The 84,302-nt window shown below is 42.7% G+C and carries 80 protein-coding genes and 1 tRNA gene (1 of these 81 only partly in view); 39 read left to right on the top strand and 42 right to left on the bottom strand.

The genetic code is table 11. From position 1 onward, the window contains the following. Positions 1 to 115 precede the first annotated feature (115 nt). From MHZ92_RS17610 to MHZ92_RS17600, 3 genes are all read right to left on the bottom strand, one after another. Complete coding sequence (locus MHZ92_RS17610; protein ID WP_239433018.1) at positions 116 to 253, bottom strand: hypothetical protein; 138 nt, start codon at positions 251 to 253, stop codon at positions 116 to 118. A gap of 103 nt (positions 254 to 356) precedes the next feature. Further along, the gene (locus MHZ92_RS17605; RefSeq protein WP_239433017.1) at positions 357 to 1,871 is read right to left on the bottom strand and encodes an acetyl-CoA hydrolase/transferase family protein; all 1,515 of its coding nucleotides are present in this window, start codon (positions 1,869 to 1,871) and stop codon (positions 357 to 359) included. Positions 1,872 to 2,015: 144 nt separating this feature from the next. Then, the gene (locus MHZ92_RS17600; protein ID WP_239433016.1) at positions 2,016 to 2,654 is read right to left on the bottom strand and encodes a LytTR family DNA-binding domain-containing protein; all 639 of its coding nucleotides are present in this window, start codon (positions 2,652 to 2,654) and stop codon (positions 2,016 to 2,018) included. A 149-nt stretch (positions 2,655 to 2,803) separates the two neighbouring features. On the opposite strand from MHZ92_RS17600, the gene MHZ92_RS17595 reads away from it, so the two are divergent. Continuing rightward, a complete protein-coding gene (locus MHZ92_RS17595) occupies positions 2,804 to 3,433 on the top strand; it encodes a CBS domain-containing protein (RefSeq protein ID WP_239433015.1) in 630 nt (209 codons plus the stop codon). A 113-nt stretch (positions 3,434 to 3,546) separates the two neighbouring features. On the opposite strand, the gene MHZ92_RS17590 is transcribed toward MHZ92_RS17595, so the two are convergent. The 3 genes from MHZ92_RS17590 to MHZ92_RS17580 all read right to left on the bottom strand — a co-directional run bounded on the left by MHZ92_RS17590 (position 3,547) and on the right by MHZ92_RS17580 (position 7,633). Next, positions 3,547 to 4,470, bottom strand: a complete 924-nt coding sequence (locus tag MHZ92_RS17590; RefSeq protein WP_239433014.1) for a phosphotransferase enzyme family protein — start codon at positions 4,468 to 4,470, stop codon at positions 3,547 to 3,549. 133 nt (positions 4,471 to 4,603) lie between these two features. Continuing rightward, positions 4,604 to 5,860: an MFS transporter gene (locus MHZ92_RS17585; protein ID WP_239433013.1), complete on the bottom strand. Its 1,257-nt coding sequence runs from the start codon at positions 5,858 to 5,860 to the stop codon at positions 4,604 to 4,606. Positions 5,861 to 6,007: 147 nt separating this feature from the next. Continuing rightward, complete coding sequence (locus MHZ92_RS17580) at positions 6,008 to 7,633, bottom strand: M20/M25/M40 family metallo-hydrolase (protein WP_239433012.1); 1,626 nt, start codon at positions 7,631 to 7,633, stop codon at positions 6,008 to 6,010. Positions 7,634 to 7,917: 284 nt separating this feature from the next. Between MHZ92_RS17580 and MHZ92_RS17575 the strand changes: the two genes are divergently transcribed. Beyond that, a complete protein-coding gene (locus MHZ92_RS17575; RefSeq protein ID WP_239433011.1) occupies positions 7,918 to 10,281 on the top strand; it encodes a sensor domain-containing protein in 2,364 nt (787 codons plus the stop codon). Between the two features lie 298 nt (positions 10,282 to 10,579). Then, positions 10,580 to 12,517, top strand: coding sequence for a GTP-binding protein (locus tag MHZ92_RS17570; protein ID WP_239433010.1), 1,938 nt, complete (start codon positions 10,580 to 10,582; stop codon positions 12,515 to 12,517). Between the two features lie 280 nt (positions 12,518 to 12,797). Here MHZ92_RS17570 and MHZ92_RS17565 read toward each other — a convergent pair whose 3' ends face one another. The 3 genes from MHZ92_RS17565 to MHZ92_RS17555 form a co-directional block, all read right to left on the bottom strand. Further along, positions 12,798 to 13,406, bottom strand: a complete 609-nt coding sequence (locus MHZ92_RS17565; RefSeq protein ID WP_239433026.1) for a class I SAM-dependent methyltransferase — start codon at positions 13,404 to 13,406, stop codon at positions 12,798 to 12,800. Next, positions 13,399 to 13,626 (bottom strand): hypothetical protein, encoded by a 228-nt coding sequence (locus MHZ92_RS17560; protein WP_239433009.1) that lies wholly within the window; start codon positions 13,624 to 13,626, stop codon positions 13,399 to 13,401. Before MHZ92_RS17560 ends, MHZ92_RS17565 begins: the two co-directional genes overlap by 8 nt. Before the next feature lie 139 nt (positions 13,627 to 13,765). Then, the gene (locus MHZ92_RS17555) at positions 13,766 to 16,837 is read right to left on the bottom strand and encodes an efflux RND transporter permease subunit (RefSeq protein WP_239433008.1); all 3,072 of its coding nucleotides are present in this window, start codon (positions 16,835 to 16,837) and stop codon (positions 13,766 to 13,768) included. 482 nt (positions 16,838 to 17,319) lie between these two features. Between MHZ92_RS17555 and MHZ92_RS17550 the strand changes: the two genes are divergently transcribed. The 8 genes from MHZ92_RS17550 to MHZ92_RS17515 all read left to right on the top strand — a co-directional run bounded on the left by MHZ92_RS17550 (position 17,320) and on the right by MHZ92_RS17515 (position 23,178). Beyond that, entirely contained in the window at positions 17,320 to 18,249 is a 930-nt protein-coding gene (locus MHZ92_RS17550; protein WP_239433025.1) for a metal ABC transporter solute-binding protein, Zn/Mn family, read from the top strand. Continuing rightward, positions 18,250 to 18,978: a metal ABC transporter ATP-binding protein gene (locus MHZ92_RS17545; RefSeq protein ID WP_239433007.1), complete on the top strand. Its 729-nt coding sequence runs from the start codon at positions 18,250 to 18,252 to the stop codon at positions 18,976 to 18,978. Between the two features lie 5 nt (positions 18,979 to 18,983). Further along, entirely contained in the window at positions 18,984 to 19,910 is a 927-nt protein-coding gene (locus tag MHZ92_RS17540; protein WP_239433006.1) for a metal ABC transporter permease, read from the top strand. A 1-nt stretch (position 19,911) separates the two neighbouring features. Further along, a complete protein-coding gene (locus MHZ92_RS17535) occupies positions 19,912 to 20,787 on the top strand; it encodes a metal ABC transporter permease (protein WP_239433005.1) in 876 nt (291 codons plus the stop codon). A gap of 137 nt (positions 20,788 to 20,924) precedes the next feature. Next, positions 20,925 to 21,785: a helix-turn-helix domain-containing protein gene (locus MHZ92_RS17530; RefSeq protein WP_239433004.1), complete on the top strand. Its 861-nt coding sequence runs from the start codon at positions 20,925 to 20,927 to the stop codon at positions 21,783 to 21,785. Positions 21,786 to 21,830: 45 nt separating this feature from the next. Next, a complete protein-coding gene (locus MHZ92_RS17525) occupies positions 21,831 to 22,205 on the top strand; it encodes a VOC family protein (RefSeq protein WP_239433003.1) in 375 nt (124 codons plus the stop codon). Positions 22,206 to 22,356: 151 nt separating this feature from the next. Next, positions 22,357 to 22,824 (top strand): staygreen family protein, encoded by a 468-nt coding sequence (locus MHZ92_RS17520; protein ID WP_239433002.1) that lies wholly within the window; start codon positions 22,357 to 22,359, stop codon positions 22,822 to 22,824. Positions 22,825 to 22,914: 90 nt separating this feature from the next. Continuing rightward, positions 22,915 to 23,178 (top strand): DUF2188 domain-containing protein, encoded by a 264-nt coding sequence (locus MHZ92_RS17515; RefSeq protein WP_239433001.1) that lies wholly within the window; start codon positions 22,915 to 22,917, stop codon positions 23,176 to 23,178. Between the two features lie 109 nt (positions 23,179 to 23,287). Here MHZ92_RS17515 and MHZ92_RS17510 read toward each other — a convergent pair whose 3' ends face one another. Next, entirely contained in the window at positions 23,288 to 24,526 is a 1,239-nt protein-coding gene (locus tag MHZ92_RS17510; protein WP_239433000.1) for a copper amine oxidase N-terminal domain-containing protein, read from the bottom strand. Positions 24,527 to 24,822: 296 nt separating this feature from the next. On the opposite strand from MHZ92_RS17510, the gene MHZ92_RS17505 reads away from it, so the two are divergent. After that, positions 24,823 to 25,812 carry a nuclease-related domain-containing protein gene (locus MHZ92_RS17505; protein WP_239433024.1) on the top strand — a complete coding sequence of 330 codons (990 nt, stop codon included), beginning with the start codon at positions 24,823 to 24,825 and terminating at the stop codon, positions 25,810 to 25,812. A gap of 163 nt (positions 25,813 to 25,975) precedes the next feature. Here the strand turns inward: MHZ92_RS17505 and MHZ92_RS17500 are convergent, their stop codons facing one another. After that, positions 25,976 to 26,410 carry a hypothetical protein gene (locus tag MHZ92_RS17500; RefSeq protein ID WP_239432999.1) on the bottom strand — a complete coding sequence of 145 codons (435 nt, stop codon included), beginning with the start codon at positions 26,408 to 26,410 and terminating at the stop codon, positions 25,976 to 25,978. Between the two features lie 72 nt (positions 26,411 to 26,482). Next, positions 26,483 to 29,632: a DEAD/DEAH box helicase gene (locus MHZ92_RS17495; RefSeq protein ID WP_239432998.1), complete on the bottom strand. Its 3,150-nt coding sequence runs from the start codon at positions 29,630 to 29,632 to the stop codon at positions 26,483 to 26,485. A 180-nt stretch (positions 29,633 to 29,812) separates the two neighbouring features. Here MHZ92_RS17495 and MHZ92_RS17490 point away from each other — a divergent pair, with 180 nt between their 5' ends. Continuing rightward, positions 29,813 to 30,400, top strand: coding sequence for a hypothetical protein (locus MHZ92_RS17490; RefSeq protein ID WP_239432997.1), 588 nt, complete (start codon positions 29,813 to 29,815; stop codon positions 30,398 to 30,400). On the opposite strand, the gene MHZ92_RS17485 is transcribed toward MHZ92_RS17490, so the two are convergent. Further along, positions 30,378 to 30,563 carry a hypothetical protein gene (locus MHZ92_RS17485; protein ID WP_239432996.1) on the bottom strand — a complete coding sequence of 62 codons (186 nt, stop codon included), beginning with the start codon at positions 30,561 to 30,563 and terminating at the stop codon, positions 30,378 to 30,380. The two genes, MHZ92_RS17490 and MHZ92_RS17485, sit on opposite strands and share 23 nt — an antisense overlap. Before the next feature lie 228 nt (positions 30,564 to 30,791). After that, positions 30,792 to 30,968, bottom strand: coding sequence for a hypothetical protein (locus MHZ92_RS17480; protein ID WP_239432995.1), 177 nt, complete (start codon positions 30,966 to 30,968; stop codon positions 30,792 to 30,794). A 238-nt stretch (positions 30,969 to 31,206) separates the two neighbouring features. On the opposite strand from MHZ92_RS17480, the gene MHZ92_RS17475 reads away from it, so the two are divergent. The 4 genes from MHZ92_RS17475 (at position 31,207) to MHZ92_RS17460 (ending at position 35,445) form a co-directional block, all read left to right on the top strand. Continuing rightward, complete coding sequence (locus MHZ92_RS17475; RefSeq protein ID WP_239432994.1) at positions 31,207 to 32,868, top strand: ABC1 kinase family protein; 1,662 nt, start codon at positions 31,207 to 31,209, stop codon at positions 32,866 to 32,868. A gap of 96 nt (positions 32,869 to 32,964) precedes the next feature. Then, positions 32,965 to 33,333, top strand: a complete 369-nt coding sequence (locus MHZ92_RS17470; protein ID WP_239432993.1) for a cytochrome-c oxidase — start codon at positions 32,965 to 32,967, stop codon at positions 33,331 to 33,333. 307 nt (positions 33,334 to 33,640) lie between these two features. Beyond that, positions 33,641 to 33,712: transfer RNA gene (locus tag MHZ92_RS17465), tRNA-Asn, on the top strand. 74 nt (positions 33,713 to 33,786) lie between these two features. Further along, on the top strand, positions 33,787 to 35,445 hold the full coding sequence (locus tag MHZ92_RS17460; protein ID WP_239433023.1) for a ribonuclease J: 1,659 nt from the start codon (positions 33,787 to 33,789) through the stop codon (positions 35,443 to 35,445). A gap of 48 nt (positions 35,446 to 35,493) precedes the next feature. Here MHZ92_RS17460 and MHZ92_RS17455 read toward each other — a convergent pair whose 3' ends face one another. Then, on the bottom strand, positions 35,494 to 36,039 hold the full coding sequence (locus tag MHZ92_RS17455; RefSeq protein ID WP_239432992.1) for a GNAT family N-acetyltransferase: 546 nt from the start codon (positions 36,037 to 36,039) through the stop codon (positions 35,494 to 35,496). 288 nt (positions 36,040 to 36,327) lie between these two features. On the opposite strand from MHZ92_RS17455, the gene MHZ92_RS17450 reads away from it, so the two are divergent. Then, the gene (locus MHZ92_RS17450; protein WP_239432991.1) at positions 36,328 to 37,596 is read left to right on the top strand and encodes an OFA family MFS transporter; all 1,269 of its coding nucleotides are present in this window, start codon (positions 36,328 to 36,330) and stop codon (positions 37,594 to 37,596) included. Between the two features lie 48 nt (positions 37,597 to 37,644). Here the strand turns inward: MHZ92_RS17450 and MHZ92_RS17445 are convergent, their stop codons facing one another. After that, complete coding sequence (locus MHZ92_RS17445; protein WP_239432990.1) at positions 37,645 to 38,529, bottom strand: LysR family transcriptional regulator; 885 nt, start codon at positions 38,527 to 38,529, stop codon at positions 37,645 to 37,647. 111 nt (positions 38,530 to 38,640) lie between these two features. Here MHZ92_RS17445 and MHZ92_RS17440 point away from each other — a divergent pair, with 111 nt between their 5' ends. Next, positions 38,641 to 39,834 carry a coenzyme F420-0:L-glutamate ligase gene (locus tag MHZ92_RS17440; protein WP_239432989.1) on the top strand — a complete coding sequence of 398 codons (1,194 nt, stop codon included), beginning with the start codon at positions 38,641 to 38,643 and terminating at the stop codon, positions 39,832 to 39,834. 14 nt (positions 39,835 to 39,848) lie between these two features. On the opposite strand, the gene MHZ92_RS17435 is transcribed toward MHZ92_RS17440, so the two are convergent. The 3 genes from MHZ92_RS17435 to MHZ92_RS17425 form a co-directional block, all read right to left on the bottom strand. Then, positions 39,849 to 40,508 carry an HAD family hydrolase gene (locus MHZ92_RS17435; protein ID WP_239432988.1) on the bottom strand — a complete coding sequence of 220 codons (660 nt, stop codon included), beginning with the start codon at positions 40,506 to 40,508 and terminating at the stop codon, positions 39,849 to 39,851. 184 nt (positions 40,509 to 40,692) lie between these two features. Continuing rightward, a complete protein-coding gene (locus MHZ92_RS17430) occupies positions 40,693 to 41,634 on the bottom strand; it encodes a Gfo/Idh/MocA family protein (RefSeq protein WP_239432987.1) in 942 nt (313 codons plus the stop codon). Between the two features lie 240 nt (positions 41,635 to 41,874). Further along, a complete protein-coding gene (locus tag MHZ92_RS17425; RefSeq protein ID WP_239432986.1) occupies positions 41,875 to 42,585 on the bottom strand; it encodes a GNAT family N-acetyltransferase in 711 nt (236 codons plus the stop codon). A gap of 131 nt (positions 42,586 to 42,716) precedes the next feature. Here MHZ92_RS17425 and MHZ92_RS17420 point away from each other — a divergent pair, with 131 nt between their 5' ends. Then, positions 42,717 to 43,313 carry a hypothetical protein gene (locus tag MHZ92_RS17420; protein ID WP_239432985.1) on the top strand — a complete coding sequence of 199 codons (597 nt, stop codon included), beginning with the start codon at positions 42,717 to 42,719 and terminating at the stop codon, positions 43,311 to 43,313. An 18-nt stretch (positions 43,314 to 43,331) separates the two neighbouring features. Here MHZ92_RS17420 and MHZ92_RS17415 read toward each other — a convergent pair whose 3' ends face one another. Next, positions 43,332 to 43,652, bottom strand: a complete 321-nt coding sequence (locus MHZ92_RS17415) for a DUF378 domain-containing protein (protein WP_239432984.1) — start codon at positions 43,650 to 43,652, stop codon at positions 43,332 to 43,334. A gap of 413 nt (positions 43,653 to 44,065) precedes the next feature. On the opposite strand from MHZ92_RS17415, the gene MHZ92_RS17410 reads away from it, so the two are divergent. Continuing rightward, a complete protein-coding gene (locus MHZ92_RS17410; RefSeq protein WP_239433022.1) occupies positions 44,066 to 45,433 on the top strand; it encodes a purine-cytosine permease family protein in 1,368 nt (455 codons plus the stop codon). 129 nt (positions 45,434 to 45,562) lie between these two features. Further along, positions 45,563 to 46,006, top strand: a complete 444-nt coding sequence (locus MHZ92_RS17405; protein ID WP_239432983.1) for a GNAT family N-acetyltransferase — start codon at positions 45,563 to 45,565, stop codon at positions 46,004 to 46,006. 47 nt (positions 46,007 to 46,053) lie between these two features. Here MHZ92_RS17405 and MHZ92_RS17400 read toward each other — a convergent pair whose 3' ends face one another. Beyond that, entirely contained in the window at positions 46,054 to 47,709 is a 1,656-nt protein-coding gene (locus MHZ92_RS17400; protein ID WP_239432982.1) for a malate:quinone oxidoreductase, read from the bottom strand. Positions 47,710 to 47,952: 243 nt separating this feature from the next. On the opposite strand from MHZ92_RS17400, the gene MHZ92_RS17395 reads away from it, so the two are divergent. Continuing rightward, a complete protein-coding gene (locus MHZ92_RS17395; protein WP_239432981.1) occupies positions 47,953 to 48,465 on the top strand; it encodes a DUF1648 domain-containing protein in 513 nt (170 codons plus the stop codon). 51 nt (positions 48,466 to 48,516) lie between these two features. Next, positions 48,517 to 49,218 (top strand): YjjG family noncanonical pyrimidine nucleotidase, encoded by a 702-nt coding sequence (locus MHZ92_RS17390; protein WP_239432980.1) that lies wholly within the window; start codon positions 48,517 to 48,519, stop codon positions 49,216 to 49,218. A gap of 20 nt (positions 49,219 to 49,238) precedes the next feature. Here the strand turns inward: MHZ92_RS17390 and MHZ92_RS17385 are convergent, their stop codons facing one another. Beyond that, positions 49,239 to 49,985, bottom strand: coding sequence for a DUF5694 domain-containing protein (locus tag MHZ92_RS17385; RefSeq protein WP_239432979.1), 747 nt, complete (start codon positions 49,983 to 49,985; stop codon positions 49,239 to 49,241). A gap of 197 nt (positions 49,986 to 50,182) precedes the next feature. On the opposite strand from MHZ92_RS17385, the gene MHZ92_RS17380 reads away from it, so the two are divergent. Then, positions 50,183 to 50,545 carry a VOC family protein gene (locus tag MHZ92_RS17380; RefSeq protein WP_239432978.1) on the top strand — a complete coding sequence of 121 codons (363 nt, stop codon included), beginning with the start codon at positions 50,183 to 50,185 and terminating at the stop codon, positions 50,543 to 50,545. A gap of 45 nt (positions 50,546 to 50,590) precedes the next feature. Here the strand turns inward: MHZ92_RS17380 and MHZ92_RS17375 are convergent, their stop codons facing one another. The 3 genes from MHZ92_RS17375 to MHZ92_RS17365 all read right to left on the bottom strand — a co-directional run bounded on the left by MHZ92_RS17375 (position 50,591) and on the right by MHZ92_RS17365 (position 52,633). Continuing rightward, positions 50,591 to 51,274 carry an HAD family hydrolase gene (locus MHZ92_RS17375; RefSeq protein ID WP_239432977.1) on the bottom strand — a complete coding sequence of 228 codons (684 nt, stop codon included), beginning with the start codon at positions 51,272 to 51,274 and terminating at the stop codon, positions 50,591 to 50,593. A gap of 16 nt (positions 51,275 to 51,290) precedes the next feature. Next, on the bottom strand, positions 51,291 to 51,797 hold the full coding sequence (locus MHZ92_RS17370; protein WP_239432976.1) for a DUF1572 family protein: 507 nt from the start codon (positions 51,795 to 51,797) through the stop codon (positions 51,291 to 51,293). A gap of 62 nt (positions 51,798 to 51,859) precedes the next feature. Further along, positions 51,860 to 52,633, bottom strand: coding sequence for a Cof-type HAD-IIB family hydrolase (locus MHZ92_RS17365; RefSeq protein ID WP_239432975.1), 774 nt, complete (start codon positions 52,631 to 52,633; stop codon positions 51,860 to 51,862). A gap of 159 nt (positions 52,634 to 52,792) precedes the next feature. On the opposite strand from MHZ92_RS17365, the gene MHZ92_RS17360 reads away from it, so the two are divergent. Then, on the top strand, positions 52,793 to 53,806 hold the full coding sequence (locus tag MHZ92_RS17360; RefSeq protein ID WP_239432974.1) for an alpha/beta hydrolase: 1,014 nt from the start codon (positions 52,793 to 52,795) through the stop codon (positions 53,804 to 53,806). A gap of 166 nt (positions 53,807 to 53,972) precedes the next feature. On the opposite strand, the gene MHZ92_RS17355 is transcribed toward MHZ92_RS17360, so the two are convergent. From MHZ92_RS17355 to MHZ92_RS21460, 3 genes are all read right to left on the bottom strand, one after another. Next, complete coding sequence (locus MHZ92_RS17355; protein ID WP_239432973.1) at positions 53,973 to 56,336, bottom strand: polyprenyl synthetase family protein; 2,364 nt, start codon at positions 56,334 to 56,336, stop codon at positions 53,973 to 53,975. A 209-nt stretch (positions 56,337 to 56,545) separates the two neighbouring features. After that, positions 56,546 to 57,574, bottom strand: coding sequence for a spore photoproduct lyase (splB, locus tag MHZ92_RS17350; RefSeq protein WP_239432972.1), 1,029 nt, complete (start codon positions 57,572 to 57,574; stop codon positions 56,546 to 56,548). 168 nt (positions 57,575 to 57,742) lie between these two features. Continuing rightward, on the bottom strand, positions 57,743 to 57,865 hold the full coding sequence (locus MHZ92_RS21460; RefSeq protein WP_255723635.1) for a hypothetical protein: 123 nt from the start codon (positions 57,863 to 57,865) through the stop codon (positions 57,743 to 57,745). A gap of 242 nt (positions 57,866 to 58,107) precedes the next feature. Here MHZ92_RS21460 and MHZ92_RS17345 point away from each other — a divergent pair, with 242 nt between their 5' ends. Next, positions 58,108 to 58,527, top strand: coding sequence for a CidA/LrgA family protein (locus tag MHZ92_RS17345; RefSeq protein ID WP_239432971.1), 420 nt, complete (start codon positions 58,108 to 58,110; stop codon positions 58,525 to 58,527). Then, on the top strand, positions 58,497 to 59,186 hold the full coding sequence (locus MHZ92_RS17340) for an LrgB family protein (protein WP_239432970.1): 690 nt from the start codon (positions 58,497 to 58,499) through the stop codon (positions 59,184 to 59,186). The genes MHZ92_RS17345 and MHZ92_RS17340 overlap by 31 nt, the downstream gene beginning before the upstream one ends. Positions 59,187 to 59,232: 46 nt before the next feature. On the opposite strand, the gene MHZ92_RS17335 is transcribed toward MHZ92_RS17340, so the two are convergent. Then, the gene (locus MHZ92_RS17335; protein WP_239432969.1) at positions 59,233 to 60,423 is read right to left on the bottom strand and encodes a DUF4317 domain-containing protein; all 1,191 of its coding nucleotides are present in this window, start codon (positions 60,421 to 60,423) and stop codon (positions 59,233 to 59,235) included. Between the two features lie 301 nt (positions 60,424 to 60,724). Between MHZ92_RS17335 and MHZ92_RS17330 the strand changes: the two genes are divergently transcribed. Both MHZ92_RS17330 and MHZ92_RS17325 read left to right on the top strand, forming a co-directional pair. Beyond that, complete coding sequence (locus tag MHZ92_RS17330; protein WP_239432968.1) at positions 60,725 to 61,759, top strand: AI-2E family transporter; 1,035 nt, start codon at positions 60,725 to 60,727, stop codon at positions 61,757 to 61,759. Between the two features lie 111 nt (positions 61,760 to 61,870). Beyond that, a complete protein-coding gene (locus MHZ92_RS17325; RefSeq protein ID WP_239432967.1) occupies positions 61,871 to 62,560 on the top strand; it encodes a DUF4386 domain-containing protein in 690 nt (229 codons plus the stop codon). Here MHZ92_RS17325 and MHZ92_RS17320 read toward each other — a convergent pair. After that, the gene (locus tag MHZ92_RS17320) at positions 62,557 to 63,141 is read right to left on the bottom strand and encodes a Crp/Fnr family transcriptional regulator (RefSeq protein WP_239432966.1); all 585 of its coding nucleotides are present in this window, start codon (positions 63,139 to 63,141) and stop codon (positions 62,557 to 62,559) included. The two genes, MHZ92_RS17325 and MHZ92_RS17320, sit on opposite strands and share 4 nt — an antisense overlap. Positions 63,142 to 63,332: 191 nt before the next feature. Between MHZ92_RS17320 and MHZ92_RS17315 the strand changes: the two genes are divergently transcribed. Beyond that, positions 63,333 to 64,313, top strand: a complete 981-nt coding sequence (locus MHZ92_RS17315) for an NAD(P)-dependent alcohol dehydrogenase (RefSeq protein WP_239432965.1) — start codon at positions 63,333 to 63,335, stop codon at positions 64,311 to 64,313. 52 nt (positions 64,314 to 64,365) lie between these two features. Here the strand turns inward: MHZ92_RS17315 and MHZ92_RS17310 are convergent, their stop codons facing one another. From MHZ92_RS17310 to MHZ92_RS17280, 7 genes are all read right to left on the bottom strand, one after another. Next, positions 64,366 to 64,641: a hypothetical protein gene (locus MHZ92_RS17310; protein WP_239432964.1), complete on the bottom strand. Its 276-nt coding sequence runs from the start codon at positions 64,639 to 64,641 to the stop codon at positions 64,366 to 64,368. Positions 64,642 to 64,734: 93 nt separating this feature from the next. Beyond that, positions 64,735 to 65,352 carry an NUDIX hydrolase gene (locus MHZ92_RS17305; RefSeq protein WP_239432963.1) on the bottom strand — a complete coding sequence of 206 codons (618 nt, stop codon included), beginning with the start codon at positions 65,350 to 65,352 and terminating at the stop codon, positions 64,735 to 64,737. 97 nt (positions 65,353 to 65,449) lie between these two features. Next, positions 65,450 to 66,184: an ABC transporter permease gene (locus MHZ92_RS17300; protein ID WP_239432962.1), complete on the bottom strand. Its 735-nt coding sequence runs from the start codon at positions 66,182 to 66,184 to the stop codon at positions 65,450 to 65,452. Beyond that, positions 66,181 to 67,116, bottom strand: a complete 936-nt coding sequence (locus tag MHZ92_RS17295) for an ABC transporter ATP-binding protein (RefSeq protein WP_239432961.1) — start codon at positions 67,114 to 67,116, stop codon at positions 66,181 to 66,183. The genes MHZ92_RS17300 and MHZ92_RS17295 overlap by 4 nt, the downstream gene beginning before the upstream one ends. Positions 67,117 to 67,143: 27 nt before the next feature. Then, positions 67,144 to 67,878: a MerR family transcriptional regulator gene (locus tag MHZ92_RS17290; protein ID WP_239432960.1), complete on the bottom strand. Its 735-nt coding sequence runs from the start codon at positions 67,876 to 67,878 to the stop codon at positions 67,144 to 67,146. Between the two features lie 167 nt (positions 67,879 to 68,045). Beyond that, positions 68,046 to 68,783 carry an SDR family NAD(P)-dependent oxidoreductase gene (locus tag MHZ92_RS17285; RefSeq protein WP_239432959.1) on the bottom strand — a complete coding sequence of 246 codons (738 nt, stop codon included), beginning with the start codon at positions 68,781 to 68,783 and terminating at the stop codon, positions 68,046 to 68,048. Between the two features lie 26 nt (positions 68,784 to 68,809). Then, positions 68,810 to 69,550, bottom strand: a complete 741-nt coding sequence (locus MHZ92_RS17280; RefSeq protein WP_239432958.1) for an SDR family NAD(P)-dependent oxidoreductase — start codon at positions 69,548 to 69,550, stop codon at positions 68,810 to 68,812. Between the two features lie 179 nt (positions 69,551 to 69,729). Here MHZ92_RS17280 and MHZ92_RS17275 point away from each other — a divergent pair, with 179 nt between their 5' ends. Then, positions 69,730 to 70,992, top strand: coding sequence for a phytoene desaturase family protein (locus MHZ92_RS17275; protein WP_239432957.1), 1,263 nt, complete (start codon positions 69,730 to 69,732; stop codon positions 70,990 to 70,992). Between the two features lie 4 nt (positions 70,993 to 70,996). After that, positions 70,997 to 71,860, top strand: coding sequence for an RNA polymerase sigma-70 factor (locus MHZ92_RS17270; protein ID WP_239432956.1), 864 nt, complete (start codon positions 70,997 to 70,999; stop codon positions 71,858 to 71,860). Positions 71,861 to 72,331: 471 nt separating this feature from the next. Here the strand turns inward: MHZ92_RS17270 and MHZ92_RS17265 are convergent, their stop codons facing one another. Continuing rightward, positions 72,332 to 73,102, bottom strand: a complete 771-nt coding sequence (locus tag MHZ92_RS17265; protein WP_239432955.1) for an SDR family NAD(P)-dependent oxidoreductase — start codon at positions 73,100 to 73,102, stop codon at positions 72,332 to 72,334. Positions 73,103 to 73,277: 175 nt separating this feature from the next. Between MHZ92_RS17265 and MHZ92_RS17260 the strand changes: the two genes are divergently transcribed. The 3 genes from MHZ92_RS17260 to MHZ92_RS17250 are packed head-to-tail and all read left to right on the top strand — an operon-like array spanning position 73,278 to position 74,695. Then, positions 73,278 to 73,868, top strand: coding sequence for a TetR/AcrR family transcriptional regulator (locus MHZ92_RS17260; RefSeq protein WP_239432954.1), 591 nt, complete (start codon positions 73,278 to 73,280; stop codon positions 73,866 to 73,868). A gap of 12 nt (positions 73,869 to 73,880) precedes the next feature. Next, positions 73,881 to 74,171, top strand: coding sequence for an RNA polymerase alpha subunit C-terminal domain-containing protein (locus MHZ92_RS17255; RefSeq protein ID WP_239432953.1), 291 nt, complete (start codon positions 73,881 to 73,883; stop codon positions 74,169 to 74,171). Between the two features lie 23 nt (positions 74,172 to 74,194). Then, positions 74,195 to 74,695 (top strand): DUF1697 domain-containing protein, encoded by a 501-nt coding sequence (locus tag MHZ92_RS17250; protein ID WP_239432952.1) that lies wholly within the window; start codon positions 74,195 to 74,197, stop codon positions 74,693 to 74,695. Between the two features lie 62 nt (positions 74,696 to 74,757). On the opposite strand, the gene MHZ92_RS17245 is transcribed toward MHZ92_RS17250, so the two are convergent. Beyond that, positions 74,758 to 75,240, bottom strand: coding sequence for a nucleoside deaminase (locus MHZ92_RS17245; RefSeq protein ID WP_239432951.1), 483 nt, complete (start codon positions 75,238 to 75,240; stop codon positions 74,758 to 74,760). A 154-nt stretch (positions 75,241 to 75,394) separates the two neighbouring features. Then, positions 75,395 to 76,039, bottom strand: coding sequence for a DedA family protein (locus MHZ92_RS17240; RefSeq protein WP_370644776.1), 645 nt, complete (start codon positions 76,037 to 76,039; stop codon positions 75,395 to 75,397). Between the two features lie 937 nt (positions 76,040 to 76,976). Between MHZ92_RS17240 and exaC the strand changes: the two genes are divergently transcribed. Both exaC and MHZ92_RS17230 read left to right on the top strand, forming a co-directional pair. Next, positions 76,977 to 78,497 (top strand): acetaldehyde dehydrogenase ExaC, encoded by a 1,521-nt coding sequence (gene exaC, locus MHZ92_RS17235; RefSeq protein ID WP_239432949.1) that lies wholly within the window; start codon positions 76,977 to 76,979, stop codon positions 78,495 to 78,497. A gap of 1 nt (position 78,498) precedes the next feature. Then, positions 78,499 to 78,837, top strand: coding sequence for a DUF779 domain-containing protein (locus MHZ92_RS17230; RefSeq protein WP_239432948.1), 339 nt, complete (start codon positions 78,499 to 78,501; stop codon positions 78,835 to 78,837). Between the two features lie 94 nt (positions 78,838 to 78,931). On the opposite strand, the gene MHZ92_RS17225 is transcribed toward MHZ92_RS17230, so the two are convergent. Together MHZ92_RS17225 and MHZ92_RS17220 are read right to left on the bottom strand one after the other, a co-directional pair. Next, complete coding sequence (locus tag MHZ92_RS17225) at positions 78,932 to 80,545, bottom strand: right-handed parallel beta-helix repeat-containing protein (protein WP_239432947.1); 1,614 nt, start codon at positions 80,543 to 80,545, stop codon at positions 78,932 to 78,934. Positions 80,546 to 80,734: 189 nt separating this feature from the next. Then, positions 80,735 to 83,200 (bottom strand): beta-glucosidase, encoded by a 2,466-nt coding sequence (locus tag MHZ92_RS17220; protein ID WP_239432946.1) that lies wholly within the window; start codon positions 83,198 to 83,200, stop codon positions 80,735 to 80,737. A gap of 857 nt (positions 83,201 to 84,057) precedes the next feature. Between MHZ92_RS17220 and MHZ92_RS17215 the strand changes: the two genes are divergently transcribed. Beyond that, a protein-coding gene (locus MHZ92_RS17215; protein WP_239432945.1) for an acetolactate synthase large subunit crosses the window boundary here: on the top strand, positions 84,058 to 84,302 show its 5' portion. Its footprint extends 1,348 nt past the window's final position; only the first 245 of its 1,593 coding nucleotides appear in the window; its start codon is at positions 84,058 to 84,060; its stop codon lies beyond the right edge, outside the window.

Here is an 84,302-nt window from a genome sequence, read left to right as displayed (position 1 = left end):
TTAGAAAACAGATTATCGATTATACTAGACATAGATAGTGCATCCTCCTTGGTTTTTGTAGTGATTAACCTTGAGGATGCCCTATCTTTTTTGTGCTTACACAGACTATTGTACGTCACCCGCAACCGATCACTTCAGGCGTGCAACCCGTCACTTCAGGCGTGCAACCGATCACTTCAGGCGTGCAACCGGTCACTTCAGGCGCGCAACCTGCTACTTCGGGCGCGGAAAGGGCTACTTCAGGCACAGCCATATTAATGACAAAAAAGCTGTCACAGAAAGTCAATTTCTCGACTTTCTGGACAGCTTCTTTTATCTAGCTTTATATTTTTAAAGTTCGATTGGTTGGCTGTAAATTAGACGCGTTCCTCAGTGCGAGGGCGCATTGTACCGTGTGACATTAAATTCGTGTGCCAAGAGAATGCCTTCTCAAGCACATGTGGCGTATGGCCGCCACGTTCAAGCGCTTCGGAGTAGTATTCCCATAGCTGCGCGCGGTACATCGGGTGTGCACAGTTGCCGATAATGAGTTCAGCACGTTCTCTCGGCGCAAGTCCGCGTAGATCTGCATATCCATGCTCAGTTACGATGATATCGACGTCATGCTCCGTGTGATCTACGTGAGACACGAATGGCACGATGCTTGAAATATCACCGTTTTTAGCAACGGACTTCGTGACGAAGATGGCGAGACGTGCGTTTCGGGCGAAATCCCCAGAACCGCCGATGCCGTTCATCATTTTAGTGCCTGTTACATGCGTTGAGTTGACATTGCCGTAAATGTCGAGTTCTAGTGCCGTATTGATCGAAATCAAACCGAGTCGGCGGATGATTTCCGGATAGTTCGAAATCTCCTGTGGACGCATGATCAGCTTATCCCGGTATTTATCCAGGTTATTGAAGACCTTGTCCATTTTCTCTTCTGATAACGTAATCGAAGCACATGAAGCCGTTTTGACTTTACCAGCATCGATCAAATCGAATACTGCGTCTTGTAGCACTTCGGAATACACTTCAAGATTCTCGAACTCTGAATTCAACAATCCATGAAGCACCGCATTTGCCTGTGATCCGATACCGGATTGCAGAGGTGCAAGACTGTTCGTCAATCTGCCTGCTTCTACTTCTGAACGTAGGAAGGATAACAAATGTTCAGCCATGATTTCTGTATCATGGTCAGATGGAGTGATCGTAGAAGCGGAATCTTTTTGGTGTGTAAATACGATTCCTTTCACTCGATCGACATCAATCGGAATGCCAATTGTTCCGATGCGATCGCTCGCTTTCGTCAATGGAATTGGATTCCGTTCACCTTGCTTACCTGGATCATACAAGTCATGAATGCCTTCCCATTCAGTTGAATGCGCTGTATTGATTTCAATAATAATTGATTTTGCATGCTTCGCAAATGACAACGAGTTGCCGACAGACGTTGACGGGATGAGCATTCCGTCCTCTGTCACTGAAATCGCTTCCAAAATTGCGAAATCGATTGGTTCAATCACACCTGCACGAATCCATTCCGCTGTATGGGATAAATGATGGTCAACAAAGAGGAGTTCCCCATTGTTAATGCCGTTACGCATTGCTCTTTCCGCTTGGAATGGCAATCTCTTATTCACAATGCCCGCTTCCGCGAATAATTTATCGATATCTGAGCCGAGGGATGCCCCTGTAAATACGTTCACTTTGAACTTTTCTGTTTCAGCACGTTTCACTAACGCCAATGGAACCGCTTTCGCGTCACCAGCACGTGTGAATCCGCTTAATCCTAATGTCATGCCGTCCTTAATCCAAGAAGCAGCCTCTTCAGGCGAAACGACTAAGTCTTTCAAGCGTTCAATTCTGATACGATCCATATGGTTACCCATTCAAACCGCCCCTTTTCATAACTTTTAGATAACAAAATTATACCGCGTTTAAGCGCCGAAAAGGGGTTTTGTGAATGAAGTACAGAATTTGGAAACAGACGAGCTCATTGGTTGACTGAAGCAGCATATTTTTGATTAATCACCTTAAAACCCTAACAGTTTACGAAAATAACTCGAATACGATTGACTGACCGGGATTTGTGCCCCATCATTCATGGAAAGGATAAACGTCGAGTGCGTATCCGGATAAATGGCTTTAATTTGTGTTACATTAACAATGAAAGACCGATGGCAACGGACGAACAAATCATGCGGAAGCAAAAATTCGAAGTTTTGCAATGTATTCCGATGAGTACCTGTAATATTGTCCGCGACGACAACCGTTTTCCGGTCCTTCACTTCGATATACTTCACTTCGGAAAACGGGACAGGCACCCATCCGTCTTGGGTTTTCACAGTAACGACGGACTTCCCTTCGGTGTAGGCCGGGTAGATGGCAACGACACATCCATCCAATTCGTCGTTATCATAGAACGGGACCGCCATGCCATGATATGGTACGCCAAACACATCCCGATTGATGAATTCGGAAACCTTATGCCCTTCCTTAAGAGCTTTATAGGCAATCGTTCCTTCCGGAACAGGATCACCCGGCTTAATTTTTAAATCAATTCGTTTGCTCGGCCGGTAATAAATATATTCCTTCGTATTCGATACGACAATGGAGATTTCATCTGCAAACAACTCCCCAACGACGTCGAGAAGCGAGTCTAAGTTCAACAAGTACGTCCAAGCTCCCTTCACACTACAGTTACTACTATTATAGGTTATAAGTTTTCATGTACAACAATCAACTTTTCAATTATAATGAGAATCAATCTAAACAAAAATTTAGACTAAACAGAAAGTATAGTTAATGAGGGGGAGCTATTATGCATATTCGGGATTTGATCGTGGAAAGACTAGGTGTCGCTACAGTAAAGGTTGGTCAAAGTGTATCGGAAACACTGACAAAAATCAACGAGACAGGATATCGCTGCATCCCTGTCGTGGACAATGAAGACAACTATAAAGGAATGATTTACAAAGTCGACCTACTGTCCTACCTGTATGAGGAAAAAGGGGATGGCGAGAAGCCCATCGACTCCTTACTGGAACACCAAGATGTCTACTTATATGAGAATGCTTCTTTTCTAACAACATTGCTGAAAATCAAATCTTTGCCTTTCATTAGCATCGTCCGAGACGGTAAACTGATTGGGATTGTGACACATAATAAAATCGAAAGCGTTTTTGAAGACGCATTCGGAGTAAAAACCGGCGGCCTGAATATTACACTCGCGTCAACAGAAGCGCGTGGCATGATCCGAAAATTGACGACTGTGTTAAAAGACGAGAACATCGAAGGCCTCATGACGCTCGACAATGGTTCGGCACTCGCCCGAAGAATCGTCCTCACACTCGAAGATGGAAAATCCGATGAAGAGATGGTCAAAATGCGCGAGAAACTTGAAAAGAACGGGTTCCGTATTCTGCAAATGCAACGAATTAATCCGAGATGAGCACCAAAAGAGAAGGGCGCTTGTCCAGCCCCGACAGTAAAAACTAGATGATAACAGAAATCAGGCGAAGGTTTTTTCCTTCGCCTTTTTCGTATTAAAAAACACTAAAAAATTTAGCTGCGGTCAATAATTTTATCAAATCTTTCCCTATTCGTATCTAACCATATCAACATCTCTTTGTTTCTTTTATACAGGGAGATATCATTAGAGAAAAACGCCATAAAAATAAGCTGAATCGATAACATTACATGGCATATCGACTCCTCTTCATCAGCGGTTAGTTGATTAACTTTATTATAGGAACTAAATAGTCTCGCAACAAAATCAAACCAATTCTCTCGTTGATCTATATCATAAAATATTTCATTTAATAAACTAGTGGAACAATAACAGACATCAAATAGCCTTGAATTTACTTCTGCTATTTCGAAATCAATGATTCCTGCAAGATTATTTCCCTGAAATACAAAATTGAAAATATGAGCATCTCGGTGAATTAGCTGTCTTGGCAATCTTTCAAGATTATGTTCAAACTCATTATTTAAGGTTCCCAAACGGCTTTGTAGACGAATATCAGTGTCTACCTTCAAAACCTCCTTTACGGCAAATTCCGAGACTGTTTTATAAAGATTCTTATGATTAAATTGATCAGTGAAATCTACACTTTTCAGTGCTCTGTGCAAGTAAGCGATTGCTTCTCCAAGCTGTTTAGCTCCATCGGGTTTTTCAAGATAGTGGTTTGCGCTATGGACTTCACCCTCTATAAAGTTATACAGTGTAAAATTCTTATTGTCGTGAGTAATTATAAGATCTCCACTTTTACTCTTTAATGGTGTTTGCACCTTGAGTTGAACAGTCTCAACAAAATTTAAAAGTTCATTTTCTCTTTGAGCTGAAGCTACATCTCCCTTCAACTTTAAAATAAATCTTTCATTGCTTGTTGAAGTAACAAGAAATGCTTTGTCTGAAAGCATTTTGAAATCCTTTATAACCAAGTTCCAATAGGAACATATCAGCGAAACATCTGCGAATTTCATAGTACACCCCTACAAGTTATTCCTTAACTAATCTACCAATGTTTTACCTTATTAATTCCCCTGTTGCATATCTCTCGTAATTCAAAAAACGGAAAGGGAGCCGTCTTTACAACTTAGACGACAATCCCTTTCCTTATGCAATCTCGCTTTCCGGCTTCGGCACCATCCGGAGCAAAATGCCGCCGATGATGAACAGGATGACAAGGCTGAACACGCCGTATGCAGAGCTGCCTGTCAATGTGGCGGTTACTGCGAGCAATAAAGGTCCCATGACGGAAGCGAATTTACCGAATATATTATAGAAGCCGAAAAACTCGTTGGACTTCTCCTTCGGTACTAATTGGGCGAAATAAGAACGGCTGAGCGCCTGAATTCCGCCTTGCGACGTGGCAACGAGCATTGCCAAAATCCAGAAATCCAATGTCGTCGATAAGAAAAACGCATAAATACAAACGATGATATAAACAAAGATTCCGACGTATAACATTGTTTTAACCGAGAACCGTTTTGCAAGCCGGCCATACAAAATTGCAAACGGTGCCGCCACGACTTGGGTGACGAACAGGACAATGAGAAGGTCTGTCGCTTCAATACCGAGATCTGTTCCATACGCCGTCGACATCGAAATGATTGTACCGACCCCATCGATATAGAAGAAATACGCTAATAAGAAGATGAAGACGGTCCGGTATTTCCTAATTTCCTTGAACGTTTCTCCAAGACGACGGAAGCTGCCTGCCAAGATATTTGGCTCACGTTCGATGGCATGAACTTGAACAACGTTTTTCAACATTGGTATCGTAAAGGTGAACCACCAAATTCCCGTGATGATAAATGCTAGCTTTGTTGCCACTCCCGTCGAAAGAGGGATCACTTCATTTGACGCCAACAAGATGATAGCGATGCTAATAATGAACGGAATCGTGCTTCCGATATACCCCAATCCAAATCCACGCGCAGACACTTCATCCATCTTCTCTTCAGGCGTCACGTCGACCAAGAAGGCATCGTAAAATATATTCGCCCCATGGAATCCGATTGCAGTGATCGTATAAATGATTAATAATGGCAGCCATGTTCCATCTGGCACGAAAGCCAATGAAATCGTCGATAGCGACCCGATTAGGAAGAACGCGAAGAAAAACTTTTTCTTCAACCCCCGATAGTCCGCAATCGTTCCTAAAATCGGCCCGATCATCGCTAAAATGAACGTCGCAATCGCCACTGTATACCCCAAATACGCCGTTGACTGGGTCAAACTGACACCCGCGTCGGTCGCAACCGACTTGTAAAAGATCGGAAAAACTGCAGTTGTAATAATAATTGAATAGGCCGAGTTCGCCCAATCATAAAACATCCAACTTTTCTCCGTCTTTGTATACCTTCCCATTTCCCCATTCCACCCCTTTCATAATCTTCGAAACTATCTCTCTGTCAATAGTGTACAACTATTAGACCACAAACAGTAGTCATGAATTAATCTTTTACAAAATTTATACACGACAAAAAGCCAACCCGTACTCGGATTGGCTCAAACTCACGCCTCTATTGTCACAAACATACTTTCAATGACCTTCCCTAACAAAAGCGGAGTATGGATAAATGCGCTCTCTTTTTGCAATCGCTCCGTCAACTTATGCGCATCTTTTCCATACGGACCAATGTTCATGACGGGAGCTTGGAGTTGCTGCATCTCTCTGAAAGGGATCCTATATGTCTCTCCCCAGACGGGTGTGTTGTTTTTATACGAACGCCACCCTGTATCTGTCGCGTCATAATTCACATAGCTCAAATCCGAAATCCCATTGAAATAGTGCACTTGTTTCGCATCCACGTTGAACTCTTCCTGTAAGACCTTTTGTGCAAGGGCAATCTTTTCTTGAACGAGCCCATTCTCAGATGAATTGACGGCCGGATAATAAGGAGGAGCGTAAAACAATATGACAGCTGGGGCTAATTCCTGACAGTGCAATAATAAGCGATCACAAACGAGCATGGACATCTCCCGTTCATCCAGTGCCTCATCCGCCAGAACGCTTCCAATGATTCCTTGCACTTCCGTTTCCCCCATCTTCTCCTCCGCGCACCTAAGCAATTCCCAATACTCCATTACATTGATGTTTCCGATTGGCTGTACGCCTTCCCGTTTGCAAATCGCCTTATAATCCTCTTCACATTGTGCCATCGCCTTGACGGCAGTTTTTTTGAATATCTTCATAATCTCGTCAGCATTTTGGCGCATCAAAAAGACATTATACAGAGCCGCACTATGATGGGAAGTTTGGGTCGAATAATCACCTTTTAGGTCCACCTGCTGCAAACATACGGGCAAAGGCGTCTTCTCTCCATATGCTTCTTCCACGAAATCGGAATTGAACTCCATCGCTCTCGTTAAATAAGATGCCATGTAATGGCTCGTCAAGCCGCTCAAAGGTTCACCTGCATGCGTCTTTCTACCGTAAAACAGTGCAGAAGGCATAATCTTGCCGATTGATCCCGAGTAAATATAATAGTTGGGATCCTGCGGTTTTTGGGTAAAAGTAGGCTCACTGTTTATGAACAACTCATATTCCAAACCGTACTTTTCCTTTAAGTCAACCAACCCTTTAGCTGCCGCTCTCATTCCGGAGGAGTTCACTTCTTCGTCAGGTACGGTCAATAAAAGTAGATTGACCGGCCACTTTTCAACACTTGCCCTTTCCAATAAATGAAGATGCAACGCAATCCCCATCTTCATATCCATCGTTCCACGGCCAAAAAGGTATTCATCCGAAGCTAGGTCTGCTTGCGCGTCTTCCGGCAAATCGGCTATTCTTCTTTTCAATTCATCTGTCAGCAGTCTAGGTTGAAAAGCAAGGTCTTCCAACCCGCCGCCAAATTCTTCCGTATGGACGGTGTCAAAATGGCTGATCAATACAATTGTTTTCTTCGTCACCCCACTGCTATACAGCGCTGTAACCGCATTTCTTCCTTTACCAGCGTCGTGAAAATGAATATGCGAGCTGTTCTCCTGGAAATATTGCAATTCGTATAGCTTTTTCAACATTCGAGTTGCAAACTCGATTTCTCCGATTGTTCCTGTGCGGCTATCCCAAGCGACTAATTCACATAATAAGTCTTCCAGTTGTTCCGGCTCATACCACTTAAAATTCTCAAACCCCATTTTGAAGCCACCCCATTTATCTGCTTTCTTTATAGTATACAAAATACAGTAAGTTTCGAATATACTTTACTACCGGCAATCTATCAAACCAAATAATAGAATAGTTCATTTAATGAAAAAATAATTATAAAAATTAGTTCCAATGGTATACATTCTCGGCTGATGATATAATTAACATGAATATAAATACTATTTAAATTGATTTTTTCATACCTTACAGTTTTTCTTTTGTAAATAGAAAGGAATTGGAAATGGTGTTATCGAGTACTAGCTTCGCTTCTCTCATGTTTTTCTTTGATAAAAAGTTCTGCGTTTCAATAACTGATCGAAACGGCTTATTCCTATATGTAAACAAGAATTTTTGTGACCTGTCCGGCTACTCGGAGGAAGAGTTGATTGGACAAAGTTATCGCATCGTCAACCCTGACTATGAACAGGAAAACTTTACGGAAGAATTGGAGCAGTTTTTCACTAGCGGAGAAGCTTGGCAGAAAAATATTAGGGCCATTGCAAAGGACGGAACGCCTTATTGGGTAAATGCCAACATCATACCGATCTTAGACGAATCCGGCCAAAATCTCCAATTCCTTTCCATAGACAGTGACATTACAGCACGTGAACTGACGAAGCAAAATTTGCGTAATATACAAAATGCACTCCACTACTCTTCAGTCGTTGCCATTACCAATGCCCAAGGTGTCATTACGTACGTCAATGAAAATTTCTGTGCATTGTCCCAGTACTCGAGTGAGGAACTGATCGGAAAAACACATCGTATCGTGAATTCGAACTACCACCCGAAAAGCTTCTTTAAGGAAATGTGGAACACGATACAAGGAGGAGACATCTGGGAAGGCGATGTTTGCAATCGCGCTAAGGACGGCTCTCTCTATTGGGTTAGTACAACGATTGTCCCGTTCCTTGACGATGAAGGGAAACCTGAACAATATATTGCGATACGCTATGATATCACTGCCCGCAAACAAGCAGAAGAGTCTCTAGAAATCGCTTTGCAGAACGATTTCCGAACAACCGTAAAAAACTTACAGAACGCCATTTTTAAATATACGACGACAGATAACGGGGAAATTAAGTTCACCCTATTCGAGGGGCAAATTATCGAACGCCTCGGAATCTTAGTGGATAAATTATATACAGGGGAATACGAGCATATTTTCATTGAAGAAGTACGCAGCAAACTGACAGAGTATCTCTTCGCAGGGCTGGCTGGAGAAATTGTGCAATTTGAGATGGAATGGGATGGATTGCACTTGCTTGTCTATCTTTCACCGATTGAAAAAGATGGAGAAGTTGTAGAAGTCGTCGGCACCGCCATTGATATTACGGCACGGATTGAAGCAGAAAAGGTCATTGAGCATATGGCCTACTATGACTCCTTGACGGGATTGCCAAACCGAAGAAACTTCCAAGAGACATTAGAAAAGAAGATTACCAGTGCTAGCGAAGACAGTCCGTTTGCGATCATGTTCCTCGACTTGGACCGTTTCAAAAATGTTAATGACACATTAGGCCACCATGTTGGTGACCAACTGCTTATTGCTGTCGGGGAAAGGCTACGTGACTGTGTTCAAGATGAAGAGGCTGTCGGCAGATTGAGTGGGGATGAATTTGTCATCCTCGTTGACTCTGGTGATTCGGATGAATTGACCGCCCTCGCATCACAAATTGTTAACTACCTATCGCAGCCTTACTTTTTCGAGAAGCAAGAGATCTTCGTTGCCCCGAGCATCGGCATCGCTTTGTTTCCAAACGATGGAGCGGATTATAGTATGTTACTCCGTAATGCGGATACGGCGATGTATTTGGCAAAGGAGGCTGGTAAGGGCACTTTCCGGTTTTTCACGAAGGAGCTTCACGAGGAATTAATGGAGAAGACATTTTTCGAAATGGAGTTGCGTCAAGCGTTGGAAAAAGAGCAATTTCTCCTTCATTATCAACCTCAATTCGACTTGATGTCAGGGCAAATCAAAGGAATGGAAGCGCTCGTCAGGTGGAATCATCCTGTTCGAGGCTATATTTCACCAATGAAATTCATATCGATTGCGGAGGAGAACGGATTTATACTTCCTCTCGGGGAATGGGTGCTGAAAACAGCATGCTCCCAGGCAAAAGCTTGGCAGGAACAAGGGCATCCACCACTGCGGATCAGTGTTAACGTATCGATGAAACAATTCAATCATCCTTTCTTTGTGGACGATGTTCTACGAGTCCTGAAGGAAACTGGATTGCACCCTTCGTTTTTAAATTTAGAGATTACAGAGAGCATGATGTCCGACGTTAAAAATTGCGAAACTGTTTTGCAGGAGCTGTATAGCGCCGGCATCACTGTGAGTGTCGATGATTTTGGTACCGGCTACTCGTCTCTGCTCTATTTGAGCAAGTTCCCGCTGTCCCATTTGAAGATTGACCAAGCCTTCATTCGAGAATTAAGCAAAAACAATACAGCAATTGTCAAAGCAATCATCGACCTTGCGAAGAACTTAGGCTTGAATGTTATCGCGGAAGGCGTTGAAACAGAGGAGCAAGAAGAGTTTCTCAAACAATTGCAATGTGATGAAGTGCAAGGCTATCTTTATTCCAAACCGATTCCTCGGGAAGAAATCGAGCAGTTGCTGATGAAGCTATAACGATTCGCACTCCTCTATGGGGTGCGTTTTTTTATGGGGTGTGTAGCCGGATCGGTTTTGCGCGAGTTTGATGGAGTTATGAGCGAGTTCGGGGGTGTTTTGCGCGAGTTCCAGGGAGTTATGGCGCAATCTAACTGAGTTATACGCGAGTTTGATAGAGTTTTGCTCATTTCGGGACTTTGGACTCAAAGGAATGCCTCCTACAACTACGTCTTCCCCCAAATAAATCTTCCTTTTCAATCCTGTTTACGCCTAAAATAAGAGTTATATAATCCAGAAACGAAATGGAGGTGCACCTATGTATAAAACAATCGGGATCGTTGCCCATGTCGATGCGGGCAAGACGACATTTTCCGAACAGCTGCTTTTTCATACACATAGCATCCGCCAACGTGGTCGCGTTGACCATCAAGACACATTCCTTGATAGCCATGAAATCGAAAAGAACCGCGGCATTACTGTCTTTGCAGATCAAGGCATCTTCACGTTCAATGGCTCGCAGTACACCTTGATCGATACACCTGGACACGTCGACTTTTCGCCTGAAATGGAAAGGGCCGTCCAAGTTATGGATGCTGCCATCGTCATTATTAGCGCAGCGGACGGAGTGGAAGGACATACCGAAACGGTTTGGCAATTGTTGAAGAAACATCAGGTCCCAACCTTTTTCTTTTTAAATAAAACCGATCGGGAAGGTGTGGATCTTCAAGGCGTCGTGAAGGAAATTCGCGATAGTTTATCAGAGGACATCTTTGATTTATCGGAGTTGGAAAATGGCGTAATGACAGAAAGCCTCATTGAATTCATTGCGGAACGCGACGAAGCATTACTCGAACAATATATGGGCACCGGGTACGACGAATCGACATGGCTCGATGCTTTGAAACGGATGATTCGAAATCGGGACGTCTTTGCATACGGGCATGGCTCTGCGCTGAAGGATATCGGTGTGCTAGAGTTCCTGACGAAATTGGATTTACTGACCGCAACGGATTATATGGATACCGGAGATTTTGCGGCGCGCGTCTATAAGGTTCGGCATGATGAAAACGGGAATCGGGTAACCTTCCTGAAAGTATTGCAAGGTAGTTTGCGCGTCAGGGATGAAGTGAAGTATGGCGACAAGTCAGAGAAAATTACGCAGATTAGGCGTTATAACGGAAACAAATATCAAACAGACGAAGCTGCACATGCAGGGGAAATCATGGCGGTTACAGGTTTGACGGAGGCTGGCGCGGGTGATCCGGTTGGTGCGCTCGACGAGAGAGCGGTTTTTGATTTGATTCCAACGTTGAAATCGAAAGTCATTTTCGACCCGTCCATCCATGTGAAGGAAGTGCTGCGTTGCTTCAACATGCTCGATGCCGAAGACCCTTCGTTGCGTGTCGTCTGGGATGAACACGTTCAAGAGATACACGTCCATGTGATGGGCGTCATCCAGCTCGAGGTGTTGAAACAAATTGTACGGGACCGGTTCCATTTTGAAGTAACATTCGGGGATCCAAAGATCTTGTATAAGGAGACAATCCGTTCGGCCGTCAACGGCTACGGACATTTTGAACCGTTGAAGCATTATGCAGAAGTTCATTTGAAAATTGAACCAGCTGCGCGGAACAGTGGCATTTCGTTTGAAAATGTATGTCATGCGAATGACTTGTCTGTCGGACATCAAAACTTGGTACGGAGTCATATTTTCGAGCGCCCGCATCATGGTTTATTGACAGGATCTGCGTTGACAGACGTAAAAATTACCTTGCTGACCGGCAGGGGGCATAATGAGCATACGTCGGGCGGCGACTTCAGGGAAGCAACTTTCCGGGCATTGCGGCAAGGGTTGGAGAAAGCGGAAAACGTCCTGCTGGAGCCGGTTTACGACTTCAAGATAAAAGTCAGCATGGACCATATCGGTCGCGTCCTCTCTGACATCCAGCAAGCATCCGGAAGCTTCGCACCTCCTGAAACGATCGGCGAAAACACAGTCGTGACCGGCCGTGTCCCTGTTGCCACTTTCATGAATTACAGCACTGTTTTCGTATCGTTCACGAACGGAAAAGGCGCACTTACTTTGCAATTTGGCGGCTATGATGAATGCCATAATGCGGAGGAAGTCATTGAGGCAATCGGCTATAACAAGGATGCCGACCCCGAGTACACATCGACGTCGATTTTTTGCGCGAAAGGCAAAGGCTACCCCGTTCCGTGGTATGAAGCGGAAGCGGCAATGCATTTACTGTGATTGATTTGTTAAGCGCATGAGGCGCGAATAGCAAAAGCACAAGTTTTAACACTTCCGCGGTCATCTGTATTGCCGATGACCACCCTGACGCGCCAAATGCCTTTACAACTTAAAAATGCTCTCTTCGCCGTTGGTTTCGGGGTAGGTAGAAGGTTACAAAATGACAATAACTTCTGAAAAATGACCAATAACTCCTGGGAAGTGACCGATAAACTTGTGAAAATGACCGATAACTTCCAGGTAGTGACCGATATCTTGCTTCAAATGATCGATATCTCCCCTACTCACCCAATCGATAGACTAAAAATCGCTCGTTTTCATTTTTCTCATACAGCCGGTCGATTTTCACTTCCTTCAACAGCTCAAACGGTGTCTGGTTGTCCATGAATTGCACATATTCGGCTGTCGGGTAATAAAGGATGACATCGACCGGGCGCATCACACGTTCAACGGACTGCATGATGTTTCCAATCACGGTCATAAAGATCTGGATAGAAAAAGGATTGAAAAAATAAAAACGGTTTTCGGAAGCCTCTATTTCATACGACTCGGCGAAGCACCGTTCGAAACGGATCGCTCCACCTGCTCGCTTGTTTTTCCGACGGTATTGGACAAGATTTTCGATGGCATCCTGGTAAAGCTGCGCATTCATTTCGATTCCAGTAACTGAAGCGGAAAAGCGGTTATGGACATAGAACGAAACGCGCGCTTTGCCACAGCCAAAATCGACAAATCCATCCGTTCGTTCGAGTGCATACTCATTGAAAAGCACATCGAGCGCTTCATACGGTGTTGCTTCATACCGATTATAATGGGGCGACTGGCTCAACAACTCCAACGTCCCGGCCGTTTTGATATGAAGAAGATTATCGTATTCCTTTTCATTCAACGAAATCATTCCTTTCCCTCATCGCCTCATTGTACTTGGCTTCTACGAAAATGCCAAACAAGAAAACAGGGATGGCTTGTTTCGGGCGCGGGACGGCTCGCTTTGGACGAGCAATCACCCCCATTGGACGCACGACGACCTGCTTTGGACGAGCAATCACCCTCATTGGACGCGCGACGACCCACTTTGGACGAGCAACCATCCCCATTGGACGTGCCACGACTCACTTTGGACGCCCCAACCTCTTGCTTTGGACGCACAACCTCTTGCTTTGGACGCAACACACCAGCCATCTAAAAAAGCTGTCACAGAAAGTCAATTTTCGACTTTCTGGACAGCCCCTGTGTATCAACTAAACCTTATTTTATATTCAATTGTGTAATCGGATCCGACACCCTTCTCGTCAATCGTTTTCGTCTCCGGCTTTCCTTCAGTTCCGCCACTTTCTCAGTTTTCGTAAACAATCGATAAACCGATGGAATTAACAACAGCGTAATGAACGTCGCAAATAGCAATCCGGAAATCAGCACTGTTGCGAGCGGTGCCTGGTAATTGCCTGACACACCGGAAGCAAGCGCAAGCGGCAGCATTCCACCAACTGTCGTTAACGTCGTCATGAAAATTGGGCGGAACCGGTTTCTGCCCGCTTCTACTAACGCCTCTTGCATCGACATTCCTGCCCTGCGGAGCTGGTTCGTGCGGTCAATCAATAGAATCGCGTTATTCAACACGATGCCGATTAACATAATGACACCCATTCCTGACAATAGATTCAGCTCCATTTGTGTCACGAACAAACCGATAATGACGCCAATGATCGCCATCGGAATGACCGACATAACAATGAGTGGATGCCCTAAATGATTGAACTGTACAGCCATCACGAAATAGACAAGGAACAGTGCAATCCCAAGTACAAATAGCATTTCCATCATGAGCTGCTGTTGCTGTTCAATATCACCAGCCACATCGATCGTATAGCCTGTCGGTGTATTGAATTCGCTAATAACTTTTTGCACATCACGATTGATTGCACCTAAGTCTCTTCCTTCGATATCCGCAGAAACAGCAATGAATCGTTCCTGATCGATATGCGTGATTTGATTAGGCGTGCGTACCGTTTCCAAGTGAAGAAATTCCGATAACTTCTTATTGCCTTCCATCGTCGGGATTTCCAAATTGAAAAGTGTTTGACTTGAATCCGTTTTTTCATGCCAACTGACGATGAGTGGCACATTTTCGCCGTCTACCACCATCTGTCCGATCGGCATTTCAATGAAAGCCTGTTCAATGAACTGCTTTACGTGCATTTGCGATAACCCTGCATCTGCAATTGCCTTCTCGTTTAATACAATTCTCTTTTCATCAGAAGTGCGCTCCATCGAATTTGTCACACCGACAATTCCTTCGACTTTACGAAGTTGCCCCATAAAGTCCTCCGCAATTGCCTGCATTTGACCAAAATCGTCCCCTTTGATCATCACTTGTACAGGTGCACCGCTAACTCCCGACATTGCAAGTTGCACATTTCGTATCGGTTCCGTCTCTTGGAATTCCCGGAGCGATCTAATAATCTGCTCGTTCACTTCCTTCTGCTCGTGAACGATGTCGTCTTCTTTCGTCATATTGACGATGACAACCAGCTCACTCCCGCCACTATCCAAAATATAACTAGACTCGACATCCTCAATCTCTGCCATCTTGTCGTTCATGAGTCGAGCAATCCGCTCTTTTTCAGCAGGCTCCACTCCTGTTTCCAACACGACAAATAGTTCACTGTACCGATTAAAAACATCCGGCATCACAGTCATCGGAATTTTATTCACAAGGAGCAACGAACCTGCGAAAAGTCCGAAAAAGAGGGCGATGACAAGTACACAACGACGTCTTTTCTCAACAATCCATGACACAAGGTCATTGTATCCTTTGCTGATACGGCTCTCTTTGCGGGAATCAACGCTGCCCCGATACCGAAGAAAATTCTCCGAAAGGACAGGGATAAGTGTAAAAGCAATGAGCACTGAGCTTACCAACGTAATGGCGACAACAATCGCAAGAATGATCATGAACTCACCCATTCCCCCGCCGATAAAACCGATCGGAAGAAGTACGACAATAGTCGTCAACATGGATGCGAACACGGCACCCGCCACTTCCTTCGTTCCTGCAAGAACCGCCTCAAACTTTGAAAGCCCGAGCTCACGTTGTCGATAAATCGATTCCAAAATGACGATCGAGGAATCCACCATCATCGCAATCCCTAGTCCTAAACCGATAAGCGTCAGCATATTAAGACTGTACCCTAACGCATAAATCGTCACAAAGGTTAGTAGCACAGATGTCGGTATAGATACCGCGATGATAAGAGTCGCACGGACGTTTCTCAGGAATAAAAGCAGAATCGCGATTCCTACTATACTGCCGATTAGAATATTCGTGACGATCCCATCAATCGATTCTTGGACGAAATCTGCTTGCGCCACCATTTCATTCAACGTAAATCCTTTCACTAGTCCTTCGTCACGTATTTTTTGAATTTCTGCACGAACAGCTTTCGCCATGTCGATTTGCGTAATATTTGCAGCTCTACCTACCTGAATGAACACTAATTCTTCAGTCCCGTTTTTCCAGACGAACGATGAGCTTTGGCGAGGTGTCAAAGAAACATCCGCAATCTCCTTCAGCTGAATGAACCCTTCCGCTGTCGGAATTTCGATATTTCTCACACCGTCGATATCGGCAAACTTTGAATTCCAGCGAAGAAGCGATGCGTCTTTGCCGTCTTGCAGCTCACCAAGTGTTGCTTCTGAATTCGCTTGCGCGATTAACCCCGCAACTTGGCTAATATCTAATCCACGCTCTTTCATTTCATCCCGATTGAACGCAATGGACACTTCATGCTCCGCCACTCCGGATAAATTGACATCCCGAACTTCCTTTAAACTTTCAAGTCTTGGTTCGAGTACATCCTTCGCAAATGCGGTCATCGCCTGAAGATCATCGCCCGAAAGATCCATGAAAAACTCATAACCTTGCCGGACGCCATATTGATAGGCTGCGGCTTCCCGTATTGCCGGGTGACCGGCTTTCGTTTCATTCACTGCAGTTTCAATTTTTTTCATGACCTCTTCGCTCTGCCCACGAGCAATCGTTATATTGATAGAGCTACTCCCTACAGTCGTAGTTGATTGAATCTCCTCAACACCTTCAATTCCTGCAAGCCGCTGTTCCAGCGGTGACGTGATGAACCGCTCCACGTCCGTTACGGCCATATCAGCAGCGTCAATCATCACAACCGCGCCATCCATTCCGACAGACGGCATAATCTCCTTATCCAGTTTGACAATTGCAAAGCTCCCCAACGCTACAACTAACACCGTCAACAAACTGACCAATACTTTCTTTTTCACAATGAACTCCAAAACCTTCACGGCCCTACCCCTTTCGCTTCTACATCTTCAACATCAGCTTAGCAAGTTTTCCCAATATCTATAACGTGCCCTAGCCGGATTCTCTCTCAGACTTTTGATGTAGTTCGTTTCGGGACCTATACCGGGTGAATCAAGAACCGCATAGTTAATTTTGAGAAATTGTATTGACAAAAATAGTTTCCTGAATTATTTTTAATGGAGAAATAGTTTCCCTAGGGAAACTTATTAATTAAACAGATCAAATGTGAACGCTTATTTTTGGCTGGTTGACGTGATGAAAGATAATTTACGCTTTTGCACAATGTTTTTCCGTTACAGAATGAAAAAGTAAATCTGCAGAAATATGGACTGCAACAAGTTGGACCTTTGTGAATACTATTTTCTATGAGTGATGTTTTTGAATTGGAAGGTCGGTTTAATTTTTTTTAAACAAAAAGTTGCACGAGGGAAAGATTAAGAAGGAGGAAAACGAATTGAAAAAAATGAGTATCGTTCTAGTTGGGCTATTATCATCCCTTCTCGTGTTAGGTGCATGTTCCGATAAAGAGAAAAGCGAAGCCGGTACGGACGGGAAAATCGATGTCGTCACGACAATTGCACAAATCGCTGAGCCGATATCTATCATCGGTGGTGACCACGTTGCAGTGGAAAGCTTAATGGGGCCAGGCGTCGATCCTCATTTATACAAAGCGACGCAAGGGGATATTAAGAAATTGGAGGGCAGTGACATTGTCTTCTATAGCGGGCTCAATCTTGAAGGGAATATGACGGAAGCATTTAAGAATATCGGCACCAAAAAACCTGTGCGGGGCATTAGTGAATCCATTCCAACAGAGAAGCTATTGGAAGATGATAATGGAGCAATCGACCCTCATGTTTGGTTTGACATTGAATTATGGAAAATTGCTCTTGAAACTGCAACAGAAGAGTTAAAGGCATTTGCCCCAGAACTTGCGGATGAATTTGAGGCAAATAAGGAGTCCTATTTTAACGAACTTGACGCACTTCACACGGAATCATTAGAGAAGCTCACCCAAATTCCTGAAGATAAGCGTGTATTAGTAACAGCGCATGATGCATTTGGATATTTTGGCCGTGCTTACAATATTAAAGTCGTCGGCTTGCAAGGGTTAAGTACGGAAGACGAAATTGGGATCACGGATATCGACGATACGATCTCTATACTGATGGAATATAAAATTCCCGCTGTCTTTGTCGAAAGCAGTATTAACCAAAACTCCATCAAAGCGGTGATCGAAGGAGCTGGAAAACAAGGGCTTGACGTGAAGTTAGGCGGAGAGCTATATTCTGACGCCATGGGAGACGCAGGTACGGAAGAGGGAACGTACATCGGAATGTATAAACATAACGTGAATACAATTCACAAGGCACTCCTAGGGGAGGGAAATTGAATGTCTGTTCTTCAGGTTGAAAATCTTTCTGCGTCATACCGGAAAAACAAAGTGCTATACGATGTAAATTTTGATGTCCAACCGGGTTCATTGACTGGCATCGTCGGTCCAAATGGCGCTGGGAAATCCACTTTACTAAAGGTGATGCTTAACTTGCACCCTGCCTTATCCGGAAACGTATCGTTCTTTGGCTCCACTCTTGCTAAGACAAAATCAAAAGTCGGCTACGTTCCCCAAAGAGGCTCAGTCGATTGGGACTTTCCGACAAACGCCTTAGATGTCGTACTAATGGGGCTTTACGGTAAAGTCGGATGGTTTAAATGGCCATCCAAGGATGACAAGGAACTCGCGATGGAATCGCTCGCTCAAATGGGAATGACGGATTATGCCGACCGACAGATCAGCCAATTGTCAGGTGGTCAGCAACAGCGAGTATTCTTGGCGCGAGCGCTTGTCCAAAATGCAGATCTCTACTTCATGGATGAGCCGCTCGTCGGCGTAGATGCAGCTACGGAAACAGCCATAATGACAACATTGAAGCGATTAAAGTCCGCCGGGAAAACAGTTATGGTTGTCCATCATGATTTATTGACGGTAGAAGATTATTTCGATCATGTCATGCTACTGAATAAAACGATTATCAAATACGGGAAAACGGAGGAAGTCTTTACGAAAAAGAATGTACAAAGAACATACGGCGGGACATTACGCTGGATGAAGGAGGCCTGATCACGATGTTAGATGTATTTTTATCTCCTAATGCGCAGTGGGTCCTACTCAGCACATTGATACTGGGGACAGCTTCCGGAATGATTGGCTGTCTTGCCTATTGGAAGCGTCAAAGCCTGATGAGTGATGCATTATCACACGCTGCATTGCCTGGTGTCGTGATCGCTTTCTCCATTATCGGGTACAAAAATTTACCGTTTATGATTCTAGGAGCCGCTGTCAGTTCATTCCTCGGTGCATGTTTTATCCACTGGATCCGCTCGTCCAGCCGGGTGAAGGAAGATGCTGCGATGGGAATTATCCTATCCGTTTTCTTTGGGCTCGGCGTCATGCTTATGACGGTCGTCAGCCGTACTGGCGGCGGCAATCAAGCCGGTCTCGATAGTTTCATTTTTGGTCAGGCCGCTTCCATGGTTCGAACAGATGTTTATACGATGTTGGTTGTCGCATTGGTTATCATCACAGTTATCATTGTCGCCTTCAAGGAATGGAAACTGTTTCTATTCGACGCGGACTTTGCAAAGGGGCTCGGTCTTTCAAATAGACTCATGAATGGCGTCTATCTATCCATGCTCGTGCTCGTTATTGTCATCGGCATTCAAGCGGTAGGTGTCATTTTAATGGCAGCGTTGCTGATCATTCCGGCTGTCAGCGCACATTACTGGACACATTCATTCAAGCAGATGCTGTTTCTTTCAGCTATTTTCGGAGGTGGTTCGGGCATGCTCGGGACGCTGATCAGCACAATGGGGAAAGGATGGCCGACTGGCCCGTTCATCGTCATCTCCTCCGCTTCTATTTTCATCGTTTCGCTTGTGTTTGGTGCGAAACGAGGGTTGTTGATCAACGCATTCCAACTGAGGATGCATCGGAAACATCACGCAGTGAGGAATCATTCCATCCCCCGCCATCCAGTGAAGGAGGTTAAATAAAATGAGTTATGAAGGTTGGATTTTACTTACCGCCTCATTAGTCGGGCTTTCTTGTGGAATCATTGGCGTATTCCTCATTCTCAGAAAGATGGTGATGATGGCCGATGCCATCAGTCATACAGTACTGTTAGGCATCGTCACAGCGTATTTGATTACCCAGGAGTTGAACGGCATGCCTATGTTGATTGGCGCGATCATCGCAGGATTGCTGACAGCTGTTTTAGTGCAATGGCTTCATTCGCTCGGCGTCCAGCAAGACGCTTCCATCGGGGTCGTATTCACAACGTTGTTTGCCATAGGTGTGATCTTGATCGCTACGAAAACGGGAAATGTCCATTTGGATGTGCAGCATGCATTAATGGGAGAAATCACATTCGTTCCGTGGCATACGATGGATGTCCCGCTCATTGGCGAAATACCGCAAGCTACATTCATCTTGCTCATTGTTTTGGCGATCGTGCTCGTCATGATACTTGCCTTCTATAAAGAATGGAAAATTACGACGTTCGACGCCGCGCTTGCAGCAAGCCTCGGCTTACCGGTCATGCTCATGCATTATGTATTCATGACACTCGTATCGATTACGACCGTCGCTTCATTTGACGCTGTCGGCGCTATCATGGTTGTGGCGATGCTCATCACACCGGCAGCAGCAGCCTATCTATGGACCGATCGACTGTCCGTCATGATCTGCCTAAGTGCCCTTTTTGGCGTCATATCCGCAATAAGCGGTTACTATATCGCCGTCTGGATCGACACATCCATATCAGGGTCCATGGCATTTGCAACAGGTATCATATTTGTAATCAGCTTCATCGGATCTCCAAATCACGGATACTTTGCACGATATATTAGGCCAGTGACAATTCAAGACTGAGCAAATAATAGTTTGGGCTATCGAGAAAGTAGAATCTTTCTGCGATAGCCATTTTCTTTTCTCTTTCAGACTATTAATGTAGATAAAGTATGAAAGTGGTATACTTTTGATTAGTCAGAAAATGTCGAGGTGAGAGAATGAGCGTAAAAGAGACATCCAATTTTATCTTGCATGCAAAAAGCAACGAATTCTATTGGGAAGGCAACGGACAGCTTTCCATTAAGACATTCTCGAATGGGAAGGCCCTCTACAAGGCCGATAGAGGTTTCTTTGCGGTAGAGGAAAATCGATATCTTCTTCTGAATGAAGGACCGTATACAATCGGGATCGAAGAGAAACAGGATGTCGAATCGTTTTGCATGTTTTTCGGCAGTGGATTTGCTGAAGACGTCTATCGGACATTGGATGCCTCGACGAATGACCTTCTGACTGATCCATATAAAACGACGAGTCCTCTAAACTTTTTCGAAAGAACGTATGCAATTAGCCCTTCCTTAGCTGGTCAAATCAATACGTTAAAAAAACATCACAAACAATTGGATGCTTGTTGGCATGATGAGCAATTTCATCGAATTATGGAAACCTTGATCGTTGAACAGTTATCGACTTTACGGGAAGTTGAATCGCTTCAAGCTTTGCGCAAATCAACACGTGAAGAATTATTCCAGCGGGTGACAACTGCCAACGAATACATACGTGCATTTTTTGCAGAGCCTCTGCAATTAACGGATATAGCAAAAGTCGCCTGTTTGTCCCAAAATCATTTATTGCGTTCCTATTCGCAAGTGTTTGGAAAGACACCACACCAGCATATTTCGGAACTACGGATTGAAAAAGCGAAAAAACTGTTGGCCAACTTCGAACTCAATATGACCGATATCGCATTTGAAATTGGATTTTTAAATCCTGTTTCATTCAGCAAAATGTTCAAGCAGCATATGGGCATGTCACCGCTCCATTATCGTAAAAAGGTGATTTTGGATAAGAAATCTTATTAACAGATAGGTATGATGAAAGAAACAGACAAAAAGGAGAGAATTCACATGGGGACAATTACAAAAATCGGACAAATCGCTATACCTGCAAAAGATATTGAACGGGCGACCGCATTTTACAAGGTTCAATTGGGTTTACAGCTTTTGTTCACAACAGATACTATGGCATTTTTCGATTGCGACGGCGTGCGCCTCTTCATAAGCCTTCCGGAAACAGAGGAATTCGCCCATGCAAGCTCCGTCCTTTATTTTCACGTGGAACATATTCAAACGACCTACGAGGAATTACAGGAAAAAGGGATTGTTTTCATCGACGAACCGCATATGGTTGCAAAGATGGGTCAATCAGAAACATGGATGGCGTTTTTTAAGGATACCGAAGATAATACGCATGCATTAATGAGTGAAGTTGTAGTGGGATAAAGTAAATAGAATAATTTCATGCAAATGGACGACTACTTAGCCGGTAGTCGTCTTCTTTTTAGTATAAAAACAGCCACTTCCCAAACCAATACCGTCATATTGGTAATGACACACACATAAGAAATACATATCAATCCAGTAGGAGGATTATATGTCCGATTTTAATCCGGAAAAACTATCTGTAAAGCTTATTCCACCAGCCACTTTCTCTCAACCAGTTGAAAGAAGGAAATATACTCTCACGCATTCGGACAGTACAGGCGAATTATTTTTAGATATTGGATATGTGTACAACTATACAGCCATTAACCTCAAAATGCGTGACGAGGTAGTAGCAGAATGGAAAAAAGATTCACATGGTCGATTAAGTTTAGTAGGGATAGCGTATGTAGATGGTGGGGAGTTCAGTCAACAAGTTGCTGGCACCCGTTTTAACATATTCAAAAAAGAAATGGCGACTGCCCTTAATGGGATTATTTATGGTGACCGGCCATTTTATATAAACTATCCCTCCCTCGTCGATGCCCCCATCTTTATCTATTACGTATCCGTTTATCCGCAATATAGGCAGGTTGCTTTTTACGGTACACCTCGCCACTTTTTGAACCAGTCTATTTAGCCCCCTAATCAGCTGTTGCAGTTTTGATTCCACCCAATCGGGTAATGGAAGGGTACGAGATTGAGAGCGCACAATGAAGGAGGTTATGGCATGGCACAAGATAGGAAACGTAGCCAAGATGAGTATTTTGAGGATCGTGCAGGAACGGATGATGCGAGATTTCATGTCATTCCCCATGATGATGAAGGATGGGCCGTGAAAAAGGAAGGCAACGAAGAACCGGCCTATACCGCAAGTTCCCGGAATGATGCTGTCGATGAAGCAAAACGGATGGCAGAAGAAGCCGGGACGATGGTTTATGTTCATGGAGATGACGGGAAAATTGAAGAGCAGTTGGAATACGGAGATGAATAAGGAATTTCCGGAGAGTGCAAATAGCAATCGATACAATCAGTCGCAGGCTATGATTTGAATAATAAAACACGAAACGGCAACGCATTGCGCGGTGCCGTTTTTTTTCATTTCAGTCAATAAATACTGTCTTCACCTTTGGATCCCACTGCACTGAATTGCCGAATGAAGCGCCCACTAGTTGGAGTGGAATCATCGTTTGCCCATTCACGATGATCGGGGCGGTTGAAAGCGTGATATCCTTTCCATTCACCGTAGCCTTTTTCGAGTTGATGGTCATTTTCACGGATGGTTTCGCGATTGTAATGACATCGCCTTTTTTCTGCAGCTTCACTCCCGGATGGATTGCCTCGAAAATTGCCCGCAGCGGTACGAGCACTTCACCGTTTTGAATGACTGGCGGTTGGTGAAGCGCTAGCCATTTCCCATCCATCATCACCTGGTACTCGCCTAAGTCGGGAATGAGCGTATCAAAGGTGATTCCTTCCCCGAAATACTCGGCTCGCATGTCTGAAATGGCTTTAAGTGATTTCTCGCGTTGATCAAGGATGCCATTCACTGTTTTATATTTTTGTGCAAGAATTTTATCAGTCGTGGATTCAATGGTCCGGCTGATGTCCTTATTTGCCTTCGAAATTTCAGACTGGATTTGCTTCCGTTCTTTTTCAAACAGAGCATTCCATTGCTTCAACGCCTCTTTTTGGGATAGTTTGCCTCGTTTATGCCGTTGCATAATCCCATCCAAATAGCTGTCCCGGCTATTGTTTTTAAGTTTCGTCATCGGACTGCCCAAGAAATTTTCATTCACCGTGTTTTTATACGCAGTCATCGGTCCGCCAAGATAATTTTCATTCACCGCGTTCTTATACGCTAGCATTGGACCACCCAAGTAGTTTTCGTTGACAGCATTTTTATAATGCATCATATAGCTCCCTAAGAAATCCGGATTGATGCTTTGCTTATATTTTTGTATCGGGCTGCCTAGAAAAGACGGATTGATTTCCCTTTCATACTTTCTCAACTTTTCAGCATAATCGTTATTCCCACCATATTGAGATTGAAGTATGGCAAGGTCTTCATCCAATAACTTCGTCAACTTTGTAAAATCGGCATCCATCTGTTTACTGAACGTGTCATAAGAAGCCCGCTCCTTGTCACGGTAAGCCTCATAAGCCTTCCTCGTTTTTTCATTGTACGCTTCATACGCTTGTTTAGTTTTCTTTTCATAGGACGCATACTCATTTCTCACTTGGTCAAAGATCTTCTTGCTTGCCGCAGATGCATTTCCCGCCATTCCAAATAGCAAAATGAAGGTGACTGTCAGACAGAATATCCTTTGAAAACCCTTCAAATTGAAACACTCCTTCCAAAATTGGGTAATTTACAATTAAGAGTAAATGAAATTAGACTATTGTGAAATATGCAGGAAGCCCCAATTACCAAACTATGGTTTTAGATTCATGTATTTCATTCTCGGGGGTACAATTAATGATTCATCTTCCCTCCCCGACATTTTATTTTTCCCAGGCCGAAAGACCCGAAGTTATGGGAAATGAAAGATAAAACCTCCCTAGAGTTATATTGAGTTGCCAGACTTTTATGGTAAAATGAAAGGAAACTACAACTGGAGGCGATGTTTCATTGATCATGAAGGAAAAAGTAAGTTCTTTAAAGGCAATTGGATTGGAGGCGTTGCTGCGAAGATTGCCGGAGCATCATTCCCGCTATGCCGATATCGAAAATGAGCTGAGGAAGACCCGGGCCGGCGAGAATGGTGAAAGAATACTGGCTAATGTTTTTCAGCAATACCAGTTCCCTTTTAAGCATTATGTTTTCCATGACGTGAACTTGCAATCCACAGGCAAATTTCAAATAGATACACTTTTTCTTTTTAAGCAAGGTGCCGTTATCTTGGAAGTGAAAAATATTGCCGGTCACATTCGCTTCTCTGAAGAGCATAATCAAATGACTCGAACCCTTGAAAACGGACAAGTTGATGCTTTTGAATGCCCGTCTGTCCAGCTAGAGCGAAATAAAATATTGTTGGAAGATTGGTTTCATGCGCATCACATCTCCATGCCCATTTATCAGGCAGCGGTTTTCCCCAGACCGCAACAGCAATTCGAAAACCTTCGTAAGGACCTGACTCTTCTTTTCCCCCTTGAGATCCCTGTTTATCTTCGTAGACTCAGTTCATTTCACCCAACTATTGATGTATCCCAACTAACAGACATTGCAAATAAGATAACTGACGCCCACCGCGAGTATGACCCTTTTCCCCTTACGACTACATATGGGATTCTTCCATCTGAATTGCTACCCGGCGTTCGCTGCAAACAATGCGGCTCATTTGGTATGCAGTCAATTTATAACGGGTGGGGCTGCCGGCATTGCGGCAAAGTTGACCCGCATGCCCACGTCCAGGCGTTGTTGGATTACTTTATGCTAATTGATTATCGTATTTCTAATAAGGAATTTAGGCGTTTTCTGCAGCTGGATAGCGTTCAGAAAGCGAAACGTATTTTAGGACAACTAGGAATTCCTTTTGAGGGGGAGAAAAAGGGAAGATTTTATGTCGCAGACCTTAAAGTGATTAGAGAGCTTCATGATTTAAGTGCGTCAAAGGTCCCAAAATGACAATAACTCTTGGGAAATGATCGATAACTTTCGGGAAATATACGATAACTCAGTTAAATTGATCGATAACTCTTAGGAAATGATCGATATCCACTGGGAAATGAACGATAACTTTCCCGCGAAGCAAAAAACCGCTCCAGTCACTCTCGACTGAAGCGGGTTCTCATTTAAACAACTCTTTATAAGCCAATGCTTTCAACGCGAGCATCTCTTCGTCCGTTAACCTGCTCTGGATTTTATTGAACAGGGCCTGTTGTTGTTCGGCGGTCATGCCTTGTCGCGCTTGAATTTGGAGGTCGTTGATTTCATTGAGGTCGAATTTTTTGAGCAAGACGCGGGTTGCTTCCTCTTTCGTTTGGAAAGGCAACTTCGAACTGTCCACGTTTTTCCCTTCTTCAATGAAAGCCCGCAACTCCGGGTCGTTTTGGACTTCTTGTTTGATTGCTTCGAGGTCACCACTTGCCTCTAGCTCTACAGCGACTTGGCCCATCACTTCGTCGGCAATGAATTTTGTGCCGAAATGATAGACGCCAAACCCGATGAGTGCAAGTACGACGACGGTTCCAATTAAAATCTTAAATGCCTTCAACTGTTTCACCTCTCCTCTTTTTCTTCTATGTCGTTATCTATAGAGTTCCCACCTGAACCTCATTCAAGCATTCCGCGCTCGCTAAATCTGCAATAATTCCTTAATATCTTCTTCTGTCAATGAACTCATCTCCACATCATCCGAGTCAATGACTTCCTCAATTAAATTCCTTTTCTTCTCCTGCAGCTCGTTCATTTTATCTTCAATCGTTCCACGGGCGACGAGCTTGATGACGTGAACAGCGTGCTTTTGCCCGATTCGATGTGCGCGGTCAGCGGCTTGTTCTTCGACTGCTGGGTTCCACCAAAGATCATAGAGTATGACGGTGTCCGCGCCTGTTAGGTTCAATCCAGTTCCGCCTGCTTTCAATGAAATGAGGAACAGATCGCGCTCCCCAGCGTTGAATCGATTGCAGTATTCCAATCGTTCCTCTGAAGGCGTGTTCCCATCTAAGTAGAAAAATGGCGTTCCATTCATCGCCAAATCCTTGCCGATGATGTCCAGCATCTTTGTGAACTGTGAAAAGATGAGCACCCGTCTCCCTGCTCTCTTCGATTCCTCGATGAGCTGCTTCAACTGCTCGTATTTCGCGGAGCTTCCTTTATATCCATCGACGAATAATGCCGGGTGGCAGCAGATTTGGCGCAATCTTGTCAGTCCCGCCAAGATCCTAATTTTATTCTTTCGTAGCGTATTCTTATCCAAATGCCTTAACGTATCATGACGGAGCTTCGCTAAGTAGGCAGCATAGAGCTCCTTCTGTTCCGGCAGCAATTCCGTCGACTCCATCGATTCGACCTTCTCCGGAAGTTCCTCTAAGACATCCTCTTTCACCCGCCGTAATAAAAATGGCCGGATGCGCCGGGCAACCTTTTTCCGGGACAGTTCGCTATATTCCCGCAAGCCCATGAACAGTTCCGGGAAGACAACGTGGAAAATCGACCATAATTCCTCCAATGAATTCTCGACAGGCGTACCCGTCAACGCAAACCGATGAGTCGCCTGCAATTTCTTCACCGCCCTCGCCGTTTGGGTGAATGGATTTTTAAACGCTTGCGCTTCATCGAAAAACGCCGTATGGAATTCCTGTTTTTCATACCAAGCAATATCCCGTCGTATCAATGGATAAGAGGTGATGAGGACGTCTTTTTCAAGCGCCTCACTTTGCCGCTCAGCTCTCTCCTTCTTATTTCCATCCAACACAATTGCATTTATGTCAGGCGCGAATTTCTTCAACTCACTTAGCCAGTTATATGTTAAAGAAGAAGGGCAAATGATTAACACAGGGCGATTTTCTTCCCGGATTGCGGGGAGTTCGGACAGGATGAATGCAATGCTTTGCAATGTCTTGCCGAGCCCCATATCATCCGCAAGTACTCCTCCCACTCCGAAACTTGCGATTGTTTTCATCCATTGAAAACCTGTTTTTTGATAATCGCGCAATACCGTTTCCAACGACGGCGGCACTTCCGCGTAATTGCCGGGATTCAAAAGCCGTTCAAGAAACAGACGGGCAGAATCTTCTACGGAAAACATTGCGTCGTCACCAACTGCGTCAAGGAAGCGGATGCCTCGCACCATTGGAATGTTCAAACCCTTTTCCAAGTCATCGAGGTCGCCGGGCACTTCATTCAAAAAGCGTTGAATTTCTTCGAACTCCCTCGTTTCGAGAGAAAGAAGGGCGCCGCTTTTCAAACGGTAATATTTTCGTTTTTCTTCGAGCGCCTCGAGGATTCCGCGAATTTGCTTGTCCGGAATACCGTCCATGCTGAATTTGAATTCCAGCCAGTTCGTCCGGTCTTCATATGCTTTCACACGAATGCGCGGTTTGGCACTCCCTCTGATGATCCGGATCCGAATCGCCGTTGTCGCATACACTTGCACAAGTTTCTCAAGCTTCGGAAGGATGTGATACAGAAATTCATATTCCAGTTCTTCGTTATGCAATAAATAACCTTCGTCTGTCTGGGCAAACGAACTATCTTCCATTAACTGCAGGATAGCCTCTTCCTTTTCCAAGTCGCGGACCAATACGGAACCTGCAGGCAAATCCCGTTCCGTTAAAGGGTTGATGACGATGTGGTCATATTGGAATTCTAGACCTGCGAGCAATCGGTTGTTCACCCGGTCCAGATAAAGCTTCGCCTTCAATGGTGATTTCACGAGCTTGTCCATCACTGTTTCGTCAAGAAAGACTTCGCCAATCCTGCGTAAACCCGGGACGACCTTCTCAATGAAAAAGCCGATTTGCTCATTGGAGATCGGCAACTGACGGGTGCCTGACGTTTCCACCATCTGTTTTAAGTCAGCGAGCCGTTTGCAATCCTCTCCGGTTAACTGGAACAATTGTCCTTCGCAAAGGACGAGCTTATACGCCTGCAAAACGAGTACACGCTCCAACCCGTCAATCTTTAATGAATGCCCTTTTTCCTCTTTATTTTCGAAATAATACCTGATTGGCAATCCCGTTTCCGATATATGAAAGGCAGCCGTTTTGCCGCCACTTTCCAAGGTAACTTCAGGTGTTTCATTCAATACAGGCAGAAGCTTTTTCCATGATGAAGGGGGGATGAGCATTGTGTAAGGATTGCTCGTTCGATGGCTAAATGTCCGGTCACTAGTATTAATGTCGATGAGCTGTTGCAAGACAGCATCCGCATCGCGCTGGAAGCATTGAAGATTGGCATCGTACGTGAATGTGGATGTCAGGGAGCTTGCCCGTCCTTCATTCACATCAGCTAAAAACTGCCGGATGTCTTCCACTTGAACGCCTTCCACTTGCAGTTCCATACCGAGCATATGCTGGTTCTTTCCTGTTTGAACTGGCCTAACTGTAAACGCGAGCTCCACCACTTCCCTGTTTTCAAAATGCAGCTGATGTCCGCTCGATCTTGGCTTCTCATTGAAGAGGGAGAGCAACCCTTCCGTCAACGCCTGATCGTTAGCTTGTGTTTCCATCTCTCTTCGTTCATTCATGGCAATTAAAACAGCCGCCACATGCTGGCATTTGTATCGATAAAAAGGGAGAACGGGACAGCTGCATTCCGTCCGCAACCCTTCCTCGTTCTCTATGATGGTGACATGGAAGTTTTCCTTTCCTGCCACTATCGCCTTGCAATGGGTGTCGCTATATTGTTCAATCGTCACTTTCCCTGCACGGTTAAACATCTCGCCCCGTCTAAATGATACGGAACCGCACAGATCGATGATTTTCTTTTGTGTAACATACATGCCTAATCCGCACGTCTCCTTTCGGGGAACAATTCTATACAGGCGCTTTGTATATTATTTTATCATTTTAAGAAGGGATTATCGTGTTTCATTTTGTAACGTCGTGCAGTCGGAAATCGTCTTATGTATAAACAACTTAATATAAGTGAAGGGATTATAATGAAGAAGGGAGGCAAGATAATGAAAGTGAGAAAGAGGCAGAAAAAGAAAAATATGCTCATTGGAATTATGGGCATCATCGCTGCCTTTGTATTAGTAGTTACATTGCTTCTCCCATTGAGCCGCACATCCGGCGTAGAAGCAAAAAAGAAGGTGAATAGTGAAATTGAATCGAGTGCGGCATCCGAGCTAGAAACGAGGATGTCTCCTGAAATTGAAGTGCCGTATGATCTTGACGTTGTAGAAAACACGCAAAAAAGTGTCGATGCAGGCCACTCGCCATGGAATTTGGATCCGGGCTTCGTTGCACAAGTGTTCGCGAGCTTGCAGCTTTCTCCGGAAGGCATTGTAGGGGAATATCCGATTGCTTATGAAGAGTTGAAAGTGCTCCAACAAACGACATCGGATGCAATTGTTGAAGTGAACAGTGACAAGTCGGCAATCGCTGCAATCTATTTGAAGCGACTCGTTCGCCAAGACGACACAGGAATCTGGACCGTCGTTGGGTACGATTTAAAAAATAATGTACGCAAACCGCTCCATTCGCGTTTGACTGAAGCGGTTTTTTCTGGATTATATGAAGACCTCATTGCCAGTTTTCTTCAATAATCTCCTCGACCTCATCTGTGGTCAACCTTGTCGCTAGGGCAATTTTTTCTTTGGAGAAAGCCAATCCATGCATTGTAAGAACTGTAGAAACCTTTTCTTGTTGGATACCTTGATGTACGCCTTTTAAGCGCGCTTCCTCCAATTCATCTTCCCAATTTTGCATTTGACTATCTCCTTTCGACTATTTGGTAATTCTTTACTCCCAAAACAACTACTATCTTTCCACCTCCTTCCATCATTATAAAACAGGTGTTCTTATTAATCAATAAAACCGATGTTTACTTAATCATGACAAAAAAAGCAGATACACGTCATTGCTGCTTTGACTTGTCTCCGCTCTAATAAATTTGTCATTATTTCATCCGGCAACTACCGTTTTTCTTTCCATCAATCAAAGCTCCTGATAATCCTTCATGAACCTGCCGCTTTCTTTCACTTCGGAATGGTACAACGCTTTCAATGCAAAACTCTTTTCCAATTCATGTTCCTTCATAATCTGTTTCAAGCGTTTCGTCAGTTCCACATTATTTTTCACGAGTTGCTCCATTTTCGATTTTGAATATTGCATCGTCTAGACCTCCTTTATTTCGCTATTATTCCCAAATCGGCGGCAGACTTGCCTGTCCAATCTTCTCTTAACGATCACTTCCTTCATCTTATCACTGCGGCTGCCTTTTGCACGAGTTTGGATGTACTTTTGAATGTCTAAAGCTTGTTAAAGCAAATCTATCAGTTCCATGGCTAACAAATCTCCTAAAAGGGTATATGAAAAGTTAAATTGCTTTAATAGATTTGGAGGAATAGATTTGAAGATACGTATCCGACACACAAAACGATATCAAGAGATTATCAATGTGTTTCTTCGGAATGGATTCAGCCATTTCCTTTTCCGGTTAGGCCTCACCAACCGCAGTTCGTTAAAGGATGACGGGGTCGAAGTAAATATGAACGATATCGGGGTCAAGCTTCGTCATGCGCTGCAAGAATTGGGACCAACTTTCATTAAACTTGGGCAGATTGCTAGTTCAAGACGGGATCTTGTTCCGCCGGAAATCGCGTTAGAGCTTGAAAAACTACAGGATCACGTCATGTCTGTTCCCTTCGATAAGATCCGTGAAATTGTGGAGTTAGAACTGGGAGAGCCTCTTGAGCACCTTTTCAGCCGATTCGACGAAGAACCGTTAGCTACCGCTTCCATCGGTCAAGTTCATGTCGCCTATTTACCAAGCGGAGAAAAGGTGGCTGTGAAAGTGCAACGGCCTGATATCCGGCCAATTATGGAGACAGACCTTGCGATTTTGAGCGATTTGGCACGTTTTCTGGAAGACAATACGGATTGGGCGAAGACCTATCATCTCCGCGAAATGATTGTAGAGTTTTCGCGATCCTTGCATGATGAACTGGATTATCGGGTGGAAGCGCGAAATGGCGAGCGCATTGCGAAGCAATTCGAGGAGGATCCGAGTATCCATATTCCGAAAGTCCATTGGGATTTTTCGACGGACAAGGTACTGACAATGGAAATGGTCTACGGCGTGAAGGTGAATAATTTGGAGAAGCTTGACGCTGGTGGGTATGACCGAAAATTAATTGCCCGACGGATTGTCGATTCGATGTTCCATCAGATTTTGGACGAAGGCTTTTTCCACGGCGACCCACACCCAGGGAATATTTATATCCTCCCCGACAACGTCGTCTCGTACTTGGACTTCGGAATGGTCGGCATGCTTGACAAGGAAATGAAATATCATTTTGCCTCGCTGCTTATCCATTTGCAGGAAGGAAATACGGAGGATATGATTGACACTTTTGCGGAAATGGGCATTCTATCCGAGGAAACGGACATGCGGACATTTACGAGGGACATCACTGATCTGCAAAGGAGATACTATGACGTTGCGTTGAATGAAGTGAGTCTCGGAACCATTTTCATCGAACTGTTCCAAGTCGCCTATCGTCACCATATTATCATCCCTTCGGAGATTTCCATTTTAGGCAAGGCGATTCTCACGCTTGAAGGGCTTATTGCAAAGCTAGATCCTGAACTAAGCATTATGAAAGCAGTCGAGCCTTTTGGGAGGAGGTTGGTAAAGGAACGTTACCATCCGAAGAATCTATTTGATAATTCCTGGAAAGATTTTGTTGAAAACATCGAAATCCTGACGAACCTTCCAAAAGATTTGAAATCGATCATGACGACGATCCGAAAAGGTAAGCTCCAACTTGACATCAATGTCCAGCAATTGCAAGTGTTTCTCCGCAGGCTTGACCGAATCAGCAACCGGCTTTCCTTCAGCATCATTCTGCTGTCCTTCAGCATTCTCATGGTAGGTTTGATCATCGGCTCCGCCATCGACGGGAGGGCGAACATGCTATGGCAATTCCCAATTATTGAAGCAGGATCCATCATTGCGTCACTCATGTTCCTTTTCATGATCTATACAATCATCCGGTCGGGTCGGATGTAAATTGCAAATTTTCTTACACGCAGCCTCATTCTTGGTGTAAATCCCAACATAGAATATTGTAGAAAGACTTTTATCTTGGGAAGGAGGTGTGGGAAAATGGGGAAAACGTTGATGAAGATTTCAGTCATTTATTTCATGATCGGTATTTCCTTCGGTTTATACATGTCTTTCACGCATGTGTTTACCTTGACGTCTGTACACGTCCATTTGAATTTGGTCGGCTGGGTATCGCTTGCGTTAGCTGGGGTATTCTATCATCTCTATCCGAATTTGGAAAGATCCGGCATGGCGAAGGCACACTTTTGGCTTCATAACATCGGCTTGCCGATTATGATGATCAGCATCGCGACGGCCATTCTCGGAGGACCTGAGATTTTCTTCCTGCTCGCAACGTTAGGCGGAGTGATGACCGTTCTAGGCGTCCTGTTGTTTGGCTTCAACGTCCTTTTACGCTTAGATAAATAATACTAAAATTACGCGCCTCCGATTGTTGTGTACATCCCGACGATTGGGGGTGTTTTCGTTTGTGCCACAGTAGAATGCTTAGTTCTTTGGTCATCATTTGGTGATAAGTTTCAATATTCAATAGATAACTTCCTTTATTCGATGGATAACTACAGTTATTCAATCGATAAATCCCCTTATTCAATAGATAATTCCCTTCATTCAATCGATAAATTCAACGCCCGAATAATAACTTAAAAAAAATTTTACATACACCATGAATAATTTCCCTCATCCTGCACAATATAAAGTTACTTGATAGTATCCTTCCGAAATAGCTCAGCGGTGGAGCAATCGGCTGTTAACCGATAGGCCGTAGGTTCGAATCCTACTTTCGGAGTAAAGGCTGTCTCTGTCGACATGACGAGAGACAGCCCTTTTTCATTACCTGTGTAGGAGGACACCAATGTGGACATGAAATTAGCGGTACTCGCTTTAGGCGGTATTAATGAAATCGGGAAAAATATGTATGTTATCCAATATGAAGATGATATTGTTGTGATTGATTGTGGTTCGAAGTTTCCAGACGAGAATTTATTAGGCGTAGACCTGATCATCCAAGACATTTCCTATTTGAAGGAAAACCGGGAAAAGGTGCGCGCACTCATTGTCACTCATGGCCATGAAGATCATATCGGCGGTATTCCGTACTTCCTGAAACAATTGAATGTACCTGTCTATGCGACAAGGCTGACACTCGGACTAATCGAGTTGCGATTAAAAGAACATAAACTTTTACGGGAAACTAAACTTACATTGATTGACGGGGATTCTACGCTCGAATTTGGGTCGATGTCCGTCTCCTTCTTCAAAACGAATCACAGCATTCCGGATTGCCTCGGCATCGCCTTCGAGACGCCTGAAGGAACAGTCGTGCATACAGGGGATTTCAAATTTGACCTAACACCAGTAAATGAAGAGTATGCGGATCTTCATAAGATGGCCGAACTCGGAAAAAAAGGTGTGTTGCTTTTATTATCCGAAAGCACGAACGCAGAACGTCCTGGTTTTTCACAATCCGAACGGGCTGTCGGGAAGCATATCGCAGACGCATTCCGTGAAGCGACTCAAAAAATCTTTATCTCGACGTTCGCTTCGAATGTCCATCGGATACAGCAGATCGTTGAAGCTGCAGAAATGACGAACCGGAAGATCGCCTTGCTCGGCAGAAGTATGGTGAACGTTGTGGCTGTAGCAGAAGAGCTTGGATATTTGACGATTCCTGAAGGGATGCTAATTGAACAGCAGGAAATCGATCGAATGGACCCGGAACGAGTCGTCATCATTTGTACAGGAAGCCAAGGGGAACCGATGGCCGCATTATCGCGTCTTTCCACCAATAACTTCCGCCAAGTATCCGTGTTGGCCGGAGATACAGTTATTTTCGCTTCCAGTCCAATCCCTGGGAACGAAAAAAGTGTGTCGCGCATTATCGATAACTTATACCGTATAGGAGCAAAAGTTATTTATGGGACAGGCGGCGCAACCGGCATGCACGTTTCTGGACATGCGTACCGGGAAGAACTCAAGCTCATGCTCACGTTAATGAAACCAACCTATTTCGTTCCGATCCACGGCGAATACCGCATGCTCGAGCTGCACCGTTCTATGGCCGAATCGGTCGGTGTGGAACGTGATAATATTTTCATTTTGAATAACGGCGATGTTGTGGACATTCAGGATGGAGTCGCCCGCCAAACGAGGCATGTAGAAGCAGGAGATGTCTTTGTGGACGGATTAGGCATCGGGGATGTCGGACGAGTTGTATTGCGGGACCGAAAATTGCTTTCCGAAGAAGGAATGCTTATCATCGTCGTGTCGATGAGCAAAACGGATGGCCGGATCATTTCGGATCCAGACACGATTTCACGAGGCTTCGTTTACGAACGTGATGCCGAAGAACTTTTCAATGAAGTGAATGAGCTCGTTATCTCTACGATCAAAGAAGCGAAACCTTCCACTCGTTATCGGCGAAACGATATGAAACACGAAATCCGGAAAGCTGTTGAAAAACTGCTCTATACCCGAACGAGAAGAAGGCCGATGATCCTTCCTATTATCATTGAAATATAAAAATATCCAAAAGCGGAGGACATCGCTCGTCCTCCGCCACTTTTATTTTCAAAGCTGGTCCCAATTTTCTTTCACCATTCCAAATACATAGTGATCAACAAACTTGTTGTACAGCCACTCAGCCTGTTGCAAACGACCTTCCTGCTGAAAACCGAGCCGTTGTGGAATGGCCGCACTTTTTTTATTTTCCGTCGCTGTACGGATTTCAATTCGGTTTAATCCTAATTCTGCGAAGCAATAGTCGACAACCGCCTTGCAAGCCCTCGTCATCAAGCCTTTGCCTTCGAAGCCACTCCCCAACCAATACCCTATCGATGTCGATTTGTTTGACCAATTAATGCCGTGCAAACCGATCACTCCAGCAAGCTCCCCCTTATACCAAATGCCTGCCTGAAAGCCGTCATTTCGACTGAACTGCTGCAATGTTCCACCGATAAAATTCCTCGAATCTGCAACCGTTCTCGTAAAATCAATCCACGGCAGCCACTCACGAAGACTCTCCCTTGATTGATCGGTCAATTGAAATAGCCGTTCGGCATGTCTCGTTTCCAATAAACGCATTTCGATGTTCTCATCAACTCTGTATGTAAACATTGTCCTGCCTCCCCTTTTATCTGGTAATTCCTCTTTCATTCTATCGTAGTTTTCTTGGCAAGATAATACAAAGGAAGAATTTCACAAATTAGTATTTAACCATCACTATTTGCTATTTATCGAAGATAATTTACAGTTCTTTAATTAATTTTCGTAAATGGGTTGCAAATGAACAATAAAAGCACTAGAATACTAATATATTTTACTGGAAATCGAACATTACATTTTCAAATAAATATAACGTTCGTGTTTTGGTTATTATTGAATGTAGAGAGAGGGAGTATTACTTTGAAAAGATTTGATAACAAGTGGATGCGTGCCGTACTTCCGGCTTTGTTAATTCACTGCAGCATCGGGACCGTTTACTGTTGGTCCTTGTTCAAGAACGATATTGCCACTTACATCGGGAAGCCTGTCGGTGAAGTGGAATGGGCGTTTAGCTTAGCAATTTTCGTCCTTGGTATGTCTGCTGCTTTTGGCGGGAAATTTGTCGAGAAAGATATTCATAAGTCGTCCCTTCTATCAGCCTTATTTTTCGTCGTCGGGATGGCGGGAACCGGTTTCTTCATCTATCAAAAATCATTGATCGGTATTTATATTTTTTATGGGATTGTAATGGGAATTGGGCTTGGCATCGGTTATTTAACACCGGTAAAAACATTGATGCTTTGGTTCCAGGAGCAAAAAGGTTTGGCAACAGGCCTTGCTGTCGCAGGCTTTGGTTTAGCTAAAGTGATCGCAAGCCCTTTGATGGAAACATTACTTGGAGCAAGAAACAGCGAGGGAATTTTATTAAACGCTTCAAACATCTATACAATGTTTTATATATTGGCAGGTATTTATTTAGTCATGATGGTGATTGGACATTTGCTCCTTAAAAAACCAGCTGGCTACGAAGAAGAAAGTGTACAAGCTACAAGCTTTAGTTACCGAAAAGTGTTAACGAATAAAACATTTATCGGCATTTGGCTTATGTTCTATATAAATATTACATGTGGACTAGCTTTAATTTCACAGGAAAAAGGCATTTTGGCGTTCATTGGTTTCGGAGCGATTGGCTTAGTCAGTTCACTAACAGCTATCTTCAATGCAGGTGGACGGATTGTCTTCTCTTCATGGGGTGACCGATTAAAAGATCGTAACTCCATCTATAAAATTATTTTCATTTCATCTATAGCAGTGATCTTATTAACCATTTTGTTTGACGGTATTAATAATTCCATGGCGATTCTTATCATTGCCTTGCTTTGTATCGTAAACGCAGGGTATGGCGGAGGATTTTCATCGTTGCCACCGTTGCTATCTGACCGCTTTAGTTTAAATACGATCTCTACTGTCCATGGGTTAGCTTTGTCTGCTTGGGCATTTGCAGGGCTTTCAGGCAATCAGTTAAGTGCTTTTATTCTGGAAAAAACACAATCCTACGACATGGTGTTATATGTCATTATGGGTCTCTTCACGATTGCAACGTTAATTAGTATGTTTCTTGTGAAACCTGAGAAAGTGTCCTTGGAAAGCGAAGAATCGAATTGGAAAGAAAAAGCGGTAACGAATTAAGTTGGTACTGTTTTGAAAAGGATGCCTCAATAATAGAGGGCATCCTTTTTATTCACCTACTAAAAGATCCCAAAATCTAGTCGAAGCCGGTGAGAGCGGTACACTCTTCAACGAGCAGACGCCGATGCTTCTATGGGGAATTTGTTCGGTCAGCTGGACTTCTTGGAGAACTCCACTCTCTAAATAGTCTTCCGTGAATTCCCTTGTCACACAGGCGATTCCCATATTCATTCTCGCAAATTCAACAACAAGATCATGGGAGCCTAATTCGAATTCAGGCGAGATTTTTACTCCTTTGGACAATAAATACTCCTCTACATATTTCCTCGAATTCGAACTTGGCTCAAGGATAATAAGCGGCAGCTTGGCAAGCTCCCGTAATCCGATTGGCTTAGCAAGCAGCTTTCGGTATTTATCGCCATAGACGAACGTATCATGGATATTCATGCATGGCGTGATGTTCAATGAAGAATCGTCCACAGGCAAGTTGCAGACGACGATATCGACCTCACCCGATTTCAAGAATGCAATAAGTTCATCTGTCGTTCCGTTTTCGATTTTTAATTTGATATTCGGAAATCGGCTACGGAAAGCTTCCAGATGAGGCAGGAGAAAGTATTTGGAAATCGTATCTCCTACGCCAATACGCAGTTCGCCGGTCGTCAGGTTTTTGAACTCGGCTATCTTTTCTTCCCCGATTTCGATTAAATTAATGGCCGAATTAACATACTCCAAAAGAAGGCTTCCTTCATTCGTCAATGTGACTCCTTTAGGCGTGCGATTGAAAAGTCGTGTCTCGAGCTCCCGTTCCAGCTGCATAATGGATTGGCTGACGGCGGGCTGGGTCATGAAAAGTTCCTTTGCAGCGCCAGAGAAGCTTTCATTTTTGCCGACCACAGAAAAAATACGATATAAATCTAATTTGCTGACCATATAACCACCCCTTATACCTACCATTAGATATATTAATTTTACTTATACCACTAATCGGTAGTATAGTACAAGTAGATCGTCAGTAAAGTTATGCGATAAGGAGCGATAACATTGGAAAGAGTAGTTGGAACAGTTGTTAGAGGTCTTCGTTGCCCGATTATCAATGAAGGAGACAATATTGAAGAGGTCGTCGTGGATAGCGTACTGAAAGCGGCAGAAGTCGAAGGGTTCGCCATCAATGACAGAGATATTGTAACGATTACAGAATCCATCGTAGCTCGCGCGCAAGGCAATTACGCGACTGTCGATCATATTGCGAAAGACGTTCAATCGAAATTTGGCGACAGCACAATTGGTGTCATTTTCCCGATTCTAAGCCGGAACCGATTTGCCGTTAATCTACAAGGTATTGCGAAAGGTACAGCGAAGAAAATCGTTTTGATGCTCAGCTATCCTTCCGATGAAGTCGGCAACCACCTTGTCGATCTTGATACACTCGACGAAAAAGGCGTCAACCCTTGGACAGACGTGTTAACTGAAAAAGAATTCCGTAATCTTTTCGGATATAATAAACATACATTCACAGGTGTCGATTATATCGACTACTATAAATCAATCGTTGAAGAGAACGGCGTGGAGTGCGAAGTCATCTTCTCGAATAACGCGAAGACGATTCTTGAGTACACGAAAGACGTGCTCACTTGCGATATTCATTCACGCGAAAGAACAAAACGCATCTTGAAAGCAAACGGTGGCGAAAAGATCTACAGTCTCGATGACATCCTTGCCGAGTCTGTTGATGGCAGTGGATATAATGAGGCATACGGGCTACTCGGCTCCAATAAGGCGAAGGAAGACAGTGTGAAGCTGTTCCCACGCAATTGCCAGCCTGTCGTCGATGCAATCCAAGCTTCTTTGAAAGAAAAGACAGGTAAAACAGTTGAAGTCATGGTATATGGCGATGGCGCTTTCAAAGACCCAGTAGGTAAGATCTGGGAGCTTGCAGATCCAGTCGTGTCACCTGCCTATACTGCAGGCCTCGACGGCACACCGAATGAAATCAAATTGAAATACCTTGCAGACAACAACTTTGCTGATTTACGCGGCGAAGAGTTGAAAAAAGCGATTAATGAATTCATTGAGAACAAAGAGGACGATCTCGTCGGCTCGATGGAATCTCAAGGGACAACTCCACGAAAACTGACTGACCTGATTGGCTCATTGTCCGACCTAACTTCAGGCAGCGGCGATAAAGGAACTCCGATTGTGTTCATTCAAGGATATTTTGATAATTATACGAAGTAAGATACGGCCCTTAGTCATTTGACTAAGGGCTGTTTCATATCTGCCGGCAACGAATGCATAAATTCCCGTACTTCCTTGTACAGTACATGAGGTGCTACCGAAAACTCTAACGTTTGAATGTCAGGGAGCCATTGGACGCCTACAGTGAATACATCGGCCCCAATCCCTGCTTGAATGTCCGCATCACTATCACCAACAAATATCGCCTCATCATTCTTCACATCTAACTGTGATAACGCCTTGAGTAATCCTTCTGGATGGGGCTTCGGCTGAACGACATCATCACCGGTTATGATGACATCAAAAAAGTCGTTCATGCGGAGGGCTTGCATAGAGATCTCTAAACTTCTTTTGGCCTTCCCCGTTACAATCCCTAATTTTATGCCTCTCTTTTTCAACTCCGTCAATAAATCTTGGATCTCCTGATTCGCTGCAACTAGCTCATTATGCTTTTCCAAATATTTTTCATAATATAGCTCAATCGCCTGCTCCTTATTTTCATGGAGGAGATTTTCTTTTATGATCCCAACTTCACTAGGACCAAACATTGCCCTGATTTCCCCGGATGTCAGGACTTTATTGTCAAACTCCTGAAAAACACTTTGAAACGCATAATCACAAACAGGCAATGTATTCGCTAACGTTCCATCAAAATCGAAAATAATTGCTTTCATATGGTACACTCCCTTCCCTTATAAAATGAGTTCGCCATTGTATGTTTAGAACCCTTTTCTATACTTCGGGCAAAGTTATCGGTCATTTCCCGAAATATATCGATCATTTCCCAGGATTTATTGTCATTTCGGGACTTAAGGTCTATCTTGTTCCAAAAAAGGTAGAGGGCTCATCCCTCTACCTTCACTTCCTCAATTGTTCTAATATTTTCTGTGCTTGATATCCGACTTCAAAGTCATACAACTCTGCTTCTTCCCCATTCACCGCTTTTACTAGCTCATCGATCAATCGACGGGGTGCCACTTCCTCTAGGGAGATCGTTGCCAAGTCGTCGCCGGTTTTTCCTCCCCGTAAATGTCCCCAGTTTTCTAGACTAAGGATGCCTTCTGTTCCGTAGGCGGTAAACCCGATATGTTCTTTTCCAGCTTGCCCACTTATTCCTTCAATCAAAACTGGCGTGCCGTCCGAAAGTTCTGCTGTAGCGATGATGCCTGACTCGCATAGCGTCGGGTCGTCAGGGAATTCCAAACGTGTTTGGATATTTTGGACCTCACCGAATAATTTCAATGTCTGCTGGATGAAATGGACGCCGACTTCGAGGACGAAACCACCCTGCTCTCTTCCGCCGACCCAGTCATTTTTCTGCCAAGCACGCGGCCATTCCGGGAAATGCATGGATAGCTGGAGGCGTCGTAGCTTGCCTATGTAGTTTTCGTTAATGAGCTCGGCGAGTTTCGTTGCCGCTTGACCATAATTTAGCGGAAAGTTCATGGCGTGAACGATGCCCGCTTCTTTCGCAGCATCCGCCATTTCTTCCGCTTCTTCCAATGAGTTTGCTAATGGCTTTTCGCATAAGACATGCTTTTTTGCCCGGATGGCATCCATTACGATAGCATGATGAAATTTAGGCGGGACTGCCACGTAGACAGCATCCACCTGCTCATTGGCTAGTAACTGCTTATAATCCGTAAAAGCCTGTACGTTGCCTAGACTATTAGAAGTCTCTTTTGCTAGAGCTTCATTCCGGTCGCAAACTGCAATAACTGCAACCTCGTCATGCTCCGTAAATTGCTTGATCAATCGTTGACCGATGGCTCCTAAGCCGATAATGCCAATATGTAGCATGAAAATTCCCCCTTTTTTCTATCGTACAATAGGCGGGGTGGGCTGTCATTATTCATTGCTAGTATAGGGAGCTAAATAATTGAGCCCTTGATCAAATAAAGGAGGTCTTGTGCAATTAAAGGAGCACTTAATTAAATAAAGGAGCCCTTATGTAATTAAATGAGCCCTTGACCGAATAAACGAGCCCTTGTGCAATTAATTGAGCCTTTCCATAAATAAATGAGTCCCATGCTCAAACCATCACCTATCTACCCGGTAAATCCCTTTCCGATCCCGCAACCGGCAGCCGTTCTGCTCAAAAATGCGGATCATGTGCTGGTTCGCTTCATCTGTACTGCCGACATATGTCGTTGCGCCGATTTCCTGCAACAAGTTAAGCGACATCCGGTGAAATGCAGTCCCATACCCTTTCCCTCGCCATTCCGGCACGACGCCGAAATAAAACAAACGTCCCTCATCGACAGTTCCTTGCTCGATAATCGGGATGCTCAAACCGACGGGCTCGCCGTATTTCCGGAAGATGTAGCAGTGCGTTTTCCAATTCGGACCGAGCTCATTTTCAAGGGATTCCATAACTTGTTCGATTGTAAACAGCTTGTTTTTATTGGCAGAACCGCTGCGACATCGTTCATACAGCTCCGCGAACTCTGAATTCTTCATCTCTCCGTCAGCCAATGCCTTCATGGAAATTTCAGAATCCGATGGTAACGTCTCATTCAACTCACGTGTATATTCAACAATCGTCGATATTTTACGGAAACCTTGTTCCAACAGCCACTTCTCATAGGATGTATCCATTAATAACGACATATATTCAATCTGCTTCTCTTTCCAACTCCAAAGCAAAGCACTAAACGCTTCCAAGTATTCCTGCTCAGAAACCCCTTCCACTTTCACCTGATCGACGAGCCAATATTCATTATCCTTCTCAATTCTATTAAACAAATTCACTTGTTTCATTCCCCTTCTGCTGTTCTATCATCTCTAAGAAGTTTCGCCAGGACTCGTACGGATTCCTTCTTACCCTGCAAAGATTCAACTCTCCCTTATGAGGGTACGTTGGGTAGAGGAGGCACATTACGATGTTTGGACTTTCTGATTTAGTTTCTCTTGTCATTTCAGCCTTTATCATTCTCCCTGTGGTCACGTTCCTCAGGGAATCAGGCTACCTTATTGCAAGTGCCATTTTCGGTGTCACAAATCCAAGGCTCACGATCGGATCAGGCCCACGTTTTAAAAAGTTCGGCATATTTGATATCCGGAAATATTATCATTTGTATAGTTGGTTTTCTTTTGATTCATTGAAGAGGGACAGTAAGTTTGCGTATATATGCATTTACGCTGGTCCGATCCTTGTGAACCTTATTATTGCACTTGTCATTAATATGTTACTGGCGAATGGATTCCTGGAGAATTACAGAACCTTTTTTGAACGCTTCATTTTTTACGTGTTCTACTATGTACTATTCGATATTGTGCCGATGTTCACGGTGAACGGTAAACCGAACAACGGCATGATCATCTATGAAATGCTGCGTTATGGAAAACGTATTGATGATAATAACGAGCCTTTCCTTCCCGCTACGACAGACGTTGAAGAAGAGGTTCAAGAACAAATGGAAAAAATCGAGGAGAAAATTGAGGAAGAAAAAAAGGGTGACAGTCCCCCTCGCTCGTAGGTTGACTGTCACTCCATGTCATTGCTGTTGGTCTTTATCCTGCTCAGATAAATTTCGTTCCTTCGTGAAATCAGGTTCCTCTCCAAACTCCGTATTGAAGTTCGGGTTTGCAAATCGTTCACGCCTTGCAGCCGGTTCTATTTCTTCATCCGGTTTAAATAAAAGGCCCAAGCAAATTAATCCGCCAATCGCCACAAGTGCATAAACGACTCTGGACAAAAACGCATCTTGTCCACCAAATATAGATGCGACTAAGTCAAATTGGAAAAAAGCGATTAGCCCCCAATTCAATGCTCCAATAATGACTAATGCCAATGAAATACGTTGAAGCGCTCCCATTTCGAATTCCTCCTCATTAAACAATTATCCTTATCTTTGGCTAAATGAGGATTTTCATACTTCAAAATCGACTCCAAAATTCACCAATAATTTATTGATCGCCGCCACTGGTAAAGCTGGTAGTACATACTACAGCCCAGATATTCATTATCGTACAGTCGTTAGATTTATTACTACATTTTCTTTGTTTTTTAGCTAAGAAGTACACCCGAATTTATTATAAAAATAACGTTTCAATAACGACCTTCGTAAAACGAAATACTTGCATTTTATATTACTTTTTGATAAAATATCGTGGTGTGCATTAATAAAGAAGTTTGATTAATAATAAGCCTTAAGGCAGAAGGAGTAGGTGCGAACATCTAAGGAGCTGAAATGTATTGTCAACTAAACAAACAACTATTCAAGACGATATGAACGGTGAGACTGTCTCAGATTATTCATTAGACCGAGTGCCTCGCGAGGAGCGGAAGGCAGGCTGGCTTTCCATCACCAACATTACGTTTGGAATTGCTACTGCGATTTTCTACTTCCAAATGGGAAGTGTCATGGCTCTCAATTGGGGAGCTCCCAATGCCCTCTTATCAGCAGGTTATGCCATCATCGTGGCAGGCATACTCGGCACCGTTATTGTGTATTTATCGGCCAAGTCAGGCATGAACGTCAACCTCATGTCACGTGGCGGCGGTTTCGGCTATATCGGAGCGTCCTTGACCTCGCTTATCTACGCATCGAATTTTATTTTGTATTGTGCGTTCGAAGGTCTGATTCTCGTATCAGCCGTTCATTATTTTATCCCTTCCTTTCCGAAATGGGTTTTAATCCTCGTATTTGGGCTCATTGTTATTCCTCTAAATTGGTTTGGTATTAAACAACTCGACAAGCTGCAAAAATGGTCATTACCGATTTTCATCCTGTTTTTGCTCACAGCCATTGTTGTTTCTTTCATCAAACCTGCTGTCTATACGGGTCCTGTTTTCTCTTATACGCCTGAAGGGGTTCAGCTCGGTGGAACCGCGCTATTGCTCTGCATCGGCATGCATAATGGGATTATGGGCTTAACCGCTCTTCTTGCTTCTGATTATGCCCGCTTTTTACGCCCTAAAGATATCAAAGTTGGTTCTTTAGCAATCGGGTTTATTCCCCAAATTTTTTGTTACGGTGTTATGGGAGGATTAGGCATTTGGTTCGGCGTCCGTTACTTGGAGCCAGATCCAGGTGTTTATGTTGTACTGCTGCTCGGAATCGGCGGTGCGCTATTTACCATGTTGACGCAATTGCGTATTAATGTCACAAATATTTATAGTAGTTCACTCTCCTTATCAAACTTCTTTGAAAACTTCTTCCGTTTCACCCCTGGTCGACGATTTTGGATCGTCGTCTCCGCGGTAGTGGCGATTGTGTTAATGCTCGGCAATATTGTAGACCATCTAGCTACGGTTATGACATTCCAAGGTGTATTCCTATTTTCTTGGGCAGCCATCTTAGTGACAGATGCGCTTGTCGTAAAGAAATGGTTAAAGATTGGTCCGAATTATTATGTTGCCACACAAGATTATTTATATAAATGGAATCCCGTTGGCGTTGTTTCTCTCCTCGTTGCAAGTGTAATTGGTACAATTGCTGCACTTGGCTATATGGGAGTGTTCCTCCAATCAACGGCTGCGTTTTTCGCCTCATTGCTCGCTGCTGTGTTAACGGTTATCATTGCTGTTATGACAAAAGGCAAGTATTATTTACATCACGAACCAACGAATGTAGCTGAAGAGGACAAATTGTAAACGCTTAATGGAAAGTAGCCATGCCCGCTTATTATTTAAGTGGGCATGGTTTTTTACTGTTTTATTTTCATTGGGTATATTATCTTCTACTTCCCTTTTTGTATAATGTGAAAAGGGGAGATGATTTTTATGTTGCATTTACAACCGATTACAAAAGACAATTGGATGAAAGCTATTTCCTTGCGAGTCCGGGAAGATCAAGTGAACTTTGTCGCATCAAACGCAGTGTCGCTTGCTCAATTGAATTTCCTTGAAAACTTTTATGCAAAAGGGATTTATGCCGGAGAGGAAATGGTCGGCTTCACACTTTATGGAAATGATGAAGACGATCATGAATATTGGATGTACCGGATGATGATCGATCAGCAACATCAGGGAAAAGGGTATGGAAAAGAAGCGATTCAACTTGTAATTGATGATGTTCGAAAAATGAAAGAGGATCGCCATCAGACACTCACACTGTCATATGAACCGGAGAACGTACACGCAAAACGAATTTATGAAAAGATGGGATTCCAGGAAGTCGACGGATTTATCATCGACGGTGAACAAGTAGCTCGTTATACATTTTAATTACGTAAAAAAGCTGACTAGGGCATTCGCCGAGTCAGCTTTTGTATTTATTCCTTTGTCTGTGGCTCTTTATCTACAACTAAAGTGTCATCTACATTTGGTACTTCACGGTCTTCTCCCAAAGCGGGATCTTGTTCCGTTTCCCCTGTTTCGACAACAACGACCTCTTCTTCAAATGCTTCTGGTTCCACGCTCGATGACTCAACTTCTTCCGGCAAGTTAGCGACCAAGCCTAGTGCCTGTGCAGTTGTCGCATGGATTTCTTTTAGAAGTTCCGGATTGTCAACGAGTGACAGACCGTAAGAAGGAATCATTTCTTTCAGTTTCGGTTCCCATTCTTTGATTTGCTGTGGGAAACATCTATTAATTACTTCAAGCATGACATGAACAGCTGTCGAAGCCCCCGGTGATGCTCCAAGCAATGCTGCGATAGAACCATCAGAAGCGCTGACAACTTCCGTCCCGAATTGAAGCGTCCCTTTACCGCCCGCTTCTGTATCTTTAATAACTTGGACCCGTTGGCCAGCGACGATAATATCCCAATCCGCATCTTTAGCAGTCGGAACGAAGCTACGCAATTCCTCGATGCGCTGTTCTTTCGACAGCATGAGCTGCTGAATCAGGTATTTCGTTAATGCCATTTCTTTTGCGCCTGCCGCCAACATCGTGAAGACGTTGCTCGGTTTCACAGAAGTGATCAAGTCCAGATTGGAGCCTGTCTTCAAGAACTTCGGCGAGAAGCCGGCAAACGGTCCGAACAGCAATGATTTTTTATTATCTATATATCGAGTGTCAAGATGCGGAACAGACATCGGCGGTGCGCCAACTGACGCTTTGCCGTATACTTTCGCATGATGCTGTTCGACGATTTCTGGATTTTTACAAACTAAGAAGAGACCGCTTACAGGGAATCCCCCAATATGCTTCCCTTCAGGAATGCCGGATTTTTGCAATAAATGTAAGCTTCCTCCGCCAGCACCGATGAAGACGAATTTAGCAGTATGGCGTTCTACGACACCGTTATTGAGATTTTTCACTTTCAATTCCCATAATCCGTCAGCAGTACGCTTAAGGGTATTCACATTATGATTATAGTTAACTTTAACATTGTTACTTTTTAGGTGGTCTATCAACATACGTGTCAATGCACCGAAGTTGACGTCTGTTCCCGTATCGATCTTTGTCGCAGCGATCGGCTCATTTACAGTACGGCCTTTCATCATAAGCGGCAGCCATTCCTTCAACTGCTCCGGGTCTTCGGAATATTCCATTCCTTGGAATAGTGGATTTTCGGTAAGCGCTTTAAAACGTTTTTTTAAAAACTTCACATTGTCTTCCCCATTGACGTAACTCATATGAGGCAATGGCATAATAAAGTCTTCTGGATTGCTGATCAAATTGTTGTTAACGAGATACGACCAAAATTGCATAGAAAGCTGGAACTGTTCGTTGACCTTGATCGCTTTACTAATATCTAACGTCCCGTCCGGTTTTTCATTCGTGTAGTTAAGCTCACACAATGCAGCATGTCCTGTTCCCGCATTGTTCCATTCATTGGAGCTTTCCTCTCCTGCGCCACTGAGCTTCTCAAACACTGTTATTTTCCAGTCCGGTGCCAATTCCTTCAACATAGTTCCCAAAGTTGCACTCATGATTCCGGCGCCAATTAAGATGACGTCTGTATTTGTTTCTCCGTTGCTCATATAGATCATCCTTATACCCTTAATTTGCAGAAAGGATGTAGACGCTCCTTCTAAGGCGTCACAGAAAAGCAAGACGCGATCTAGGAACACACCTTTTCTGTTCAATAGTAACCTCATATATTATATCATAATTTTTTGTCTACGAGACTTTATATGCAAATTTGTTTAATTGTTTCGCATTTACTTTATGAAACTTTTTCCTATTCAACTTCGTATTGAATGGAGCAAGGAGGGTGTTAAGAAATGGATAAATACAATTACAATTTTACTAAACCTAAATTAGACATCCCAAAGTCTACATTTCAGAAAGTGTTCGACATCGTTACTATGATTGTTTTTGCGGCAGGAATCGTCCATCTCATTGCTGTTTGGGGTCAGTTGCCCGATCAAGTCCCGGCACATTATAATGCAGCCGGCGAGGTGAATCGCTGGGGATCAAAGTGGGAGCTCATCATTCTTCCGATCATTGCAGCCTTTTTAGCCATTTGCATGACGTTTCTAGAAAAACATCCGGAATGGCATAATTATATGAACCTAAATGAAAACAATATTGAATTTCAATACAAGAATTCAATTTTATTATTAAATGTAATCAAAAATGAATGCGTCTTGCTGTTTGTATTCCTGTCTTATAATATTACGCAAGTGGCGTTAGGGAATGCTGAATCGCTCGGCAGTCTATTCCTGCCTATCTTCCTTGTCAGCCTATTTGCTTCAATGGCTTTCTTCATTGTCCGATCCATTAAACATAAATAAAGATGGTATACTATACATACAGCTTTACGTCAGTCAGGAGATGATGTAAGAATGAAATATGATGTGTTTTTATTCGACTTAGATGATACATTAATGGATTTTGTAGAAACGGAAAAAAACGCGTTTACGAATGTGTTCACCCTTCATGGATATCCGAATGGGTTGGTTGATTACAGAGATACTTACCGGGCAATTAGCACTGTGCTTTGGGAGGATTTAGAGCAAGGCCGTATTACGCTTGCGGAACTTAAAACGGAGCGGTTTAAACGGTTGTTTCTTGAGCATGGCCTTGAAAGCGATGCCGAACTGTTCGGGCAAATGTACCTTGATCATTTAGGGAAGGAAGTCCATTTAATCGATGGAGTAGCATCCATGCTTCAATCTCTTAAGGGCGCAAGGATGGTAGTTTTGACAAACGGTTTCAAAGACGTTCAACTGGCCCGCATCGCAGCTTCCGGTTTAGCCGACACATTTGAAGCAATCTTCACGTCTGAAGAGATCGGTTTCCAGAAGCCCCAACCTGAAATCTTCGAACATGTCTTCAACCAATTGCAGATCAAAGACAAATCCCGTGTCTTAATGGTCGGAGACTCGCTTTCATCGGATATTCGAGGGGGCAATAACTTCGGCATTGATACGTGCTGGTATAATCCAAAACAAAAAGAAAATACCGGTGTCGCACGGCCTACATATGAAATTCAAGATTGGAAAGAGTTTCAGATGATCGGTATACAAACAATCGCATCCAGTTGAAGGATGCGATTGTTTTTTGATCACTGTAAATAAGACTGTACAGATACACATTCAAAGAGCCCGCTTTCCTTCACGAAGTTCTCGAGAATCCTGACATGCGAGCCACCCACGATGAATAGGATGCGGTCTTCTGGAGCAGTGGCCAAATCTGATAGGTTCGAAAAAAGAATGAGGTTTCGCTGATACCACCAGATCAGCCAGTCCATTCCGACATATTGCACGGCGTCTTTGATACGTGCCATATTTACATAGCTGCGATGGGTTTGATCGACAACTTCCGGCTGATTGTGATAAAGGAGTAGATCTTTGACACTCTTGCCGGCCGCGGTGAGCTCAAGTTGGTAAAATGGACAAAATATTTCTTCATATAACTCAGGCTGATGCTCTTTCGTCCATTCAACAACTTCATTGATTTCTCTCTGACAAGCACCTTGCTCCATCCAATCCACTGCGTAAACTTCCTGATGCCCCATCTCTTTTGCCAGTCTGTATCCGATCTGATCTATTTCGTTCTCTTGTAACTGATAATCTCCCTTTAAAAAGCCTGTGAATTCCTCATTGATGAGATCATTTTTCTTCTTCTCAACTTCCAAAGCAATTTTCGTCGGCTTGAAATCTTTTAAGCGGTCGACCACTTCTTCGATCTCCTTCTGTCTTTGTGGAGATAACATACTATCCTTTTCTATTTCGATCATATCCGAAGTGGAACCCATGTGAAATGTACCCATGACCATAATTTTAGGCTTGCTTGTTTTGTTAGATGGCATCTGTATTTCCCCCTTTTTCATGCTTACTTTACGTTCTTATCTGCCATGCCCTTTCTTCCTAAACATCTTTTTCTTTGAAAATCTATTATTATAAGAATTATAACAACATTCACTAATAAAATGATCTATAATTTAGGAAACGAAATAATGAAAAACCGGTTATCCTTTTTAAATTTTAACTATAGGGGGTAGTTACTTTGGAAAAAGTCACTGGAAACGTAGTCGGCTTTGAGTTAAGTAGTCAAGAACCTGAAAAAGCAGCGGAATTTTATTCTACTGTTTTTGGTTGGAAGATTGCCGAACCAAGATGGGATTACTGGGCAGTCTCGACTGGGGGAGGCGAAAATAGTGGAATCGACGGGGGAATTGGAAGAGGTCCAAATGACTTTCCACACGGGACACGGATCCAAATTGAAGTAGAAGTAATTGAGGAAGCTATTGCTAAAGCGATAGAAAATGGCGCTATGGTCGTTCGTGACAAAATGGAATTCGATGAGTTCTACCTGGCCTATTTAGTAGATCCGACAGGAATTGGATTCGGACTTATCCAAAAGAAGTAAGCTAGAAGGAGACGATGGAAAGAAGGTTTTCCATCGTCTCTATTTTCATCTCACTGGTAAGGATTCAGTTCCTATCGTGTCGATAATCGTCGGCACTTCCGCCAAATCGTCAATAATATAATCAGCTTCCGGTATGCTCCAATGAGCGTCTTTTTTCCAAATCCCAATCATTCCTGCACTTTTTGCAGCTTCCACGTCATTTACGGGATGGTCCCCTACAAATATGCTTTCATTAGGTGAAACATTTAACTGCTTCAATGCTCTGTTGAATATTTGAAGATCGGGTTTTCTGATTCCTTCCCATTCGGATACTAATATGGTGTCGAAATACTTCTCAATGCCAAGCGCCTTAATGTTATCCATCTGAAATTGCCCGTAGCCATTCGTAATCATTCCTAGCTTCATATGCCTTCCCTTTAATTCCTCCAACATTTCTATCAGATTAGGAAATGGTACACAGCTATTCTGGAATTGATCAATATAATCTTGAAGCAATTCTCCCCACGTTGTACCGGTAATTTCAAATTCATTAACCAACTGTTGATACACTTTATCTTTCCAAACATATCCGCGACTATCCAATTCAATAAACCTTGTTACAAATTTCTCTTTTGGAATATGGCCGACGCATTTGTGTAGCCTGTCATATTGATTGTTAATGAATCTTGCAACTGATTTATCCCGATCTAACAATGTTCCGTCTAAGTCGAAGATCGCTGCTTTAATCATTTCAATATCCCCCAATTTAAATTCTGCTTTTCTTCTGATTAAATTCCTTTGAACCGTTCTTAGGAATGCTTAAGATAATCCAATCTTTATCTTTTATTTGTTTCCCGATATAAAGAATTTGTCCTAAGTGATAACTAATATGAGCTATTTCCGTTTGAATTGCTTGAAAAGCACTCAAAGGTTGTCCTCTCAAGGTTACTGTTTTAAACAAATCTTCTGCTTTAAAATTTTCAATTGTATTAAAAAGTAATCTCCAACCATCATCCCAAATTTGCATTAGATGTTCCCGGGATTCATTCCCTTCAATAAACTCCATATCTCTATCCCTATAAGGTTTTTCTCCGTCTGTAGTTAAAAAACCGACCCAGCGGGAATGCATATTTCCGCTTAGATGTTTAATGATGATTGCAATGTTATTAGACTCTTCACTTGGCTTCCAGTGTAATTCTTCTTCGGTCAATTGCTGAATTCCCTCTTCTGCACGTTTTTTTAAAATGTTTAAACTGTTCAATTGTAATTGCAAGGTATTCCTCTTCAAAGTTGCTCATACTATCCCCCTATTTCTACCTAATTCGCGACATGTCTTTAGATCACTCCGTATTTTTTCAATGCAAAAGCTATACCGTCTTCACTGGATTTTTTAGTAACAAAGTCTGCAACCATTTTTAATTTCTCATGTCCATTCTCCATAGCAATACCTAATCCTACTAATTCCAACATATCGATATCGTTCTCCCCATCACCAAACGCGATAGCCTCGCTTTTATCAAGATTAAAATGCTCCAGTACTTTAATGATTGCTAAGGACTTTGAAATGTCTTGTTGCAATACATTCAGTATAAAAGGATGCCATCTTTTAAATGTGAGATCTGGAAACCTTTCTACATATCTTTCGACTGTATTATCGTTTGCAAATAGGCACATTAGGAATAATTCATCATTATGAATCTGCTGGTTTATGTTTGGGTATTCATTTAACGACAAAGTTTCCTTCAATGCCTTTAATATATTGTCATTTTGTATGCCATTCATGCTTAAATCCTCAGAGTAGAACGATAATGCATCATTTTGTGCATTCGCAAACTCAACTACTTCTTGTACTATTCTTTTATCCATTGGCACTTTATGTATGATTTTTTTATTATGTTTTACATAGGCTCCGTTTGCGGTAATGAAAGTATCTATCCCTAACGCCTCTATTTCATTACACATGGATAACGGTCTGCCTGTTGCTGCTACGACTTGTAACCCTTTATCATGTAACGCTTGAATCGCTTCTTTTGTACTGTCTGAAATGCTTCCGTCCTCGAAGTTGGTAATCGTTCCATCGACATCAAGAAACACAATTTTATAACTCATTCGATACAACCTTCCAATTTAATTAGTGAAAGAAATTCTCCGTTAGTAAATTTTATCACATTATTGAAATATTAGACTATTAGCTACGGAGGAAATTCTTCTTAAAGCGACGAATAGGTTGGTAATGAATTCAAATCATTCGAGAAAGCAGGGGGAAAGATGGTAATTGGAGCATTTGTATTAGTAGGCTTACTTGTAATCGGATTTGTATACGAACAGGTTTCTCGGCGTAGGGACACGAGAAGACCCTATCCCGGTGAAATGATTGATGTCGGTGGCTATCGTCTTCATTTTACAGATGATGGGCAAGGTACACCCACGGTCGTCATCATTCATGGTGCGGGTGACTGCTCTTATTCCTGGATGCATATACGCAAAGAATTATCCAAGTTCACGAGAGTCATAACATATGACCGTGCAGGCATGGGTTCAAGTGACCCCGGTCCCGAGCCAATCCCTGAACATACCGTCAAAGAACTACATAGCCTGCTAAGTGCGACCGGAGCCTCTGGACCTTATGTGCTTGTCGGCCATTCCTTAGGGGGACTGATTGCCAGACTTTATGCTTCGGAATATCCAAATCAGGTGGCCGGCTTCGTCTTCTTAGATTCAACACATGAGTCACTTAAGGATGATGTAAAATTCAAGAAAGGATTTGCCATGATCGGTTTTATGACGAAAATCCTTAGACTAGTCTCTCCAGTCGGATTTCCACGATTCCTCGGTAATGTTCTAGGTATCATTCCGATGTTTGGAAATGAAATTTCCTATTATAAACAACAGTTGAGCGCTGAAGAATTTAGGCAATGGAAAGAGAGAGTTTACAGTATTATGTCCGGAAAGACAGCTGGATTGGAATTTAAAGGTGCTTGGGCACATTTAGATGCAGCAGCGAATCAATTACAAAACAGTCTGGAAAAGCCTCCGTTTGGTGACCTGCCGATTGCTGTTGTTAATAATCCCGGTTTTGGTGCCCACTGGATCGAAATGCAAAAAGAGCTGGCCTCCCGGTCAACGAACCATATTCATAAGACGAGCGATCACAAGGGACATAGCCTCCAAATGCCACGACCCGAATATGTAATTGAAGCGATTCAGCACGTCGTTGAACAAGTACAAGAACGTAACGGCCAGACTCTCGCTGAATCTTACCAGGAGCCTGCAATTGTTTAGGTGTCTGTGCATGATGCATTTATGACAATTCAACAACGGGAATAAAAATGCAGTTTATCGTGATGAAATTCCCATAACATCAACCCTTCAAACTATCGCTTATACAATTGTAGTGTATAATCCGAATAGTTTGTTGCACAGGCACCGGAAAGATTCTGAAAACTCGTCAATTGTCCCGGTTGACAATATAGCGCAAGAAATGCTGTAAGTAGGATGTTTTCAGATTCATCTGTTGCAGCGTTTCGAATGCGGTGCAGTAATGGTCCCACATTGCCTTTCGGGCACCTTCCGCTCCTAGGATTGATACGAAAGTTGAACTATTATTTTCAGCGTCTTTTCCAATTGGCTTTCCGAGTGATGCCTCGTCGCCTTCGTTGTCGAGCAAGTCGTCTTTGATCTGAAAAGCGATGCCGGCATGATAGGCAAACCGTTTCAACGCTTCCAGTTCAGATTCCTGTTTTCCCGCTAAAATTGCGGGCATGACGAGAGAAGCTTCGAATGCGATGCCAGTTTTGTAAAAGCACATCGTATTTAGCTGTTCCAATGTCAATGGTTTGCCTTTGGAATTCAAGTCCATTGCCTGACCTTTACACATATCCGTCGTCTTTCCTGCTGAATATTGAATGAGGCGGAGCACAGCTTTCGCCTCAAACTGTTCGAGTGTTGCTTGTTCTTGGACGGCCATTTGGGTCAGGTAGAGGCCTGTTAATTCCGCGATGGCCGAATTGTACACATGGTGCAACGTCGGACGGCCTCTGCGGATAGACGAATCATCTTGGGACGGTAGATCATCGAAAATCAAAGAAGCTGTATGCATATATTCTAATGATTTAAGTAGCGGCACGATTGCCGATTTATCCAATCCGCATTCTTGAACGGCCATCACCGAAGTCATAATCGGCCGGAGCCGCTTTCCATCGCCTTGCAAACTGTAATTTGCAGCTTCAATAATTGGCTCTTCCATAGGGACAAAATCGTTGTCGGGTATGAAAAGAAAATCATTTATCTCATTTCGAACGGTTTTCACCGTATGTAAAAAGGATTCCCGCTCTTCCCTTTCAACTTTAAAATTGGAAACGATATGATCCCGAAGCAGTTTATCAAAGAAATCCACGTCGTCCGCTTTTCGGACCATCTTTTGGATGAGTCTATCGAATTTCGGATCTTCGGTTGTGAATACCCCCATCACCTCGTTGTATTTTTTGTCTCCCATACGCTCTTTGAATCGTTTTAGACCATTGATTGCACGTGTTAAGATGACATCCCGCGTCTTCGTATCTGAGTCATATACGTTATGAATCAAATTCGTTATAACCGTCCAGTACAACTCAAAAGGATTAATGAGATCCCGGCGTGTTTCGCGGTATTTCAAGAAGTATGTGTACGGTGTAACTGCACCCGCCTCGAAGTCGTCAAACATATCTGCGAAATCATCTGCCAGCTGGTTGTAAATACCGTAGAAGAACGTGCGGTTGTCAAATCCCTCATCCTCTTCGGCACTCAGCACAGAACGGACGATAAGCCGGGAAGAAGCGGATTTCAATATGACCGGGATATAAAGCTCTTCATTCGTGTAATTCGCATTTGAAAGATCTTTTTCACGGTCCACTTCCTGGGAATGAAAAAACACATATGATTGCTCGTTGAACTGCTCTTTTGTCTCATGTAGAAGGCGATCGTGAATAAAAGAAAAAGCGTCACGTAATTCAGAATGAATATATTGAATCAGCTCTTTGTTCGCACCGTTCCACGACCATAATTCGGGGACGGATCCTGTAAGGAGAGTTGTTCGTATTAAGTCGGAATATTGTCTTTTCTCATCATCTGATAAAACATCCGAATCCAATAGATCATCAATAAAAGGATAGGTTAAACCGTAGGAGTAGCCCAATCGTATCGCTTCATCCAATTTCCTTGTGCGTTCTTCGGACGTTTCAATATCGTCCATCTCTTCAACTTGATGCATGACTACTCCAGCAATGATTTTAATCAATTTTCGCTTAGCCTCTTCATCATCCATCCCATTTGGAATATTGGCGGACACAGTTTTCAGTTTGTTCATCAACCAGATGATTGTCGATTCGACGCCTTCCTTTTGAGCCCAACGGTATAGCCCAGCCATGTTGAATAGACCTGTATTATCTTTACCAGCTGAAAGTGGCAGTTGTTTTTTCAAGTCTGAAACGACATGCCGGATTCGGCTCTGTGTCTCGGGTGATTTCAATGATTTGCCCAAATCACGCATGAAAATGTAAGAAATACTGCGATCCAAGTAATGATTCAATTTTCCGGTGTAATCAAGCCATTGAATGTAATTGCGATAGTCTCGTGAGCCGGAACTACCCTTTCCACGAGAAAACAATGAAAAATGATGTATATGATTCTGTTTCCAATCTTTTATATCGTTCGTCAAGGTAGTAGCATAAATCTTGTTTGCAAGCTGTCCAGAAAGTGATGTAAAATAGCCAGCAGCCTTCTTCTCAGCTAGCCGATAAACCACATCGGCATTTTGTTGTAACTTATCATTCATACTACATAACCTCTACTTCTTGTTTTTTTAGGTGCGTTCGAAAGTAACCATTTCTACTATATGCAATAGAAGAGCATTGTCTGAATGATATAGGAATGACTTCTTTATAGACATCTTTTTCAAATAAAAAAGAGTATCCAAAGCGATAATTTTGCTTTGGACACTCCATGATTATAACAAAGATGAAAGTAAATACAGGCAGTAATGTTTCACGTGAAATATTCGATTTTCGCGTTCGGAAAATACTTCTCCATATAGCTATATAAATGATCCTTAAGCTCATCCTCTTCATTTTTCGGATAAATATATTTGCCAATGCCGTATTTCCCCCACTTGTAGCGTCTCTTCTCTTCATCCAATTCCAGTTTGGTCTTCGGGTAGTTCTTCTCGATGACTCTTTTTGCTGGCTTCGTAAAGCGGTGCTGGATGAATTCAAAGGTGATGTCATCTCGGGCATCCTGCGGCAATTCTTCGTCGAGACGCTCAAATAAATGCCGATACCCTTCCTCCCAGCCTTCATGGATGTAAATAGGGGCCACGATGAAGCCAAGTGGGTAACCGGCTCTTGCTACTCTCCCTGCCGCCTCAATGCGCTTCGCCAAAGGAGAGGTGCCCGGCTCGAAGTTTTTGATGACATAGTCTGCATTGACGCTAAAACGGAATCGCGTGTGGCCGTTGTGCTTTGCGTCAAGCAAGTGGTCCACGTAATGGAACTTGGTGACGAACCGAAGCCTGCCCAGTTCCGTTTGACCGAAATGTTCAATTGCCCTTTTTAATGAATGGGTCAGATGATCAATACCGACAATATCAGATGTACAAGCTGCTTCAAACCTGGTGATTTCGGGAGCCCGTTCTTTAATGTAATTGTCAGCGGCTTCGAAGATCTCCTCCACGTTTACGTACGTGCGGATATACGGTTTACTTCCCATAGTCGTCTGCAAATAACAGTAATGGCAATGCCCCATGCAACCTGTCGCTAAAGGAATCGCATACTCTGCAGAAGGTTTCGATGTATCGAATTTCAACGTCTTCCGTATCCCGACGACCAACGTCGATTTGGCGATTCGATACTTTTGGGCGTCCGTCTCTCCGGGTAAATCCCGGATTTGATTATGTGAAGTCGTAAATCGAATTTCAATCCCCATTTTCTCGAACTTCTCTTTCAACTCTTTTCCTAACGGATATTCCAGTGCATTCGGTTCAAAATAAACAAGCTGTGGTTTGAAGGGTTTATTCATGCTGTGCACGACCTGATCCATGTTGGATATCCATGTGATCACCTTTCTCTTTTTTCTTAGCTTGTCTTAATGATGAGAAATTATGAAAAAGACTCTTCTTCTACTGCAACTCCGATTGAGGAGACTTCAGTAAATTAAAAACACCAGCCTCTCACTTGGCTGGTGTTTTTAGCTACCGTTATTCTCAAGTTCTTCGTAAAGAGCATGAGCCTTTTTCTCGGCCTCTTGCTTATCCTTTTCATAAATCGTGATCAATTTATTTCCGATAATAAAGTTCCATTGTTTTGTCATGTTACTCACCTCGTTGTTAGTTACCTTCTATATATACCCTCCTAAGCAGTTTGTAAACATATGAATGGATTCCGTGCATAGTTCCATGATCTTCTGTGTAGGAACCAACTGAGGTTGTAATAAAATTAAACAAATGTTATATTTTTGTTGGCATCTGGTGCACCAGATGCCAGTTTTTCGTTTCATTTGATTAAAAAGCAGATAGAAAATTTTTGTTTAGAAAGAAGGAGTGTTGCTTCCAAATGGAACAACATATCAGGAAAACCCTCGTCATCATTTTACAAATTTGTATTCTATATGTCTTTTCCTACATCGGGAATGTTATTCAAATCTTTTTCAACTTAATCATTCCAGGCAGTATCATCGGACTTTTATTACTTTTTATTTGTTTATGTATCAAAATTATTCCAGTTCACTGGATTGAAACAGGAGCAGGATTTGTCCTGAGTATATTAGTGTTGTTTTTTATTCCGACAACAGTTGATATTATGAACTATCCGTCATTACTTTCTTTTCATGGTGCATTGTTCGTTTTGGCTATTGTAGTAAGTACGATCATTTCGATTGCCATAACAGGAATGGCAGGTCAATTTTTCGAGAAAAAGGCACAGAAGAGAAAGGGTGATAAAGAATGCAACAAGCTCCACTCGCACTCTCCATGATACTATTAACTGTCATTGCGTATCTTGCAGCGGCTAGAGTGTATAAACGGTATTCTTACCCATTTTTAATACCTGTTCTAACTTCCACTACGATTATTATCATTGTCCTGTCGGTGTTTCATATTCCCTATGAAAGCTATATGGTAGGGGGGCAATGGATCAGCTCCCTATTAGGTCCATCCGTTGTAGCACTTGCTTATCCTTTGTATAAGCAACGTCGTTTTTTACTTGATCACTTACTGCCTATAGGGGGAGGAGTGCTCGTTGGCGCCAGTTCCGGAATGGTCAGTGTTGCTCTCTTAGCGAAAGCCTTCGGAATCAATCATTCATTAAGCATGTCCCTCATCCCAAAATCCCTTACCACACCTGTCGCAATAGAAGTCGCTAAAGGATTGGGTGGGAATCCTTCGCTTGCAGTTGTCGGTGTTATGATTGCAGGAATCTTCGGTGCTATCGTTGCGCCTTCGATTTTTAAATTATTGCGAGTGCGCAGCCCGCTTGGCAGAGGCATTGCTCTCGGCAGTGCATCCCATGCGATCGGGACTTCCAAAGCAGCTGAATACGGCGAAGTCGCCTTTTCGATGAGCTCTGTCACAATGGCGCTATGTGCAATTATCGGCTCTGTTCTTGGACCGATTGTTGCTTGGATTTTTCTGTAGGCGGAAAAAGAGAGAAGCCCTATTAATGCTTCTCTCTTTTTCTCTCTCACTCCAGCTCTTCCGATAGAAGTGTAAACCCTTCAATCATCGTGTCCTCTTCCACTTCGATCAATAAACAGCGTTTGCCGTTCACTTCAACTTGTCTCACAAACCTTAAGTCTTGAGGGCTGATGGCGATATTCGCAACTTTCGTTTGGATCTTGATCGATTTCGATGTGTAGCTTGGAACGATGTGACTTGCTTTCAATTCATACGTGTCATCATCAATTACTTTTCGGAAGGCTCTTTCCACTTTTTCCGTATCTACATCCTCCACACCGCTCGCACTTAGCACGCGGGTCACTTCTCTTGTATCTAAGGTTGGGATGCTTTCTTCTTCCTCTTCCTCGTCATCCACTTCCATCATGCGCTGAATTTCATCATAGACGCTCGCAAGGGTTTTTGTATTCACCTCATCCCCGACGACCGACTTCACAATCTCTTCGAAGACCACTTTATCTTCCTCAGCGGTCATAATCTCCTCTCCATTGAGCACATTCTCGATGAAATGGAAATCAGGCTTATTCGCTTTGCCTGCAGCATACAGGACATGATTGACGTCCGCCGCGTTGTCCGTAAAGCACGGGAATAAAAAACCGCCCAGTGGTGAAGTGAGATTAATGATCGGATCGAGATTGACCTTCGACTTGAATTCCTTCTCGTTGAAATCAAATACAAGGGACGATTTTGGCTGTTCCGTTTTGTTCATGCTACAGAGGATAAATGGGTTTTTATACACTTCATCCCTGTCTGCCACTTCCGCCTCGGCACTATGCCGTTTTGTTGGCTTATAATAAGTCCCGCGGATAAAAGTGATGACGACATCCTTTTCGTATTGAACGTCCTGCACCATCTTTTGCGCGATGCGTTGCATTTCTGTCTTCCATTCCGCTACATTATCTGCATGGAGACCGTCGTAGAGAAGCCGTTGTGTATGGTCGTCCGATTGCTCGTCCTCGTCACGGCGAAACCTCACTTCAAACAACTTCACATCTAGTTTTCCACCTAATACTTTTTTAAAATTGGTTAAAAATAATTCCTGTTGCTCTCGATCCAACAACGAAAACGGCTGGCTTGCCTCATGATAAATCTCATTGCCCTCCTGCCTAATATACACATTGTAAATATCAGCAATCCTTAATCGATCTGTATCCAACTTAAAATATTTGCGAATGTCCGCAATGGCTTTCTTATTCATCTATATTCCAACTCCTGATCTGTCTAATATACGAGAAATAGAGCAATTTCACTTTCGGCACTCTTTATTATAACAATGTTTATGATCATGATTGATCACAATTAATTTCGAATACTATGTACATATTTTGGAAAACTAAGATATAATAGATTATTTCTTGTATATCTATTCCCATACTTGTGTAAAATAAAGTACGATAGTAGAAGAGTTCTTGTTTGTATTCTGTCTCAAACGAGAGGATACTAACTTTACAGGAATATAGTCGAATCATAAAAATTGGGTATGAGGGGTATTTGTTTATATGGATGCAGTTATTGAGCTATTTCGAAAAAAAGAAGTGAAACGAGTTATCATTTTCGCGTTGATCATCATACTGCTGTATAGCGTAAGAAGTATGATGAATTTAATATTACTTACATTTATTTTTTCCTTTTTGATGAATCGGCTCGTTGATTTTACGAAGAGGCATGTCCGATTGAATCATAAACTGATTGTCATCTCGCTGTATACTTTGATTGTCGGCATTCTGACGGTCGGTCTTGTTAAATATTTACCGCTCATCTCCTATGAAATTAGCCAGCTAATTAAACAAATCACGAATTTCTTTACGCACCCACAAGAAAATCCGTTGCTTGGCCTCATTGACTCTTTTATCTCCGGCGAACAGATTAAAGCTTATATCGATAATGGTGTAACGTTCTTACTGAAATCATTTTCGGATATTAGTAAGGTGAGTGTTCAAGTACTGATCGCTTTGATTTTGAGTTTGTTTTTCCTTCTTGAAAAACCACGTCTCATTGAATTTACGGGGAAGTTTAAAAACAGTAAAATTGCACCATTCTATTATGAAATCGAGTTTTTTGGAAAGAAATTCTCCCGCACTTTTGGCAAAGTGATCGAAGCGCAGTTCATCATCGCTCTCGTTAACACATTTTTGTCAGTCATTATTTTAATGGTGCTTGGCTACCCGCAAATCGTCGGTTTGGCCATCATGATCTTCTTCCTCGGGCTTATCCCGGTTGCAGGAGTGATCATTTCTTTGATTCCATTAACGATTATCGGTTTTACAATCGGAGGAATCTGGACAGTCATTTACCTTCTTATTGCCATTATGGTCATCCATGCGATTGAAGCATATATTTTAAACCCAAAACTGATGTCTTCGAAAACGGATTTGCCGGTCTTTTATACATTCATCGTGCTCATTTTTTCACAAAATTTCTTTGGGGTCTGGGGACTGATCATCGGGATTCCAGTCTTTGTCTTCCTACTCGATATTCTGGACGTGACCGACAAAGACCCGATTCCGAACCAAGTAGACAAGATGGACAGTTAAGTCCCTCTTGTCTTTTTTTGTTGCGCTAATCCGTCTCTTGATTTAAGTCAATGACTCCTTCCTATCTTCTGACTACAATAAAGACTAATACGAAGATGAGGAGAATCGCTTATGGTTGCCTTACGAAAAGAACAATTATTTGGACGGAAATATGCTTTCCTAGCTGGTATGTCACTGCTTATAATGGCAATTGCCGCGTCTTTTTCTTATGGCTTTGTCTATGGAAACCTTGTAGTACAAGGAGATGCAAATGCGACCTTCAATAACATTCAATCATCCGTTTTTTTATTTACAACTGGAATCTTTGGTTGGATTGTTATTCTGTTTGCCGACATCGTAGTCGCTTGGGCCCTTTATATCTTTCTTACGCCCATTCATAAAAATCTTTCATTGCTCGGTGCTTGGCTGCGTCTCGTCTATTCGGCCATATTAGGAATTGCCATAATGAATTTACTTGTTGTATTACTTCTGGCTAGAAGTACTGATATCGCTCAACCTGCCGCATATATGATGTTGTTTTTACAGGCCTTTGAATCGATCTGGTCCCTAGGTTTAATTATTTTCGGCTGTCATCTCATGGTTATCGGCTATTTAGCATTCAAATCAAACATACCTAAAGTCATTAGCGTCTTATTAGTACTCGCTTCCATAGGCTATATCGCTATTCATTTCGTTACTTCGTTTTTCTCGCAATTAGATACGGTCATTTCTATTCTAAATGTACTGTTTACCGTACCAATGGTTGCGGGGGAATTAGGATTTGGGATATGGCTTTTGGTCAGAGGAGGAAAAATACGCTAAAGAATCTTTTTCTCGACTCGCTTTTTGATTCTGCTCAATGACTCTGGTGTAATGCCAAGATAACTTGCAAGCTGATATTGAGGCACACGATCAATTAATTGAGGACGTTTTTGCAAAATCGATTTATACCGTTCTTCTGGTGTAGATGCAATAAACGAAGCCAACTCATCCTGTATTTCACTAAAGTAATACTCCATCATCTTCCGTGTCATGATCTCTAATTGTGAGTATTTATTATACATTTCCTGTTCGCCCTCAAGATCGCCAACAACTAAGATGCAATCTTCCAGACAAGTTAAAGAGTACGGGGAAGACTTATCTTCTGTATGAAGATTAAAATTTGCAATCGCTTGCTCCTCTGTGTAGAAATTGGAGGTAACCTCTTTTCCCATTTCATCTATAGAAGATTGTCGAATGCATCCCTTTAATACAAAATAACATACAGTCGGAATATCCCCTTGTCTAAGAAGCACTGTTCCTTTTTTATATTCTTCAACTCGTATCTCTTCGAGTATTGCTTGCTGCTCCTCTTCACTTAGCGTCGTATATTTAGCCATATAGGTAAGCAATACATTTTTCATCCTGCCAATTCAACTCCTCTTCTCAATCGTTCAATACTTATTCTTATTCGTTTAGAAGATAACGTAATCCTTTAATTTCTCTAGGCTAATAGAGAACTAGAGTATAAGATTGATAAAAAAGACATACATTTCAATCTACCTACTACAAGCATTTTGATGAACAACATAATATAAAAGAGGAGTTGACCTTGTTGAAGGCGATTGTCTATACAAAATACGGAAGTCCGGACGTCTTAACAGCGCAAGAAGTGGAAAAACCTCGTCCAAATGATCATGAAGTACTTGTAAAAATTCATGCAGTATCTGTAAACTCTTGGGACTGGGATCGACTAAGAGGAAAACCGTTGTTAACCCGCCTAGAAGGAGGGCCTTTCAAACCGAAATACAAAATACTTGGAGTTGACATAGCAGGACAGGTGATAGCTGTCGGAAAAGACGTAAAAGAATTGCGTCTGGGAGATGATGTATTCGGGGACATTTCTGGGTGTGGTTGGGGTGGATTTGCAGAATATGTATGTGTTCCTGAACATGCCTTATCATATAAATCACCTAGTATGACATTTGAGGAAGCAGCAGCCATCCCCCAAGCTGCTGTCCTTGCCCTACAGGGACTCCGTAATAAAGGAAAGTTGCGGGCAGGGCAAAAGGTATTAATTAACGGTGCTGGCGGCGGTGTAGGTACGTTTGCATTACAGTTAGCCAAAATGCACGGTGCAGAAGTGACAGGAGTGGACAGCGCTTGCAAATTGGATTTACTGAAGTCAATGGGGGCAGACGAAGTCATCGATTACATGCAGGAAGACTTTCTTCAGAGAGGACTGAAGTATGACCTGATACTCGATGTTGTCGGATCCCGATCTATTTTCGATTTCAAACGTGTATTACATCCAAAAGGTGCTTATGTAATGGTCGGAGGTCCACCTTCTCGAATCTTCCAACTTTTATTCCTAGGGCCGTTAATTTCAATAACCGGTAAAAAGATGTCCATACTCATACACAAACCCAATAAACAGGATCAAAATATGATGAAGGAGCTCTTTGAAGCCGATCATGTCATACCAATTATAGATAGATGCTATCCGTTAAATAAGACCGCGGAAGCTCTCCGGTATGTCGGAGAGGGTCACGCAAGGGGAAAGGTCGTCATTCGTGTCGTGTTTCCCCCAAAATAGAGTGTAGACTAAGTCAAATAACAACTTCTTCTACACTCTAGGCAATCTTATTTCACTTATCCTCTACAATCTCTTGTACTTCCTCTAACTGCTGCATCATCAAGTCCAACTGTTGTCTGTTTTGCTCAACAATATCCATATGCTCATTGCGTTGTTCCGCATTCATGAATGCATTTTCCGCGTGTTCTATTGAATTGAAAGCATGCTCGACCGCCATTTCTTCAGGATGTGACATCGCCTGTTTCACCGAACGATCTGCCTTTTGGACCGAGTTGGTTAAAAAAGTGCTTGGATGATCCTTTTTCCAACTTGGTTTTGAGTCCGCCATATTAGTTTTCCCCTCCTGGAAATAAGATAAGTTACAGCGAGCTTAGTATTGTAAAATATCGTAAAAATATGCACGGACACCTTATTCGTCTTTTTACTTTAGTATGTCGATAAAATGTTTCAAAATCCTAGCAGTTAACCCCCAAATGATATACTTGTCATATTCAAAAAACCATTCTTGAATGGAAGATGTTCTCCATTTATACTCAGCGCCATTCATGATTTTCTCAAATGGAAAATCCGGTGATGGCTTTGGTTCGACGGAAACTAAATGCATCGAAGGCTCATGGTCCAATAACCATTTGACGGGTACCGTAAATACCTCTTCCACTTCATCTTTATTATAGGAATGAATAATTTGCTCGTAATTAATGACCGCCACAAATGGATAGACGACAAAGGAAGGGGAAGCGATGTATGGGCTTAATTCATGTATGAGGGTAACCGTTGTCGGGTTGACGCCTAGCTCTTCAGAGGTTTCTCGCAGTGCCGCGGCAAATGGTGTTGGGTCTGTGGAGTCAATACGGCCACCGGGAAAACTAATATCGCCTGGCTGCCTGCGCATTTTGTATGAACGAACTTCAAAAAGGATATGCCATTCCCCATCCACTTCAACTAATGGAATTAAAACAGCTGACCGAAAAGCGGTTTCCTCTCCTATGAATAAAGATTGCTTTTCATGTAACTTTTTCCTTACATTTTCTAGAAACACAGAACTCCCTCTCTTCAATATATATATATTTCATCGTATCATGAAATAGAAAAAAACCGACTTTAAAGGGAGCAGAAAGTCGGTTTCAATAGTATATTTATCGTTTATTTAAGATATACATTGCTCCGCCGAACCCTAGTATGCACCATATCCCTAAGTTTATATAATTCCCGATATTTGCCGTAAATGTTGAGGCAGCAAGTGAAGCACGCATAATTTCAGCCATAGAGTGAATCGGTAATACTTCATGAAGTAGTTGAAGCCATTCTGGAAGCCGTTCCATCGGGAAGTTGACCGGAGAAAACATGAGTGCGCCGAAGACGGTGACTTGGGAAATTGCTAATGAGGCGATCGGCGACAAGAGATAGGAGAATCCATAGCCGACACCAATAGATGTTAGGGCAATCATGAGTAAGGCCGGAACGACCGTCCAAGAAACATCATATCCCGGATGAAACATGAAATGTGCAACAATTGAGGAAACGACGATGCCAGGAATCGTGATGATCAACCATAGTGTTGTATCGGCACCAAGAATGACAGAACGGTTAATTGGCCACGTCTTCATATATTCCAAATACCGATCCGCTTTAGCTGTACCAATTTGTTGCGGTAAAATGACTAAACCGGTAAAGATCAATATTAACGTAGGTGCCCCAGTTGCTAAGTAAAGGATGCTGCTACTATCTGGATCTGGAATTAAATACGTTAAACCGATAACAATCCCGATCGCAATTAAAATTTGAATGAGGGCCATGAAAACTAAAAACCCTCCATTCCTTAAAAGTTGCAATTGGAACACGTACTTATAATGGCTTAGCAGAGTATTCATTGCATAGCCTCCTTGCCGGAAGTAAGTTCAATATAGACATCCTCGATCGTTGAAGGGGACAAAGTGTAATCCATCACAAACCCTTTCTCCACTTGGCCTCTTACCCAATCGATTGTTGACGAGACCTTTGACTGGTCGATTGCAAATAACAGCCGTGAACCTTGGCGATGAGAGGAGAGCATCCATTTCGGCATTTCCATTTCATCAAATTCCTTCAGTAGATTGACTTCCATGCGCATTTGATTGTGTACGGAGCTTTTCACTTCTGAAGGTGTCCCTTGGGTAATAAGTTTCCCTTCGTGTAAGATGGCTACACGGTCCACTGCCTTTTCAGCTTCGACGACATTGTGTGTCACTAAAATAACGGAAGTCCCATCATTCGTCAGTTCACGTATCACTTGCCATAAATAACGTCTACGAACCGGGTCTACATCATTTGTCGGTTCATCCAGAATAACTAATTTACCGGGAACAATGACAGCCATACAAAAGGTCGTTAACCTGCGGGCACCACCTGACAGTTTTTCCCCTTCGATATTCGCCCATTCTTCCATATTTAACGCCTCAAACAGCATATCGACCCGTTTTGGATCAAACTGTTTCCCGGCTCTCATTTTTCCCATAAGCGTAACTGCTTGCTTCGGGGTAAGTAAACCTAATGACACTTGGGACTGCGGTTGTACCGAACAGATGGATCGAGCTAAAGAAGGAGATTGGATGACGGATTTACCTAGTAAACGGATATCTCCGTCATCAGGTGTTAACAGACCTAAAATCTGATTCACCAAAGTCGTTTTTCCTGCACCGTTTTGACCTAGGAGCCCGAAAATCTCCCCTTCTTCAATAGCGAATGAAAGATTATCGTTCGCCACTTTGTCTGTTTTTCCTCTGCGGGTAAAGCGCTTTGTCACACGGTCCACTTCAAGGATCATTTTATTTCCTCCTCTTTCGAATAGTACTTACGATTCACCATTCGTATACGCAGTTACAGTACGTTCAATAAAACTGATGACATCTTTATCCAATGGATAAAAGACAATGCCTTCTTTCAAATTTTGAAGTGATTCCCACAGTTGACCGATTAATTTTTCGTCATTCCCAAACATTTTATTGGATTGGTTGATCCACCGTTCCACTAGACTTTGGGCTATTTCAGATGTTGGATCTGCTTCAAGATTGCTTTTGATGTCATGAATGATCTGAATCCATTCCTTCGTATCTTCCTCTGTCATTTGATCATTCATGTGCATGATTTTTTCCATTTCTTCTTTCGTCAAATGATCTCTATATTGCTGGAAGATTTCCTCCGGGTCTTGCTGGAACAATTGAATCGTACTAAAAATGATGGACCAGTTGACAGTCCCTTCAATTTCAATAGAATATGACACACTGAGAAGTGCCTTTTCCAACATCTTCAATCGTTCCTGTTCTCGTCTCACCATCTCTAATTGTTGTTCGATCGACTGCTGCCATGTAGTTGTCGAGTTTTTTAATATGTCTTTTATTTGTTCTAATGAAAATCCCATGTATTTAAGAGCTAGCACTCGTTCTAACCGCATCACATCGTCTTCATTATAAAGACGATGGCCGCCAGTCGTTTTGGCCGAAGGTTTAATCAATCCGATTTCGTCGTAATAATCTAATGTCCTCACTGTCACTCCCGTATTCTTTGACAATTTACCTATCGTGTACATGAAGTTCCCCCCTTCCTCTTTCCCACATTATAAAACAACACGTTACGTGCGATTCAAGAGCTGATTTCAAATTTTCCAAATATATTTTTTGCTAACAAAAAAACCCGAATGTAAGGACACGATAAATAGTGTCCTACATTCGAGGTCATATTTGCATATTTGTAGAATTACTGAGCTGTATACCCGCCGTCAACTGTTAGTACATTTCCTGTCATGAAGGAAGAATCATCCGAAGCCATAAATAGCACTGCTTTTGCCATTTCATCAGCTTGTCCTAAACGTTGCATTGGCGTCATTGATTTCAAGACATCTTTGCTTTCTTCAGGAATGATCGGTGTGTCAATGAACCCTGGCGCAAGAGCGTTTACACGAATATTTTTTGTTGCATATTCGAGTGCAAGAGAGCGGGTCAAGTTAATAACGCCGCCTTTTGCCGCATTGTAAGCAGCTGATCCAGGAGAACCTACCCAACCGTACATGGACGCTGTGTTTACAATCGTTCCGCCACCTGATTTCAACATTTCACGGATGGCTTCGCGTGCGACTAAAAATACGCCGTCTAAGTCGACATTCACTGTATTGCGCCATTCCGAATACTCCAATGTTTCAGTTGGATGAACGCGACCGATACCTGCGTTGTTAAAGACGACATCGACTTTTCCAAACGCATTAACAGCTTCCTTGAAGATGTTTTGTACTTCTTCTTCACTTGTAATATTCGCTTTTACAAACAAAGCGTCTGCATTTTTTGCTTTTAGTTCTGCTTCAAATGCTTTCCCTTTTTCTTCATTTAAATCGACAAGGACGACTTTTGCACCTTCCTTAACGAATAGCTCAGCTGTCGCTGCGCCAATTCCAGAAGCACCGCCTGTAATGACTGCTACTTTATCTTGTAATTTTCCCATGTTTACGACTTCCTTTCTTGTTTGAATTAAAGATCCGAAATCATACCGCCATCTACAACGAATTGAGAACCTGTTGAATAGCTGGAGTCATCTGATGCTAAGTAAATGACAAGGTTTGAAACTTCCTCTGTTTTTGCACGACGACGTAAAGGAATATCTTGTTCAAGTTTTTTAATAGCTTCTGCAACGTCTCCTTGTTCAGCCATTGGAGATTCAATTACACCTGGGTGTACTGAGTTTACACGAATATTATATTGCCCAAGCTCTGCAGCGGCACCTTTTGTCATGCCCGTAACAGCATGTTTTGATGCACTGTAAGCAATTGCAGTTGGTGCACTTACTAATCCATCAACAGATGAAATGTTCACGATCGAACCTACGCCAGCTTTTTTCATCGATGGCAGAACGGTCTTCATTCCAAAGAATACCCCAAGCTCATCAATTTCAAATGTTAAACGGAAATCTTTTTCCGTTAATTCTTCTAGAGGTTTAAAAATACCGATACCGGCATTATTCACTAACACGGTTACTGGTCCAAAGGCTTCTTCAGTTTTTTCCACTACTTCTTTCCAGTTCGCTTCTTTTGAAACATCAAGTTTCAATGCGATTGCATTTTCTCCAAGTTCATCAGCTAATTGTTGAGCTGCTTCTAAGTTAATATCTGTAATAGCTACTTTCGCGCCTTCTTCTACAAATTTGCGTGCATGCATTGCACCCATTCCTTGAGCTGCACCAGTAATAATGGCTACTTTGTCTTGTAATTTCATAAGTGAATTCCTCCTAAATGTGTTGAATTCAAATATCTTTAATTCAAGATATCTACAATTTAAGTGTATATCCTTTAGAAATTGGAGTCAACGAAAGTGCTCAGTAGGAAATTTATAGATTGTCACATATATTGACCTTTCCTCGTCTTGAGTATGAATAAACATGAGGAGGCTGTCTGATGGTGCAAAAGTGGGATATTGTCATTGTTGGTGGTGGATTGGCGGGTTATGTAGCTGCTAATTATTTAGCTAAGACGAAGATGTCAGTTCTATTAGTCGAAAAAAGCAAAGAGGTAGGTGGGAGGGCTAGAACAAATAAGATTCATAATCAGTATTTCAATCTAGGACCTCACGCCTTTTATAAAAAAGGAAAAGCCGCTTCCATTGTCGAAGAACTTGGTATTCAACTTCACGGAAATTCACCTCAGTTAGGCGGAGTGTTAGTGGAAAACGATATCGAATATGCTGCACCTTTCACTCCATCAGGACTTATTTCAACACGTCTTTTGAATTGGCAGGAACGAATTGAATGGGTCACCGTTATGATGAAGATAAGCAAGATGGAAACCGAAAAAGTAGCAAAGCTTACATTCGAACAATGGGTCGGGCAAACCGCAAAATCTAAAAAAGTCCAGTCATTATTATATGGACTAGGTAGGCTTGCGACGTATTGCCATGCTCCTGAGAAGGCGAGCGCAAAAGTAATTCTTTCCCATGTAAAGGCTGTCCTGGGTGGCGTCATTTATGTTGATGGCGGCTGGCAGACGATTATCGACCAACTCCAAAATAAAGCAGTCATCTCAGGTGTCCACGTTCAAACTCATACAACCGTTAAACAAATTACCCCAGTGAATGGGCATTTAAAATTAACTCTATCGAAGGACGAGGAAATTCTCGCAAAGTATGTCATTTGTACAACTGGTCCTCATGAACTTGCGAAAATGGTAAGTGAAGAGGTTAGTCTTTTTGCAGATTCAACAGCTGTAAAAGGAGCTACGCTTGACGTTGCTTTATCTCAACTTCCTAATCCGAAGCGATTATTTGCCATAGGTTTATCCGATCCCCTCTACTTTGCCGTCCATTCAAACTATGCACGACTCTCGGAAGATGGAAAAAGTGCCGTTCTCCATGTATTTAAATACCACCACCCAGATGAACATATCGATAGTAAAAAGGTGCAAATTGAACTTGAACAATTTTTAGAAATGCTGCAGCCAGGATGGCAACGATACGTAATTACAAGTCGTTATATCCCGCAAATTATCGTCAATCAACGCTTGCCTCAAGTGGGTGATGAATATAAACTGCACCGTTCTAAAACAGAACTACGAGGATTATATATAGCAGGTGACTGGGCATCTCCACATTCCATTTTGGCGGAAGGTGCCATTAGCAGCGGGAAGCAAGCAGCGGAAGAAATCATTCAAAAAGAAATGAGGTGAGGTCGTGCAAATCAGCAATGAGGATTACCAACAGTTTAAGCCCCTATTGTTTTCAATAGGTTACCGGATGTTAGGCTCCATAGTGGAAGCGGAAGATATCGTTCAAGAAACTTTTTTAAAAGCGTACCAAATTGATGATCAGCATATAGATAATAAGAAGGCGTATCTCTGCAAAATCATGACGAACCGTTGTCTTGATGTGTTAAAATCGTCGCGGTACAGACGAGAACAGTACGTAGGACCATGGAATCCCGAACCTTTACTTTTGGGGAGTTCCCCTGACATTGATCCATCTGAAGTTGTTCTTCAGAAAGAAGGGTTGAGTATTGCCTATTTACGGATGATGGAACATTTGACGCCAGATGAACGTGCAGTCCTTCTGTTACGAGAAGTATTTGACTTCTCTTATTTGGAGATTAGCAACATCGTTGAAAAGAAAGAAGAAAATAGCAGGAAGATTTTTAGCCGGGCTAAGCAAAAAATCTCAATTATAGAAGATGAAAGCCTGCATTACGAAAGGAATAAATCCATTACGGATCGCTTTATCCAAGCGTTTCAAATGCAAAATATGGATGCCTTATTAGAGTTGCTTTCTGAAAAGGTCACACTCTATTCCGATGGCGGAGGAAAAGTCAAAGCCGCTATTCGTCCAATCAACTCTCGATCGAACGTGTTGGCCTTTTTATACGGGATTAGCAAGAAGGTTCCTGTGGATTTTTATTTTAAAGTAAAAAATGTTAACGGTCAGCCAGGCATTGTCATTTATATGAATGGCAACATCCAAAGCATTATTAGTTTCTATATAAGTCACGATACAATTCACGAAATTTATATAACAATGAATCCTGATAAGTTGCCCACTCAATAAGTAAAGTACAGCAATAACCTTACTCATGTAGATCTTATCATGCTCTTTTAGAAAGGATGTGTTTTATGCAGCGCATTAAATTTATGTATAAAGCGTACTTGAACGAGCCTCTGTGGTTTAAAATACTTACCCTAACAACTTTGCTGATATCAATTATATTTAGTAGTTCAAACAATGGTTATTATCAAAGCTGTGCCAAACTAGCTGCCGCAATCTTTTTTGGTGCATACGGAATCAAAATGCGAAAAAATACAAAGGTTGCCACGATCTTCTTTGTTCTAGTAGTTATATGTATGTATCTAGCATGGAGTAGTTTAAAGCTCGCACGTCTCTAAACTAACAAGGATTGATAGTTAAAAGTTCCATAATATATACCTCCCCTCCCTCCGTTGACCAGGTAAAGGGGAAGAAATTCAAAACAAAACCCACCATTTATAAAATTGGTGGGTTTTGTTTTGTTACTATATGAAATTAACGAGAAGTATAACCTGCATCGGCATGGATCGTTGTACCTGTCACATAAGAAGAAGCGTCAGATGCTAACCATAGAGTTGCTTGAGCGATTTCTTCAGCTTGACCGAAGCGGTTTAGCAAGCTTAGTTGTGGTGCATATTCTTCCTCATTTAAGCCGAATTGCTCCAACGCACCGCGAAGCATTGGTGTATCAATTGCACCAGGTGCAACTGAGTTAACACGAATGTTTTCTGGTCCGTTTTCTAGCGCGGCTACCTTTGTAATCCCTACAACACCATGCTTGGCAGCAACATATGCAATGTTATTCGGTTGTGGACGGTATCCACTTACAGATGAAATGTTAATGATAGAGCCGCCGTGACCTTGGGCTTTCATTTGTTGTAACTCATATTTCATGCAAAGAGCAGCACCTTTTAAGTCTACAGACATTAATCGATCCCAGTAATCTTCATCAAATTCAGCTGCTGGTTTATCGTCTGGAGTTAATGCGGCATTATTAACCGCAACGTCTAATTTACCATACGTATCGACTGCGAATTTTACCATTGCCTGTACTTGTTCTGAATTCGAAACATCGACTTTAACAAATGCCGCTTCCCCGCCATTTGCTTTTATAGATTCTACAACTTCTTTACCTTTTTCTTCATTAAAATCTGCAATAACCACTTTTGCCTTTGCATCTGCAAAAAGTCTAGTAGTTGCTTCCCCCATACCCATTGCTGCGCCAGTTATGATTGCAACTTTGCCTTCTAATACTGGAAAAGTCATAGATAGTACCTCCATAACTTTTATATTACTCTTACATTTTTATTTTATTTGAATTCGAGATACCTATGCAATCAACAAAAAGGTGGTACTGTTCGTTACTGAACAAATCGATGTCTTTTGTTCAGTAATAATTGTAAAATATAGATAGTTGCTATCTTAATAATGAGGTGAAGGGATGGAAGAGTACTTTGACAAACGAGTACAACGTTCAAAAACAGCAATGAAAGAAGCGTTTTTAACTTTACTCTTCAAAAAACCCTTTTCACAAATTACGGTTTCAGAAATTGCGAAAAAGGCGAATTACAATAGAGGAACTTTTTACGCTAATTTTGAAACAAAGGATAATTTATTAGATGAATTTATTAAAGATGTCCTAAAAGAAATGGTGCATCAAATCCGTGTTCCATATGAGTCGAAGAATAAGGTCGATTTCCATGAAATGAATTCGGAGAGCATAACGCTATTTCATTACTTTAAAGATAACGCCAAACTTTTTCGATTGTTATTGAGCAATCATATTCGGGTCGATTTTCGTTTTCAGATGGCAAAAGCAATTGAGGAACTATTCATTGCGGAATATGACTATGATTTAGCGGAAGGTGCCATCCTTGATCCAAAATGGTTATACATTTACAGAGCTCATGGCGTAGCAGGGCTCATCATTCGATGGATCGAAGAAGATTTCCATGAGGAACCTGAATACATGTCAAAGCAAATTATTGAACTCATGGTTACGACTACGAATGGATTTTATGTGAAAGATTAAGGAGGACTTGCTTTGAGAGCTGAAAAAAGCGTAAGGGTTTGTGAAAAAGGACATACGTATTACAAAAGTAGTGATTGTACAAGCTGCCCTACTTGTGATAAAGAGAATAAGCCTGAAAGCGGCTTCCTTTCGAAACTGAGTTCACCTGCAAGAAACGCATTGATTAGTGAAGGGATTGAAACTTTACAAGAACTGTCCAAGTACAGCGAAAAAGAAATTTTAAAACTCCATGGAGTTGGACCAGCTTCCATTCCAATTATGAAAATGTCATTACAAGAAGAAGGTTTATCATTTAAAGAATAAGAACAGACAGGAGGGATATTTGCATGTCTTATGTTGCATTTCTTAGAGGAATTAACTTAGGCAAATTAAATAAAGTTGATATGAAATCGTTACGATCACTCTTTGAAGGAATGGGTTTCCAAGATGTGCAAACATACATCCAAACGGGAAATGTATTATTTACAAACGTTGCTTCTGACGAACAACATATTGAAGATCGACTAAAAGAAGCATACGGATTTGATATCCCTGTTACGATTCGTTCCAAAGATGAACTTACTACCATTCAGCAACATCCACTTTTTTCAAGAGAAAACGTACATATCATGTTTTTAAAAGAACAGATATCAAATGAGCAAATTGAATTTCTACAATCTATCGTAGATGATGAATTCTCCGTAATAGACCAGAAAACGATTATTATCAACCTTACTAAAAATTATCATCAAACGAAATACACCAATGCATTTTTTGAAAAGAAGCTACAAATATCTTCTACACTTCGTAATCGTAATACGGTCGAGAAAATCCTATTAAAAATGTAAATTAAACAACCACCTAGAACGCTATCATATCAACGTTTTAGGTGGTTGAGAGCTTGGTACGTTCATCGTCTGCTTGAATAGAACTGACGATGGAGTTGGCGAACTTGCTCCGCTAGTTCTGAAACAGGGCCATCTATTGTCGTATCACGAATAACATCTTGTATGGGAAGATTCCGAACGCGCGATGGAGTAACCTCCAATTCATTCAACCATTGTGCCAGCTGTTCGGATGAACTTGCATAAACGATTCGACCTAAACCAACCCACCCGTGAGCTGCAGCACACATAGGACAATGTTCACCAGAAGTATATACTGTCGCCTTGCTTCTTTCTTCAGGCGTCATGTTCGAGGCCGCCCATCGCGCCAAAGCAAATTCAGGGTGTTGCGTATGATCGCCGCCTGCAACATGGTTATGGTCTTCCGCAAGCACGTCTCCACTAGCCGAGACAAGGACAGAACCAAATGGCTCGTCACCTTTTTCCAGCGCAGTTTTTGCTAATTCAATACAACGTCGCAGGTGCTTCAAATCTGAATCACTAATCATAATTGAATCCTCCTAATTTGTATTTCTATTCCATCGACACTATTATGAGCCGTCGAGAAGTATTTTACGAATAAATAGAAGAGAGTTCTCCGTGAATACTATAAAAAGTCCAATCTCCTTTTTCGGAAATTGGACTTTTAATATGGTAGAACCGTCATCCTTTCTTCAATTGCCCCCGAACCATACCAATAATAGCTGGCAATACAGAAATGAAGATAATCCCTAAAAGAACGGTTGAAAAGTTGTCTTTGACAATTGGAATATTGCCAAAGTAATAGCCTAAAATCGTACAGATCCCCACCCATATTAGGGCACCAACCACATTATAAATCAAGAAATAACGGTAGTTCATCCGGCTTGCCCCTGCAACAAAAGGAATGAATGTGCGGATAAACGGCATAAAACGGGCAATCACAATTGTTTTTCCACCATGCTTATTAAAGAAGGCCTCAGCTTTCGTCATTTTATCTTGGTTAATCAATTTCCCTATCAGACTTCCAGGTGTTATAGTAGTTCCTACTTTCCTACCGATATGATAATTTACAGTATCACCAAGTACCGCTGCGATAAAAAAGACAATGCACAGTAAAGTAATGTTAAATGCCCCCACCGCTGCAAGCGCACCACTAGCAAACAGTAAGGAATCACCCGGTAAGAAAGGGAAAATCACAATTCCCGTTTCCACAAATACAATTAAAAATAGGATTCCATATGACCATCCGCCAAAGTTTTTGATAATCTCAACGAGATGTTCATCAATGTGTAGGATGAAATCAATGATATTTTGAATTAATGTCAAAGCCGTACCCGCTTTCGTCATTTTCTCTTAAGCTTATCTTCATATGTTACCACAAAATACATAAAAACCACGCAATCACAATACATGTCCATATCATTTCTATGTGGTCTTTTTCATAAACCGTATTTATTTATGTGCATTGGGGATATCAGTCTTCATTTATGCATATTATTACCATTCACGACGTTTTAGGGCCTAACCAAAGGAGCTAATCGATTTAAGTTAATTTAAAACAGACCTGACTCTGCTTTAAATTAGAAAGGATTTGTCTTTTATGCAACGTATTAAATTTATGTATAAATATTACTTTACTGACTCTGTGGTTTAAAATACTTACCCTAACAACTTTGCTTATTTCAATTATTCTTAGCAGTTTCAACAACGGTTATTATCAAACGGTGCCAAATTAGCAGCGGCAATCTTTTTCTGTACGTATGGAGTCAAATTCAAGAAAAACACAAAGATTTCTGCCCTCTTCTTTGCTCTAATGGTTGTATGCATTTATCTGTCATGGAATAGTTTAAAGCTCGCAGGGCTCTAAATTAAAGGATACCTTCAATATGATGTATTCCTGCTGTCTGTATTTCTCCTACATATAGTAGGAGATTTTTTTATTTAGCATGGAGAATAGAAATACTAATGTAAAACCTTTAGTATTTTATTTAATACGCAAATTCGTTATATTTAAAATAAATAAGTAATTAAGAACGTATATTGAGATTCAGTAGAAACTCAAATAAAACCATATACCGACTGTATTAATACAACTTTTAGTTGTATAACAATAATGTAAACACCTAACCTCTTGAAAGCAAGATAAGTCGCTTAAATTGACTAAAAAAGTAAAGCGCGAGATAATACATTCATAGCAAACTTTGTCGAAAATGTGACAATGCTGCTATGAAAGTACAAATTCACTATATTAGGGGGCTATACAATGATATACGCAAATCCGAATACTGAAGGTGCTTTAGTCAATTTCAAGAAACAATATCAAAACTTTATTGGTGGGGAATGGGTGGCACCTGTAAAAGGGCAATACCTGGACGTAATTTCTCCAGTGACAGGTCAAGTATTTACCTCTGTACCTCGCTCTACAGCAGAAGACGTGGAATTAGCGCTTGATGCAGCACATGCGGCTAAAGATGCTTGGGGAAAAACGACTGTTGCTTACCGTTCACAAATTTTAAATAAAATTGCAGATCGTATCGAAGAAAACTTAGAAATGATTGCTGTTGCTGAAACATGGGATAATGGTAAAGCAGTACGTGAAACATTAAATGCTGATATGCCTTTAGTAGTGGATCACTTCCGTTATTTCGCAGGTGTTATTCGTGCACAAGAAGGTGGCATTAGTGAAATCGATGGGGATACAGTAGCCTATCACTTCAACGAACCACTAGGTGTAGTTGGCCAAATTATTCCTTGGAACTTCCCGCTTCTTATGGCCGCGTGGAAAATTGCTCCTGCACTAGCTGCGGGTAACTGTATCGTTATGAAACCAGCTGAACAAACACCAGCTTCTATGTCTGTATTAATCGAGTTAATCCAAGATATTTTACCAAAAGGTGTATTAAACATCGTTCAAGGTACTGGTCTTGAAGTTGGGAAACCACTTGCTACAAACCCACGAATCGCGAAAATTGCGTTCACTGGTTCAACTGCAGTAGGTCGCTCAATTATGCAATATGCAACTGAAAACATCATACCTGTCACGTTAGAGCTTGGCGGAAAATCACCAAACATCTTCTTCCCGGACGTAATGGATGCAGATGATGAGTATTTAGATAAAGCAATTGAAGGCTTCGTATTATTCGCTCTTAACTCAGGTGAAATTTGTACAGCTCCTTCACGTGCTTTAGTACATGAATCTATTTACGATAAATTCATGGAAAAAGTAATGGAACGTGTGAAAGCTATTAAGATTGGTAACCCACTAGATACTGAAACAATGATGGGTGCACAAGCTTCTAAACAACAACTAGATAAAATCCTTTCTTATATCAAAATCGGTAAAGAAGAAGGTGCTGAATTACTAATTGGTGGTCACCAAAATAAATTAGAAGGCGACCAAGCTGAAGGTTACTATGTTGCGCCAACTATTTTCAAAGGCGACAACAAAATGCGTATCTTCCAAGAAGAAATCTTTGGCCCTGTTCTATCTGTAACAACATTCAAAGATTTTGACGAAGCAATCGAAATCGCAAACGATACAGTATACGGCTTAGGTGCTGGTGTATGGTCCCGTAGTGGTGAGATTGCCTACCGTGCAGGTCGCGCAATCCAAGCTGGACGTGTATGGACAAACACATATCACCAATACCCAGCACATGCTGCATTTGGCGGTTACAAACAATCCGGTATCGGTCGTGAGAACCACTTAATGATGCTTGCTCACTATCAACAAACGAAAGCTCTATTAGTTGGATACAATAAAGGATCTATGGGCTTTTTCTAAAATGGAAAAAGTTATTGCGACAGAAGCAGCTCAATGTCTGATCAAGCGATTGCAGGAACAGCACGGGAAACTCATATTTGTTCATTCAGAAGGTTGCTGTGACGGGACTTCACCAATCTGTATGACAGAAGGTGACTTCTATCTTGGCAGCCAAGATAAGCAAATAGGAGAAGTTATGGGCGTACCGTACTATATGCATAGCTCAAACTTTTCTTACTGGCAGCATTTGCAGATTATCATTGATGTGATAGATGGAATAGGGAATTCTTTTTCACTCGAAAGTGCGGAAGATAAGTCCTTCATCATTCGTTCTAGTAAGCTTGAATCGTCAAATATTTAATCTATAACAAGTTAAGAAACCCTTCGCTCTATTTGTAATCGGAGCGAAGGGTTTCTTTATTAAATTTATGGTCTGCCATGTTTGGGCGTTACCTCTATGCCCCCGGTGCCTTGGTGGAGCTGGATCGCTGGTCGTGCTGGCTCACCTTGATTCCTTCGGACACCTTCAGCTCGGTTCCGTCTATAGCGTCGATGACATTTTCGACTAGTGTGAGATTCTGCCCGGCATCGATTCTGATACCGTTGGCGGCCTGTCGGATGACATTAGATTCAATCTTAATGTCTGAAGGGATTCCATTGCCCCTTCCGTCAGCCCCGCGATCCTTATTAAGCCGGATAGCCCAGAACCCGTCAGTCCCTCCGGTGATGTGGTTACTGAGTAGCTTCGTACCCGGCGCATTGCGAATCTCAATGCCAACCTTCGAATCCTCCCCGGCGGTAATTCTGTTGCCCTCGATGAGGGTGTCAGGAGTTCCTAGGATGACAAGAATTCCTTGACGATTTCCAATTAAATTGTTGGAGTGCACCCAGTTTCCAGGGCCTGAGGCATCATGCTTATGCGTGTTCCCACCGGAATTGCCCAGCGCAATGCCTGCCCGCTTGCCTCCGATGACCGTGTTGTCACGAATCTCATTCAGGTATTCACCTTCGCCGTGTAGATCGATAGCGTCTAGGTGGCTACCGACGATGGTATTCTCCGAAACAAGATTGTTGTGCGTGCGAAACTGCAGAAGAATGGCGTGTCGTAGGTGCCTACCATCGAAAGTATTGCCAATGACGACGTTGTGCCGGGAATCGTCGGTGGCATCGGGGTCGTGCTGGTTAGCTGAACCCTCAATTGCGATGCCGTACCCCTTTCCGCCAGGGCCCACGCTAGTTGCCTCACTGACGTGGTTTCCAGAGAGGGTCACTTCCCGGCTAGCCTTAACGGAAATTCCGTGTCGCTCGAATTTGCGGATGCTCAGGTTCTCCACCAAGACCTGAGAGCTTGACTGTCCTTTTTGGGCTCCGAGATAAATCCCGTACATCGGACCGCCACCCGCATCGCCGTCTTTGGTGTCGTCGCCGAGTGGACCCTCATAACGGGAGGTAATGGTGAAGTCTGCAACGATAATGTCGTTGACGCCCGACCCGCGGATCACCCGGCTGTCGTCCTCGCCATCGAGTGAAGTCAGCAACACGGTACGCTCCTTGCCCTCGCCACGCAAGTCCACGCCGCTTCGTAATACGATGTTTGCGGACTTGTCTGCCGGATCAGTAGAGCGCAGGTCATACGTGCCAGCTGGTAGTAAGACCTCGTCACCCGGTTCAGCCGCATCCAAAGCCGCTCTGATGGCTGGTGCATCGTCTTGTGAGTCTGGATCCGGATCTGCCCCGTAATCCGTGACATCCAATGTCTTTCCAGTAACCGGACCTGGCTTTGGAACCTCAATCGGCGCGCCGGACCGGTCCACCAAGCCGGGAACCTCCCAGTCGCCATGCTTCGGTTCGGTTGGGTCCACGGCGTCATCTCTCTTGACCGGCCTATCGGATTCCTTGTCAGCGTCCTCTTTCTTGACAGGCTCCTCGGATTTCTCGATGGTGTTATCCCTCTCGACCGGGCCCTCAGGTTTCTCTACGGTGCATGCGGTCAAGAGGAGAACTAGGCAAAGGGTCAACCACCACAAATACGCATGACGTCGCCTACTGCTTTGTAAAGATTTTTTCATTATTTTTCACGTCCTTTCTAGGATCTTTTTTCTTTTTTCGGCCGTGGAGGCATCCCGGAAAAGCAATGAGCCCGCGAGCTCGGCGATTTACGCCGAGGCCCACGGGCTCACGATATCCGGGATGCCTGGCGACTTCTTACGGGTCGCCAACGTTATCCCATGGCTTTAACGTTGGGAGTTGTCGTTTCCTTACTTCCCGTTATTGCCTTTATTTCCGTTGTTTCCATTATTTCCTTTGTTTCCTTTTTCCTTGCCTTTGTTGTCCTTCTTGTCCTTGCTCTGTTTGAAGTTCATAGGGACATCCTTTTCTAACGGAGTGTCTGCTGAAGAACCACCGACATGTACGCGGTATTTTCCTTTAGCTGTTGCCCACTCGCCGTCTGCCCAGTTCGCAAGGTTGTCCGGTTCTGCCGGAACGAAATAAGAGAACGGGTGGTTAGAGTCATCGTGATTAATACGTACAGTCACGCGCTCGCTCTCACCAGGCTCAAGGTATACTTTCTCGAAGTTGACAAGACGCTTAGTTGGCTGTCCTGCTTCATCAGGAAGTGTTAGGTAGACTTGTGCCGCTTCTTTACCGGCTACGTCACCTGTGTTTGTAATTGTGAAGGACACGTCAATACCGGACAATGAGCCTTTATCTTGTACCTTCTTCACTTTAAGTTTGTCATATTCGAAAGTCGTGTATGACAAGCCAAATCCAAATGGGAAGACCGGCTTCACGTTGTTTGCCTCGTACCAACGGTAACCCATTTCAAGACCTTCTGTGTACTTGGCAATTAGTTGGTGTGATTTACCGTCACCGTACGGGCCAGGTCCACCTACTTTACCTGTATCTTGACGAGTTCCAGGGTACTGTTCTTCAGTCGCGAATGCTGCTTCACGCTCAGTAGCTCCAAACGTCATTGGAAGCTTACCGGATGGATTGACTTTACCGTAGAGTAGGTTAGCGACGGCATTGCCATCCTCCATACCTGGGTACCATGCTTGAAGAACTGCAGGTACTTTATCCAACCACGGCATAATGGACGTACCGGAAGTCTTCAGTACCACAACAGTATTCTCCGGGTTAGCTTCCATAACTGCGTCGATCACCGGCTCCTGCTCAGCCACACCTGATTCGAGGTTCAAGGCTGGGAATCCAAGAGTATCACGGTCCACTGTCTCATGTGGGTTGTCGCCGATCATGAGAAGTACAACATCAGACTCAGCAGCTAACTTGGCAGCAGCTTTCGGGTCACTGCCATTGTTGTACGTCACTTTCGTGTTGTAGCCCAATTCTTTGATAACATTCTCTAAACCTTCTTGTGGTGTGACCGTATATGGAGTCACTACATAGTCATTGTCGTCACGAACAGAACGTGGGGACATCTTTGCCGAACCAGCGAACGTATCAATGCCGATCAACGCAATCGACTTTGGCTCACCGTTCAGTGGCAAAAAGTCGTTGTCGTTTTTCAATAGTACGGAGCCTTCCTCAGCCATCTTCCGTGCGCTAGCGCCGTTAGCCATCGGATCAACGATTTCCGGCATGAATTTATCGTAAGGCTTATCCATGTGGCCGAACTCGATCATCTTAATGTAACGTGGACGAAGTAGATTATCAATGTCGTCCTCTGTCACTTGACCAGAGTCGAGTGCCTCTTGAATTTTTTCTTGAGTGTAGTACTGTGGTGCCCAGTCAAGCTCGACATTCATGCCCGCCTTGATGGCTTTAACCGTGTCGTGTACTGCGCGACGGTCACTCATAACGTAACCATCAAAGCCCCAGTTTCTCCGTAGGGCATCTTGAAGTAATTCAGTACTGTCACATGCATAAGTGCCGTTAACATCCGGGAACGAACACATCACGGAGGCTGGATCAGCATCTCTGACGGTCATTTCGAATGGAAGCATGTACAACTCGTTCATAGCCTGTGATGGAACTTGTACGCCCATCGTCCATCGCTCAGTTTCCTGTTCGTTTCCAGCCATGTGCTTGAGTTGTACCTGGACTCCTTGATCCTGGATACCCTTTGTTTGCTCGGTCGCAAGGACACCTGTCAAATACGGGTCCTCACTGAAGTACTCATAGTTACGGCCACCGTACGGGTGACGAATTAGGTTCATACCTGGTCCGAGGAACACGTGATGCGCGAAAGCTCGTGTCTCCTCACCAAGGATTCGGCCAGCCTCATAGTTTAGCTCGCGGTCGAATGTCGCAGCCAACCCCGGGGTAGACGGAAGCCCAGTCGCCATTGGGTCATTGTGACATGATCCGCCTTTGACGCCCGTACCACCGTTGGTCATACGGATTGTAGGGATTCCCAGTTCATCGATCCCTTGAATCTGGCGGCCTGTGTCTTGCCACTCACATCCAGGCAGGGTGCCTTGAGGCGCGAATACGCCGTTCTGGTACTTGCTAGTACCGCCCTTTTTGATGACAACCGGCTCACCTTTGTCATTCTCATTGAAACGCGAGATAGCGATTTGCTGGATCTTCTGTTCCATCGTCATCGCATCAAGAAGAAGCTCGGTACGTTCTTCAGCAGATAACCGCTTGTTCATCCAGGGTTTATCCCCTTCCGTGCCAACAGCCATTGCATTGGCAGGAATTACTAATGAAGACACAAACATTATTGCTGTCATGAAAATTAAAGTAATGCGTTTCTTCAACTGTATTCTCACTCCTTCATAGAATTTAAATTATATTAGTATAGAGAATTCACTCTAACTAACTTTCTTAGTATAATATAAATACATTACATAGGCATGTACAATATATTACATAACTGTAACAAAAAAGAACTGTATTAATAATGTTTTAATAACTACTAAATCGTATAAACTCTTTAATAATCAATGTTAATTGAATTAAATATAAAATCGTACTATAAAATAATAATTCTTTTTTAATATATATTGGTATTGAATGAAACAACTTCTATATGTCAAATAATTATTTATAAAATAATATTTTATTATCCAATTGATATTCTAAAGGAGGAGACATGAAATGAATAGGCTAGTATGAGCCCGGTTCAATACCGTCTTCACACCAGCCAATTAGCTGCCTTAGTATTTAGGTTTAAATTTGAAACGCTTACTGTCGAACTTGTTAGACTACCGATTATAGTAATAATGTGAAATCTTTTATTTCAATACATCCATTGGCTGTAAGTGAAAAAGTTCGAATCGAAAATAATCCCAACAGGTTTTTAGGAGCTTTTGTAAACTTTGTGCAGAATGGCCCAATATCCGAATTACGATTCCCCTATCTTCCAAAAGGCTAGCCCCATCATATTCATCTATCAACTCATCAAACGATGATTTCACCGTCTTCTCCTGAAAAACTCACTGCCTTTAAAGGGGGACGGCGAAAGGAATCGGTAACATAGTCACTAGTACTAATAAGTGAAAACTTGTTTTACTACTATTTGTGGTACGGTTCACCGCACCATCAGTACAGACGATTTTTTTAATGATTTAAGGAGATAATAGGAAAAATACAGTTGGTAGAGGGGCGTAGTATTATGAAAGCAACAGATTTACTTGTGCAGTGCTTGGAAAATGAAGGGGTCGATTATATTTTTGGCATCATGGGAAAGGAAACCCTTGATTTGATGGATTCATTGTCTAAGTCTAAAAAAATTCAGTTCATTAATGTTCGTCATGAACAAGGAGCAGCGTTAATGGCAGATGTTTACGGTAGACTAACAAATAGGGTTGGTGTTTGCTTAGCAACTTTAGGACCCGGAGCGACAAATCTTTTGACCGG

This window comes from Sporosarcina sp. ACRSL (assembly GCF_022346605.1).
In the GTDB taxonomy this organism is placed as follows: Bacteria; Bacillota; Bacilli; order Bacillales_A; family Planococcaceae; genus Sporosarcina.
Note: the sequence above shows the minus strand (reverse complement) of the source record. Positions and strands in the feature narration are given on the sequence as shown.

Bases quoted from the DNA above. Each gene is read 5' to 3' on its own strand.
- MHZ92_RS21460 (WP_255723635.1), bottom strand. From the start codon at position 57,865: ATGACAAAACAATGGAACTTTATTATCGGAAATAAATTGATCACGATT.
- MHZ92_RS17545 (WP_239433007.1), top strand. From the start codon at position 18,250: ATGTCTGTTCTTCAGGTTGAAAATCTTTCTGCGTCATACCGGAAAAAC.
- MHZ92_RS17455 (WP_239432992.1), bottom strand. From the start codon at position 36,039: ATGTTTACATACAGAGTTGATGAGAACATCGAAATGCGTTTATTGGAA.
- MHZ92_RS17330 (WP_239432968.1), top strand. From the start codon at position 60,725: ATGGATGCAGTTATTGAGCTATTTCGAAAAAAAGAAGTGAAACGAGTT.
- MHZ92_RS17470 (WP_239432993.1), top strand. From the start codon at position 32,965: ATGGGGAAAACGTTGATGAAGATTTCAGTCATTTATTTCATGATCGGT.
- MHZ92_RS17485 (WP_239432996.1), bottom strand. From the start codon at position 30,563: ATGCAAAATTGGGAAGATGAATTGGAGGAAGCGCGCTTAAAAGGCGTA.
- MHZ92_RS17245 (WP_239432951.1), bottom strand. From the start codon at position 75,240: ATGATTAGTGATTCAGATTTGAAGCACCTGCGACGTTGTATTGAATTA.
- MHZ92_RS17520 (WP_239433002.1), top strand. From the start codon at position 22,357: ATGTCCGATTTTAATCCGGAAAAACTATCTGTAAAGCTTATTCCACCA.
- splB (WP_239432972.1), bottom strand. From the start codon at position 57,574: ATGAATAAACCCTTCAAACCACAGCTTGTTTATTTTGAACCGAATGCA.
- MHZ92_RS17375 (WP_239432977.1), bottom strand. From the start codon at position 51,274: ATGATTAAAGCAGCGATCTTCGACTTAGACGGAACATTGTTAGATCGG.
- MHZ92_RS17320 (WP_239432966.1), bottom strand. From the start codon at position 63,141: ATGAAAAATGTATTGCTTACCTATATGGCTAAATATACGACGCTAAGT.
- MHZ92_RS17535 (WP_239433005.1), top strand. From the start codon at position 19,912: ATGAGTTATGAAGGTTGGATTTTACTTACCGCCTCATTAGTCGGGCTT.
- MHZ92_RS17570 (WP_239433010.1), top strand. From the start codon at position 10,580: ATGTATAAAACAATCGGGATCGTTGCCCATGTCGATGCGGGCAAGACG.
- MHZ92_RS17340 (WP_239432970.1), top strand. From the start codon at position 58,497: ATGCAACAAGCTCCACTCGCACTCTCCATGATACTATTAACTGTCATT.
- MHZ92_RS17265 (WP_239432955.1), bottom strand. From the start codon at position 73,102: ATGACTTTTCCAGTATTAGAAGGCAAAGTTGCAATCATAACTGGCGCA.
- MHZ92_RS17390 (WP_239432980.1), top strand. From the start codon at position 48,517: ATGAAATATGATGTGTTTTTATTCGACTTAGATGATACATTAATGGAT.
- MHZ92_RS17395 (WP_239432981.1), top strand. From the start codon at position 47,953: ATGGATAAATACAATTACAATTTTACTAAACCTAAATTAGACATCCCA.
- MHZ92_RS17385 (WP_239432979.1), bottom strand. From the start codon at position 49,985: ATGCCATCTAACAAAACAAGCAAGCCTAAAATTATGGTCATGGGTACA.
- MHZ92_RS17415 (WP_239432984.1), bottom strand. From the start codon at position 43,652: ATGGGAGCGCTTCAACGTATTTCATTGGCATTAGTCATTATTGGAGCA.
- MHZ92_RS17530 (WP_239433004.1), top strand. From the start codon at position 20,925: ATGAGCGTAAAAGAGACATCCAATTTTATCTTGCATGCAAAAAGCAAC.
- MHZ92_RS17580 (WP_239433012.1), bottom strand. From the start codon at position 7,633: ATGGGGTTTGAGAATTTTAAGTGGTATGAGCCGGAACAACTGGAAGAC.
- MHZ92_RS17590 (WP_239433014.1), bottom strand. From the start codon at position 4,470: ATGAAATTCGCAGATGTTTCGCTGATATGTTCCTATTGGAACTTGGTT.
- MHZ92_RS17610 (WP_239433018.1), bottom strand. From the start codon at position 253: ATGGCTGTGCCTGAAGTAGCCCTTTCCGCGCCCGAAGTAGCAGGTTGC.
- MHZ92_RS17410 (WP_239433022.1), top strand. From the start codon at position 44,066: ATGAACGGTGAGACTGTCTCAGATTATTCATTAGACCGAGTGCCTCGC.
- MHZ92_RS17310 (WP_239432964.1), bottom strand. From the start codon at position 64,641: ATGGCGGACTCAAAACCAAGTTGGAAAAAGGATCATCCAAGCACTTTT.
- MHZ92_RS17365 (WP_239432975.1), bottom strand. From the start codon at position 52,633: ATGAGTTATAAAATTGTGTTTCTTGATGTCGATGGAACGATTACCAAC.
- MHZ92_RS17335 (WP_239432969.1), bottom strand. From the start codon at position 60,423: ATGAATAAGAAAGCCATTGCGGACATTCGCAAATATTTTAAGTTGGAT.
- MHZ92_RS17300 (WP_239432962.1), bottom strand. From the start codon at position 66,184: ATGAATACTCTGCTAAGCCATTATAAGTACGTGTTCCAATTGCAACTT.
- MHZ92_RS17345 (WP_239432971.1), top strand. From the start codon at position 58,108: ATGGAACAACATATCAGGAAAACCCTCGTCATCATTTTACAAATTTGT.
- MHZ92_RS17420 (WP_239432985.1), top strand. From the start codon at position 42,717: ATGTTTGGACTTTCTGATTTAGTTTCTCTTGTCATTTCAGCCTTTATC.
- MHZ92_RS17280 (WP_239432958.1), bottom strand. From the start codon at position 69,550: ATGAAATTACAAGACAAAGTAGCCATTATTACTGGTGCAGCTCAAGGA.
- MHZ92_RS17435 (WP_239432988.1), bottom strand. From the start codon at position 40,508: ATGAAAGCAATTATTTTCGATTTTGATGGAACGTTAGCGAATACATTG.
- MHZ92_RS17550 (WP_239433025.1), top strand. From the start codon at position 17,320: ATGAGTATCGTTCTAGTTGGGCTATTATCATCCCTTCTCGTGTTAGGT.
- MHZ92_RS17540 (WP_239433006.1), top strand. From the start codon at position 18,984: ATGTTAGATGTATTTTTATCTCCTAATGCGCAGTGGGTCCTACTCAGC.
- MHZ92_RS17250 (WP_239432952.1), top strand. From the start codon at position 74,195: ATGTCTTATGTTGCATTTCTTAGAGGAATTAACTTAGGCAAATTAAAT.
- MHZ92_RS17275 (WP_239432957.1), top strand. From the start codon at position 69,730: ATGGTGCAAAAGTGGGATATTGTCATTGTTGGTGGTGGATTGGCGGGT.
- MHZ92_RS17505 (WP_239433024.1), top strand. From the start codon at position 24,823: ATGAAGGAAAAAGTAAGTTCTTTAAAGGCAATTGGATTGGAGGCGTTG.
- exaC (WP_239432949.1), top strand. From the start codon at position 76,977: ATGATATACGCAAATCCGAATACTGAAGGTGCTTTAGTCAATTTCAAG.
- MHZ92_RS17355 (WP_239432973.1), bottom strand. From the start codon at position 56,336: ATGAATGATAAGTTACAACAAAATGCCGATGTGGTTTATCGGCTAGCT.
- MHZ92_RS17360 (WP_239432974.1), top strand. From the start codon at position 52,793: ATGGTAATTGGAGCATTTGTATTAGTAGGCTTACTTGTAATCGGATTT.
- MHZ92_RS17295 (WP_239432961.1), bottom strand. From the start codon at position 67,116: ATGATCCTTGAAGTGGACCGTGTGACAAAGCGCTTTACCCGCAGAGGA.
- MHZ92_RS17430 (WP_239432987.1), bottom strand. From the start codon at position 41,634: ATGCTACATATTGGCATTATCGGCTTAGGAGCCATCGGTCAACGATTG.
- MHZ92_RS17225 (WP_239432947.1), bottom strand. From the start codon at position 80,545: ATGAAAAAATCTTTACAAAGCAGTAGGCGACGTCATGCGTATTTGTGG.
- MHZ92_RS17480 (WP_239432995.1), bottom strand. From the start codon at position 30,968: ATGCAATATTCAAAATCGAAAATGGAGCAACTCGTGAAAAATAATGTG.
- MHZ92_RS17490 (WP_239432997.1), top strand. From the start codon at position 29,813: ATGAAAGTGAGAAAGAGGCAGAAAAAGAAAAATATGCTCATTGGAATT.
- MHZ92_RS17325 (WP_239432967.1), top strand. From the start codon at position 61,871: ATGGTTGCCTTACGAAAAGAACAATTATTTGGACGGAAATATGCTTTC.
- MHZ92_RS17595 (WP_239433015.1), top strand. From the start codon at position 2,804: ATGCATATTCGGGATTTGATCGTGGAAAGACTAGGTGTCGCTACAGTA.
- MHZ92_RS17605 (WP_239433017.1), bottom strand. From the start codon at position 1,871: ATGGGTAACCATATGGATCGTATCAGAATTGAACGCTTGAAAGACTTA.
- MHZ92_RS17405 (WP_239432983.1), top strand. From the start codon at position 45,563: ATGTTGCATTTACAACCGATTACAAAAGACAATTGGATGAAAGCTATT.
- MHZ92_RS17495 (WP_239432998.1), bottom strand. From the start codon at position 29,632: ATGTATGTTACACAAAAGAAAATCATCGATCTGTGCGGTTCCGTATCA.
- MHZ92_RS17575 (WP_239433011.1), top strand. From the start codon at position 7,918: ATGTTTTTCTTTGATAAAAAGTTCTGCGTTTCAATAACTGATCGAAAC.
- MHZ92_RS17230 (WP_239432948.1), top strand. From the start codon at position 78,499: ATGGAAAAAGTTATTGCGACAGAAGCAGCTCAATGTCTGATCAAGCGA.
- MHZ92_RS17260 (WP_239432954.1), top strand. From the start codon at position 73,278: ATGGAAGAGTACTTTGACAAACGAGTACAACGTTCAAAAACAGCAATG.
- MHZ92_RS17585 (WP_239433013.1), bottom strand. From the start codon at position 5,860: ATGGGAAGGTATACAAAGACGGAGAAAAGTTGGATGTTTTATGATTGG.
- MHZ92_RS17445 (WP_239432990.1), bottom strand. From the start codon at position 38,529: ATGGTCAGCAAATTAGATTTATATCGTATTTTTTCTGTGGTCGGCAAA.
- MHZ92_RS17400 (WP_239432982.1), bottom strand. From the start codon at position 47,709: ATGAGCAACGGAGAAACAAATACAGACGTCATCTTAATTGGCGCCGGA.
- MHZ92_RS17525 (WP_239433003.1), top strand. From the start codon at position 21,831: ATGGGGACAATTACAAAAATCGGACAAATCGCTATACCTGCAAAAGAT.
- MHZ92_RS17460 (WP_239433023.1), top strand. From the start codon at position 33,787: ATGAAATTAGCGGTACTCGCTTTAGGCGGTATTAATGAAATCGGGAAA.
- MHZ92_RS17515 (WP_239433001.1), top strand. From the start codon at position 22,915: ATGGCACAAGATAGGAAACGTAGCCAAGATGAGTATTTTGAGGATCGT.
- MHZ92_RS17285 (WP_239432959.1), bottom strand. From the start codon at position 68,783: ATGGGAAAATTACAAGATAAAGTAGCAGTCATTACAGGCGGTGCTTCT.
- MHZ92_RS17290 (WP_239432960.1), bottom strand. From the start codon at position 67,878: ATGTACACGATAGGTAAATTGTCAAAGAATACGGGAGTGACAGTGAGG.